General features: G+C 69.6%; 108 protein-coding genes and 5 pseudogenes (1 of these 113 cut by a window edge). 53 read left to right on the top strand and 60 right to left on the bottom strand.

Annotation, left to right across the window (positions count from 1 at the left end):
• Window positions 1-424: 424 nt before the first annotated feature.
• Window positions 425-799 (bottom strand): cupin domain-containing protein, encoded by a 375-nt coding sequence (locus ACFYQ6_RS09325; protein ID WP_388761994.1) that lies wholly within the window; start codon window positions 797-799, stop codon window positions 425-427.
• Window positions 800-874: 75 nt separating this feature from the next.
• Between ACFYQ6_RS09325 and ACFYQ6_RS09330 the strand changes: the two genes are divergently transcribed.
• Entirely contained in the window at window positions 875-1,348 is a 474-nt protein-coding gene (locus ACFYQ6_RS09330; protein ID WP_361576955.1) for a MarR family transcriptional regulator, read from the top strand.
• Window positions 1,349-1,601: 253 nt separating this feature from the next.
• Here the strand turns inward: ACFYQ6_RS09330 and ACFYQ6_RS09335 are convergent, their stop codons facing one another.
• Window positions 1,602-2,534: an NADP-dependent oxidoreductase gene (locus ACFYQ6_RS09335; protein ID WP_361577271.1), complete on the bottom strand. Its 933-nt coding sequence runs from the start codon at window positions 2,532-2,534 to the stop codon at window positions 1,602-1,604.
• An 88-nt stretch (window positions 2,535-2,622) separates the two neighbouring features.
• On the opposite strand from ACFYQ6_RS09335, the gene ACFYQ6_RS09340 reads away from it, so the two are divergent.
• The 4 genes from ACFYQ6_RS09340 (at window position 2,623) to ACFYQ6_RS09355 (ending at window position 5,362) form a co-directional block, all read left to right on the top strand.
• The gene (locus ACFYQ6_RS09340) at window positions 2,623-3,582 is read left to right on the top strand and encodes a helix-turn-helix domain-containing protein (protein WP_361576958.1); all 960 of its coding nucleotides are present in this window, start codon (window positions 2,623-2,625) and stop codon (window positions 3,580-3,582) included.
• A 207-nt stretch (window positions 3,583-3,789) separates the two neighbouring features.
• The gene (locus ACFYQ6_RS09345) at window positions 3,790-4,641 is read left to right on the top strand and encodes an MFS transporter (protein ID WP_388761998.1); all 852 of its coding nucleotides are present in this window, start codon (window positions 3,790-3,792) and stop codon (window positions 4,639-4,641) included.
• Entirely contained in the window at window positions 4,638-4,982 is a 345-nt protein-coding gene (locus ACFYQ6_RS09350) for a hypothetical protein (RefSeq protein WP_361576964.1), read from the top strand. The genes ACFYQ6_RS09345 and ACFYQ6_RS09350 overlap by 4 nt, the downstream gene beginning before the upstream one ends.
• Window positions 4,979-5,362 carry a hypothetical protein gene (locus ACFYQ6_RS09355; RefSeq protein WP_361576967.1) on the top strand — a complete coding sequence of 128 codons (384 nt, stop codon included), beginning with the start codon at window positions 4,979-4,981 and terminating at the stop codon, window positions 5,360-5,362. Before ACFYQ6_RS09350 ends, ACFYQ6_RS09355 begins: the two co-directional genes overlap by 4 nt.
• 21 nt (window positions 5,363-5,383) lie before the next feature.
• Here the strand turns inward: ACFYQ6_RS09355 and ACFYQ6_RS09360 are convergent, their stop codons facing one another.
• Both ACFYQ6_RS09360 and ACFYQ6_RS09365 read right to left on the bottom strand, forming a co-directional pair.
• On the bottom strand, window positions 5,384-5,704 hold the full coding sequence (locus ACFYQ6_RS09360; protein ID WP_361576970.1) for a hypothetical protein: 321 nt from the start codon (window positions 5,702-5,704) through the stop codon (window positions 5,384-5,386).
• A gap of 260 nt (window positions 5,705-5,964) precedes the next feature.
• Window positions 5,965-6,744 (bottom strand): IclR family transcriptional regulator, encoded by a 780-nt coding sequence (locus tag ACFYQ6_RS09365; RefSeq protein ID WP_388762249.1) that lies wholly within the window; start codon window positions 6,742-6,744, stop codon window positions 5,965-5,967.
• Between the two features lie 192 nt (window positions 6,745-6,936).
• Between ACFYQ6_RS09365 and ACFYQ6_RS09370 the strand changes: the two genes are divergently transcribed.
• From ACFYQ6_RS09370 to ACFYQ6_RS09405, 8 genes are all read left to right on the top strand, one after another.
• On the top strand, window positions 6,937-7,047 hold the full coding sequence (locus tag ACFYQ6_RS09370; RefSeq protein ID WP_361576973.1) for a putative leader peptide: 111 nt from the start codon (window positions 6,937-6,939) through the stop codon (window positions 7,045-7,047).
• Window positions 7,048-7,244: 197 nt separating this feature from the next.
• Window positions 7,245-8,288 (top strand): ABC transporter substrate-binding protein, encoded by a 1,044-nt coding sequence (locus tag ACFYQ6_RS09375; protein WP_361576981.1) that lies wholly within the window; start codon window positions 7,245-7,247, stop codon window positions 8,286-8,288.
• Window positions 8,285-9,298: an NrtA/SsuA/CpmA family ABC transporter substrate-binding protein gene (locus ACFYQ6_RS09380; RefSeq protein ID WP_361576984.1), complete on the top strand. Its 1,014-nt coding sequence runs from the start codon at window positions 8,285-8,287 to the stop codon at window positions 9,296-9,298. The genes ACFYQ6_RS09375 and ACFYQ6_RS09380 overlap by 4 nt, the downstream gene beginning before the upstream one ends.
• The gene (locus ACFYQ6_RS09385; protein ID WP_361576987.1) at window positions 9,295-10,134 is read left to right on the top strand and encodes an ABC transporter permease; all 840 of its coding nucleotides are present in this window, start codon (window positions 9,295-9,297) and stop codon (window positions 10,132-10,134) included. Before ACFYQ6_RS09380 ends, ACFYQ6_RS09385 begins: the two co-directional genes overlap by 4 nt.
• Entirely contained in the window at window positions 10,131-10,937 is an 807-nt protein-coding gene (locus ACFYQ6_RS09390; protein WP_361576990.1) for an ABC transporter ATP-binding protein, read from the top strand. Before ACFYQ6_RS09385 ends, ACFYQ6_RS09390 begins: the two co-directional genes overlap by 4 nt.
• Entirely contained in the window at window positions 10,938-11,834 is an 897-nt protein-coding gene (locus ACFYQ6_RS09395) for an ABC transporter substrate-binding protein (RefSeq protein ID WP_361576993.1), read from the top strand. It begins immediately after the preceding gene.
• A gap of 5 nt (window positions 11,835-11,839) precedes the next feature.
• Window positions 11,840-12,913, top strand: a complete 1,074-nt coding sequence (locus ACFYQ6_RS09400; RefSeq protein WP_388762005.1) for an LLM class flavin-dependent oxidoreductase — start codon at window positions 11,840-11,842, stop codon at window positions 12,911-12,913.
• Between the two features lie 633 nt (window positions 12,914-13,546).
• The gene (locus ACFYQ6_RS09405) at window positions 13,547-13,846 is read left to right on the top strand and encodes a hypothetical protein (RefSeq protein WP_388762008.1); all 300 of its coding nucleotides are present in this window, start codon (window positions 13,547-13,549) and stop codon (window positions 13,844-13,846) included.
• 171 nt (window positions 13,847-14,017) lie between these two features.
• On the opposite strand, the gene ACFYQ6_RS09410 is transcribed toward ACFYQ6_RS09405, so the two are convergent.
• Window positions 14,018-15,223 (bottom strand): PP2C family protein-serine/threonine phosphatase, encoded by a 1,206-nt coding sequence (locus ACFYQ6_RS09410; RefSeq protein WP_361577002.1) that lies wholly within the window; start codon window positions 15,221-15,223, stop codon window positions 14,018-14,020.
• A 503-nt stretch (window positions 15,224-15,726) separates the two neighbouring features.
• Between ACFYQ6_RS09410 and ACFYQ6_RS09415 the strand changes: the two genes are divergently transcribed.
• The 3 genes from ACFYQ6_RS09415 (at window position 15,727) to ACFYQ6_RS09425 (ending at window position 18,021) form a co-directional block, all read left to right on the top strand.
• The gene (locus ACFYQ6_RS09415) at window positions 15,727-16,242 is read left to right on the top strand and encodes a GNAT family N-acetyltransferase (protein WP_388762011.1); all 516 of its coding nucleotides are present in this window, start codon (window positions 15,727-15,729) and stop codon (window positions 16,240-16,242) included.
• Window positions 16,243-16,836: 594 nt separating this feature from the next.
• Window positions 16,837-17,247 carry a Rid family hydrolase gene (locus ACFYQ6_RS09420; protein ID WP_361577007.1) on the top strand — a complete coding sequence of 137 codons (411 nt, stop codon included), beginning with the start codon at window positions 16,837-16,839 and terminating at the stop codon, window positions 17,245-17,247.
• Window positions 17,248-17,391: 144 nt separating this feature from the next.
• Window positions 17,392-18,021 carry a DUF4253 domain-containing protein gene (locus tag ACFYQ6_RS09425; RefSeq protein WP_361577010.1) on the top strand — a complete coding sequence of 210 codons (630 nt, stop codon included), beginning with the start codon at window positions 17,392-17,394 and terminating at the stop codon, window positions 18,019-18,021.
• A 374-nt stretch (window positions 18,022-18,395) separates the two neighbouring features.
• Here ACFYQ6_RS09425 and ACFYQ6_RS09430 read toward each other — a convergent pair whose 3' ends face one another.
• Complete coding sequence (locus ACFYQ6_RS09430) at window positions 18,396-18,764, bottom strand: transposase (protein WP_361577012.1); 369 nt, start codon at window positions 18,762-18,764, stop codon at window positions 18,396-18,398.
• A gap of 44 nt (window positions 18,765-18,808) precedes the next feature.
• The gene (locus ACFYQ6_RS09435; RefSeq protein ID WP_361577013.1) at window positions 18,809-19,393 is read right to left on the bottom strand and encodes a DinB family protein; all 585 of its coding nucleotides are present in this window, start codon (window positions 19,391-19,393) and stop codon (window positions 18,809-18,811) included.
• Between the two features lie 572 nt (window positions 19,394-19,965).
• Between ACFYQ6_RS09435 and ACFYQ6_RS09440 the strand changes: the two genes are divergently transcribed.
• Both ACFYQ6_RS09440 and ACFYQ6_RS09445 read left to right on the top strand, forming a co-directional pair.
• Window positions 19,966-20,307, top strand: coding sequence for an STAS domain-containing protein (locus ACFYQ6_RS09440; RefSeq protein ID WP_388762016.1), 342 nt, complete (start codon window positions 19,966-19,968; stop codon window positions 20,305-20,307).
• Between the two features lie 350 nt (window positions 20,308-20,657).
• Window positions 20,658-21,104 (top strand): hypothetical protein, encoded by a 447-nt coding sequence (locus ACFYQ6_RS09445; protein ID WP_388762018.1) that lies wholly within the window; start codon window positions 20,658-20,660, stop codon window positions 21,102-21,104.
• Between the two features lie 344 nt (window positions 21,105-21,448).
• On the opposite strand, the gene ACFYQ6_RS09450 is transcribed toward ACFYQ6_RS09445, so the two are convergent.
• The 5 genes from ACFYQ6_RS09450 to ACFYQ6_RS09470 form a co-directional block, all read right to left on the bottom strand.
• Window positions 21,449-21,934, bottom strand: a complete 486-nt coding sequence (locus ACFYQ6_RS09450; protein WP_388762021.1) for a GNAT family N-acetyltransferase — start codon at window positions 21,932-21,934, stop codon at window positions 21,449-21,451.
• Window positions 21,928-22,413 carry a rhodanese-like domain-containing protein gene (locus ACFYQ6_RS09455; protein ID WP_361577022.1) on the bottom strand — a complete coding sequence of 162 codons (486 nt, stop codon included), beginning with the start codon at window positions 22,411-22,413 and terminating at the stop codon, window positions 21,928-21,930. Before ACFYQ6_RS09455 ends, ACFYQ6_RS09450 begins: the two co-directional genes overlap by 7 nt.
• A gap of 129 nt (window positions 22,414-22,542) precedes the next feature.
• Window positions 22,543-23,562 carry a helix-turn-helix domain-containing protein gene (locus ACFYQ6_RS09460; RefSeq protein ID WP_361577025.1) on the bottom strand — a complete coding sequence of 340 codons (1,020 nt, stop codon included), beginning with the start codon at window positions 23,560-23,562 and terminating at the stop codon, window positions 22,543-22,545.
• A gap of 207 nt (window positions 23,563-23,769) precedes the next feature.
• The gene (locus ACFYQ6_RS09465) at window positions 23,770-24,423 is read right to left on the bottom strand and encodes a CatB-related O-acetyltransferase (protein WP_388762024.1); all 654 of its coding nucleotides are present in this window, start codon (window positions 24,421-24,423) and stop codon (window positions 23,770-23,772) included.
• A 53-nt stretch (window positions 24,424-24,476) separates the two neighbouring features.
• Window positions 24,477-25,967 carry an MFS transporter gene (locus tag ACFYQ6_RS09470; protein ID WP_388762026.1) on the bottom strand — a complete coding sequence of 497 codons (1,491 nt, stop codon included), beginning with the start codon at window positions 25,965-25,967 and terminating at the stop codon, window positions 24,477-24,479.
• A gap of 145 nt (window positions 25,968-26,112) precedes the next feature.
• Between ACFYQ6_RS09470 and ACFYQ6_RS09475 the strand changes: the two genes are divergently transcribed.
• The 3 genes from ACFYQ6_RS09475 to ACFYQ6_RS09485 all read left to right on the top strand — a co-directional run bounded on the left by ACFYQ6_RS09475 (window position 26,113) and on the right by ACFYQ6_RS09485 (window position 27,792).
• On the top strand, window positions 26,113-26,676 hold the full coding sequence (locus ACFYQ6_RS09475) for a TetR/AcrR family transcriptional regulator (protein WP_361577034.1): 564 nt from the start codon (window positions 26,113-26,115) through the stop codon (window positions 26,674-26,676).
• Window positions 26,677-26,710: 34 nt separating this feature from the next.
• On the top strand, window positions 26,711-26,896 hold the full coding sequence (locus tag ACFYQ6_RS09480) for a transposase (RefSeq protein WP_361577037.1): 186 nt from the start codon (window positions 26,711-26,713) through the stop codon (window positions 26,894-26,896).
• Between the two features lie 263 nt (window positions 26,897-27,159).
• Complete coding sequence (locus ACFYQ6_RS09485) at window positions 27,160-27,792, top strand: SMI1/KNR4 family protein (RefSeq protein ID WP_388762030.1); 633 nt, start codon at window positions 27,160-27,162, stop codon at window positions 27,790-27,792.
• Window positions 27,793-28,148: 356 nt separating this feature from the next.
• On the opposite strand, the gene ACFYQ6_RS09490 is transcribed toward ACFYQ6_RS09485, so the two are convergent.
• Window positions 28,149-29,042: an NmrA family NAD(P)-binding protein gene (locus ACFYQ6_RS09490; RefSeq protein ID WP_388762033.1), complete on the bottom strand. Its 894-nt coding sequence runs from the start codon at window positions 29,040-29,042 to the stop codon at window positions 28,149-28,151.
• A gap of 110 nt (window positions 29,043-29,152) precedes the next feature.
• On the opposite strand from ACFYQ6_RS09490, the gene ACFYQ6_RS09495 reads away from it, so the two are divergent.
• Window positions 29,153-30,046, top strand: a complete 894-nt coding sequence (locus tag ACFYQ6_RS09495) for a LysR family transcriptional regulator (RefSeq protein WP_361577045.1) — start codon at window positions 29,153-29,155, stop codon at window positions 30,044-30,046.
• 325 nt (window positions 30,047-30,371) lie between these two features.
• Here the strand turns inward: ACFYQ6_RS09495 and ACFYQ6_RS09500 are convergent, their stop codons facing one another.
• Both ACFYQ6_RS09500 and ACFYQ6_RS09505 read right to left on the bottom strand, forming a co-directional pair.
• A complete protein-coding gene (locus ACFYQ6_RS09500) occupies window positions 30,372-31,223 on the bottom strand; it encodes a class I SAM-dependent methyltransferase (RefSeq protein WP_388762036.1) in 852 nt (283 codons plus the stop codon).
• Between the two features lie 207 nt (window positions 31,224-31,430).
• Window positions 31,431-31,562, bottom strand: coding sequence for a hypothetical protein (locus ACFYQ6_RS09505; protein ID WP_388762038.1), 132 nt, complete (start codon window positions 31,560-31,562; stop codon window positions 31,431-31,433).
• A 226-nt stretch (window positions 31,563-31,788) separates the two neighbouring features.
• Between ACFYQ6_RS09505 and ACFYQ6_RS09510 the strand changes: the two genes are divergently transcribed.
• On the top strand, window positions 31,789-32,292 hold the full coding sequence (locus tag ACFYQ6_RS09510; protein WP_361577051.1) for an N-acetyltransferase: 504 nt from the start codon (window positions 31,789-31,791) through the stop codon (window positions 32,290-32,292).
• Between the two features lie 473 nt (window positions 32,293-32,765).
• On the opposite strand, the gene ACFYQ6_RS09515 is transcribed toward ACFYQ6_RS09510, so the two are convergent.
• The 3 genes from ACFYQ6_RS09515 to ACFYQ6_RS09525 all read right to left on the bottom strand — a co-directional run bounded on the left by ACFYQ6_RS09515 (window position 32,766) and on the right by ACFYQ6_RS09525 (window position 35,831).
• Complete coding sequence (locus ACFYQ6_RS09515) at window positions 32,766-33,677, bottom strand: CehA/McbA family metallohydrolase (protein ID WP_361577054.1); 912 nt, start codon at window positions 33,675-33,677, stop codon at window positions 32,766-32,768.
• A 597-nt stretch (window positions 33,678-34,274) separates the two neighbouring features.
• The gene (locus ACFYQ6_RS09520) at window positions 34,275-34,748 is read right to left on the bottom strand and encodes a universal stress protein (RefSeq protein ID WP_388762042.1); all 474 of its coding nucleotides are present in this window, start codon (window positions 34,746-34,748) and stop codon (window positions 34,275-34,277) included.
• A gap of 45 nt (window positions 34,749-34,793) precedes the next feature.
• Window positions 34,794-35,831, bottom strand: coding sequence for an alcohol dehydrogenase catalytic domain-containing protein (locus ACFYQ6_RS09525; RefSeq protein ID WP_388762045.1), 1,038 nt, complete (start codon window positions 35,829-35,831; stop codon window positions 34,794-34,796).
• A gap of 342 nt (window positions 35,832-36,173) precedes the next feature.
• On the opposite strand from ACFYQ6_RS09525, the gene ACFYQ6_RS09530 reads away from it, so the two are divergent.
• The 3 genes from ACFYQ6_RS09530 (at window position 36,174) to ACFYQ6_RS09540 (ending at window position 37,978) form a co-directional block, all read left to right on the top strand.
• Window positions 36,174-36,680, top strand: a complete 507-nt coding sequence (locus ACFYQ6_RS09530) for a flavodoxin domain-containing protein (protein ID WP_388762047.1) — start codon at window positions 36,174-36,176, stop codon at window positions 36,678-36,680.
• A gap of 4 nt (window positions 36,681-36,684) precedes the next feature.
• Complete coding sequence (locus ACFYQ6_RS09535) at window positions 36,685-37,269, top strand: hypothetical protein (RefSeq protein WP_361577066.1); 585 nt, start codon at window positions 36,685-36,687, stop codon at window positions 37,267-37,269.
• Between the two features lie 79 nt (window positions 37,270-37,348).
• Window positions 37,349-37,978, top strand: coding sequence for a CBS domain-containing protein (locus ACFYQ6_RS09540; protein ID WP_388762050.1), 630 nt, complete (start codon window positions 37,349-37,351; stop codon window positions 37,976-37,978).
• A gap of 47 nt (window positions 37,979-38,025) precedes the next feature.
• On the opposite strand, the gene ACFYQ6_RS09545 is transcribed toward ACFYQ6_RS09540, so the two are convergent.
• Entirely contained in the window at window positions 38,026-38,886 is an 861-nt protein-coding gene (locus ACFYQ6_RS09545; protein ID WP_388762053.1) for a universal stress protein, read from the bottom strand.
• Window positions 38,887-39,122: 236 nt separating this feature from the next.
• Between ACFYQ6_RS09545 and ACFYQ6_RS09550 the strand changes: the two genes are divergently transcribed.
• The 3 genes from ACFYQ6_RS09550 to ACFYQ6_RS09560 all read left to right on the top strand — a co-directional run bounded on the left by ACFYQ6_RS09550 (window position 39,123) and on the right by ACFYQ6_RS09560 (window position 42,583).
• Window positions 39,123-40,553 carry a nicotinate phosphoribosyltransferase gene (locus ACFYQ6_RS09550; protein ID WP_361577075.1) on the top strand — a complete coding sequence of 477 codons (1,431 nt, stop codon included), beginning with the start codon at window positions 39,123-39,125 and terminating at the stop codon, window positions 40,551-40,553.
• 81 nt (window positions 40,554-40,634) lie between these two features.
• A complete protein-coding gene (locus tag ACFYQ6_RS09555) occupies window positions 40,635-41,570 on the top strand; it encodes a universal stress protein (RefSeq protein WP_388762056.1) in 936 nt (311 codons plus the stop codon).
• Between the two features lie 20 nt (window positions 41,571-41,590).
• Complete coding sequence (locus ACFYQ6_RS09560) at window positions 41,591-42,583, top strand: Acg family FMN-binding oxidoreductase (protein ID WP_388762059.1); 993 nt, start codon at window positions 41,591-41,593, stop codon at window positions 42,581-42,583.
• Window positions 42,584-42,640: 57 nt separating this feature from the next.
• Here the strand turns inward: ACFYQ6_RS09560 and ACFYQ6_RS09565 are convergent, their stop codons facing one another.
• Together ACFYQ6_RS09565 and ACFYQ6_RS09570 are read right to left on the bottom strand one after the other, a co-directional pair.
• Window positions 42,641-43,327 (bottom strand): helix-turn-helix domain-containing protein, encoded by a 687-nt coding sequence (locus ACFYQ6_RS09565; protein ID WP_388762062.1) that lies wholly within the window; start codon window positions 43,325-43,327, stop codon window positions 42,641-42,643.
• Between the two features lie 52 nt (window positions 43,328-43,379).
• A complete protein-coding gene (locus ACFYQ6_RS09570; RefSeq protein WP_388762065.1) occupies window positions 43,380-44,252 on the bottom strand; it encodes a universal stress protein in 873 nt (290 codons plus the stop codon).
• A 187-nt stretch (window positions 44,253-44,439) separates the two neighbouring features.
• Between ACFYQ6_RS09570 and ACFYQ6_RS09575 the strand changes: the two genes are divergently transcribed.
• Window positions 44,440-44,889 (top strand): universal stress protein, encoded by a 450-nt coding sequence (locus ACFYQ6_RS09575; RefSeq protein ID WP_361577090.1) that lies wholly within the window; start codon window positions 44,440-44,442, stop codon window positions 44,887-44,889.
• 36 nt (window positions 44,890-44,925) lie between these two features.
• Here the strand turns inward: ACFYQ6_RS09575 and ACFYQ6_RS09580 are convergent, their stop codons facing one another.
• The 3 genes from ACFYQ6_RS09580 to ACFYQ6_RS09590 form a co-directional block, all read right to left on the bottom strand.
• Entirely contained in the window at window positions 44,926-45,594 is a 669-nt protein-coding gene (locus ACFYQ6_RS09580; RefSeq protein ID WP_388762068.1) for a CBS domain-containing protein, read from the bottom strand.
• A complete protein-coding gene (locus ACFYQ6_RS09585) occupies window positions 45,591-46,499 on the bottom strand; it encodes a universal stress protein (protein ID WP_388762071.1) in 909 nt (302 codons plus the stop codon). The genes ACFYQ6_RS09580 and ACFYQ6_RS09585 overlap by 4 nt, the downstream gene beginning before the upstream one ends.
• Window positions 46,500-46,724: 225 nt before the next feature.
• Window positions 46,725-48,437, bottom strand: coding sequence for a GAF domain-containing protein (locus tag ACFYQ6_RS09590; RefSeq protein ID WP_388762252.1), 1,713 nt, complete (start codon window positions 48,435-48,437; stop codon window positions 46,725-46,727).
• Between the two features lie 203 nt (window positions 48,438-48,640).
• Between ACFYQ6_RS09590 and ACFYQ6_RS09595 the strand changes: the two genes are divergently transcribed.
• Window positions 48,641-49,345 carry a response regulator gene (locus ACFYQ6_RS09595; protein ID WP_388762073.1) on the top strand — a complete coding sequence of 235 codons (705 nt, stop codon included), beginning with the start codon at window positions 48,641-48,643 and terminating at the stop codon, window positions 49,343-49,345.
• Between the two features lie 513 nt (window positions 49,346-49,858).
• Here the strand turns inward: ACFYQ6_RS09595 and ACFYQ6_RS09600 are convergent.
• Window positions 49,859-50,791 carry an AraC family transcriptional regulator gene (locus ACFYQ6_RS09600; RefSeq protein WP_388762076.1) on the bottom strand — a complete coding sequence of 311 codons (933 nt, stop codon included), beginning with the start codon at window positions 50,789-50,791 and terminating at the stop codon, window positions 49,859-49,861.
• Window positions 50,792-50,878: 87 nt separating this feature from the next.
• On the opposite strand from ACFYQ6_RS09600, the gene ACFYQ6_RS09605 reads away from it, so the two are divergent.
• On the top strand, window positions 50,879-51,808 hold the full coding sequence (locus ACFYQ6_RS09605) for an NADP-dependent oxidoreductase (protein ID WP_388762079.1): 930 nt from the start codon (window positions 50,879-50,881) through the stop codon (window positions 51,806-51,808).
• A 77-nt stretch (window positions 51,809-51,885) separates the two neighbouring features.
• Here ACFYQ6_RS09605 and ACFYQ6_RS09610 read toward each other — a convergent pair whose 3' ends face one another.
• Complete coding sequence (locus tag ACFYQ6_RS09610) at window positions 51,886-52,254, bottom strand: VOC family protein (protein ID WP_361577280.1); 369 nt, start codon at window positions 52,252-52,254, stop codon at window positions 51,886-51,888.
• Between the two features lie 638 nt (window positions 52,255-52,892).
• On the opposite strand from ACFYQ6_RS09610, the gene ACFYQ6_RS09615 reads away from it, so the two are divergent.
• The 4 genes from ACFYQ6_RS09615 to ACFYQ6_RS09630 are packed head-to-tail and all read left to right on the top strand — an operon-like array spanning window position 52,893 to window position 57,152.
• Window positions 52,893-53,648, top strand: a complete 756-nt coding sequence (locus ACFYQ6_RS09615) for a (5-formylfuran-3-yl)methyl phosphate synthase (RefSeq protein WP_388762082.1) — start codon at window positions 52,893-52,895, stop codon at window positions 53,646-53,648.
• 8 nt (window positions 53,649-53,656) lie between these two features.
• The gene (locus tag ACFYQ6_RS09620) at window positions 53,657-55,066 is read left to right on the top strand and encodes an aldehyde dehydrogenase family protein (protein ID WP_361577109.1); all 1,410 of its coding nucleotides are present in this window, start codon (window positions 53,657-53,659) and stop codon (window positions 55,064-55,066) included.
• Entirely contained in the window at window positions 55,063-56,169 is a 1,107-nt protein-coding gene (locus ACFYQ6_RS09625; RefSeq protein ID WP_361577112.1) for an NAD(P)-dependent alcohol dehydrogenase, read from the top strand. The genes ACFYQ6_RS09620 and ACFYQ6_RS09625 overlap by 4 nt, the downstream gene beginning before the upstream one ends.
• The gene (locus tag ACFYQ6_RS09630) at window positions 56,166-57,152 is read left to right on the top strand and encodes a class I SAM-dependent methyltransferase (RefSeq protein WP_388762087.1); all 987 of its coding nucleotides are present in this window, start codon (window positions 56,166-56,168) and stop codon (window positions 57,150-57,152) included. Before ACFYQ6_RS09625 ends, ACFYQ6_RS09630 begins: the two co-directional genes overlap by 4 nt.
• A gap of 152 nt (window positions 57,153-57,304) precedes the next feature.
• On the opposite strand, the gene ACFYQ6_RS09635 is transcribed toward ACFYQ6_RS09630, so the two are convergent.
• The 5 genes and pseudogenes from ACFYQ6_RS09635 to ACFYQ6_RS09655 form a co-directional block, all read right to left on the bottom strand.
• On the bottom strand, window positions 57,305-57,838 hold the full coding sequence (locus tag ACFYQ6_RS09635) for an EF-hand domain-containing protein (protein ID WP_361577283.1): 534 nt from the start codon (window positions 57,836-57,838) through the stop codon (window positions 57,305-57,307).
• A gap of 511 nt (window positions 57,839-58,349) precedes the next feature.
• A pseudogene (locus tag ACFYQ6_RS09640) lies at window positions 58,350-58,439 on the bottom strand (DUF4916 domain-containing protein); the annotation flags it as partial.
• 3 nt (window positions 58,440-58,442) lie between these two features.
• On the bottom strand, window positions 58,443-58,865 hold the full coding sequence (locus ACFYQ6_RS09645) for a DUF6221 family protein (protein ID WP_361577118.1): 423 nt from the start codon (window positions 58,863-58,865) through the stop codon (window positions 58,443-58,445).
• Window positions 58,862-59,188: a DUF6221 family protein gene (locus tag ACFYQ6_RS09650; RefSeq protein ID WP_361577121.1), complete on the bottom strand. Its 327-nt coding sequence runs from the start codon at window positions 59,186-59,188 to the stop codon at window positions 58,862-58,864. Before ACFYQ6_RS09650 ends, ACFYQ6_RS09645 begins: the two co-directional genes overlap by 4 nt.
• Window positions 59,185-59,481 (bottom strand): hypothetical protein, encoded by a 297-nt coding sequence (locus ACFYQ6_RS09655; RefSeq protein WP_361577124.1) that lies wholly within the window; start codon window positions 59,479-59,481, stop codon window positions 59,185-59,187. Before ACFYQ6_RS09655 ends, ACFYQ6_RS09650 begins: the two co-directional genes overlap by 4 nt.
• 553 nt (window positions 59,482-60,034) lie before the next feature.
• Between ACFYQ6_RS09655 and ACFYQ6_RS09660 the strand changes: the two genes are divergently transcribed.
• Complete coding sequence (locus ACFYQ6_RS09660; protein WP_361577127.1) at window positions 60,035-60,805, top strand: alpha/beta hydrolase; 771 nt, start codon at window positions 60,035-60,037, stop codon at window positions 60,803-60,805.
• A gap of 404 nt (window positions 60,806-61,209) precedes the next feature.
• Here the strand turns inward: ACFYQ6_RS09660 and ACFYQ6_RS09665 are convergent, their stop codons facing one another.
• The 6 genes from ACFYQ6_RS09665 to ACFYQ6_RS09690 all read right to left on the bottom strand — a co-directional run bounded on the left by ACFYQ6_RS09665 (window position 61,210) and on the right by ACFYQ6_RS09690 (window position 65,410).
• Window positions 61,210-61,674, bottom strand: a complete 465-nt coding sequence (locus ACFYQ6_RS09665; RefSeq protein ID WP_361577129.1) for a calmodulin-binding protein — start codon at window positions 61,672-61,674, stop codon at window positions 61,210-61,212.
• Between the two features lie 776 nt (window positions 61,675-62,450).
• Window positions 62,451-62,771, bottom strand: a complete 321-nt coding sequence (locus ACFYQ6_RS09670; protein ID WP_361577132.1) for an STAS domain-containing protein — start codon at window positions 62,769-62,771, stop codon at window positions 62,451-62,453.
• 240 nt (window positions 62,772-63,011) lie between these two features.
• On the bottom strand, window positions 63,012-63,515 hold the full coding sequence (locus ACFYQ6_RS09675; protein ID WP_361577135.1) for an N-acetyltransferase family protein: 504 nt from the start codon (window positions 63,513-63,515) through the stop codon (window positions 63,012-63,014).
• A complete protein-coding gene (locus tag ACFYQ6_RS09680; protein WP_361577138.1) occupies window positions 63,512-63,931 on the bottom strand; it encodes an arsenate reductase ArsC in 420 nt (139 codons plus the stop codon). The genes ACFYQ6_RS09675 and ACFYQ6_RS09680 overlap by 4 nt, the downstream gene beginning before the upstream one ends.
• Window positions 63,924-65,015 (bottom strand): ACR3 family arsenite efflux transporter, encoded by a 1,092-nt coding sequence (gene arsB, locus ACFYQ6_RS09685; protein ID WP_388762094.1) that lies wholly within the window; start codon window positions 65,013-65,015, stop codon window positions 63,924-63,926. The genes ACFYQ6_RS09680 and arsB overlap by 8 nt, the downstream gene beginning before the upstream one ends.
• Entirely contained in the window at window positions 65,012-65,410 is a 399-nt protein-coding gene (locus ACFYQ6_RS09690) for a metalloregulator ArsR/SmtB family transcription factor (protein WP_361577144.1), read from the bottom strand. The genes arsB and ACFYQ6_RS09690 overlap by 4 nt, the downstream gene beginning before the upstream one ends.
• A gap of 79 nt (window positions 65,411-65,489) precedes the next feature.
• Here ACFYQ6_RS09690 and ACFYQ6_RS09695 point away from each other — a divergent pair, with 79 nt between their 5' ends.
• The 4 genes from ACFYQ6_RS09695 (at window position 65,490) to ACFYQ6_RS09710 (ending at window position 68,320) form a co-directional block, all read left to right on the top strand.
• Window positions 65,490-65,963, top strand: a complete 474-nt coding sequence (locus ACFYQ6_RS09695; protein WP_361577147.1) for an ArsI/CadI family heavy metal resistance metalloenzyme — start codon at window positions 65,490-65,492, stop codon at window positions 65,961-65,963.
• Between the two features lie 261 nt (window positions 65,964-66,224).
• Window positions 66,225-67,061, top strand: a complete 837-nt coding sequence (locus ACFYQ6_RS09700; RefSeq protein ID WP_388762098.1) for a helix-turn-helix domain-containing protein — start codon at window positions 66,225-66,227, stop codon at window positions 67,059-67,061.
• A 75-nt stretch (window positions 67,062-67,136) separates the two neighbouring features.
• A complete protein-coding gene (locus ACFYQ6_RS09705) occupies window positions 67,137-67,604 on the top strand; it encodes a cupin domain-containing protein (protein ID WP_361577153.1) in 468 nt (155 codons plus the stop codon).
• Complete coding sequence (locus tag ACFYQ6_RS09710; protein WP_361577156.1) at window positions 67,601-68,320, top strand: GDSL-type esterase/lipase family protein; 720 nt, start codon at window positions 67,601-67,603, stop codon at window positions 68,318-68,320. Before ACFYQ6_RS09705 ends, ACFYQ6_RS09710 begins: the two co-directional genes overlap by 4 nt.
• Before the next feature lie 479 nt (window positions 68,321-68,799).
• Here the strand turns inward: ACFYQ6_RS09710 and ACFYQ6_RS09715 are convergent.
• Window positions 68,800-68,933: pseudogene (locus ACFYQ6_RS09715) on the bottom strand (transposase); the annotation flags it as partial.
• Between the two features lie 30 nt (window positions 68,934-68,963).
• Window positions 68,964-69,275 (bottom strand): hypothetical protein, encoded by a 312-nt coding sequence (locus ACFYQ6_RS09720; protein ID WP_388762102.1) that lies wholly within the window; start codon window positions 69,273-69,275, stop codon window positions 68,964-68,966.
• Between the two features lie 146 nt (window positions 69,276-69,421).
• Here ACFYQ6_RS09720 and ACFYQ6_RS09725 point away from each other — a divergent pair, with 146 nt between their 5' ends.
• Window positions 69,422-73,012 carry an NB-ARC domain-containing protein gene (locus ACFYQ6_RS09725; RefSeq protein WP_388762256.1) on the top strand — a complete coding sequence of 1,197 codons (3,591 nt, stop codon included), beginning with the start codon at window positions 69,422-69,424 and terminating at the stop codon, window positions 73,010-73,012.
• A 392-nt stretch (window positions 73,013-73,404) separates the two neighbouring features.
• Here ACFYQ6_RS09725 and ACFYQ6_RS09730 read toward each other — a convergent pair whose 3' ends face one another.
• Complete coding sequence (locus ACFYQ6_RS09730) at window positions 73,405-75,819, bottom strand: glycoside hydrolase family 9 protein (RefSeq protein ID WP_388762105.1); 2,415 nt, start codon at window positions 75,817-75,819, stop codon at window positions 73,405-73,407.
• A 743-nt stretch (window positions 75,820-76,562) separates the two neighbouring features.
• Window positions 76,563-77,755: pseudogene (locus ACFYQ6_RS09735) on the bottom strand (sensor histidine kinase); the annotation flags it as partial.
• Window positions 77,756-77,812: 57 nt separating this feature from the next.
• Between ACFYQ6_RS09735 and ACFYQ6_RS09740 the strand changes: the two are divergent.
• The 5 genes from ACFYQ6_RS09740 to fdhF all read left to right on the top strand — a co-directional run bounded on the left by ACFYQ6_RS09740 (window position 77,813) and on the right by fdhF (window position 84,019).
• A complete protein-coding gene (locus ACFYQ6_RS09740) occupies window positions 77,813-78,136 on the top strand; it encodes an FMN-binding protein (RefSeq protein ID WP_388762108.1) in 324 nt (107 codons plus the stop codon).
• A gap of 105 nt (window positions 78,137-78,241) precedes the next feature.
• Window positions 78,242-78,895, top strand: a complete 654-nt coding sequence (locus ACFYQ6_RS09745; RefSeq protein WP_388762111.1) for an FAD:protein FMN transferase — start codon at window positions 78,242-78,244, stop codon at window positions 78,893-78,895.
• A gap of 226 nt (window positions 78,896-79,121) precedes the next feature.
• Window positions 79,122-79,520 (top strand): DUF302 domain-containing protein, encoded by a 399-nt coding sequence (locus ACFYQ6_RS09750; protein WP_388762114.1) that lies wholly within the window; start codon window positions 79,122-79,124, stop codon window positions 79,518-79,520.
• Between the two features lie 123 nt (window positions 79,521-79,643).
• Window positions 79,644-81,335: an NAD(P)H-dependent oxidoreductase subunit E gene (locus tag ACFYQ6_RS09755; protein WP_388762117.1), complete on the top strand. Its 1,692-nt coding sequence runs from the start codon at window positions 79,644-79,646 to the stop codon at window positions 81,333-81,335.
• Window positions 81,332-84,019: a formate dehydrogenase subunit alpha gene (fdhF, locus tag ACFYQ6_RS09760; RefSeq protein ID WP_388762120.1), complete on the top strand. Its 2,688-nt coding sequence runs from the start codon at window positions 81,332-81,334 to the stop codon at window positions 84,017-84,019. Before ACFYQ6_RS09755 ends, fdhF begins: the two co-directional genes overlap by 4 nt.
• Before the next feature lie 100 nt (window positions 84,020-84,119).
• Here fdhF and ACFYQ6_RS09765 read toward each other — a convergent pair whose 3' ends face one another.
• The 7 genes from ACFYQ6_RS09765 to ACFYQ6_RS09795 form a co-directional block, all read right to left on the bottom strand.
• The gene (locus tag ACFYQ6_RS09765; protein WP_388762123.1) at window positions 84,120-84,791 is read right to left on the bottom strand and encodes a CBS domain-containing protein; all 672 of its coding nucleotides are present in this window, start codon (window positions 84,789-84,791) and stop codon (window positions 84,120-84,122) included.
• Complete coding sequence (locus ACFYQ6_RS09770; protein ID WP_361577177.1) at window positions 84,791-85,060, bottom strand: phosphopantetheine-binding protein; 270 nt, start codon at window positions 85,058-85,060, stop codon at window positions 84,791-84,793. Before ACFYQ6_RS09770 ends, ACFYQ6_RS09765 begins: the two co-directional genes overlap by 1 nt.
• Entirely contained in the window at window positions 85,057-86,406 is a 1,350-nt protein-coding gene (locus ACFYQ6_RS09775; RefSeq protein ID WP_388762126.1) for a dihydrolipoamide acetyltransferase family protein, read from the bottom strand. The genes ACFYQ6_RS09770 and ACFYQ6_RS09775 overlap by 4 nt, the downstream gene beginning before the upstream one ends.
• Before the next feature lies 1 nt (window position 86,407).
• The gene (locus tag ACFYQ6_RS09780; RefSeq protein ID WP_388762129.1) at window positions 86,408-87,415 is read right to left on the bottom strand and encodes an alpha-ketoacid dehydrogenase subunit beta; all 1,008 of its coding nucleotides are present in this window, start codon (window positions 87,413-87,415) and stop codon (window positions 86,408-86,410) included.
• Window positions 87,412-88,347 carry a pyruvate dehydrogenase (acetyl-transferring) E1 component subunit alpha gene (gene pdhA, locus ACFYQ6_RS09785; RefSeq protein WP_388762132.1) on the bottom strand — a complete coding sequence of 312 codons (936 nt, stop codon included), beginning with the start codon at window positions 88,345-88,347 and terminating at the stop codon, window positions 87,412-87,414. The genes ACFYQ6_RS09780 and pdhA overlap by 4 nt, the downstream gene beginning before the upstream one ends.
• A gap of 95 nt (window positions 88,348-88,442) precedes the next feature.
• Window positions 88,443-90,251 carry an acetate--CoA ligase gene (acsA, locus tag ACFYQ6_RS09790; RefSeq protein WP_388762135.1) on the bottom strand — a complete coding sequence of 603 codons (1,809 nt, stop codon included), beginning with the start codon at window positions 90,249-90,251 and terminating at the stop codon, window positions 88,443-88,445.
• On the bottom strand, window positions 90,248-90,925 hold the full coding sequence (locus ACFYQ6_RS09795; RefSeq protein WP_361577192.1) for a CBS domain-containing protein: 678 nt from the start codon (window positions 90,923-90,925) through the stop codon (window positions 90,248-90,250). The genes acsA and ACFYQ6_RS09795 overlap by 4 nt, the downstream gene beginning before the upstream one ends.
• 225 nt (window positions 90,926-91,150) lie before the next feature.
• Between ACFYQ6_RS09795 and ACFYQ6_RS09800 the strand changes: the two are divergent.
• Window positions 91,151-91,330: pseudogene (locus tag ACFYQ6_RS09800) on the top strand (DUF1918 domain-containing protein); the annotation flags it as partial.
• A gap of 176 nt (window positions 91,331-91,506) precedes the next feature.
• On the opposite strand, the gene ACFYQ6_RS09805 reads toward ACFYQ6_RS09800, so the two are convergent.
• From ACFYQ6_RS09805 to ACFYQ6_RS09815, 3 genes are all read right to left on the bottom strand, one after another.
• Window positions 91,507-92,943 (bottom strand): MBL fold metallo-hydrolase RNA specificity domain-containing protein, encoded by a 1,437-nt coding sequence (locus ACFYQ6_RS09805; protein WP_388762138.1) that lies wholly within the window; start codon window positions 92,941-92,943, stop codon window positions 91,507-91,509.
• 110 nt (window positions 92,944-93,053) lie between these two features.
• Window positions 93,054-93,656 carry a universal stress protein gene (locus ACFYQ6_RS09810; RefSeq protein WP_361577289.1) on the bottom strand — a complete coding sequence of 201 codons (603 nt, stop codon included), beginning with the start codon at window positions 93,654-93,656 and terminating at the stop codon, window positions 93,054-93,056.
• Between the two features lie 202 nt (window positions 93,657-93,858).
• Window positions 93,859-94,716, bottom strand: a complete 858-nt coding sequence (locus ACFYQ6_RS09815) for a class I SAM-dependent methyltransferase (protein WP_388762141.1) — start codon at window positions 94,714-94,716, stop codon at window positions 93,859-93,861.
• 118 nt (window positions 94,717-94,834) lie between these two features.
• Between ACFYQ6_RS09815 and ACFYQ6_RS09820 the strand changes: the two genes are divergently transcribed.
• Entirely contained in the window at window positions 94,835-95,419 is a 585-nt protein-coding gene (locus tag ACFYQ6_RS09820) for a TetR family transcriptional regulator (protein ID WP_388762143.1), read from the top strand.
• Window positions 95,420-95,909: 490 nt separating this feature from the next.
• Complete coding sequence (locus ACFYQ6_RS09825) at window positions 95,910-96,329, top strand: hypothetical protein (RefSeq protein WP_388762146.1); 420 nt, start codon at window positions 95,910-95,912, stop codon at window positions 96,327-96,329.
• 428 nt (window positions 96,330-96,757) lie between these two features.
• Here the strand turns inward: ACFYQ6_RS09825 and ACFYQ6_RS09830 are convergent, their stop codons facing one another.
• The 6 genes from ACFYQ6_RS09830 to ACFYQ6_RS09855 form a co-directional block, all read right to left on the bottom strand.
• A complete protein-coding gene (locus ACFYQ6_RS09830) occupies window positions 96,758-98,056 on the bottom strand; it encodes an amidohydrolase family protein (RefSeq protein ID WP_361577207.1) in 1,299 nt (432 codons plus the stop codon).
• Between the two features lie 440 nt (window positions 98,057-98,496).
• Complete coding sequence (locus ACFYQ6_RS09835) at window positions 98,497-98,760, bottom strand: metal-sensitive transcriptional regulator (protein WP_361577210.1); 264 nt, start codon at window positions 98,758-98,760, stop codon at window positions 98,497-98,499.
• 48 nt (window positions 98,761-98,808) lie between these two features.
• Window positions 98,809-99,717: a sulfite exporter TauE/SafE family protein gene (locus ACFYQ6_RS09840; protein ID WP_388762148.1), complete on the bottom strand. Its 909-nt coding sequence runs from the start codon at window positions 99,715-99,717 to the stop codon at window positions 98,809-98,811.
• A complete protein-coding gene (locus ACFYQ6_RS09845; protein WP_388762151.1) occupies window positions 99,714-100,298 on the bottom strand; it encodes a rhodanese-like domain-containing protein in 585 nt (194 codons plus the stop codon). Before ACFYQ6_RS09845 ends, ACFYQ6_RS09840 begins: the two co-directional genes overlap by 4 nt.
• An 80-nt stretch (window positions 100,299-100,378) precedes the next feature.
• Complete coding sequence (locus ACFYQ6_RS09850) at window positions 100,379-101,773, bottom strand: rhodanese-like domain-containing protein (protein ID WP_388762154.1); 1,395 nt, start codon at window positions 101,771-101,773, stop codon at window positions 100,379-100,381.
• 75 nt (window positions 101,774-101,848) lie between these two features.
• Window positions 101,849-102,172 carry a rhodanese-like domain-containing protein gene (locus tag ACFYQ6_RS09855; RefSeq protein ID WP_361577222.1) on the bottom strand — a complete coding sequence of 108 codons (324 nt, stop codon included), beginning with the start codon at window positions 102,170-102,172 and terminating at the stop codon, window positions 101,849-101,851.
• Between the two features lie 306 nt (window positions 102,173-102,478).
• On the opposite strand from ACFYQ6_RS09855, the gene ACFYQ6_RS09860 reads away from it, so the two are divergent.
• Window positions 102,479-103,756: an MFS transporter gene (locus tag ACFYQ6_RS09860; protein WP_388762157.1), complete on the top strand. Its 1,278-nt coding sequence runs from the start codon at window positions 102,479-102,481 to the stop codon at window positions 103,754-103,756.
• A gap of 277 nt (window positions 103,757-104,033) precedes the next feature.
• On the opposite strand, the gene ACFYQ6_RS09865 is transcribed toward ACFYQ6_RS09860, so the two are convergent.
• Window positions 104,034-105,329, bottom strand: coding sequence for a YncE family protein (locus ACFYQ6_RS09865; RefSeq protein ID WP_388762160.1), 1,296 nt, complete (start codon window positions 105,327-105,329; stop codon window positions 104,034-104,036).
• 309 nt (window positions 105,330-105,638) lie between these two features.
• Between ACFYQ6_RS09865 and ACFYQ6_RS09870 the strand changes: the two genes are divergently transcribed.
• Together ACFYQ6_RS09870 and uvrA are read left to right on the top strand one after the other, a co-directional pair.
• Window positions 105,639-106,289, top strand: coding sequence for a TetR/AcrR family transcriptional regulator (locus ACFYQ6_RS09870; protein ID WP_361577228.1), 651 nt, complete (start codon window positions 105,639-105,641; stop codon window positions 106,287-106,289).
• A gap of 1,072 nt (window positions 106,290-107,361) precedes the next feature.
• Window positions 107,362-109,833 (top strand): excinuclease ABC subunit UvrA, encoded by a 2,472-nt coding sequence (uvrA, locus tag ACFYQ6_RS09875; protein WP_388762163.1) that lies wholly within the window; start codon window positions 107,362-107,364, stop codon window positions 109,831-109,833.
• Window positions 109,834-110,051: 218 nt separating this feature from the next.
• Here uvrA and ACFYQ6_RS09880 read toward each other — a convergent pair.
• Window positions 110,052-110,354: pseudogene (locus ACFYQ6_RS09880) on the bottom strand (IS5/IS1182 family transposase); the annotation flags it as partial.
• A gap of 117 nt (window positions 110,355-110,471) precedes the next feature.
• Window positions 110,472-111,060, bottom strand: partial view of a LysR family transcriptional regulator gene (locus ACFYQ6_RS09885; RefSeq protein ID WP_388762259.1) — the 3' portion only. The gene runs 371 nt beyond the window's last position; only the last 589 of its 960 coding nucleotides appear in the window; its start codon lies off the right edge, out of view — the gene reads right to left on this strand; it ends in the stop codon at window positions 110,472-110,474.

The following is a 111,060-nucleotide window of genomic DNA, read 5'->3' on the forward strand; positions in this document are numbered from 1 at the left end:
GTCCTGACGGATGATCGCGGTTGTAGGCGGGGTGCTGCCGGGGCTGGGTCTTGATACATCAACTGCGCCTGTATCTGGCTGCCATCGTGTGGCCCACCTTCTTCGGTTCCCAGCGCTTCTCGTCGAGCATCCGGCGACACCGTACGGGCCAAGGTCTGGCTCCCCGAGCCTGCTGTAACCGCTCGCAGGTGAATCACAGTGCGGTGTCCACCCCTTCGTTCTCGAACATGTCCAGCGATCCGGTGAGGTACCGCGCCTGCGCGCCTCGTCCAGGACCACGCCGTCCGCACCTGCCAGGCCGTGCCACCCTGGTCGTGTTCCCGTCCTGCGGCCCAGCGCGGTCACACACCTGCTGCGCGGCCTCGACGGCGAACGGGCCGCCGGAACGATCGGGGGCCTGGCCGGGCCGTCGACGGGCCAGGAGTCACTCGGCCCAGGGAAGCGGGATCCTGTCCTCGCTGCCAGGCAGCATCGCCTTGCCGCCCACGGCCATGGCGACCAGGGCCTCCGCCGGGCCACCCACGGCCTTCAGCCGCCGTACCGCGCCGGCGGGCACGATGACGGCCTGACCGGTCGTGGCCTCCCCCGTGCTGCCTTCCACCTCGATCTCGAACTCGCCCGACAGAGGCATCCACACCTGTTCACGGTCGATGACGTGCACCGGCGTGGCGGAGCCCGCGCCGATCTCCACTCGCCAGGTGCTGACCTCGGTGCTGCCCTGGCTGGGGGCAGCCAGACCGAACATCGAACCGCTCGGCGTCCTGGTCGTCCGCTGCTCGCTTTCGCTGACCACGTACATGTACACCCCTCTTTGTAAAGCCACTTTACTTGCGCTGAGTAAAGTGGCTTTATTCAGGTGTGTCAAGATGACCCGGTGGAAAACCGTGACCCCCTCGAACGCGCCGAACTCACCTTCCTGCTCGGCATGGCCTTCCAGCTCGTCCTCTCCGAGTTCGTGAACCGTCTCGACGCCGTCGGCTACGCCGACCTGCGCCCCATGCATGGCCTGGTCTTCCAGGCGCTACGCGGTTCCGGTGCGACGAGCAGCGAGCTGGCCGAGCAGCTCGGGGTCACCAAGCAGGCTGCCGGCCAGATCATCGACGATCTGGAGAGGCGGGGTTACGTCGAGCGGCGACCGCACCCTGCCGGCGGCCGCCGCAAACTCGTCGTCCTCACCGACAAGGCGCACGAGCACCTTGCTGTGGCCGGCCGGATCCTGCATGAGCTGGAGGCGCGGTTGACGGGGCAGCTTCACGAGGCCGGCCGGCAGGTTCCGCGCGCCGAACTCGCGGCGGTGATCCGCGCGTTGGCTGGAGACACGATCCCGCCGTGGCGCCCGGTCTGGTGAAACGGTGCGATGCCGTTGCGAAGGGGCACGGTCGTGGCGACTGCCGTGTGCAGCGTCGCCAGGCCGCGAGAGACCGAGCCCGTGAACGCGGCTGGTCCATCGGCGCCGAGCGGTTCTCTCCCGTCGCCCTGGTCCAGTTCGGGGCTGGGGCTCCGAGGTCGTCACCCACTCGACGACCGCACCACAGGGTTCGCCGCTGGGGGCACCGCGGGAGTACTCCCTGGTGCCTGCGCCTGCGCCGCAGCATCGGTGCTCAGGAAACGGTCAGCACGATCTTGCCGGTGGTGCGTCCCGTCTCGCCCAGGGCGTGGGCCTTGGCTGCATCGGCGAGCGGGAAGACGGCCTCGATGTGGGCGCGCAGGGAGCCGGAGGCGACCAGGTCGGCGACGGCGTTCATGCCGGCGTGGTCGGCTTCGACGAGGAGGGTCTCGACGCGGACCTCGCGGGCCGCTGCCTTCGCGGCCTCCTCGGGGTCGGTGCCCGGTAGGAGCGAGACGAGGATGCCGCCGGGGCGCAGGACGTCGAGGGAGCGGGCGCGGGTGTCACCGGAGAGCGGGTCGAGGACCATGTCGACGTCCTGGACGGCGTCGCGGAAGTCGGTGCTGCGGTAGTCGACGACCTCGTCGGCGCCGAGGGACCGGACGAAGTCGTGTTTGGGGGCACTGGCGGTGCCGATGACGTACGCGCCGCGGGACTTGGCGATCTGGACGGCGAGGTGGCCCACCCCGCCGGCGGCCGCGTGGACCAGGACGCGCTGTCCGGCGTGGACCGCGGCGGTGTCGGCGATCGCCTGGTACGCGGTCAGGGCGGCGAGCGGCAGGGCGCCGGCCTGGATGTGGTCGATGCCGGCGGGCTTGTGCGCGAAGGCGCGGGCGGGGCCCGTCACGTACTCGGCGTGGGAGCCGACGCCGTGCGGGTAGGGCAGCATCCCGAAGACCTCGTCGCCGGGCTTGAACAGGGTGACGCCGAAGCCGACGGCCTCGACGACGCCGGACACGTCCCAGCCGAGGACCAGCGGCAGACGGCCGAGGAAGAGGCCGGCGGCGCGGTGCTTCCAGTCGGTCGGGTTGACGCCCGCGGCGCGGACGGCGACGAGGATCTGGCCGGGGGCGGGCGTGGGGCGGGGCAGGACGACCTGGGCGAGGACCTCGGGCGAGCCGTGGGTGTCCTGGCGGATGGCGTGCATGGTGATGGGATTCGTCATGTGCCCCAGCCTTGCTGGAGGCGCTTCCCCGTACCATGGCATGAATGCCAACTTACGACGGGATCGTGCCATGACCGCTGTTCATCGTGTCGCCGTCCTCGCCCTGGACGGGGTGTACCCCTTCGAGCTCGGCATTCCGAGCAGGGTCTTCGGCGCGCTCCAGGACCGCTACGAGGTCGTGACGTGCTCCGTCGACGGCGGACCCGTCGCCACGAACGCCGACTTCTCCGTGACGGTGGGGCACGGCCCCGACGTTCTGTCGACGGCCGACACGGTGCTGCTGCCGCCCTTCGACATCTCCCGCCTCTCGCGCGAGCTGCCGCCGGGAGCGGCCGAGGCCCTCGCGGCGGTACGGCCCGGGACGCGGATCGTGTCGATCTGCACGGGGGCTTTCGCGCTGGCGGCGGCCGGACTGCTCGACGGGCGGCCCGCCACCACCCATTGGGCCGTCGCCGACGTCTTCCGCGCCTGGTATCCGACGGTGGCGCTCGACCCGGACGTGCTGTTCGTGGACGACGGCGACGTGCTCACCTCGGCCGGCGCCGCCTCCGGCGTCGACGTCTGCCTCCACCTCGTACGGCGGGATCACGGTACGGCTGTCGCCAACCACGTGGCACGGGTCTGCGTCGTGCCACCGTGGCGGGACGGCGGGCAGGCCCAGTACATCGAGCACCCGGTGCTGCCCCCGTCCGTGGCCGGCACGTCGGCCACCCGCCAGTGGGCGCTGGAGAACCTGCACGAACCGCTGACGCTGATCCAGCTCGCCGGGCATGCCCGGATGAGCCGGCGCACCTTCGTGCGCCGGTTCAACGAGGAGGTCGGGACGAGCCCGGGGCGCTGGCTCATCCAACAGCGGGTGTCCCGGGCCCAGCACCTGCTGGAGACCACGGACCTGGCCGTCGACGACATCGCCGGCCAGGTCGGTTTCGCCACCGGGACGTCGTTGCGTGAGCATCTGCACGCCGCGATCGGCGTCTCGCCGATGGCGTACCGCCGCACCTTCCGGGGCGCCGTCGCCCCGGCGGGGTGAGCCCGCTCGGCCCACCCGCCACAGCTGTGGACGGTACGGGCCGAGCGGGCTCACCGGGGCGGCGGCTACAGCCAGGGCCGCCGCTTTCACGGCGGCGTCGTTGGGGCTGTTCAGCCGCTTGCCCTGCCACCGGTCCTCTCGCCTCTGACCGGTGAGCAGAGCTGATCCCCTTACGCCCTGGTCCCCGCCAAGTCACGCACCGGCCGAGTGCCCGACCTGGCGGGTGGCCTGCTGCTCACCCTCTGCGTCGGTTCGGCGGTCTACGGCCTGACGCAGGCGCCCGGCCACGGCTGGTCCTCGGCGTACGTGCTGTCCGCCGCCGGCGTCACCGTGCTCGCGGGCGTGGCGACCGTGTTGCGGGCGCTGCGGCACCAGCGGCCCGCTCTGCGGCTCGACCTCTTCCGCAGCCGGCCCTTCGCCGTCGCGAGCGCGGTCTCCCTCATGTACGGGACCGCACTGTTCACCACGATGCTGCTCGGCGTGCTCTTCATGACCGACGCCTGGAACTACTCCGCCCTGGAGGCCGGCCTCGCGATGACCCCCGCGGCGCTCGTCACCGCCGTGGTCGGCATCGGTACAGGCCGGCTCCCCGTCGCCCTGACCCCGCGCGCGATGGTGGCCGCGGGCTCAGCCCTCGTCGCTGCCTCGACGGCGGTCCTGGCCCTGCTGATCGACACGGAGCCGCACTTCTGGACGCTCTGGCTCCCCGCCGGAACGGTGATGGGCGCCGGCGTGGGCATGGCCACCGTCGGTATCTCCAGCGCCGCCGCCCTCTCCGCCCCGCCCCAGCACTTCGCCGCCGCGACAGGCATGGTCATGGCGGCCCGTCAGGTCGGCGGTGGCCTCGGTATCGCAGCCACGGCCGTGATCGTCGCGGAGGCGGGGGGCGCGGGCGCGGAACCGTACGCCGCCGTGTACTGGTTCGCCACCGCCGCCGGCCTGGCCGCGGCCCTCGGCGGTCTCGCCCTGCACGTCACGGACCCGCACCCGCCGACGCCCCCGGCCGCGACGGGCCGAGCGCCGGCCACCACGCGAACACTTGAAGGAGACCACAGATGACCTCCGAACCGGACAGGATCGACCTGCAAGACCTGCCCACCGACACCGCCGCCGAGCTGTCCGACCCGTACTGCATGGCCCCGGACGCCGCCGCCGAACTACTGCGCGATCTCCCGGGGAACCGGCTGGCCGTGCTGGGTGACAGCGTCACCGCCGGCGTGATGGGCCCCCTCCCCGGCTACCACGACCGTTCCTTTGCCGACCGTTTCACCGACGCCCTCGCCGCCACCCGCCCCGGCTTCGCCTCCGTCAACCTGGCCACGCCCAACCTCCTGGTCGCAGAGATCCGTGACCGACAGCTCGTGCCTGCGCTGGAGTTCGAGCCGGACGTGGTCGGGTGAGCGCAGGCGGCAACGACGCCTTCCGTGGCTTCGACCCGGAGGCGCTACGGGCCGACCTGAGCTCGCTCCTCACGCCCCTCGTCGAGAGCGGCGCCCTCGTCATCACCATCGGCCTGTTCGACCTCGCCCGCTCGGGCCTCGTCCTGCCGGAACACGCTGACGGCATGGCCCGCCGCTTCGACGCACTCGACCGCATCACCACCGACCTGACGCACACCCTCGGCGGCATCCACGTCGACACCCATCACCACCCCCTCGCCGCCGACCCGGTCATCTACGCCGCCGACCGCGTCCACGCCAACGCCCGAGGCCATGCGGTGACCTTCGCCGCCATCGCGACCAGCCTGTCGGGCCACTCCCGGAATTGGGCAGCGGATTGAGCCGGATGTCGCTTCACCCGGTCACAGACCGGCGACGTCCTCGGCCCGCTTCAGCACGGAGCCGAGCGCCCCCACCACGGCGTCGTGCCGCCTCTCGCGCGCCGCCCGGTCCGCCTGCACCAGCCGGGCGGCGGTCTGCACGGCACAGGCGTCCGGGTCACCGAAGGCAGCCCGCGGGTGCTGCCCCGTCTCCGCGCAGTGCGTCGTGACCTCCTTGACCGCCTCGAGCACGACTGCCCGGTCCACGCCCGGCTGCATGGCCAGCCGTACCTGGAAACGCGCCATCCACTTCTCGCGGTCCTTCTCCGTCGCCGCGTCCGTCATCCGGTCCTTCTTCGCCACGTGCCCTCCCAGGTCATCGGCAGCCGTCGTCGTTGAGATGGACGCCGGGGCATGAAGTGGAGTTGCGAAAGGGGGAATCCGATCGATGGTAGGGCTTGCGTGAACCCACCGTGTCGACGAGGTGGATGCGTACCGGGGCGCCTTGCTGATGCGCGGGCGACGCGCGGACGTGACGCGACACCAGCGTCATCCCAGATCTCCCCTTGCCGCCGACCGCTCCTCACGAGCTCGCGAGAACCGCGGAACCGGTGCCGCGTCCGTCAGGAGGGCGGCGGCCTGCGCTCCGCCGGGGTGAGCAACAGCACCTCCAGCGCGTGCGCACACGAGCGGGCCTGTTCCAGGAACCAGTCGGTGCGTTCGGCGGTGATCACGGACGGAGTGGCGCGGACGGCGAGCGCGAACCGTGCATGGCCGGCGCCGTCCAGGACGGGCACGGCCAGGGTGCGCACCCCCGGGGCCGACTCCCCGTCGTTGAGCGCGTACGCATCGGCACGTACGCGCTCCAACTCGGCTGCCAGCCGCGCTGGTTCCACGATCGTGCGGTCGGTGAAGGCGTGCAGCGTGAGCCCGGCGGGGCCGCTGTCGCCCGGCCGGGCCCAGGCGAGCAGCACCTTGCCCAGAGCGGTCGAGTGCAGCGGCCGGCGCAGCCCCACCCGCGGTGTCACCGAACCGCCCGCGACGATCACGGCATGCGGGCCGCTGCGCAGAGCCAGGTCGGCCGTCGCGCCGGTGCGCTCGGCCAGGTCGGCCAACTCCGGTGCGGCCAGATGGAGGCCGCGCTGGTGGTACGACAGCCGGCCGAGCTCCGTCACCGCAGGTCCCAGTCGGTAGCGCGCCGTCCGTGCGTCCTGTTCCAGGAAACCCGCGCCCAGCAGCGTGCGGGCCAGTCGGTGGGCCGTGGAGGCCGAGAGCTCGAGGCGCCGGGCGAGGTCGGCAGCGCTCAGGTCGGGGCCGTTGTCGTGAAAACAGTGCAGAACGTCCAGCGCCCGCTGAACCGCCTGTGCCCCGCCCGGAGCACGTGCCGCCGCTGCCTCGCTCATGCCGGTCTCGCTCTCCGCTCGGGAGGTGTAAGGGACCATGATCTCCACATTACGGGAGTGAGGAGTCCCCGAACCAGGCTGTGCAACGTGCTGTTCACAGCCGATCCCACATGATGGGAGGCCAGTTGTGGCGGGCGTGAGCCCGTGGCAGTCTGCAGTCCTCACCACCGGCGTACGGAAAGGAGCAGTGCCATGGCCGGCCTCAGTGCCACGTCCCCCGGCAGCTTCGTTCCGGTCACGCTCGCTCTCACGCTGCGCCGTCACATCGACCTGGCGCGCGTCACCAGTGCCGCCTGTCGCTGAAGCCCCGCACCTCGACGCCTGTCGCTGAAGCTCACTGCCTCGTGTACCCCTGACGCTGCGTGGCGTTCAGGCTCGCGCACTCCGCTGACGCGCCCGGCTGTTCCGCGTCGCCCTCCGCCGCACGCGGACCGTGCCCCTGTGCTTCGGCCCGGGCGCACCCTGCCCCCTGCTCTGTCCACCCTCTTCGGGAAGAGACCATGTCGCATTCCGTCGCGCTGCCCGACACCCTCTGGTTCACCCGCTGTCCCGTACCCACCGCGACGGGCATCGCCGCCGACCGGCACTGGCTCAGCGAGGAGTTCGCCCAGGACGGCATCGCGGTGCGTTCCCTTCAGGACGCCGCCCCCGACGCGGACCGTGCCACCCACTACACCCACGCGCTGCCGGGCCTGTTCCGCGAAGGCGGCAACGTGCCCGCCCTCTGGGCCCGTTCGCGAGGCGAGGCGACCCGGCTGATCGGCCTCACCTGGATCGAGGAACGCCAGGTCGTGCTGGTCGCTCCCGGAGCCGGGATCAGGGGAGCCCACGCCCTGCGCGGCCTGCGGCTCGCCGTGCCCTCGCACGCCATCGCGATCGACTTCTGGCGGGCCATGGCCCTGCGCGGATTCGAGGGCGCGCTCGGCTCTGCCGGCCTGGAGCTGGGGGACGCCGTACTCGTCGACGTACCCGCCGACGCGTACGAGGGCCAGTGGGCCGCCGAGCTCGCCGCACTGCGGCGTGGTGACGTGGACGCCGTGTACGTGAAGGGCGCCGTCGCCGTCGAGGCTGCTCGCCGGGCAGGAGCGGAAGTCGCCGTCGAACTCGACGAACTCCCCGACCCCCGGTTCCGCGTCAACAACGGCACGCCCCGCCCCATCACCGTCCACCAGCGGCTGCTGGACGACCACCCCGACCTCGTCGACCGGTTCCTCGCCGTCCTGCTCAGGGCGGCCGACTGGGCCACCAGGCATCCCGCCGACGTCGATCGGATTTTGGGCGCCGAGACCGGGGCGGGCGCCGACGGGGTCGCCGGCGCCTATCGCCCCGGCACCCACCTCACCCTGCAGCCCAGCCTGTCGGCCGAGCGCCTCGCCCTGCTGGCCGAGCAGGAGGCCGCGCTGCGCGCCCACGGCTTCCTCCCGGAGCGCGTCGACGTCGACGACTGGGCCGACCTCGAGCCCCTGAGCAGGGCTGCCGACCGCGCAGGCCTCCACCCAGCCCTTTCACCCGCCCCCGAACCCGAAGGACCGCTCTCCGCATGAACCTCTACCGATCAGTCCGTACGACGTTCGCCCCCGCCTTCCTCACGTTCACCGCCGCCCTCGTCCTCAGCGCCTGCGGTACCTCCGACGCGGACAGCGGATCCGGCGCCACGAGCACCGTCACCGTTCGCATTCCCGACCCCGGCAACTCAGGAGTCCTCGCCGCCGGCAAGAAGGACGGCAGCCTCGACGAGGCCCTCGGCAAGGTGGGTGCCCAGGTGGAGTGGACCGGAAGCGCCGGGCCCTTCGCCCCCGCGGCTCAGGCGATGAACGCGGACCAGCTCGACTTCGCCACCGGCTCCATCACCTCGGGCATCACCTCGCTGGCCCAGCGTCCCGGATTCAAGTTCTTCACCGCCGTCGACCCTGATGCGGCGGGCGAGGGCATCCTCGTCCGAGACGGTTCGGGCATCGACTCCGTCGCCGACCTGGTGGGGAAGAAAGTCGCCGTCAACCAGGGCGGCACGGGTGAGTACCTGTTGCTGAAGGCGCTGGCCAAGGAGGGTATCCCGGCGGACAAGGTCCAGCGGGTCTACCTGCGGCCCGACCAGACCGCGGCCGTCTTCAACGCGGGCAAGGTCGATGCCTGGGCCGTCTGGGCCACCTACGCCGTGGCCGAGATCGGCAGCGGCAAGGCACACTTCGTCGCCGACGGCGCGGCCATCGGCTCCGACAACTACAGCCTGAACGCCGTGCGGACCGGCTTCGCCGAGCAGCACCCCGAGGTCGTCAAGGCGCTCTACACGTACCTCCACACGTCCAGCGTCAAGGAGAAGAAGGACCCCGCCGCCTACCTGAACGTCTTCACCGATGTCGGGCCCACCGCCGTCACCGGCAAGGCCGAAGAGGTGCAGACCGGATTCATCGCCCAGGGCGGCACGGTCGATCCGATCGGCCCCGAGGACATCACCCGCTTCGAGGCCGTCGCCGCCTTCTACGCGGAACAGAAGGTCACCAAGAACAAGGTGGACGTCGCGGCCCACCTCCTGGACGTGGAGAAGCTGACATGAGTGCCGTCTCCGGGACAACAGCCGCAGAGGGCCTGATCACACCCCGCCCCGCGCTCCGCACGACGCGCAGCCGGCCCTTCGCCGTGACCGTCCGGGCACTGGGCCCGGTCGCTCTGCTCGCCCTGTGGTGGGCGGCCTCGGCGACAGGGGTGCTCACTGCCGACGTGCTGGCCTCACCCGCAGAAGTACTGCGGGCAGTGGGCGAGTTGTGGGGGAACGGGCAGTTGCCTGACGCGCTCACCACCTCGCTGACCCGCTCCGGCATCGGTCTGCTGGTCGGCCTCGCCGTCGGGCTCACCCTCGGTGTCATCACCGGATTCACCAGGATCGGGGACGAGCTTCTCGACTCCTCGCTCCAGACCCTGCGCACCATCCCCTTCCTCGCCCTCGTACCGCTCTTCATGGTCTGGTTCGGGATCAACGAGACGGCGAAGATCCTGCTGATCGCCGTCGCCACCACTTTCCCGATGTACGTGTCCACGTCGAGCGGGGTACGCAACACCGATCCCAAGCTCGTCGAGGCCATGCGCAGCTTCGGGATGAGCCGGCTCGCCGTGGTCCGCGAGGTCGTCATCCCAGGGGCTCTGCCGTCCCTTCTGGCCGGACTGCGACTGTCCATGACGCTCAGCGTGATCGCTCTCATCGCCGCCGAGGAGATCAACTCCACCGAGGGCATCGGCTATCTGATGTCTCAGGCGCAGAGCTACGCCCGTACCGACATCCTCGCCGTCTGCATCCTGATCTACGGCCTGCTCGGCCTGGCCGCCGACATCGTCGTACGGCTGCTCGAGCGCGTCCTGATGCCGTGGCGGATCCCGCAAGGAGGGACACGATGACCGCCGCAGCGGAACGCCCTGCCGTACGGGTACGGGGCCTGCGCCGGGTCTTCGGCACCAGGGCCGTGCTCGACGACCTGCAACTCGACATCGCACGCGGCGAGTTCGTGGCCCTGCTCGGCGCAAGCGGGAGCGGCAAGACCACCTTGCTCCGCATCCTGGGCGCGCTGGACTGTGCCGACGGGGGAGAGGTGCTGGTCCCCGAGGCCCGCACCATCGTCTTCCAGGAACCCCGCCTCGTACCGTCCAAGAAGGTGCTGGCCAATGTGACGGTCGCCCTTCCGCGCAGCCGCGGCCCGCACGGGCTCAGGGCCCTGGCGGAGGTCGGCCTGGAACGGCACGCCGAGGCATGGCCCGGCACGCTCTCCGGCGGCGAGGCCCAGCGCGTAGCCCTCGCCAGGGCGCTGGTACGGGAGCCCGAACTGCTCCTGCTGGACGAGCCGTTCGCCGCGCTGGACGCCCTGACCCGGCTGAAGATGCAGGACCTGGTGGGGGAGCTGTGCCGCAAGCACCGCCCCGCAGTCCTGCTGGTCACCCATGACGTCGACGAGGCCGTACGACTCGCTGACCGCGTCGCCGTCCTGCGCGACGGGAAGCTCGTCACCGACGAGTCCGTCGACGTCGGCAGGCCGCGCGACCCAGGCGATCCCGCGTTCGCCGCACTCCGTCGCCGGCTGCTCGACGACCTGGGGGTCGACGCCGGCCACGGCCTGCATCGGCCCGGTGAGGGCCCCGGTCCGCGGCCCGCCCCCTCCTCCCCGCCCTCGCAACTCCTCACGTCTTCCGAAGCCGGAGTGATCTGAATGACCATCACCATCGGGGTGCACAGCAGCAACCCCTCCCTCTACCACCTCTACCACCTCTCCCGTCTCGGCTTCGCGCAGGAGGAACTGGCCGCGCTCGACGAGACAGTCGCCTTCTTGCCGTACACCAACGGGGTCCGCACCGGCGAACTGCTCACCCAGGGCGTCATCGACTTCGGCGGCACCGGATCGACCCCTCCTGTCACAGCGCAGGCCGCGGGCCACGACCTCGTCTACACCGCGGTCTCCGCCCCACGTCCCGGTCACGGCGCCCTCCTGGTGCCCGAGGACAGCCCCGTCCGCACGGTCGCCGACCTGAAGGGCGCGACCGTCCACCTGGCGATCGGGTCCTGGCAGACCCACCTGATCGCCAAGGCGCTGGACGACGCCGGGCTCTCGTACGCCGACGACATCACCGCGGTCCGCAGCGGCGGTGACAGCGAGCGGCTGCTGCGCTCCGGAGAGATCGGCGCCTGGGTCGCCCAGGGCCCCGAGCTCGCGGCCGCACGGAGGGCCGGGGGACTGCGCACGCTCGTCGCCACCGGCGACGTGATCTCGGACCGCTCCGTCTTCTTCACCCGGCGCGACTTCGCCGAGAACCGCCCCGAGGTCGTCGAGGCGCTCACCCGAGCCCTCCGGCGGGCCGACGACTGGGCGGCAGCCAACCCCCGCGCCGCCGCCGAGATCGCCGCGGCGGACCTGGGCGGGAGCCCCGACGACTGGGAGACCGCGCTGCGGGCCCTGCCGTGGAAGATCGAGGCCGTGAGTGACGAGTTCATCGCCGAGCAGCAGGAGGCCGCGGACATCTTCCACCGCACCGGCTTCATCGACCGGCCGGTCGAGGTCGCCACAGCCCGGGCGCGCGTCACCGGTTCTGCCGGCACGAAGGCGGTCTGAGCGCCGTGGCGGCAGAAGTCCTCTGGTACATCATCCCGCGCGAAGGCGCCTATCCGTGGGAGCCCGAGGGCCGGCGGACCGCCGACCTCGGCTACCTGAGCCGGCTCGCCGGCTCCGTCGAACAGCTCGGATACAGCGGCGCCCTGCTCGCCACCGACCTGTACGACGTCTGGCCGCTGGGCAGCGCCCTCGCGGCGTCCACCAGCACCCGGTTCAAACCGCTGCTCGCCGTCCACCCCGGACTCGTCTCGCCGACCCTGCTGGCCAAGATGGCGCTGAGTTTCGACCAGCTCTTCGGCGGCCGGCTGCGCTTCAACGTGGTCAACGGTTCCACGAAGGCACTGCGGGAGTACGGACTCCATGTGGAGCACGACGAACGGTACGCCCTCAGCGCCGAGTACTGGTCGATCGTGAAGCGGCTGACGGCCGGAGAGGTCTTCGACCACAAGGGCCGCTTCTACGACCTGAAGGACGCGGGCGCCTCGTTCCGGGAGCTGAAGCCCGTGCAGGAGCCGCACATCCCGCTGTGGTTCGGCGGCTCGTCGGACCCGGGGATCGAGATGGCGGCCGAACACGTCGACGTCTTCCTCACCTGGGGTGAACCGCCGCACCTGCTGAAGGAGAAGCTGGAGAAGGTCCGGGCACGGGCCCGCGCCCACGGCCGCACCCTCCGCATCGGGCTGCGGCTCCACCTCATCGTCCGCGACACGGAGGACGCGGCATGGGCCGCAGCTGACCGGCTGCTGGACGTCACCAGTGAGGCCACGTACGCACGCATGCTCGGGGACCGGGCGGGTGAGGAGGGCGTGGGGTGGCAGCGTCAGTTCCGCCAGCACGGCGGACGGGTTCCTGCCCGGGCCCGTGAGCTGGAGACGTACCCCAACATGTGGCCGGGTATGAGCCTGTTCCGGCCAGGCCCCGGCACGGCGGTCGTGGGCTCGACGGCCCAGGTCGTCGAGCGTCTCGAGGAGTTCGAGGCCCTGGGTGTCGACACGTTCATCCTGTCCGGGAACCCTTTGCTGGAGGAGGCCTACAGAGTCGCGGAAACGGTGCTTCCGGCGCTGGGCGTCACTCGCTGACCCACCGGCCGGCCGGGGGGCGTGGCGTCGCGACCCGGCCGACTCGCCTGGGCGGGGATGACGGCCGGCTGAGCGTGGGCGAGCAGGTCGCGTGAGCCGGTCCGGTCCCGTCCGGGCAGCCGTAACCGGCGGGGCCGGGCAACCCGCGCATCGAAACAGCCGGACGGCACGCCCTCGGCACGCCGTCCGGCTGTGGTCAGTCCGTAGGCCACCGCCGGCTCGGCGGGCTCGACGCCACATCAGTGCACCGCCGACGTGCGCTGCTCCGTTGCGGCACGCTCGGAAAGCGGGCGCGAACCGCCAGGTCGCGGCCGGTGCCGAAGCCGCCACCGACACCGCCTCATGCCCGCTGGTCCGGTTGCCGGGGTCGCGCACGACCGGGCGCGCCGCCCCGGTGCGGCCTCACCTCTCCGCTCCCGGGCCCAGCGCCTCGTGGACCGCGCGCAGGCAGGCCGCGGTGGCCGGGTCCTCCCGGGTGGTGGTCCGGGTCTGCCTCTACCCCGGCTTCTCTCCAGTGCGCCGGACCCTCCACGCGCAGCAAGCCGCTGCTCTGCGCACTCCTCTCCCGCTTCCGCGCGCAGGTGACTGAGTGTGGTGTCGGCCGAGTGTGGTGGGATGGGTGACCCAGCCACCATGACCCGCTCGGAGTCTGCCGCGATGCCCGCGTTCCCGTCTCTGTCCCACGCCTTGGCCGAGGCCTTGGTCGACGTACTGTGGTTCATCGAGGGCGCTGAGGACGACCAGATGGATCCGGACGACGCCGTCAAGGTGTCGGAGGGAGTCGCCCACCTGGTCAGCACGCTTCCGAGGACCCAGCGGAGCGAATTGGTCGGTCTTCTCGCGGCGATGGCCGAAGCGGAGCCCGACCCCGGGCGACGGGCGTTCCTGGATGAGTTCCCGGAGTCCTTCGGACTAGTCGAGGAAGCGGCCTGACCGGCACCCACCGTGAGTGTGCAGGCATACCGACCGCCGAGGCCGCCTGCCCGAGCAGCCGAAGGCCGGCGCGGCACGGCTCACGCTGTTGCAGCTGTTGCAGCCGGACGACGCGCCGCCGGACGGCAGCCCTCAGGGTCTCGCAGGCTACGCCGGCACACGTGCGACGGTTCATTGGCGCGACGGGGACGGGCGGGGTCTGGTGAGAGGGCCGTGCCAATCGAGGCACAGGACAGTGGCATCGTCCCTGGGCGGCCGTCCGTCGTACGCGTCCGCGACTGCACCCACGAGTGTGCGCACGACTTCGCGCGGATGCTCGTCGGCGGTGCCGCGCATGAGGTCGGGCAGGGCGACGGTCGCCGCTTCGCGCTCCTGCATGCCGTCGGTATGGAGGAGAAGCCGGTCCCCGGGACGCAGGTCGAGGTCCTGCACCAGGTACGGGCCCTGCGGTGGAACGCCGAACGGCATGTTCGCCAGGAGACGCACCTCGCTGACCACGCCGTCGCGCAGCCGCAGTGGCCGAGGGTGACCGGCATTGACGAGCTGGGCACCGGTCCCGTCCAAGGCGATGCGCAGCAACTGGCCGGTGGCGAAGGTGCGCCGACCGTGGTCGAGAAGGGCCTGGTGGACCTGCCGCGCCTGTTCTGCGAGGTCCACCCCGGAGCGTCGGGCGCCACGGGAGGCGTTCACCAGGAGGGTGGCCATCAGCGAAGCATCGACGTCGTGGCCCATGGCATCGGTGACGGAGAGGTGCAGGGTGTCGTCGTCCAGGCTGTAGTCGTAGGTGTCGCCGGCGATGTCGGAGGCCGGGACCAGCGCGCCGGCGAGGGTGAACGCAGGAGCTTCACAGGAGGAGGCGGAGGGCAGCAGCTGGCGCTGGATCTCGGCGGCGAGGCTGACGGACGTGGTGCGATTGCCCCAGTGGTACAGGTCGGTGAAACGGCGGTCTGTGACGATGATGTACGCCAGCGCGTGTGCCGCCTCCTCGACCTGGTCCAGAACGTCCTGGGTGACGCCGGAGTCGGCCAGGAACAGCTCCAGGACACCGATGGCGTCGCCGCGATTGCTGACCGGGGCGAGTACCCGCCGCCCCTGGTCCCCCTCCGGTGTCTGCACCAGCTTCTGGGCGCGCAGGACCTCGTCGTAGACACCGCTGTCGCCCAGAGGGACGCCCTCGGCGCGGTCCTCCTGCCCCTCGCCGGCCGTGTCGCTCACCCGTAGCAGACGTCTGCCCACCACGTCGACGAACAGGAACGACACGTAACGGGCACCGAACCGGGTGCGGAGATTACGCGCTACGACGTCCAGGGAGTCCGCCGGAGCGGCGTCCTCCGCCGCCACCAGCACCTCGGCCAGTCCGATGCGTTCACTTTCCATGACGACCTCCCAAAGTGTTGCGGCTTCTTCTGCCCACATCGCGCGATTACGTGCTTTCACCACGTCGATTGCCGGAGGCCGTGTGTGCCCGCTGGGGGGTCTGCCGTGGGGTGGTCCACCGAAAAAGTCGCACAGAGACCGGCAGCCGTGTCGTGGCCCGCATAGGATCGGCGTTGGACAGATGCACCAGGGGACCGTCGGTCGTCACCGCCGAGATGCCGTGGCGCCGGGCGCCCCACTGCCTACGCCGACGGGCGGGCGATGATCTGAGCACCGCGGTGGAAACGACCTGCCGGATCAGCGGCGACCCTTACGAGTACGCGGCTCCGTGCTTCCAGGAGCGGCACCCAGCAGCACGAGGCCGAGCTCTGCAGTGGGACGGGGCAGCATGTGACCGTACTGAAAAGCCGCTCAGCGGTGGTGCCGTCGATCTGCGGTTCCGCGTCCGGCCCTTGAGCGCAAAGTTGTTTGCGGCGCTGCGGCTCGGAGCTCAGACTGTGCAGGTGCTGATTCGACGCGAAACGCCTGCTGATGTCCCCGCCGTGAGCATCGTCACCGCCGCGGCCTTCGCCAAGCCGGAGACCCCGGTTCCTGTGGAGGTAGCCCTCCTCGACGAGTTGCGCCCGTGCGGTGCCTGGCTGCCGGAACTGTCGCTCGTGGCAGTCAGCGACGAGGGTGAGGTGGTGGGGCACGTGGTCTGTACGCGAGGCCATGTCGGCACTGCCCCCGCCGTGGGCCTCGGCCCGCTCAGCGTGCACCCCGACCACCAGAAGCGCGGGGTCGGCCTCGCCCTCGTCCACACCGTGCTCGGCGCGGCTGATGCCCTGGGCGAGCCCCTCGTCGCCCTCCTCGGCAGCGCCGCGTACTACAGCCGCTACGGGTTCCGCACCAGCACGGACTACGGCATCACCGCACCGGACCCCTCGTGGGGCGAGTACTTCCAGGTCCGAACCCTGAGCGCCTACGACCCTGCGCTGCGGGGCGTCTTCACGTACGCGGAGCCGTTCGACCGGGTCTGACATCGGGGCGCAGGCCAGCTTTCGAACGGATGCCGATCACGCTGGTCGCCGGGGGCGGACAGGCTCTGCGCGTCGGGGCGGGCGGGCTTGCTCCCTATGGCGTCCCCATCATTACGTTGCAGGCCGACAGCACCGACCGGGCCGAGTGGCACGCGGCCCTGGGTTAGGCCGTCGGCAAGCACGGCGTACCGGAGGTCGCCGTGTACAACACAGCGTTCGTCCGCGCGGACAAGCTGGGCCAGCTGACGGCGCACGATCATCCCGCAAGATCACGCGAGCCGCCCGTTCCGTCGAACGAGCAAGGCACCACCGCCGCTCACGACCGGCTATGGACACCACGAGGGACCGCCACGGCGGGCCTTCACCGCCACGGCGGCCCGTGACCGCCACTCGAGCCGACGGCCGGATGCGCCTGCTCAACCTCGTTCCGCACCGAACGCGCCGGGCCGCTCACCAGCTTGTCCAAGCCGCCTGATCTCTGCCTGCCCAGAAACGACCGCGTCGGCGTGAGGCGCCGACAAAAGTGGAGGCGGGAGCAGCCGGGGTGCTGGCAGGATGTGCGCGCTCAGCACCCGACGGAAAGGCCCCACTACCGTGGCCCGTGCCATTACTCTGATCCGATCCACCTCCCTGTCCGACGTCGCCGAGTACGCGTACGCGGCCACAGCCCCTGCTGAGTCACGCCTGATCTTCCTGGCCGGGGCATGTCCACTGAACGATGACGGCTCCACGGCAGCGATCGGGGACTACGCGGGCCAGGCAGCGAAGGCCGTCGAGAACATGCAGGCTGCGCTTACTGCATCAGGAGCGTCGCTCCAGGACGTCATCAGTACAAGGGTTCTCGTCGCATCGGCCCGGCGGGAGGACCTGGTGGCCGCCTGGCAGGTGGTCCGGGACGCGTTCGGCGACCACGACGTCCCCAGCACCTTGATGGGGGTCACCGTGCTCGGTTACAGCGACCAACTCGTCGAGATCGAGGCCGTCGCCGCCGTGCTCGATTCTTAGACATCGTTCCTGAGGGCTGTCAGAGGTGCCGCGTAGATTCCGGTTGTGCCCGAGCCTTTGAGTGAAGTTCCCGGACAGCTGCTGGACGACTTGCCACCTGGCGAGCTGACAGGACCGTGTCGTCATCCGCATCCGTGGGTGTGGATGAGCGACGGCCCGGTCACAGACGCGGCCGGCTGGTGGAAGCGGTTGTACGCGCGTCGTCGTGAGACCGGCCTTTACCCGCTGTTGCTCGAGTACCCCGACGACTCGTTCGAGCCTGTGGGCGGTGGCTTCGGGGCTGACGAAGATGCCGGCTCGTACTTCCAAGGCGAGTGGGCGGATGACTCGTGGCCGCCTTTCAAGGAGTGGCCGGGTCTCGCGCCGCCTGCCGCAGTGGTGACGGACCCTGACGTGTGCGCGGGGGAAGTGGCGACTGCTGTCGCGCGCGACGGCCGAGCCCGGTGTCTCGCACTCGTCCAGGTCGCACGGGGCGCTGATACGCCCGCTGCCCTCAGTTGGTCCGGCATGACCAACCACATGACTGCGCGGGAACTGTCTGCAGTGCTGCGCTCCTGGGAAGACCGGTTCGGTGCCCGTGTTGTGGGGTTTGGGCACGGAAGCCTGTATCTCTCGGTAGCCGCGCAGCCGACGGACCCCCGCCAGGCCCGTGTCCTTGCCGCAGAGCACTACCTCTCCTGCCCTGACGTCTTCTACGAGGACCCCGACCTGGACTGGTCCACGTACCACGAAGAGCTCATGCATCGTCGTGAGTGGCGGTTTTGGTGGGATTGAGAGGGTTCTTGGCGAGGCGGCGGTAGCCGGAGAGCCAAGCGATCGACAGCTCGATCCTCCAGCGGTGCCGACCGAGGCGTTCACCGGGCTCGATGCCTGGCTGCGCGATGCGCGCGACGAGCCCACGCTCGCGCAGCCACATGAGGTGTTCGGCGGATAAGTGCGCCTTGTCCGCGCGGCGTTTGACGGGCCGGTGCCGCCGTGGCCCCCGGCGGGACCGGACCTGCGGGGAGGTCGAGGATGAGCGGCTTGAGGGCGAGACTGTCGTGCATGTTCGCACCTGACATGGAGATGGCGAGAGGGATGCCCTGAGCGTCGGGCACAGCATGTGCGCTTGCTGCCCTCCTTGCCGCGATCGATCGGGTTCGGCCCCGTCAGCGATCCCTTCTTTTGACGCGTACGGAGGCCGCGTCGACGATCGCCGAGGTCCAGTCCGCTTTGTGCCGCACCCCGAGGTCGTCCAGCACCGCCCGATGCAGCTGACGCCACGGGCCGAGCTCGGTCCATACCGTGAAGCGGCGGCGCGCGGTGGCGGAGGACGTGCCGAACGTCGGCGGCGGATGCCGCCAGGCACGGCCGCTGGTCAGCACGTACACCACTGCGGCGCACACGGCCCGTTGGGAGCGCGGCACGGTCCCGCCACCTTGCGGTCGAGCCGGGAACGACGGCAGGTACCGGGCGGCCAGCCTCCGGAGCTCATCAGGAACCAGACGCTTCGGCAGATCAGCACTCACGGCCGGCATCACGTCCCTCGAACATCAAGCATCAAGTCACGGGGGACAGCCTTCTACGCCTCGATCGAAGCGGCCGATCTGGCGACCTGCTCGATCTTCGCGCAGTAGGCGGTGCGGGCGTCCTCATCGATCTGCATCTCGTGTTCGGGGCGCATCCCGGTTCGGCCGTCCACGCCTTCACGCAGGATGTCGGCGTGCCCGGCATGCCGGTTGGTCTCGCCGAGGACGTGGACCAGGACGGCGAACAGGTTCGTGTTCAGATAAGGCTCCGGCCACCACGGCACGTGGCCCGGGGCATCGAGGGCAAGCTCGTCGATCGTCGCGTCTGAGTGTTCCCACGTGCGCCGGTAGAACGCGATGATCTGATCGCGCGTCTCGTCCTCAGCCGCCCACAGATCGCTGCCGTCGTGGTCCTGCCAGCGGGGCAGCCGTTCTGGGGACGGCCGGTCGAAGATCTCGCCCAAGTATCTGGCCTCGACGTTGGCCATGTGTTTGACCAGGCCGAGGAGGTTGGTCCCGGTCACTGTCAAAGGTCGCCGGGCGTCGTATTCGGACAGGCCGTCGAGCTTCCAGAGCAGCGCCTTGCGGTCCCGCCGCAGTCGCCCGTGCAGGGTGCCCTTCGCGAATTCATCGATCATGCGGCATGAGCCTGCCATGGGCTACTCGTGCCCTCAAGATCCCGTAGGTGGACCGCACCGACCGGCAGTGCTGAAGGCCGGCCATGACCACGCCCCGGGATACAGAGGGAGATCGCGGAACTTGCCACGTGAAACAGCCTCTTGAGACCTCTGCAGAGGACACCCCAATCGCTTGATGGCCAGCCATCCTTCAGGACGGCCGGGCCATCAAGGCAGGTAGCGGCAGAGGCCAGCCGGCCTTGGAGGGCTCCTCAGCTCGTGCGCCGGTGCCGGCGAGGCGTAGGAGTCGGTGTGGGTGCCGGTTTCTATGGTGGTGTCGTATCCCAGGGTGCGCCCGGGTGTTCGGTGATGCACGAGGGCCCGTGGCGGCATCTCGGGCCGTCCGGCGACCGCCGGGGTGGTGGCCTGAAGGGGCAGGAGTGTGTCACGGTGAGGGGACGCGAGACCGTTCGGCACCCGCGGGTGCCGGACTTTGGGTTCCGGGCGTTGCCCCCCTCACGGGCTCCCGGCCCTCCAAGGTCAACCCCTCACAAGGGGTCTTGTCCTCGGGCTCACGACCCCCGGAAGGGGGCATGTCCACCATGCACGTCACCGCGATGATCGACGCCACGACCGCCCGGATCATCCCGCACGGCGAAATCGACCACGACACCCTGCCTAAACTCCGCGCCGTACTCGCAGCGCTGCCGCAGGACGTGACCGAGGTGATCTGGGATCTCCAGGACACGCCCTTCATCGACACCGCAGGTCTGCATCTGCTCATCGACCCACAACCAGTCAACCGCCCACGACGGACCACAGTGACGGCGATGCCTTCGCAACCGCTGGAACTGCTACGCACGGCGGCGGAGGTCTTCCCGACCTTTGGCTTCGCCGCATTGCTTCCCGAGGCGCGGACGCAAGACGCCGCCTGACTCCGCGGGCCTCGAACACCGCCGGGCTCGGCATGCTCCGGAGTCGGCGGCGTGCCCGTCGGGTGACCAGGCGCGAAGCGAAATGGCGGGCACCCTGAGCCTGCCGAGGCGCGCGACACGGGTACCAGTCCGCTCTGGAAACCATGACCAGGCGGTTTGCCCGTACGTCGGCCCGTCGGCTCCCCGCGCCGAGCCGCCGACGACCCGACCGACCAGCTCGCGCGAGCTGGCTGAACGGAACGAACAGGGACCTGATCTGTACGGACAGGGACACGGTCCTCGGAGGGTGGCGGCGGGTGATCGCCGTTTCCGGCTTGTGGCGCGGTGCCGTTCGTGGGGACCATTCCCGCATGCTCGAGTTTCTCCCCGAGGTCGGACTCCGGCTCCCTGGCCGCGCCGGTACCCTCCGCCTCGGCATGGACGAGCGCACCGCCCGGTGGGCCGTCGCCACCGTCGCGGATGTTCGGGACGGCTGGGTCTGTGGCGCCCGCTGGGCCTTCAGCGCGCAGTACCGCGGCCTGACGCTCGAGGCGTACGGCGACGCCACGGACCGCCGTGGCCGGCACCAGGACGCCCGGGGCCTGGCCTGCATCGGCCTCACTCGCGCCCCCTACACGCTCGCTGGGCCGTCTGCCTGCCCAGTCGTCCTCCTCGGCATCGACCTCTTCGGCTACCCGACCGCTGAGGTTTCGGATGCCCTCGGCGACAGCCTGCCCTCGACGCTCCGGCTCAGCGGCGACGGTAACTACCTCACCGCCGTGTCGATCCACGCGGAGCCCGTACCTGCCGAGAGCTGACCGTGACGGCGAGCAGCACCGAGCACATCGACTCCCAGAGCCCGGCGCACGCCTTCGGCAGCAACGTCCGCCAGCCGTCTGTTGGGACCGCTGACAAATGTTGTCCAAGCCGGTGACGGTGCCGAATCCCTGCGCGGCAGCGTCGAACAGTTGATCGGCACTGTCCTCATCCGCCGTGTCCAACCGGGAAGTTGAGCGTTCGCGTTCGGTGGCACGGACGGCGGCGCGACCTTCCCGGCGGCCGAGCCGTCCGCCCGGTGCCCCACGACGACGGCGTGTCCCCTCAGCCGCAGGTCACCCACCGATCGCGGCTCCGATGCCCCTGCTGTCGCCCGTGACGACAGTTACGGGCTGCTGCATGAAGAGCTCTCTGGGGTGCCGACGGGAAGCGAGAACCTGACCTTGGGTTGGGTTTGCGCTCCCGCGCGGCGGTAGAAGCTGATGGCGCCGGTGTTCCAGTCGGGCGTCTGCCACTGGACCTGTGCCGCGCCGCGGGCTGCTGCCGCGTTGCGCACGGCGCTCAGCAGAGCGTTCCCCCATCCCTCCCCTCGGTACGGTTCGGTGACGAACAGACAGTCGAGGTGGACGTAGTCAGTTGCCTGCCAGGTGGAGAACTCCCGTGAGCAGGTTGCGTAACCGATCAGCTCGTCCCCGTGGTCCACCACGAGGCACCAGGCTCTCGGATGTGCCGAGAACAGAACGGGCTTCAGCCGGGTCGCGAGATCAGCGGGCACGGCTCCGGCGCGCTCGAAAGCGGAGTGTGCTGCGCACAGGTCGGCCTCGGTGGCCGGACGGATGACCCCGTCCGGCCGCGCGGTGTTCTTCAGCATGCGCAGACGATGCCCGAGCGCGGGGCGGTCAGATCGTCGACGGGACGCTGCTCCGAGCCGTCGGCGGAGTCGTAGGCGAAGCCCTCGCGTACCCAGTACTCGAAGCCTCCGAGCATTTCCTTCACCTGGTAGCCGAGGCGGGCGAAGGCCAACGCCGCGCGGGTCGCGCCGTTGCAGCCGGGGCCCCAGCAGTAGGTGACCACCGTCTGGGACGGGTCGATCAACCGCGGTGCCAGGTCGGCGATCCGTGCGGTGGGAAGGTGGAGGGCGCCGGGGATGTGGCCCTGGTCCCAGGCGGCATCGCTGCGGGTGTCGACCACCACGATCCCGGGGACGCCGGATGCCAGGTCGGCGTGGACGTCGGAGACATCCGCCTCGAAGGCGAGCCGGGCGGCGAAGTGGGCGGCGCTCTCGGCCGGGGCGGCGGCGGGCACGCTCAGCACGGCGCTGGTGATTTCTGCGGAAGCGGTGGCGGACATGGGAGGCCTCTTGATTCTTGGGGGTCGGACGGAGAACCGATGGGCCGTGCCGGGTCTCCCCGGCCGGCGATGGCTCCATCCTCTGATCCCTGGGGCCCGCCCCACGAGTGGCGTGAACGCCTAGGGTCATCAGGATTCCGCCAGGCGTACAGGCCGTACGGACTCACCGTCCCGCGTGGTCGGGACGCGGGTGAACGTCTTGCGGTAGGCCGTCGGCGTCGTGCGCATCTGACGGGTGAAGTGGTGCCGGTACGTCCCGGTGCTGTCGAAGCCGACCGCGGCGGCGACCTCGTCCACGGTGCCCTCCCCGGACTCGAGCAGCGGCAGACTTGCGGCTACTCGCTGAGCGATGACCCAGCGCATCGGGCTCACACCGTTACGGCGGGTGAAGTGCCTCAAGTACGAGCGCTCGGACATGCGCGCGGCGCGGGCCAGGGCGGGCACGGACAACGGCGTGTTCAGATGGCGAAGCGCCCAGTCCATGCTCTGTGTGACCCCGTCGTCCTCGGGGCCGATCTCTCCCACCGCCGCCTCGATGAACTGGGCCTGCCCGCCCTCGCGGTGCGGCGGAACGACGAAACGGCGCGCCACCGTGTTGGCCACGGCTGCACCGTGATCGGCCCGGACCAGGTAGAGGCAGAGGTCGATGCCGGCCGCACTGCCCGCGCTGGTAAGGACATCGCCGTTGTCGACGTACAGCACGTCGGGGTCGACCTCGATCCCGGGATGCCGTTCGGCAAGCGCGCGGGCGTAGCGCCAGTGAGTGGCGGCGCGCCGGCCCTCCAGCAGGCCGGTCGCGGCCAGTGCGAACGCCCCCGAGCAGATCGATACCAGGCGCGCCCCCCGGGCGTGGGCCCGCTGCAGCGCTTCCACCAGGGCAGGCGAGACCTCCGCCCCCGCCTTGGCCACCCCCGGCACGATCACCGTGTCCGCCGCGGTCAGGGCGTCGAGCCCGTGCTCGGCGCGCAGCGTGAAACCGCCGACCGCTTTCAGATCCCTGCCGGGTTCCTCGGCACACACCCGCAGCTCGTACCAGGGAAGCTCTCCCAGCTCGGGCCGGGACAGGCCGAAGACCTCCACCACCACGCCCAGCTCGAAGGGCGCCATTCCATCGAAGGCCAGTACAGCCACCACGTGCGCTTGAGCCATGGCTGGATCTTATCAACCGCCAAGATCCAGCCATGAGGGAGGCGGGCGGGGAGAGGGGGGCGATCGCGCTCCACCGTTGCGGGCTCCAGCGGCGAGAGGCTGCTGGCTGACGGCGGGGATGCCGGCATCGCGACATGGGCGCGGCGAGGGGACATGGGAGATCACTCGGTTCTGGCGCGGGGCGGGTGCGGGTACGAGGAGGCGGGGTCAGAGCTGGTCGATCCGCGCGGCGGCCTCCTCCAGGTCGGCGACGGTCCCCGACATGATCGTCCGTACGTTGCTGGTGATGTGCTGCAACGGCCAGTCCCACCACGCCACGGCGAGGAGCCGGGCAGTGTCCGCGGAGTCGTAACGAGTGCGGATGAGCCGTGCGGGGTTGCCACCGACGATGCCGTAGTCGGGGACGTCGCCGGTGACCACGGCCCCCGCGGCGATGATCGCGCCGTGACCGATGCGTACCCCGGGCATGACTGTGGCGCCGTGGCCGAACCACACGTCGTTGCCGACGGCCGTGTCGCCCCGGCCGGGCAGCTCGGTGATCAGGTCGAAGTGCGCCGCCCAGGAGCCCCCCATGGTGGGGAACGGGAAGGTGGAGGGGCCGTCCATGCGGTGGTTGGCACCGTTCATGATGAAGCGGGTGCCCGTCCCCAGCGCGCAGTACTTGCCTATGACGAGCCGCTCGGGACCGTAGTGATACAGGACGTTGCGCGTCTCGAACGCCGTCGGATCGTCCGGATCGTCGTAGTAGGAGAAGTCGCCGACCTCGATCAGCGGTGATTTCACCAACGGTTTGAGCAGAACCACGCGCTCGTGCTCGGGCATCGGGTGGAGCACGGTGGGGTCAGCGGGAACGGGCGGCATGGTGGAGGCGGTTCCTTCCTGAGGGGAGTGTGACCCGGACGCGGCATCACGGGTCATCGGGTGATCTTGGACCGGTTCGGGCTGTTCGCTGATGCCTCGTCCGAGGTGGTGACCGCTTGTGCACCGTCGGAACGCTGCGGTGCCGCGGAGCCGTCCGCGCTCCTGGACCTCGCCAGCCACAGGCCCGTGAATACGGCGGCGGCCGAAGTGACGATGCCGGCAGTGAGGAAGGCGCTGTTGAGGCCGGTCTCGAAGGTGGCTCCGCCGGATTGCCTGCCGCGGACGACGGCTCCGAGTACCGCCACGCCGAGCACCGCGCCGATCTGCCGGGTGGTGCTGCTGATGCCCGATGCGAGTCCGCCCTCCTGCGGGCTGACTGCTTGGATGGCGGCTCCCGTCAACGGGGACAGGGTCAGGGCGAAGCCGATGCCGACGAGTCCCAGCCGCCACCACACGTTCCCGTAGCCGGTGTCGGCGTGCACCATGCCGAGTACCAACAGCCCCAGGCCGGCCAGGGCCAGGCCGGTGGTGACCACGATGCGGAAGCCGTACCGGGCGGCGAGCCGGCCCGCGTACGGACTGACGATCACCATGGCGAAGGAGGCGGGGAGGGTCTGCAGACCCGCGCGCAGGATCGAGCTGCCCTGGACGTCGACGAAGAACTGGGAGAAGAAGAACGACGAACCCATGAGCGCGAACCCCACCACGATCATGGCGGTGTTGGACACGGTGAACAGCCGCTGCCGGAACAGCCGCAGTGGCAGCATCGGTGCGGAGCAACGCGCTTCGACGGCCGCGAAGGCGGCGAGCAGGATCACCGCTGCGGCGAAGCTTCCCAGGATCACCGGCGACGTCCAGCCACGGGCACCACCCTCGATCAGCCCATAGGTCAGCGCCCCAACTCCCAGAACGGACAGGACCGTCCCCGGGATGTCGATTGCGGGGGAGTTCGGATTGCGGGCCTCTTCAAGGCTTCGCAGACCGGCCACCAGCAGGACCACGCCGATGGGCAGATTGACCAGGAAGATGGCGGGCCAGCCGAAGGCCTCCGTCAGCACGCCGCCGGCCACGGGGCCTGCGGCCAGACCGATTCCGCTGAATCCGGCCCACAGCCCGATCGCCTTGATTCGTTCTTGCGGCACGGGATGGGCGGCGGCGAGCAGGGCCAGCGAGGCAGGACTCATCGCCGCAGCCCCGATGCCCTGCAGCACCCGGCCGGCGAGCAGCCAGCCGACCGTGGGCGCGAGGCTGCACAGCACCGAAGCGGCCGTGAACACCGCCACGCCGATCAGGTAGACCCGCTTGCGGCCGAACCGGTCGGCGAAGATACCGCCGGACAGCAGGAGCATGGCGACCAGCAGTACGTACGCGTTGACGATCCATTGCAGACCGGTCAACTGAGTGTTCAGCCGGTGCTGCATATCGGGCAACGCCGCTCCGACAATCGTGTTGTCGAGCAGGACCATGAACTGGCCCAGGCAGGTCACCGTGAGCAGTACGGCCCGGTTCGACCGACTGCTTACGGCCGCATGCGATACAGCCATGGGGACTCCTCTCCGTCGTGAGTCGCGCCTCGCCACGGCCGACAGGGTCAGCCCGCGAGGCGTTAACGCAGTCATCGACTGCGTTAGGCGACCATAGGGGAGGCGGCTCCACAAACGCAAGCGCTGACTGCGTTAAGGTGATGACATGAACGAGCGAGAGCGAGCCCGGCGTCCCGGCGGACGCAGCGCCCGCGTCGGCGCGGAGGTGCACCGGGCGGTCACCGACCTGATCGGCGAGCGCGGATACGGCAACTTCACCATCGGCGAGGTCGCGGCACGCGCGGGCGTGGCCGACAGCAGCATCTACCGCCGGTGGGGAAACCTGGAGACCCTGCTGACCGACGTGGCGCTCACCCGCCTCAACTCGCAGTCGCCGATGCCCGACACCGGGAGCCTGGCCGGCGACTTGCGTACGTACGCGGCCAACGTCGCCCGAGAGATCACCGGACCTGACGGTCCGGCGGTGCTTCACCTGGCCGTCGCGCTGTCGAGCAACGGTCAGCAGGGCCTGCGGGCCGGTGACGACCTCCGTGCCGAACGCATGCGGCAACTGCAGTCCATGCTCGACCGCGCCGGCGAACGTGGCGAGCACGCACCCGACGCCTTCGACGTGCTGGACCACGTCCTGGCTCCGATGTACATCCGCGTCCTGTTCGGTATGGAGCTCACTCCGGAGTACGTCGAAGGACTCGTCGATCGATTGCTGTGACCTCCAGCCGGTTCCCGCTCATGAGCGGTGGGCGGTGCCGGCGCCGTTGTCGCCGTGGGGCGCGAGGAGGGTGCCGTCCGTCCGGATTCGGCGGCAGCTGATCCACGGCACACGGTTCCGCCTCCGGACCGGTGTTCCGTGGCGGGACATTCCCATCGAGTACGGGCCCCGGAGCCGGGTCTATGAACTGTTGCGCCGATGGCAGCGGAACGGCACCTGACGACGCATCGGCGACCAACGACCATCAGGGCGACCTCGAGGTCGAGAAAGCGGCGACGGGCCCGGACACCGCGCGAGTGGGGGCGAGGAGGTTCGTGGCCGCCCGCCGGTCCAAGTGCTCATGCGGGGGACGGCGGTCAGGGCGGCTTCACGTCCTCGGGTGCCGTTCACGCAGCGCATCCGCAGACGACGCCGGCCGGCCTCGGTCCATCGGAACACAGGCCCTCGATCCGTCTTGTCAGACGTGTGGGGCAAGATGACACCATGGTGCAGCTGATCTTGCCCCCCATGGAGTCCTGGCACCGGATCGACGCCTGGCTGGCGACGCACGCTGCCTCGGAGTTCGCGCTCCTCAATCCCCCGGCGACACCGGACGAGATTCGGCAGGCGGAACAGATTCTCGGCGCCCAGTTGCCCAGTGATCTGGCTGAGTCTCTGCGATGTCATAACGGCATGAGTGCCTGGACGAGCTTCCTGCCGGAGCAGTCTCCGCTCTCGGTGAGCGGCATCGTGAAGCATTGGCAGACCTGCATGGATGTCGCGGCGGAGAACGACGGTCTGACCCCTCGGCCCTGGGAAGACGAACCTTGGTGGCACCCGCTCTGGATCCCCTGGGCTGAAGGCGCCGATGGCGGTGCCCACGTGCTCGACCTGCGTCCCGGCCCGGACACAGGTCGCCTCGGCTGGGCAGGCCACAGTGGCGGGGGTGACTTCACCGATTCCTGGCCCGATCTGGCGAGCCTTCTCCACGCGGTGGCGCAGGCGCTTCACGAAGGCGCGGACGTCCGCGGACTGCGTCCCCATCTCACCCTGCAGGGTTCTCTCTGGTGGGAGGAAGACGGCTGCGACGAGCTGAACGGCGACCCGCTGAGGCCCGCCCCGATCGGGCTGCCCTAGCTTGGCCTTCAACCTGCTGGAGGTCCGGCGTCCCAGCGGAATCAGGCAAGGCTCTGGTCGAGGTGGAGAAGAGATTCGGTAACAGGACCTGTCGGCGGCATCCGGGTCGGGGTGCCTCTGATGGAGCCCTGACTGGCTGAAGGCAGGCTCGGGGGAGAAGTGTCCACGCTGCCATGGCATGCCTGCTTCATCGACCCTGATCGACGAGAGTGCCGCCAATCAGGAGCTGCCCCTCGCTGTCCGGACCGGCCATTGCGCCCTTTCTCGATCTTTGTTCTCGGAGTCCGCAGGCTCCAGCGCCGCCCCCTCGTCATCGGTGAGACCATCCCCTGCTGAGCATGACGCGGGCGCCGTGGTCAGGCTTGGGCGGCGGGCTTGAGGACTTCCTTGCACCACTGGCGGAAACCGGTGGCGGTGACGGACGCGGTGCCGCGGGGCTCGGCCTCGTAGATGCCGTTGTTCTGTGCTGCGACCATGCTTGCGAAGTCCTGCACTGCCGTCCGGCTCATGCCGCGCTGCGCCATCGCGGCCTGGAAGTCCGCGAGCGGGACCTGGTGGTAGTGGACCGTGTGGCCCAACACCTCGGAGATGACCTCGGCCATGGTGTCAGGGGTCAGGTCGTCAGGGCTGACCAGGGGGATGCGGGCCTGGCCGTGCCAGGTGGTGTCCATCAGGAGCGTGGCCGCACTGGCGGCGACATCGCGGGTGGCGACGATCGGCAGCGGCCGGCCGGCGGCATTGGCCATGGAGAAGGCGCCCTGTTCCTTCATGACAGGGGCCTGGCGCAGCAGGTTCTCCATGAAGAACGGCAGGGCCAGGGCCCGGTAGGGGGCACCGGAGTTCTCGAACACTTCGTCCGTGGCCAGCGCGGCGGACAGGAGTCCGGCCTCGCCCGGGTAACCGTGGCCGAGAGAGGTGACGCCGACGACCCGCACGTCGTGGCGCGCGGCCTCCCGGCCGGCGGCCTGAGCGAATTGGAGGTAGTAGCGCCTGGCGGTCTCGGCGTTGTCGGGCCCGGCCGGCGGCACGAGCCAGAACAGGCTGTGGGCGCCCTCCAGCGCCTTGGTGATGGTGCCGGCGTCGCTGTGGGAGCCCTCGATCACCTCGACGTGCGCCTGCACGCGCTCGGGCAGCCGAGAGGAGTCGCGGGCGATCACGCGCACCGCCTCACCGCTGTTCAGGAGACGATCCAGCACCTGCCCGCCGATGTCACCGGTCGGTGTCGTCACGACGATCACGAATACCTCCACAAGAGATCATTGCTGACACATCCCCATACGGGGTGTCGCTGGTTTCGAGTCAACCTGACGTGATCACAGGCGTGAAGGACCGGATCGGTCGCCATTGATACCCTGGCGATATGAGTGATCTGGAAGTGCGGCAACTGCGGTACTTCGTCGCAGTCGCGGAAGCACTGCACTTCGGACGCGCCGCCGAGCGGCTGGGCATGGCGCAGCCCCCGCTCTCCCGTGCGATCCGGGGCCTTGAACGTCAACTCGGCGTCGCGTTGTTCGAGCGCACCACCCGGAAGGTCAAGCTCACCCCCGCAGGAGATGTCCTGCTGCGCGACGCCCGCACGGCCCTGGAGGCGGTCACCGCCGCCGCCCACCGGGCCCGGCAGGCGGGAAGTGCGACGCAACGGTTGCGGATCGCGCTCAAAGCCGACGTCGACGGCGGTCTGCTGCCGCAGATCCTGGCCACCTACGGCGCCGACAGCGCGGCCCTGCCGCCGGAGCTCGTGCTCGGAGGATTCGGCGAGCAGCCGCAGGTCCTGCGCGACGGCCTGGCCGACGTGGCTCTCGTCCTGTGCCCCTTCGACGGCCGTGGCCTGGACAGCGAGCCGCTGCTGACCGAACCGGTCCTGCTCGCTCTTTCCGCCACCGACCCGCTCGCGGCCCGGACCGAACTGTCTCTGGCCGATCTGGCCGACCGAGTGCTTCTGGGCGGCACTCCGGCCGACCACGGCAGGCCCACCGAGCCCCGCGCCGGGATGGCGCAGCCTGCGTCGAACCTGTCGGAGATCTTCAGTCTGGTCGAAACCGGCAGCATCGTGTTCGTCACCCCGTCCTCGGTCGCCCGGCGCTACCCCAGATCCCAGATCGCCTACCGGCCGGTCAGCGACCTGCCCGACGCCACGTTCGCCGTCGCCTGGCCCCAGGACGCACGCTCACCGGCGGTGGCCGCCTTCGTGCGCGCCGCCTGCACGGCCGCGGCTACGGCCGGCGCATGCGGCGGCACTCCGCCTCACCCCTGACAGCTCCATGTTTCGCTAGGCATCACGAGCGTGGTGACACTGGCCGAAGGGATCGCAGCCCCCCGTGGGTGCGGGTGCGAACCGCCTCGGACGCTCAATGCCGATACGTGGGGGAGTGGGTGGCCACGAACTGCGCCGACAGCGGGTTCCCCCCCGTGCACCCTGTAACTGCGTGGTGAACAGTGCTACCCACCGGTCGTTTCGCGTGTGTCCACGCCGCCCCGTTACAGGGAACGGCGAACCCCCTGGCCCCACTTCCGGTCGGTGAAACCGTGGTGGTCGAACCGCCTGGACGACATCACGGATGAGCACGGCACTCCGCACTTCACCCGCACTCCGCCGGCCTTGTCACTGACCTGGGCGGGCCGGTGGAGGATCCGTGACCGGCGCCGGCCTTGACCGCCTTCGTGGCGAAGTAGCCGGAGAGCCAGCCGGCCGTGGCCTCCGAGTGGTGCGGCGCCTCGGCGAAGCCGGTGATGGCGAAGCCCGCCGCGATCTGCCCGCCGAGCTGCTCGGTGAGCGTGTGGCTGTACTCCACCGGCGCGTCGAGGCCCCACATCCGTTCCCGCTCGGCGGGCTCCAGGTGGGTGAGGTCGCTGTAGGGCAGGCGGTGGCGCACCATCAACTCGCCGCGCGCCTCCATGGACTCGGCATCGAAGAGGTAGACATCCGGGTTGAGGAAGCCGGACAGCAGGGTCCCACCGGGACGCAGCACGCGGTGGCACTCGCGCCAGACCGGTGCCGGCTCCGGGATGAACAGGTTGGAGACCGGGTGGACGACAAGGTCGAACGAGGCGTCCGGGAACGGGCTCAGGTCGCGCGCGTCGCCGAGGACGGTGCGCAGGTCGAGCCCTTCCCGCGCCGCGACCATCTCGTCCTGCGCCAGCTGGCGGGGCGAGTTGTCGAAGACGGTCACCCGCGCGCCCGCCGCGGCCAGCACCGGACCCTGCTGCCCGCCGCCGGAGGCGAGGCAGAGCACGTCGCGACCGGCGATCTCCGGCGGGAACCAGGCCGGGTCGACCGGCTCGTACCCGATCAGGACGATGGACCACTGGCCGGCCCGCGCCTTCTTGATCACCTCGGGGCCGACCGGGCGTGACCACTCGTTGCCCTTCTCCACCTCGCGGTCCCAGGCAAGGCGGTTGTGCGCGACGGGGTCGACGGGAGTCTGGCTCATGCTCCTCACCCTATTTGTTGCACGGCACCAGTCACGCCGATGGCTCTCGGTCGATGAACGCGCTGGGACCCCCGCACCCCGACGCCCCTCCCACCGGACGCACCCGCACCGCCCCACGCACTGTTCGGGAAGCACAGGAACGAGACCGTGCAATCCTGAAGACAGCGAAGCTCCGTGGGGGGAGGTCCCTGGTCGGCCGACTCCAGCTCACGCGGCCGGCAAAGGCGCCTCGCCCGTCGTGCAGACCAACTGGCGCACCCGGTCCGGGGCTTCGTCGCCGAGGGGCCCCAGGGCGAGTTCGAGGGGGAAGAGCGGGTTGCCGAGGGAAGGATCCCACACCGCCCGAGTCGGCCCTCGGAGCCGGGGCACGTCCCGGCGTCGCGCACCACGGCCGGACACGCCTCCCGGTCGAGCCGCCCCAGCTCCTCCTGGGTGACCGGCCCTTGGCGGTTCAGCTGGGTAAGGGCAAGGCGCCTGGCATCGCCGCCTGCGCGTCGGGGACGGTCCAGGTATGCGGGGAAATCCCAGAGGAGCGGGCGGCCGCGCGCTGCTACGGTCGGACGCCATGAGCTGGCTTCCCGATGACTTCGTCCACCCCGTCCTGGTACTGCTGCCGGGCGGTGGTCATCACCTGCGGCCGATCCGGGAGGCGGACACCCCGCTCGACTATCCGGCTGTGATGGGTTCGCGTGAGCGCCTGTGGACCATCTTCGGTCCGGCCTGGGGCTGGCCCGCGGCCACCATGACCTACGAGGCCGACCAGGCCGACCTGCTGCGGCACGAGAAGGAGAGTGCCGCACACCAGTCCTTCAATTACGCGCTGTTCGACGCGGCGGAGACAGCTCTGCTCGGCTGTGTCTACATCGACCCGCCGGAGAGAGCCGGTGCGGACGGCGAGATCTCCTGGTGGGTGGTGGACGAGCTGGTGGGCAGCAAGGTCGAGCAGGCCCTCGACGCGCTGGTGCCGCAGTGGATCGCCGCCGACTGGCCGTTCGAGCAGCCGCGCTTCCTCGGGCGCGAGATCTCCTGGTCGGACTGGCTCGCCCTGCCGGAGCATCCTGACGCGTAAGTGGTTGTTGCAGGTACCGTTCTCGAAGCTGCACTCCGAGCGGGACCGACCCGCCTCCAGGTGGATCCATCAGCGAGGAACGCCGCGATCATGAGGGGGTATGCGTGCAGAACTCGGCATGCTTCTGTCGGGCGTCAAGACCCCGCTGAGGGAGGTCTTGGCGGGAGCCCACGCAGGCACGATGCCTGAGACGCAGTTGCCGGCCCGCACGCTGCGGGAGTCTGGCGCCGATGCTGTTGCCGCTCGGCCGTAGAGGACCTGACCTGGCTGTTCAACCGATTCTCCGGAGTTTGGTACCGAACTTGTGGCGTGGTGGGCGGTTGTATGCCTCACCGGGGTCAGGGACGCGTCCGACGTCGTGGCGGGTGGCGGGCCGTGCCGCCGGCACCAGGCCCGGCCCGCGACCGTCGCTGCAAACACGGTGCGGTGACCCCTTCGCGGGACCGGTCGGCCGAACCCGCGTGTTTGAGCAACTACGCGACGGTTGCTTCGAGGTGGATGGGGTTGGTCCACGCGCGGCCGCCGGCGGCGTCCTCGATCGTGATGCGGCAGTGCCTGCCGCTGAACATCTGTACCGGCAGCGTGCACTCCGTGAGGTCCGTCCCCTGCTGCACCTGTCCCCCTGGGGCGCCGCCGGTGACCATGACCTTGGTCGCCGGAGAGCAGTGCACCGTGAGCTGGTGGCCCGTCAGCTGGACGTCGTGCAGCTCGGGCCCGGTGCTGGAGTAGTAGTGACCCGCCTTGAGGGCCGTCAGGAGCGCCTGCGGGGTCAGGGTCTCGCTGCGCACCTGGACCCAGGCGGCGCAGCCCGGCGGGTCCTGGGGCTGCAAATGGGCGTCGTCTGCGGCGAAGGCGTGGAGTCGGTGTCCGCGGTTCAGCAGGACATCGGTGATGTGCCAGCTGTCACCGCGGTCCTCCCGGTCTGCGAGCGCGTTGTAGACCTCGACGGCGTGTGCGGCGTCCAGGCTCTCGGCGTCTGCAGTGGAGAGCAGGGATGCTGCGGGGTGGGCCATGCCGACATACGCACCCGCAGCGCGTGCCCGGCGTGCCAGCTGTGGGCCGCTCTCCCCGGGTGTGGGCGGGGTGAAGTCCAGGGGCAGGCCGACGGCGACGATGTGCCACGACGGCCCGGCCTCGGTGCGCGGGGCGTGGAGCTCTGCTCCGAGCAGGGTGGTGAAGTCAGGCTTGCGCAGCGACCGAGTGTCGGTCAACGGGAAGCCGTACTCGCTGCGGAAGTGGTCGGTGAGGGCCAGGAAGTCGTATCCGGCCTGCCGGTAGTGCGCCACCGTCTCGGCGGGGGACAGGGCTCCGTCGGACCGGTCGGAGTGGGTGTGCAGATTGCCTCGCCAGAAGCGTCCGGTCTGGTCGAACGGTGAAACGCTCACGAGCTTCTCCCCTGCGGGTGGTCAATCGGAACTGGCGCCGGGTGCGGGCCATTGCGATGAAAGCTCATCGAACCGACGTCGTGCCACCAGATACTCTCCGCTGACGATCAATCTCGGGGAGGGGCCGCAGCCATGGGCAGGGGTATGGGGCGAAGATTCTTTGCCGTGAGTGTGGCGGTGAACGTCTGCGTGGCGCTGCTGGGCGGATGCGGGCACCGGAACGGGGCGGTCACCCGAGAGGGTCCGGACGAGCTGTCCGCGCTCGACGGGCCGGCGGACATGTTGTCCTTCCGGTACGTGGCCGATGTGCCCGCCGCCGGACCTGTGGTGGGTACGACCGAAGTGAGGACGGGAGGGGCCACGGTGGCTCCAAGGGATGTGGTCGGCCTGGATGGGCCGCGAGCTGGGGGCACGGAGCGGTGCGGTCGCGCGTACGCGAGCCCGCACCGCCTCCGCTGGGCACACGGGCCGGTGGACCGGGGCGTTCCGGTGGTACACAGCCACCTGCTGGGCCATGACGGGTCTGCTTCGAACAGACCGCTGCTGATTCTCTCGGCCGCCCTGGCGCGCCCTGGATTCCGGAGTGCGGTTCAGGCATCAAGGACGCATGTGTCGCGGGACAACTATGATCACTCTCCGTGCGCTTTTCACCAGTTCTTTGAGTACGGATCCTTTGAGGGAGCGGTGAAAAATACCGGCCAGGCCAGGGGTGGAGGCCTCTGCGACAATTGCTGAAGCAGCATGCCGTTCAGCGGCCTGGTTGATGCGCAGCACCGGATTTCCTGTTTCGACGCTGTAGGTCCAGGCGCATGAGAATTTCTGAAGAAAGTCGGAGAGTTCCTGGTACGCACGATCAGCCGCGCGCTCGACGAATTTCCTCTCCTGTGGGGATTCCGCCAGATCCGGGTCGATCGGATAATCGTTCAGATCGATGACGTGCACCACGTGCAGCGTTGCTCCAAGTCGTCCGGCCAGCTCTGCTGCGAAAGTCAGGGCGGCGCCACTGCGGAGCGCATCCTCGTAGGCGAGGACCAGATCCTCGCAGGGAAAACTCTGCATCGAGGAGAACATGATAAGAGTCGCTCCGGAGCGTCACGGGCGTGCCCAAGGTTTCTATCACTGACGGCCCGGGTGCAGGATCGTGCGCAGCGCGTTCGTCGAGGTCGCACGGGATGCGATGTCGTAGGCAGCTCGTATGTCTTCGATTTCACGTCTCTGTGTGATGATCCGTGAGATTGCTTCCACGTGTTCGGGCGTCAGCACGTCCAGGAGCCAGGAGATGGAGGAGGTGTCCACCTGGCCGGTGCTGATGGTGATGTTCTTTCGGCTCAGTTGTTCGAGGTGCAGGCTGACCGGGGTCTCGTGAAGGCCGATGTTCGCGATACGCCCGCCGGAACGTACGACCTGTGTGCACAGGACGAAGCTGTCGGAGCTTCCTGCGGCCTCGATGACGACATCGGCTCCGGGGCCTTCCGACAGGTCCGCGATCAAGCGTCCCGGAAGTTCGGCGTCATCGGCGCCCATGCTCCTCGCAGCGGTCAGGCGCTGAGGGGAGAGATCCACCGAGATCACCCGGGCGGGGGAGTAGATTCCCGCGATGATCATCGCGGCCAGGCCGATCGGCCCCGCCCCCACCACGACCACGACGGTTCCGGGGCGGACCTTTCCGTTGCGCACACCGAGTTCGAACGCGGCAGGCGTGACTTCGGAGAACAGCACAGCTGTGTCCCGATCCATGCCGTAGGGAAGCTTGTGGACCGAGTGGTCAGCGAAGGGGACTCGGACGAAATCAGCTTGGGTTCCGCCCACCTCGCGTCCCAGGAGACAGCCCCCTCCTTGCGTGCACTGGCCGAAGACACCCTGCCAGCAGGCCATGCAGTGACCGCAGGAGGAAATGGAAGAGACGATGACGTCGTCTCCCGGCACGATGTCGTGCACCTCGGCACCGACGTCCAGCACTTCGCCGACGGCTTCATGGCCCAGGACGGTCCCCGGCCGCACGTCGGAGACCTCGCCCTGCAGAGCATGGAGGTCACCGACGCAGACCGTGGTCGCGTCCACCCGGACCACGGCATCGGTCGGCTGCTCGATCCCCGGGTCGCTCATGGACTCCCACGAGCCCTGGCCTGGGCCGTGATAGACGAATGCGTGCATCGTTCTCGCTCCTTGGGCCCGAACTCCGGCTCCCGCCCGCACGTGCGTAGGCAGCGGGGGCGCTCCCGCCATCTCATACCGATGCCCTTGGATCAGTGTCGGTCCGATGTGCTGTCGCGGCCGAGAGACCGACGGGGCAAAGCGGGGGGACCTTCGGCCCCATCTCTCGAGATTTCGGCGGCCGCCGTACGTTCGCCCGTACGGGAGGGCCGATCGGTCCGCCCGCGGGGTTCGTACGGCCCCTTTTCCGTGCGCCCGCTGTTGCGGAAGGTGGGTAGTGGCAGGTGGCGAGGCAGCTGCGTCCACTCCGCCATCGTGTTCCACGAAAGGTGATGAAGTGCGGTGCCCCACCGTGTTCTGGTCGCGTACGCGACGAAGTACGGTTCAACCGCTGAGCTCGCCCAGTTCATCGTCGGGATTCTCCGGGACGAGGGGCTGGAGGCAGACTGCCTGCCTGCCTCGAAGGTGACCGCGGTGGACGAGTACGACGCGGTGCTGATCGGTAGCGCTTTGTACATGGGCCGGTGGCGCCGTGAAGCAGCACGCATGGCGCGACGGCACCGTAAGGCCTTGCGACGGCGGGCTGTGTGGGCTTTCAGCAGCGGGCCTCTGGATCGCTCGGCTTCCGACAGGAACATCCCGCCTGTTCCGAGCGCGCGCAGGGCCATGGACAGAGTTCGTGCCCGCGACCACATCACGTTCGGGGGCCGACTCGAGACGGGCGCTCGCGGCCGCGTCGCACGCATGGTCCTGGAGGAGGGCCGCGGCGGCGAATTCCGCGACTTCGACGCCGTGGAGTCGTGGGCGCGGGGTGTCGCCGCTGAAATCATGGCACTTGAAGGCTCGTGATCCGATGCGTGCAGGGAGCTGGGGCCGTGGCAGGGGCGACAATCCGCTGAAACGCGGCGTCGACGTTCTCGAGACCCGGCTGCGTTTCCTCCTCTGTGCCGTCGTGTTCGCGTGCGCGTCGGTCCTCGGGGTGATGAACGGGATGGCGGCACTGCACCATGAACAGTCCGTGGTCGAGCAGCAGCGTGCGACACGCCATGCTGTGAGAGCCGAGATTCTGCGGGATGCCGCCAAGTCCTCGCCGTGGACGGACGAGTCGGGGCGTTCGGAACGCGTCCCGGTGCCGATTCGGTGGACCGCGAGCGACGGCTCTCATGTCACGGCGCAGGCACAGGCGCCTCCGGGCACCGAACGAGGGCAGCACATGACCGTCTGGCTGGATCGGTCCGGCCGGATCACCTCGGCGCCGTCCGACGGCCACGACGTGTGGGCGACGGCCGTGACGGCAGGGTTGAGCAGTGCGGCCGTCGCCGTCGGGAGCGGCGCCCTGGCAGCCCTCGTCCTGCGGATCGCCTGCGACCGCCGGCGATCGGCGGGCTGGGAGGCGGAGTGGAGCAGAGTGGAACCCGAATGGAGTCGCCGTACCTGAGCAACCCGACGCCGACCGAGCGCTCACCTGGCTCAGGCCGGACGTCGGCGCCCTGGGACTGTCCGAAAAGGAGATCGCGATGAGGACCTCGCCGCGCACTGTGAGCGACTTGATGACCCACACAGCCATCGCCGTGGGCAGCAGTGCTTCGTACAAGGAGATCGTGCAACTCCTGGACCAGTGGAAGGTCAGCGCTCTGCCGGTGCTGGCCGGCGAGGGACGGGTCATCGGGGTGGTTTCGGAGGCCGACCTGCTGCTCAAGGAGGAGAGTCGTCCCGGCGGTGAGCCGGAGCCTGGAAGCCGGCCCGTGGGCGCTGCCAAGGCGGACGCCGTATCCGCAGAAGACCTCATGTCGAGTCCCGCGATCACCGTGCACGCGGACGCATCCCTGGGCGAGGCAGCCAGGATCATGGCGCGGCGGCAGGTGAAACGCCTGCCCGTGGTGGACAGCGGCGGCCTGTTGGAAGGGATCATCAGCAGAGGCGATCTTCTCAAGGTGTTCCTGCGCTCCGACGAGGACATAGCGGCGGAAGCCACGGAGGTCCTGTCCGGTCTCTCCGACACAGCAGGCCTTGAGGCCCGCGTCGCCGACGGAGTCGTCACGCTGAGGGGAGTGCTGCCCGACCGGGCCATGGTGCCACTCGTCGCGCGCGCCGTACGGGCGATCGAGGGTGTGGTCGACATCCGCCTCGGTCTCCGGCAGCCGTAGACCGCCCGTCCCTCGCACACCGGGACGATCCGTCTCACGGGGACACCTCAGCCGGCACCTGGCACTGTGATGACAGGACACTCGGCCCGGTGCAGAAGGCCGTGTGCCACGGAACCAAGTCTCATGCCCGTGTAGCCACCGTTACCGCGTCTTCCGACGACGATGCCCAGGGCATCTGCAGAAGCCCGTGCGAGTTCTTCCACAGGATGCCCGCTGCACACCTCTTGCGTGCAGTTCACACCAGGGTGATCTTGGACCTGCTCCGCGAGGGTGGTGGCGAGAAGCCGTGCGTGCTCCGCGCTGTCGTACTCCTCCCTCAGACCCAGGGCATGGTGCTGCCACACTCGCACGGCATGCACCCCAGCCCGGCGCAGCCCGGCTTCCTCGAATGCGAACCGCACAGCTTCCAGGGAGGGTTCGCTGCCGTCCACACCTACGACGAGACGGGCGGAAGGATCCGCCGTGTGCTCCGGTGCCCGCACGACCACGACCGGGCAAGCTGCCTGTGCGCTGAGCGGCGCGGCCACCGAGCGCATGCTGAGGAGCTCTGCCGGAGTACTGAGACGCTGCGAACCGACCACGACCATGCAGGCGGAGCCCTCTGAGCGAAGGCACAGCACCGCAGCGGGCCGACCGTAGGTGAGTTCGGTCACCACCTGCGCCCCCGGAAGGAGACGCAGAACGGTTTCACGGGCGGACTCCAGGGCTTGTCGGCCTCGAGCCCGCAGCGACATCCGCTCAGGCGCCGAATCGACGTGCTGCGTGTCGTGAAGAGGAGGAACGGCGAGCACGAGCCGGAGAGACCGATTCCTCCGTCCCGCTTCCCCGGCAGCCCAAGCAAGCGTCGGCACCGAAGGGTCGAGTGGATCGATGCCGACCACGATCTCCTGTTCAGCGGAACGCGTCATGCGTCCTCCTCGAGTGTGTGCCCCGTACCTACGGTGGCCTCGTGACCCACTGCGGGGCAGGGGTCACGAGGCCCGCTCCGCGGGCCGACAGTCCCTGGTGCACGCTGTTGTTCAGCTTGCCGAGGTACCCACTCGGCCCTGTACATCCGGTGCGCCTTCGCACGAGCCTGGATGTGGAGAAAGGCCCCTCCAGGGCGGAGCGGGGTCCGGTGCCTGTCGATGAGAAGTGGTAAGCCATGTCGCACGCGACCACCACGGATCTGTACGAGGCGACGATGGCTCTCTCCTATCTGCGGGAGGGCATGACCCGGCAAGCGACCTTCAGCCTGTTCGTGCGTGATCTGCCCCGGGACCGCGGTTTCCTGGTCAGCGCGGGGCTGGAGCCGATTCTCAGTTTCCTCACCGATTTCGAGGTGACCGAAGAGGACGCACGGGATTTCGCCTCGGCTCTGGGGCGCAGTGAACAGGACGTGCGGGCTCTCATCGGTCTCCGCTTCGAGGGCGAGGTCCGCGCGGTACCCGAAGGACGGATCGTTCTGACGGGTGAGCCGTTGCTCGAAGTCACCGCTTCCCTGCCACAAGCACAGATCGTGGAGACATGGCTGCTGAGCCAGATCAGTCACCAGACAGCTGTCGCGTCGAAGGCTGCCCGGTGTGTCCTGGCCGCGGCGGAGCATCCCGTCATCGACTTCTCGCTGCGCCGGAGCCACGGCCCGGAGGCGGGAATGCAGGCTGCCCGGGTCAGCACCATGGTCGGATTCGCGGGCACCAGCAACGTCGCCGCCGCACTTCGCTGGAAGACGCGCGCGTCCGGCACGATGGCGCATTCGTACATCGAGGCGTTCGGCGACGAGGAGGCGGCTTTCCTGGCGTTCGCGCGCAGCACTCCCGGGCCGGTCACACTCCTGGTGGACACCTACGACACGTTCAACGGTGTCATCACGGCGGCCCGTGTGCTCAACACCCTCCAGCGTGGCAAGGGCTGCGCAGTCCGTCTCGACAGTGGCGACCTGGAAGCCCTGGCCCGCCAGGCACGCGGCATCCTGGACCGGTCAGGCCTGCCCGAAGTCGCCGTCATCGCAAGCGGCGGCCTCGACGAATACCGGATCGACCGCCTCGTACGAGCTGACGCCCCCATAGACGTCTATGCCGTCGGCACCAAGGTCGGAACCTCGGCCGACGCTCCCTACCTCGACTCGGCGTACAAGTTGGTGGAGTACGACAGCATGCCGGTCATGAAGCTTTCCGCCGCCAAGGTCACGGCGCCCGGACGCAAGCAGATTCTGCGGGCGGACGGCCTGGACGACGTGATAGCGCTGGCTGACGAGGCAGTACCCGACGGCCGGGAAGATGTACTCCAGAAGGTGATGGAGTCGGGGCGCCGTGTCGCGGAGCCGGACACCCTGGCCGCGGCGCACCAGCGCTTCATCAAGGATCTGGCCGCGCTCCCAGGCGACGCCTGCCGGATCGAGGAGCCGAAATCGCCCCTCCCCGCCACTTCCGCCCGGCTCAGGGAGCTGACCTCCGGTGTCCGCAGCCATCTCGAGAGTGACATCGAGGAGCGTCGTGCCCGGGGGATCCGTGAACAGGACACGAGCTTCTCGCATGCCTCGTCGGCAGCGGCTGATCCGAGCCGACCTTCCCGCGGACAGTCGGAGCGGCGGTGATGTGCAAGAACGAAGCCCGACGTGCGCTCCTGTGGTCTCGCTCCTCAGGAACGCGCCATCCTTCGCTGAAAGGAGAGCGACATGCCAGCCGGTGTGACAGTAGGGCTGAACGGCTCGCCCGAAAGTTTCGCGGCCGTGAACTGGGCTGCGAAGGAGGCTGTACTGCGGGAGGTGCCGCTCCGGATCATCCACGTTCAGGACCGGCCGGTGCCGCCTGAAGACGTCGAACACGTCGCGCCCTGGCCTCCCGGCAACGATCCTCAGTCGGAGCCGAAGGGCTCCCTCGGATTCGAGAGCATGCTGGAGGCGGCATCGGCTGGAGTCGAACGCGCGCATCCGGGCCTGGCCGTCAGCGCGGAGAACGTGAGCGGCATGGGTCTCGCTTCCAAGGCACTCCTGGCCGAGGCCGGCACGCCGGGGAGCATGGACCTGCTGGTGCTGGGGTCGCAAGGGCTGGATCGCCTCGCGGGCTTCGTCGTCGGCACCACGTCGCTGCCCGTGGCGGCGGCCGCGCCCTGCCCCGTAGTGCTTGTCCGCGGTGGGAAGACCGCCCGGGGGGAGCAGGAAGCACCCATCAAACATCCGCCGGGACAGCTTCTGCTCGGTGTGGACATCAGACGTTCAGAAGCCGACGAGTCCCTCCTGGGATTCGGCTTCAGTGAGGCAGCACGGCGTCATTGCAGGCTCCGGATTCTGCATGCCTGGGCCCTGCCACCCACCTACGCGGCCGCACAGACTGCCGATCCCGGCTTGGGCAACGAGCTCGCGGACAGGATCTTGAAGACACTGGAACAGGCCGTCACGCCGTGGAGGCAACGGTTCCCGGAGGTCACCGCGCAGGTTGGCGTGGTGATGGGAGCCCCTGGGGCGGAGCTGGTGTACGCCTCATCCGACGCCGATCTGGTGATCGTAGGCCGTCGCGAGCGGCCGTTTGCCGTCGGACCCCGGCTCGGGCATGTCGCGCACGCGGTTATCCATCACGCCGCATCACCTGTCGCAATCGTTCCCCATCCGTGAGCTGGCCGGAAGGAATTCTGATGTCGACCCGACATGCCGATCCTGCGGAGGTGACCGCGTGGGTGAGCGACGCCATCCTGGCCCCTTCCATGCACAATGCTCAGCCGTGGCAGTTCCGGTACGTGCCGACGAGCGGGCTTCTGTATCTGCGTCTCGACATGACACGGTCGATGCCGCGCACCGACGCCGACAACCGCGGCATGCACGTGGGCTGCGGTGCCGCGCTCTTCAATCTTCGCGTGGCCGCCGCCCACGCCGGGTGGTCGACGCGGATCCGTCCCTTGCCGGATCCGGCTGATCCCGGTCTCCTCGCGCGCGTCCACTTCGCCGCGCCGACGGCCTCCGACAACGTCACAGACCTGTACACGGCGATCGGCAGGCGGCGCAGCAGCAGGGAGCCTTTCGCGGAGGAGCCGGTTCCCCCGGCCCTGCTCGGCGCGCTCCGCGAGGCGGCCGAAGCAGAGGGGGCCAGCCTGTCCGTGCTTGGTGCGTGGCACGTGGAGGCGGTATTGGACGTGGTGGAGGAGGCTGAGCAGGACGAGCACCTGTCACTGGAGGAACGGGAGGAAATCGCGAAGTGGACGGGGGCGGGCGCGGGTGCACCGGATGGCATTCCCACCTCTGCTTTCGGACCGCGTCGTCACGGAGGCCGGGCACCGGTAAGAGACTTCGCTTTCGGGCGGCCCACGCCGGACCGGCGATCCGCTGTCTTCGAGCACTCACCGTGTCTTGCTGTACTGGGGACGCCCCAGGACCGCCCGCAGGACTGGCTGGTGGCCGGCCAGGCTCTGGAGCGGGTACTGCTGCGGGCAACGGCCGGAGGACTGTCCACGTCACTCAACTCGCAAGCGCTCGAGCACGCGGGACTTCGCTGGTTGTTGCGTGATCCGCGTTCCGGGTCGAACGCTTCGTTTCCTCAGATGCTGCTCCGCCTCGGGTACGGCCCCTCGGTCCCCGCCACGCCTCGTCGTGATGTGGACGACGTGCTGGAGATCGATGCCGGGCGTCCATGAACCGACGTGGGGAGGGCGGGGAACTGATGTGGGGAGGGCGTGCCGAAACCGACTCTGTCAGGGGTCACCGGTGGTGATGCGGCGCCCGGTCACCCTGGTAGCAGTCACTTCCACCCACAGATCTCTGTCACCGCCGGCCCAGGGGCTGCGAGGGCCCGCCTCCCTCTGGAGCAGTTCGGCTGTCGGAGGGTCCGTGACGGCCCTGGCCTCGCCGACGACCAGGACACTCCATCCCCGGCTGAAGGCGTCGTCGATGTGGTCCACTTCGAATGCCGTCTCTTCCCCGGCCGTCTGCGCGGGACCGGAGGCCGGAGAGGTCCTGAAGGCAATCCTGTTCCCGACCGTGATGTAGTTGACCGGGTACACGGCAGGGCGATTTTCACTGCTGACGACCACCCGTCCGACGCCGTGGCCGCCGATCAGTCCCCAGCACTCCTCCACGCTCAGCTCCACCAACTGGGGGTGAGCCGCCGCACGTCCTGATCCGGGCGGGAGGTCGGTGGTGGCGCCTGTGAGTTCGTCGACGGTCGTCTCGAGGGCATGGGCGAGGCGCACCATGAAGCCCATCCCGTGGCTGCCGGGCTGTGTCTCCACGTACTCGATGTACCCCGGAGCCGATGCGGTGCGGTGCGCGACGTCCCGTCGGGACAGACCGAGGTATTCGCGGCGCGCTGCTGCACGCCTGCCGAAATCGCCGGTCGCAGGAGCCTCGACTCCCTGGTCGTCCTTTCCTGCGTCCGCCATCGTTTCTCACTTCCTGAGCTTGGGCCTGGTGCATGCGGGGTGCATGCGGGGGCTAGTCGTGCGGTACCACAGCAACTGGTGCTGCCGTGTGGTGCAGGACCGAGTGGACCACCGGCCCGACGTGACTTCCGAGCCGCGCGTCGCGGTGGCGCAGCCCGACGACGACCAGTCCGGCTTCGGCCGAAGCCTCGACCAGGTCCTGTGCCGGGTGCCCCTGACGGCAGTCACGCGTCACAGGGACGTGCGGGTAGGCCTCGGTCCACGGCGCCAGCGCCACGGTCATCTCCTCTCGGCGCTGGTCTGCTGTCTCCCTCATGAGTGTGGGAACGACATCCGTCGCACCCATCCCGTACACCGGGGGCAGGGACCAGCTGTGGACGATCTTCATGCCGCACCGGTAGCGGTCGGCTGCCGCGAAGGCGAAAGCCAGTGCGTCGGTGCTCGCCCTCGGGAGGTCAAGTCCGAGAACCACGTCACCGCGGTCAGACGTCTGCGCCGCTTCCTGCCCGGACCGGTTGCGGACAAGGACCAGAGGGCTCCGCGTTCGGGCGAGTACCGCCAACGACACCGACCCTGCGACGAACCCCCTGATACCACCGAATCCACGCGACCCCAGGACCAGAAGTTCTGAGCGGGCGCCTTCCCCGCTGAGCTCCTCCGCCGGCGACCCGGACTTCTGCTGGGTCTCGATCCGCACGTCTGGATGTGCCGGTCGAAGGTGTTCCGCGGCTTCGTTCAGCAGGGCTTCCGCGGCACGGCGCTCGATGTCGGGGTCGGGGGCGTAGACACCGGGGGAGGCCATGTCCTTCCACACGTATACGAGGCGCAGGAGGCACGAACGCAGCCTTGCTTCACCTGCCGCCCATTCAGCGGCTACCAGACCTTCTTGTGAACCGTCGATTCCGGCAGTGACGACGCGGGACATGGTCAGCTCCTCCTGGAGGCGACGCCTTGCTCCAAGCCTCGCCCACGTGGACCGTGCGAGAGGAGGGCCGGAAGGGCCTCCGTGCGGGCCGGTCGGCCCCGCGCAGTCAATACGTTCCTGTGTGGCGCGGCCCCGGAGCTGCGGGCAATGTGGAAGTGCGGGGACGTGAACGAACGGTGAGGCGGTCATGGGCAGCGATACAGAAAAACCGCGTGTCGTGGTCGGGGTCGACGGCTCCGGCCCTTCCCAGGAAGCTCTGCGCTGGGCAGCTCAGCACGCACAGCTCACCGGCGCCGTGGTCGAAGCGGTGTGTGCGTGGGAGACACCGTCGGAGGTCGGCTGGGCCGGGCCTGCCACGGAGGCCGGTTTCGATATGGAGAACGCTCGGCGGCGGTTCTCCGCCGGTGTCAGGGCTGTTTTCGGCGACGTCACGCCTGCTGTCGTGCATGAGGTCCTGGTCCAGGGCGACCCGTCAGAGGTGCTGGTCAAGGCCTCGGAAGGCGCAGAGCTGCTGGTGGTGGGCAACAGGGGGCGCGGTGCCTTCGCTCGAGCGATGCTGGGTTCCGTCAGCCAACGGTGCGCTCAGCACGCCGCGTGCCCTGTTGTGGTGGTCAGGGCGAATTCCGGCAGTGCGTGAGGTGGGCCCGGCATTCATCCGGCCTTTTCGGCCACATCAGAGGTTTTCCGTTTCCGTGGTCGGGCCTCGAAGATCGCAGCGGACGTCCACCACTCCCTCGACAGCTCTCGCCAGCCGTTCGGCCACAGGTATCAGTGCGGCGTCCCGCACCTCCCCCTCCAGAGTCACGCGCCCTTGAGTCACCTCGACCCCGATGCCGCGGCGGGAAACCGGGAACAGGTGGTCGACCACTTCCTGCCGCACCTCGTCGGCCAGTTCGTCGTCCGTACGCAGAAACACCTTGAGAACGTCGGTCCGGCTCACGATGCCCTTCAGGACGCCCCGCTCGTCCACCACAGGAAGGCGCTTGATCCGGTGCTGAGCCATGAGCCGAGCGGCCTGCGGCAACAGTGCGTTCGCCTCGACCGTCACCGCGGGGGAGGACATGAGGTCCCGAGCCGTCACGGCCCCAGCCTTGGCGTGGTCCGACAGACGCTTGCCCTGGCCGATCATGGTGGAGTCCTCGTCCCGTAGTTCTTCCTTCAGCAGCAGGTCTGCTTCCGAGATCACCCCCACGACTCGTCCTTCCCCCTCCAGAACGGGGACGGCCGTGACCTGCCACTGGTTCATGGCAGCGACGACCTCCTTGAAACGGGCTTCGAGACCGACCGCGACGACGGTCTGTGTCATGACGTCCTTCACGCGGTGGGGCGTCCGGCGGGTCATCGGGCAGCCTCCTCCGAGGTCGCGGGGCCGCTGCCGCGGGGAACCACGGCTACGGGGCAGGCGGCATGGTGCAGTGCCGTGTGCGCGACATGTCCCAACTGCAGTCCGACGTGGCTGTCGCGACGCCTGGCACCCACGACCAACAGGTCCGCGACCGCAGCACGTCGCAGAAGCACCTTGTGCGCCGGGCCCTCCGCGGTCACCCGCCGTACCGGCACATCCGGATGCTCCCGCACCACATCGGCGAGGGCCTCGTCGAGCAGGGCGGACGCCCGGTCCTCGTGGTAACGAGCCGGGTCTCCAGCCATGAGCGGATGTTCGGACGCCTCGTGCGAGGGGCAGCGCCAGGCACGGATCACATCGAGACCGCATCGGCGCACTTCCGCCTCGGTGAAGGCGAACCGAACGGCCTCCGGATCCGGCCGGTCAGTACCCCCCACACCGAGCGCGATCCGTCTGTGGGACGCCTCCAGCCCCGCTTTGTCTCCTCGCACCACGATGGCGGGACACCGAGCGCGAGCGGCGACGGAGAGGCCCACCGACCCCAGCAACAGGCCGGCCATCTCGCCCCGTCCCCGGCACCCGACGACGAGAGCGAACGCATCCTCCCCCTCCCGGAGCAGAGCACGCACCGCATCCTCCCGCGGCACGTCCGTGGTGATCTTCAGGGATGGCGCCTCACGGCCGATCCGCTCCGCCGTCGAGCCGACGATGTTCTCTGCCATCACCCTGCCTTCGGGACGACCCATGCGTGTCGCGAGGGCCGCACCCTCGTAACGCTGCCAAAGAGAGGCGTAGACCAGGCGCAAGGGCCGTCCGTGCAACAGGGCCTCGCCTGCCGCCCAGTCCGCGGCACGAAGGCTGAAGTCGCTTCCATCCACACCGGCGACCACCGGAGACTCCATCGTCCTCACCCACCCGGTTCGCGTACCTTTCGCCTACGGCAACCGTGACACCGGCCCCCGGCCCGGCCCCAGGGCCGAGCGGGTCCGACGGCGGCCCGGGCGGCCCCTTACAGGCTCGATATGTGCGGGCGAGGCGCGGTCGGGCCGAGTCGCCGGACGGAGAAATTCAGCCTGTGCAACGGCGGGCCCTCACTCACCGTGCCGAGTGGTCCGTCGGTTCCGAGGTCAGATGTTCTCTGCGGACGGAGCCGCCCAGGTAAGACGGGTACCGCCCCCCGGGGGCACACTCAGCCTCAGTTCACCTCCCGCTATCCGGGCCCTTTCGCGCATGTTCCTGATCCCGCTGTATGTGGCGTTCGCGGGCATGCCCACACCGTCGTCCGTGACCGTGAGGGTCGTGCGATCTGCCGTGACCGTCAGGTGTACGTCGACCGATGTGGCCCGTGCGTAACGGGCCGTGTTGCTCAGCGCCTCCACGAGTACAGCTATGACGTGATCAGCCAGAGCCACCGGGACCCGACTCTCCACAAGCCCTTCGACCCGCAGGGCCGGCGCGAAGCCAAGAGGGCCGGAGGCCGCTTCAACCGCCTGGGCGACTCTGCTTCGAAGCCCTGGCCGCAGAACGCTGTCCGCCTTCTGGGAACGCAGGCCGAAGATGGTCGACCGGATGATCTTGATCGTCGTGTCGAGATCGTCCACCGCCCGCACAAGTCGCTGCTGCGCCTGCGGATGTGTCACGAAGCGCAACGCGCCCTGCAGGGTCATGCCGGTGGCGAACAAGCGCTGGATCGCCAGGTCGTGAAGGTCCCTGGCTATGCGGTCCCGGTCCTCGAGGAGGGCCAGCTGGACCGCGTCCTTGCGGCGTTCCGCCAGTTCCATGGCCAGCGATGCCTGCCGGGTGAATGCCTTCAACGATGCGAACGCGTCTGCGGAGAAGGCGCCGGCTCTCTTGTCCCGGGCCAGGAACAGTACGCCTCGAGGATCGGTGCGGCCCGAACCCAGAGGTACGACCATGGCGGGCCCGAAGCCGAGCCACCTTCCAGGTCCCGATCCGTCGCGGGGCCTGTGCTCGATATCGAGGTAGACGGATGGCTTTGCTTCCGTGAACGCGCTTCCCAAGCAGCCCTCGCGCAAGGGCACGAACTCTCCGTGGTAATCGTCGGAACTCTGGCCGACTGCCAGTGCGATACGCAGTCTGTCCGCCCCTTCCACGGGCACCGCTATCAGCCCGAGATCCGCCGATACGTTCTTGTAGGCGTGGTCAAGGATCTGTCCCATGACCACGGCGCGGGGACGGCCGGACAGCACGCTGTTCGTGACCTCTGAGGCTGAGGCCAGCCAGCGTTCCCGCAAACACGATCGCTCGAACAGACGCGAGTTCTCGATCGCGACACCCGCCGCGACAGCCAGGGTCCTGAGGATCGCCTCGTCCTCCGCGTCGAACTCACCGGCCCCTCGCTTCTCGGTGAGGTACAGATTGCCGAAGACCTCGCCTCGTACCCGGATCGGAACTCCGAGGAAGGAGCGCATGGGCGGGTGGTTCGGGGGAAATCCGCGGAACGCGGGATGCTCGGACAGTTCACCCAGCCGCAGGGGCTCGGGGTGTCGGACAAGTTCACCCAGCAGACCGTGCCCGCTCGGCAGAGCTCCTATCGCGGCCCACGTCTCGTCGTCCACTCCCACCGGTATGAAATCCGAGAGCATCCGGTCTTCACCGATCACCCCGAGGGCCCCGTAGCGGGCATCCACAAGGGTGGTGGCTGCCTCGACGATACGGCGCAGCACCTGCTCCAGTTCCAGCTCACGTCCGACGGACAGGACCGCTTCCAGAAGCGTGTGCACGCGCTTCCGGACCTTGCTGGTGGCGTCGATGCGAGCCTGGAGCTGGTCCAGCAGTTCATGCGTCGCGGGATCCACGGCTGACGGGCCTTCGCTCACGACTTCCTCCCGCGGAGGGGCATCGACTGCACTTCTCTCACCGTATGGCGCGCCGTGGAGTGGCGCATGCCCATGGTTCGCCGCCAGAAATCCCTGATCAGGACGGGTGAGGACCACTGGCTGCGCCGGCAGTACACGATGGAGGGATACTGGACGTGCGAGGTGACACGCACGCCGCGCGGCAGCGGAGCCGGAGGGCGAAGATGACCGATGTGCGGGCCGGCGCAGTCGGGGAGCGGCCGATCCGGGTATTTGTCGTCGACGACCATGAGGTCGTCCGGTGCGGCCTGCGCGACCTCCTTGACGCCGAGCCCGACCTCGAGGTCGTGGGCGAGGCGGGCACTGCGGAGCAGGCGACAGCCCGGGGGCCGGCGTTGCGACCGGACGTGGCGGTACTCGACGTCCGGCTGCCGGACGGCGACGGGATCAGCGTATGCAGGGAGCTGCGCTCCCGCCTGCCGGATCTCGCCTGCCTGATGCTGACGTCGTTCGACGAAGAGGACGCGTTGCTCGACTCCATCATGGCCGGCGCGGCGGGCTACGTGCTCAAGGAGATCAGGGGAACGGACCTGGTGGCGGCTGTCCGGACCGTGGCAGGCGGGCAGTCGATGCTTGACCCGGCAACCACCAGCAGGCTCATGCAGTCGCTGCGTGTTCCTGCAGCACCCCACTCCGAGGGGGATGAGCGGCTCTCCACGCTGTCGGACCGGGAGAGGTCGATCCTGGAGCTGATCGGCGACGGCCTCACCAATCGACAGATCAGTAAGAGGCTCTATCTCTCCGAGAAGACGGTGAAGAATCACATCTCGCGTCTCCTCTCCAAGCTCGGAGTCGAACGCCGCGTCCAGGCTGCTGTCATCGCCACGAAGGCGCAGGACCGGGAAGAGCAGGAGCGGGCAGACGGCTGACGTGGAGCCCCGACCGGGCAGCGCGGCGTCGGTCGCCCACCCGTGGCGCAGGGGTTCGTCCGACGCCGACGGCCGCCAGCTCGCACACCAGCCGCGTGCCGGTGACCGGGGCCCGCCCGTGTTCCGGGCCAGAGCGGACGCCACCTGCGCAGCGCCCCAAGCGAGCTCGGCGCACCGGCGGGTGAGGTGGTGATGGCCGGGCCGGTGGTGAGTGCGTACGCCTACGCACTCAGCGGCACACGGTCGGGGCCGCGGTGGCTCTAGATGACGTCGCGGACCGTGTGGACCGCGGCCAGGGCACGGGGGAGATGGCTCCTGGCCGGAGCTGGGCCACCGGCGGGGGAGGGCAGCAGACGCTGCGGACCGCAGACAGCCACCGGCCCGCCGCAGGTGGTGTATGGGGTTGCTCGTCACGGGGCTGGGGGCGTCCTCGTCTCCCAGCCCCCAGCCCCAACGGCCCGGTCCGGCCGGCCAAGAGCCGGTCGAGGTGCCTTCATCGTCCTCGCGGCCGGATCAGCTTCGGCGCCGGTACGCGCCGGGGGCCAGCCCGTGCGCGCGCTTGAACGCGTTGGCGAAGGCGAACTCGGAGGTGTATCCGACCCGGACGGCGATGGATCTCAGGGGCGCTTCTGTTGTCTGCAGCAGCCGGGCTGCCGTGGTCAGTCGCCACCAGGTCAGGTAGCTGAGGGGCGGTTGACCGACCATCGCGGTGAAGCGCCTGGCGAGCGTTGCCCGGGAGAGGCCGGCTTCCGCGGCGAGTTTCGCCACCGTCCAAGGCCGTGCCGGGTCCTGGTGGATGGCATGGAGGGCTGCCGTGACCGCCGGGTCGTTGAGGGCTGCGGCCCAGCTGCCGTTGTCGCGGGCGGGTTGTTCGGCGAGCCAGATGCGCAGGATGTACATCAGGAGCGTGTCCAGGAGCGCGGGGACGGTTGCGCCGGTGCCCAGGCGCGGAGTTCCCACCTCGGTGGCCAGAAGCCGCACCGCTGCGTGCAACTCGGGATGCCGTACCCGATCGGCCGGAAGGTGGATCAGCGCCGGCAGGGTCAGGAGCAGGGGGTGGGTACGGGACGGGTCGAGGCTGTAGGAGCCGCAGAGCACCACGGTGGCAGGGCCGCCCCGACCGAGCCGGTCGACACTGTCCGACGTGTACGGCCCGGGCAATCCGGCGTCGTTCGGGCTGCAGACCGGGGTCGTGACTGCGGTTGCCGGGCTGTCAGCCAAGGTGTGCCCGCTGCCGTGCGGCAGGAACAGGACATCGCCCGCGTTCAGTTGAACCGGCTCCGCGTGTGGCGACAACAGCCAGCAATGGCCCTCCAGGATCACCTGGAAGCCGGCCGAACCCGGTACGGACGCGAACTGCTGTCCCCATGGCGCGTGCCATCGCACATGCGCGGACCGGGGCCGACCGGTGCGCGCCACGGTGATCACGTCGCTGAGCACATCCATGGGGTGAGCCTACGCATGAGACGCACGCGTATGAACACGGCACCCTGGCGCATGGATCGTCTCCAGCGGCAACCGTAGGTTCACGACATGAAGATGAAGACAGCGCGTATCCACGCGTTCGGTGATGCGTCCGTGATTCGCCACGACGACGTTCCCGTACCGCGTCCCGGCGCTGGAGAAGTGCTCCTCCGCGTCGCCGCGACTTCGTTCAACCCCACCGAGGCCGCGCTGCGTGCCGGCCGGCTGCAGGCATTCCTGCCCGTGGTTCTCCCCTACACGCTGGGATGGGACGTCGCCGGCACGGTTGCCGAGATCGGCCCGGGAACCGAAGGGTTCGCCATCGGTGACCGGGTCGTCGGTCGACTGGAAGGCGCCGGCGCGGCCGCCGAATACGTCAGGGCGCCGACTGCACTGTTGGTCCCGGCACCGGCCTCCGTCCCGCTCACGTGCGCCGCAGTCCTACCTGTGGCGGGACTGACGGCCTGGCAGGCGGTGTTCGAGCACGGCCAGTTGACGCCAGGACGGCGCGTGCTGGTCAACGGCGCGGGGGGAGGGGTGGGAGGCTTTGTCACGCAGCTCGCCAAGCACGCCGGAGCCGAGGTGATCGCCACCGCCAGCACCCGCAGCGACCACGCGGTCCGGCGTCACGGAGCGGACCACGTGATCGACTACACCGCTGGGCCGGTCGCCGGCGCGCTCGGCGATCCCGTGGACACGCTGCTCAACCTTGTTCCGCTGACTTCACATGATGCCGCTGCTCTGGCATCCGCGGTGCGGCCGGGCGGGCGCATCGTCTCGATCGCGACCCCTGTCGAACCGCCTGCTGACCTCGGGGTGAGGGCGGTGCACATGATCGCCCGCAACGATGTGGCGCACCTGGCGGCGCTCGTGGAACTCGTCGACGCGGGGAAGGTCGCACTCGACATCAGCGCGTCCCACCCGCTGTCCGACCTCGCGGACGTCCACCGCCTGAGCGAAGCCGGCCGCATCCGCGGCAAGGTCATCATCATCCCCTGAGACCGGAGGCCGCACGGCTTTGCCACCTGACGAAGTGGCGGATCCGCCCCCGATCAGCGCATGCCCGCGCAACCGCGTCAACGGGCCGGAAGCGGCTGAGTGAGGTTCACCGGGTTGCCGTCGGGGTCCTTGATGTGGGCGACGCGCTGTCCCCACGGCATGTCGTTGGGGCCTCCGCTGACCGAGCCGCCGAGTGGCTCCACCCGGGCGAGCGTCTCGTCGACGTCGTCGACACCGATGCTGAGCAGGATCCGCGGTGCCGCCCCGGTCCCCGGATTCTCTTTGGCCACCAGCCCGAGGTCGGTGTCGCCGATGCGCAGGCCGAGGTAGAAGGCAGGGCCTGCCTCCGGTACCCGGAAGATCTCCTCAGCGCCGAACAAACTCGTATAGAAGCCGAGCAGAACGTCCATGTCGGCAGTCAGGATCACGGGCTGGATGGTGGACATGGCACTCCTGTCGAGAACGGTCGTGTCGTTGGACAGACCGTTCGACGAAGGTGAACTCATCGGCAGAACCGCACCTGCCGCGGACGATCTGCACCACAGACTGCCGCCCACGACCAGCGCGAGCACCCCGAAACGCGGTCACGCCACCCCGCTGACCAGACACTTCAAGAGGGCTGAGCTTCACCGTGCCCCTGCTTCACTGTGCCCTCGAGGGATTTCCTCCAGCCGCCGAAGGACATCTCGGAGGCGATGGCGACACTGTTCCCCTTCACGGACTTCCGGGACCTCAGCCGCTTCCTCATTTCCCGATCCGAGACTGGCGAGGTCCAGGTCGTCGCGAGGATCGCCGTCAGGGCGGTGGGGCAGGTTGTACAACGCGAAGAGTCACCGAACCGACTCCGGAGTCAGCCACTGCCGGCTTGCACGGTCAGGAGGCCCGGGGCCGAACCGGCGCCCTCAGGCTCATCGCGCCGGTGCACTCGGGGTCATTCGTGTACGCACACGCGCCGCCCGGGGAACCCCGCACGCCCTACCGCCCCGTGTGGGCAGCGGAAATGATGAGCACACCGCACATGAACCAGGTGATCCGCGGTTCCCCGTGCCCCGGCCGGGCGGACTCGCGGCGGAAGGAGTTCACGGTGTTGCTTCTCATCTCCCCGGACGGCGTCGAGGAAGCGCTCGCTTGCGCGAAGGCGGCGGAACACCTCGACATCGTCGACGTCAAGAAGCCCGATGAGGGCTCTCTCGGCGCCAACTTCCCCTGGGTCATCCGGGAGATCCGCGACGCGGTCCCGGCCGACAAACCGGTGTCCGCCACTGTCGGCGACGTGCCGTACAAGCCGGGCACCGTGGCGCAGGCCGCGCTCGGCGCAGCCGTCTCCGGTGCCACGTACATCAAGGTGGGCCTGTACGGATGTACCACTCCTGAGCAGGGCGTCGAGGTCATGCGGGCGGTTGTCCGGGCGGTGAAGGACCACCGCCCGGACGCGCTCGTCGTCGCCTCGGGCTATGCCGACGCCCACCGCGTCGGCTGCGTCAATCCGCTCGCCCTGCCCGACATCGCGGCCCGCGCCGGTGCCGACGCGGCCATGCTGGACACCGCGATCAAGGACGGGACGCGGTTGTTCGACCACGTTCCGCCGGACGTCTGCGGCGAGTTCGTCCGTCGCGCCCACGCAGCCGGTCTGCTCGCCGCCCTCGCCGGCAGCGTCAAGAAGGCCGACCTCGGTCCGCTGACCCGTATCGGCACGGACATCGTGGGTGTGCGGGGAGCGGTCTGCTCGGGCGGTGACCGCAATGCCGGAAGGATCCAGCCGCACCTGGTCGCAGCCTTCCGGGCGGAGATGGAGCGGCAGGCCCGGGAGCACGCCGCCGACGCCCCGGCCCTGAACTGAACGCCGGGATGCCGACACCCGAAGCCGACCGGGCCCCAGGACACCGTGCCCCACGCCTCGCCGTCATCGACCCGGCTACCGGGGAGACCTTCGACGAGGCCCCCGACCAGCGACCGGACGAGCTGGACGACGTGATCGACCGGGCCCGGCGCGCCTGGACCGGATGGCGCGCCGACCCGGCAGCCCGCGCCACCGGACTGAACGCCGCCGCCGACGCCGTGGAGGCCGCCGGGGACGACCTCGCTCCGCTGCTCACCCGGGAACAGGGCAAACCCCTGGCCGAGTCGTACGCCGAGGTCGCCCGTACGGCGGCCCGCCTGCGGTACTTCGCCGATCTGGCCCCCCGTACCCGCCGGATCGACGACGGCCGACCCGTGCACAGCGAGATCCGCTGGCGTTCTCTCGGACCTGTTGCCGCGATCGTGCCGTGGAACTTCCCCCTCCAGCTCGCGTCGGCCAAGTTCGCGCCCGCACTGGCGGCCGGTAACACCGTGGTCCTCAAACCGTCCCCCTACACCCCTCTCGCCACCCGACTGCTCGGCGCCGTCCTCGCCACGGCTCTTCCCGAGGACGTCCTGACCGTCGTCACCGGGCGGGAACCGCTCGGTGCCCACCTCGCCTCCCATCCGGGCTTCCGCCACGTCACCTTCACCGGCTCCGTGCCGACCGGACGGGCCGTCGCCGGAGCTGCGGCGGCCTCCCTCGCCCGGATCACCCTGGAACTGGGCGGCAACGACGCGGCCGTCCTCCTGGACGACGTCGACGTGGACCGGATCGCGGACCGGCTGTTCTGGGCCGCCTTCCGCAACTGCGGGCAGGTCTGCATGGCGGTCAAACGCGTCTACGCACCGGCCCGGCTCCACGCCGAGGTCGTCGAGGCCCTTGCGCACCGCGCGAAGACCGTCGTCGTCGGACCCGGCCTGGACCCGGACACCCGGCTCGGGCCCGTCAACAACGCCCCCCAGCTGGCCCGCGTCGAGCGGGTCACGCAACGGGCCCTGGCCGCCGGCGCCAAGGCGGCGACCGGCGGTCACCGCCTCGACGGGCCGGGCTACTTCTTCGCTCCCACGATCCTCACGGACGTCCCTCCTGACGACCCGGTGGTGACCGAGGAACAGTTCGGGCCGGTTCTGCCGGTTCTGCCGTACCGAGACCTCGACGAGGCCGTCGAGGCGGCCAACGGCACCGGCTTCGGGCTCGGAGGCTCCGTGTGGGGCACCGATCTCGACCGGGCGGCGGCGACAGCCGACCGGCTCGAATGCGGCACGGCCTGGATCAACCACCACGCCGAACTCTCCCTCGCCCAGCCCTTCGCAGGCGTCAAGGACAGCGGGGTCGGAGTCGCGGGCGGGCCGTGGGGCCTCTACGGCAACCTCCGTCCGTTCGTCGTGCACCGGCCGCGGGAGGAAGAACGATGAGGTTCCGAGCCGCCGTGCTGCGCTCGTACGAGTCCCCGTTCGCGGTCGAGGAGGTCGTTCTGGGCACCGGCCCGGCCGCCGGTGAGATTCTCGTCGAGATCGCGGGATGCGGAATGTGCCGGACCGATCTCGCGGTCCGGCGATCAGCCGGCCGCACTCCGCTGCCGGCCGTCCTCGGCCACGAGGGCACCGGAGTCGTGGTGGCGTCGGGCGACAGCCCGGACAGCGCGATCGGCGTCGGTGACCACGTCGTGCTGAGCTTCGATTCCTGCGGCGGCTGCAGGAACTGCCGTGGCGCGGCCCCCGCCTACTGCGACTCCTTTGCCTCACTCAACCTCTTCGGGGGACGCGAGGAGGACGCGTCACGGCTCACCGACGCCGCCGGGGGAGCGGTGGCCTCCCGGTGGTTCGGCCAGTCCTCCTTCGCGGAATACGCTCTCGTCCCGGCGCGCAACGCCGTCCGGGTCGACCCCGCCCTTCCGCTCGAACTGCTCGGTCCGCTCGGCTGCGGCGCCCTCACCGGTGCCGGGGCCGTACTGAACACCTTCCGTGCCGGTCCCGGTGACACCCTCGTCGTACTCGGCGCGGGAGCGGTGGGCCTGACCGCGCTCATGGCGGCCACCTCCGTCGGCGTACGGACCGTGGCCGTCGACAGGCATCCCGGGCGCCTGGAGCTGGCCGAGCGGTTCGGCGCGGTCCCGCTGTCCTCCGCCACGGCCGGACTGGCCGAACGCATCCGCCGGCACACCGACGGCGGCGCACAGTACGCCCTGGACACCACGGCCTCCGCCCCGCTCATCAACGACGCGCTCCGCGCGCTGCGCCCCACCGGCACTCTCGGGCTCGTGGCACGTCTGCACTCGGCCCTTCCGCTCGAACCGGGCACGCTCGACGGAGGCCGCGGCATCCGGCACATCTGCGAGGGGGATGCCGTACCCGAACTGCTGATACCCCGGCTGATCGGTCTGTGGCAGGCCGGCCGCTTCCCCTTCGACCAACTGATCCGCACCTACCCGCTGGCCGACATCAACGAGGCCGAACGCGACTGTGACGCCGGACGCGTGATCAAGCCCGTCCTGCTGCCGGAAAGAAGAGAACGATGAGTGAACCGTCCACCACCGAAGCCCCCCGCCATCCCAGCAGCGACCCTCCCGAGTTCGTCGCTCCCACCGAAGGGGACACGACCACCACGGAGACGCGGCCGACCGGCGCGGAAGGCGTGGACGCAGGCGTGGGACTGACCGCCCTCCTGGTCGCCGCCGCACGGGCGATCGAGACCCGCCGCCCCGACAGCCTGGCCCAGGACGTCTACGCGGAACACTTCGTACGCGCTGCCCCCGCCTGCGCGGACTGGCCGGTGAGCATCCAGCAGGTCCCGGACGGGGACGACAACCAGTTGTGGGGGAGGTTCGCCCGCTACTTCGGCCTGCGGACCGCAGTCCTCGACGACTTCCTCCAGCGATCGGTCGGTACGGGCGTCCGGCAAGTGGTCCTCCTGGGAGCGGGACTGGACACCCGGGCCTTCCGGCTGGATCTGCCGTCCGACTGCGTCGTCTTCGAGATCGACAGGGCGGGCGTGCTGGCCTTCAAGCAACAGGTGCTCAAGGACCTCTCGGCCGCCCCGAGGGCGAAGCGGGTCCAGGTACCGGTCGACCTGCGCGACGACTGGGTCACCGCGCTGACCTCCGCAGGCTTCGATCCGGCCGCACCGAGCGCCTGGCTGGCCGAAGGACTGCTCTTCTACCTGCCGGGTCCCGCCGAGACGTACCTCATCGACACGGTGGACCGGCTCACCACAGGGGCCAGCGCCCTGGCCTTCGAGGCCAAGCTGGAGAAGGACCTGCTGGCATACCGCGACAGCCCGATCTACGTGGCGACGCGGGAGCAGATCGGCATCGATCTGCTCGATCTCTTCGACAGGGGGCCCCGCCCCGACTCCGCGGGTGACCTGACGGCGAAGGGCTGGTCCACCTCGATGCACACGCCCTTCGAGTTCACCCGTCTGCGGGGACGTGGTCCCCTTCCTGAGCCGAACGACGCGCTGGAGGGGAACCGGTGGGTGTTCGCGCACAAGCCCCGCCCCTGACGCCTACCCACGATGATGGCCGCACGGGCCCGGCACCGCCGTGACCGCACGGGCCGACGCCCGCGCCTGTGCGGGGAGCCGGGTGTCGGTGCCGGCATGCGGCGTCCCGTGGCGGCACGCACCGCCACGGGACGCCGTATGTCCGGGCCGTGTCAGACGGCCCGGACAGCCACCAGTTGGTCAGCCGGAATCCCGCCCAGGTCCGGGGCGTAGTAGTCCTCGATGCCCCTGGCCCACGTGGTCACGGTGATGCGGTCCTCGGCGTCCGGGCCGAATGCGTCGAAGAGCGCATGGATGTTCGCCTCGGTGAAGCCGATCGCCGTCATCAGCGAGACGAAGAGCGGGCGCTCGATCAGTCCGTCCCCGTCGGGGTCACCGAGTGCGGCGAGCGCCTCGGCGAACGCGGTGATCGTGGGGCCGAAGCGCCCGGGGTCGAGCACGAACGGACGGAACTCGTCGACGGAGATCACACCGTCTCCGTTGGCGTCCAACCCCGTGACCAGCGTGGTCCAGTAACGGCGGAACGCGGCCCGGATGGCCTCCCTGGCGTTGTCGTCCGAAGCTACCGCCACCTCCAGAACACGTTCCGTCATGAGGTCGAAGTCGTCGGAGTCGAGGACCCCGTTGCCGTTGGCGTCGAAGAGAGAGAAGACCAGCTCGGCCCTCTCGGTGGCCTCGGTTCGCATGTCCGTCACCTGTCTCCTGCGGTCCGTGCATCCCGGACTCGGCTCAATGAGTGCCTCTACGTAACCTCCTGGGGGGAGAGGCGTGACGGTGTGGAGACCTTCGCTACCAGAAGGAGTGAGTCCGCCGACAACCAGTTCGTACGGCCGGGCCCAGACACCTCGTGCGGCGGGACCGCCGCTGCCGTGCACCAGGCTGTGGAACTCTCTCACCGACACTCGGCCCGCACGACGCAGCAGGTCAAAAGGCAAGCTGGGGGCCGAGCCGGATCCCGCGTGCTGCGGCGACGGCGTCCAGGGCGCCGACATGCCAGGGGTAGAAGTGCTTCGTCCCGCAGCAGAACGCCAGCACGTGTTCGTACGCCCCTTCGGTGCCGATCCGCAGCAGGGCCTGTACGGCGGGCTCGTGGGCGCCGGACCAGGTGTCGGGTCCAGGAGGGCCGTCAGGGGAGTGAGGTCCTCCGCCGAGCCGCGTTCGACGAGCGCGAGTGACGCCACTTCCCGGGCCGGTGTGTCCCACATGGGCCAGTACCTGCTTCAGAAGCACCCCGTGGCCGCCCGGCATTCCGCCCTGCACGGCCGGTGCGGCCGCCTCCTGCGCGCTGACCTATGGGCGCCACTCGGGCTGATAGTCCGGATGGTCGGCGTGAACCTGCGCGAGGTGCCGCACTGCCATCTCGACGGCCATGCGCTGTGTGCTCGCCACATAGCGATTCAGTGCGTCCGAAGGCCTTTCACCCGTCGCGGGCGGCGTGTACTGCTTCAGCAGGCCCCGTGTCGCCTCGACCTCACGCAATACCTGCGCCGGGTCGTGCAGGGCGATGTGTGCGGCGCGGGCGGCGTCCTCGTCGGACCCGCCGACCTCGGGGCCCGTGGTGACCAGAGGCGGTGCATCGTCGTCCGAAGACGCCACGGAGTAGATACCCGTTCCCCATGCCTGCCAGCTCTCACTCGTGCCGCCGGCAGCCACAGCGGCTGCCTCCTGCTCGTCGAGACGGGCTTGGAGGAAGGCGACCAGCGCAGCGCTCATGCAGGGCTCCCGGGCTGGTCGGAGGACGTCTCGTCGTGCGGGTAGTCCCGGTGCTCGACGTAGGGCGCGGCGAGCAGCCGAAGCTGGAACTCGGCGTTCCGCCCGCCCGTCCCTGCGGTTCCCAGGTACGGCACCACGGTGTCGTCCAGCAGCGCGAGGCGCGCTTCAGCGGAGGCGACGGAGAAGCGGGCGTGCTTGGCGGCGTCCTCGGGTTCGACGCCGAAGCGCCCGGGCTGCGTGAGTACCACGTTGCCGGCGAAGCGGGCCTTCTCCAGCTCCTCGTCGAAACGAGCTCGGACAAAGGTCATCAGTGCGTCGGTCATGCGGAGCTCCTTGAGGCGTTGATCCTGGCCCGTGGTCGGCCCACCGGCTCCGTGCCAACGGGTACCTCGAGGGTGCGGCCGGCAAAAGTGCCCCGGGAGACGCCGCCCTCCAGGCGCAGGATCTGGACGGCATCACAGCGGGTCGGCTCAACGAGCAGGGGGAGCGTATCGGTGCGCTCCCCGGTGTGGTCGCACTGGATCGCCCCCTGGTCCCGCGCGGCCTTCCGGCGCGCCCCGTACAGGTCGCCCGGTTCCTCGCGGGCGGCCTGTTTCAGGTGGTCGGTCTCGATCACGCAGGACTCCTGGGTCGGTCGAACTTCCTCTTCGGCTGTCACGGCCGTGTTGCCCTCGGTCGCAACGCCGGCAGTCGGTCGCAACGCCGGCAGTCGTGCAGCGTGGCGAGCCACGGCAGTGTCCGACGCCCCGACCTGATGAGAGAGTCCAGGGCGAGCACGTGGCGTGTCCCCGCACGGCTCCCGGGGGGTGGCGCTACCGCGGTAGGACCACATGCCTCATGCCGCTTCTTGACGCCGACACCGATGTCGAAGTCTAGCGCCGGCTGCATGAACACAGACCACGCGCTTCCCGCCGCTGATCTCGATGTCCTCGTGCAGGGGCGGGCCTCGCGGGCCGGCTCGCCCGGGGTGCCGACGGCGTCGAGGGTAACTTCGGGTGGTGCCCCCGCGCCTGTCGGCCCTCTCCTCCAACGATCGGTGCAGAGCGCTTCCCGAGGTCCGGCTACCCCGGCCCGTGCATGATCCGGGACGGCGAGCGGTTGTGGTGGCGTACCCGGCTTCGGTGGCTACGCTCGTCTCTCCATCGATCTTGACCGCAAGGGAGCAGACTGTGCGCAGCGCCGCCGTGACAACCGAGGGTGATCGAGTCCGCTGGGTCGAGCTGCCGGGTCAGGAGCCGCCGCGCGTCTACGTGCACGGGCTGGGAGCTACGTCGCCCGCGTACTTCACCGAGGTTGCGGTCCACCCTCTGCTGACCGGCCACCGGTCACTGTTGATCGACCTGTTGGGCCACGGCATCAGCGACCGGCCGACCGCCTTCGACTACACGCTGGAGTCACATGCCGATGCGCTCGCTGCCGCCCTGACCAGCGCGGGTGTGAGGGGAGCCGAGCTGATCGCGCACAGCATGGGCGGCTCGGTCGCGATCGTCCTCGCCGCCCGCCACCCCCACATGGTTTCCCGGCTGGTCCTGATCGACGCCAACCTCGACCCGATCCCGCCCACCCCCGGCTCGGCGGGCAGCGGCGGCATCGCCTCCTACTCCGAGGAGGAGTTCATGGCGGGCGGATGGGAAGAGGTCCGTGACCGGGCCGGTGCACATTGGTGGTCCACGATGCGCCTGGCCGGCCGCGAAGCCTTGCATCGCAGCGCGGTCCACCTCACCCGCGGGACCGTGCCCACCATGCGTGAGCTCCTGATGGATCTGGGAATTCCGCGTACCTACCTGCTGCCCGAGGCCGACTGCCCACTCCCGGACACCGACGCCCTCACCGCAGCGGGTGTGTCCGTCGTCGCGATCCCGGATTGCGGACACAACATCATGCTGGACAACCCGGAAGCCTTCGCCAGCGCCACCGCGGAGGCGCTGGCGGACCGATAGCAGCAGCAAACCGGCCACACGTGTGCTGACCACGAGCAGCGACGCCAGGGGGAGTGAGAACACCGGCTGCCGTGCAGGACGAAGCCGCAGCCGCAAAGGCCCGCAAAAGGCCCGCAACCGGAGGCAGCCGAGACTCTGTGGCGGTCGGCCAGCCCTACCAGGGCCCGCAGGTAACCGCGTGGTCCGCTGACGACGTACCGGCGATCAGCGGCTTCTTCCTCACCATCTGACCTGGGTGGACTGGAGCGAGGGGGTCGGCGAAGGGTGCCCGCAGCGGCTTACTTCGTCCGTCTTCGGGGCCCGGATCCGATCTGCCAGGGGCGGCGGTCGAGGCCGGCCCGGGCAGTACCGTGTGCGCGGGGCGCCGCGGTGTTGCGTACAGCGTTGGGCGCCCGACTGGGCCCCTACGGCGCGGGGACCTCCCGGACGAGTCGTGAGGTCCAGCCGCACCAGACCAGGCCGGGCAGGAAGGCGCCGCCGGCTTCGTCGAGGTGGTCCTCGGTGTACGGGATGGTGGCGTCGCACACTTCGATCATGTCGTCGAAGAACTGAGTGCTGTCCGGGTTGGCGTGGAAGCTCCAGCGCGGGTTGTAGTCGGCCTCCCGCTTGACGATGCGCGTGAGGACGTGCGGCCGCTCGGTGGTCTCTCCGCTGATGAGGTCCCGGGCATGCTTGATGTCGTCGCTCTTCGTCAGCTTGATGACGAACTGCTCCCGCGTCGCGTCGGTCATCACGAAGTATGCGGGGACATCGGCGGCGGCGCGGACCGGCCTGGTGCTGGGGGCGCTGGCCTGGGAGGGCTGTGCGGTGGCGAAGGCCAGCCCACAGACGGCGGCCAGTCCGGCCGCCTTGGTGAATACGCGTCGCATGGGGTGTCTCCTTGGTTCCGGCGTCGTGCACTTCACGATCAGACACGGAGGGTATCTGAATTGCTACGCTCTGTGACTTCGTGAGCCCGTGGCGTCGTGTTCAGGTTCACCCGGCCCTCCACTTCCCCCGAGCGCGTCCCGCCACCCCCGCACGTCCGAGAGCCGCACCCGAGCCGGACCGACGTGCGTCGGGCGACTTCTGTCCAGGTCCCTCTCGCCAGTTGCGGACGATGATCCTGTACGCAGGCCGTCCGACTGGAGTCCTGGCAGCGGGCGCGTAGCTTCCGAGAGCGGGCCAGGAGAGTCTCGTCAGACGCTCTGACGCTTCGCAGCCGGCAAAGCGACGTAGGGCCAGTTCGTGACCAGCCGCCCCGCATTGCGGGCCGGCTCAGCCTGGGCGAGTCGCGATCGAGCGGATGGTGACCGGTATCGCCTCGCCCGTCGACAGCGAACGCGGCTTGCCGCGTCTCTCCCGCCGGATCAAAGACGGACGCCGGATGCGAGGCGATGGGCCGCGACGGCATCCACGTCTCCCTGTGGATCCTCATGGCCTGGCTTGCCGAGGGGCGCACCCCGGACAAGGTGGCCCGCTCCATCGTTTGAGGGCCTCGGATTCGACGGCGACGCGGGCACCTGCGTCTCGTCGGTCGGCTGGGCCGCCTGAGGCCTGCACAAGCCCAACGCGCCGCCCCCGGCATTGAGTTGCCGGGGGCGGCGCGTTCCGCGTGGTCGCCGCAGCGAGGCGCGGGCTCTGGGGCCGCGCTACGCAGGTGGGGCTACGCGGCCAGAGCGTCTTCGAGGGTGGGGTAGATGCGCAGGACGCTGTCCGCGCCGATCAGGCTGAAGAGTCTGGTGACGACGGGGGAGGGGGCGGCGATGCGCAGGTCGGTGCGGTGGTGGGTGGTCAGGATCAGCCTGATGAACATGGAGTCGCCGAAGGTGATGCCGCCGGCGTCGAGCACGATGATGGCGTGCTGGGTGAGCGCCCTCTCGATCTCCGCCTCCAACGGCACGATGGAGTCCACGTCCAATTCTCCGGTGGGGGTGATCACGGCCGTTCGCGTGGGGTCGGGTCTGTGGGAGGCATCAGTTGTCATCCGGCAATTGTTGCCCACCGGGCTGCGCAGTACTCCCGCGGGCTGCCGGTCAGTAGAACCGGCAGGCAGCCGGCCCTGGCCGGTGCGTGCTTCTGTGGCTCAGCGCGTAGGTGGCCTGTCCGGCCAACTGCGTGCGAAGCGGGGCGCAGCTTCGGACCTGGGCGGTGGCGTGCTGGTCGGGGTTTCCGGTCTGCGGAGGCGAAGGTGTCCTACGGGCGGGAAGGCGTGCTCGGGGGGTAGTCACAGTTCGGTGCTGCGGTGTTCGATGAGGAGGACGTCGCGCCATCGGCCGTGGTGACGGCCGATGCGTTGGCGGGTGCCGATGACGCGGAACCCGGCTTGACGGTGAAGTGCGAGGCTGGCGGTGTTCTCGGGGAAGATGCCGGACTGCACGGTCCAGATCCCGGCGGCCTCGGTGGAAGCGAGCAATGCGCGCAGGAGCGCCGTGCCGACGCCGCGACCCCGGGCGGCGGGATGCACGTACACCGAGTGCTCGACGACGCCGGCATACGCGCACCGGTCCGACACGGGCACGGCCGCGACCCACCCGAGTACCTTGCCCGTGTCGTCGACGGCGACCGAGCGGTGCGCGGGCAGCTTGGCGGCGTCGAACTGCTCCCACGAAGGAGCCGCGGTCTCGAACGTCGCGTTCCCCTCGTCGATGCCGAGTCGGTAGATCGCGAGGACCTGCTCGGCGTGCTCGGCCCCCATGGGTACGATGCGCACCCTGTCGGCGGCGCTCATTGCCGACCCGCGGGCACGATCTCGCCGATCAGTCCCCGAATCCGCTGCTCGATCTCGTCGCGGATGGGGCGCACGGCCTCGACGCCCTGCCCGGCGGGGTCGGTCAACTTCCAGTCGAGGTAACGCTTTCCGGGGAAGACGGGGCAGGTGTCACCGCAGCCCATCGTGATCACGACGTCGGATGCCTGCACGGCGTCAACGGTGAGCACCTTGGGCACCTCGGCCGAGATGTCGATGCCTACCTCGGCCATCGCCGCGACGACGGCAGGGTTCACCGTATCGGCGGGGACGGACCCTGCGGACCGGACCTGTACACGGTCGCCCGCAAGGTGCGTGAGGAACGCGGCGGCCATCTGGGAGCGGCCGGCGTTGTGGACGCAGACGAACAGTACGGACGGCGGGGCAGTGTCAGACATGGGCGGGGTCTTCCTCGGGCAGCGGCACAGGAGTGGTGAAGAAGCGGCGGGCGTACAGCGCGACGTGGACGAGGCCGATCAGTACCGGCACCTCGATGAGCGGTCCGACCACGCCGGCGAGGGCCTGCCCGGACGTGGCGCCGAACGTGGCGATGGCGACGGCGATGGCCAGCTCGAAGTTGTTGCCCGCGGCGGTGAACGCGAGCGTCGTCGCACGCGGGTGGTCGAGGCCCACGGCGCGGCCGACCCCCAACGAGCCGGCCCACATTAGCGCGAAGTACACGAGCAGCGGCAGTGCGATACGGACGACGTCGAGCGGCTGTGAGGTGATCGCGTCGCCTTGCAGCGCGAACAGCACCACGATCGTGAACAGCAGCCCGTACAGGGCGAACGGCCCGATCCGCGGGATCAGCTTCGCCTCGTACCAGGTGCGACCCTTGACCGTCTCGCCGATCCGGCGCGTGAGGTAGCCGGCGACGAGCGGGACTCCGAGGAAGATCAGCACGCTTCGGGCGATCTCCCACACGGACACGTCGAGGCCGGCCTGCTCCAGGCCGAGCCACCCGGGCAGTACGGACAGGTAGAACCAGCCGAGGGCCGAGAACGCGATCACCTGGAACACCGAGTTCAGCGCGACCAGCACGGCGGCGGCCTCGCGGTCGCCGCAGGCCAAGTCGTTCCAGATGATCACCATGGCGATACAGCGCGCCAACCCGACGATGATCAGGCCCGTGCGGTACTCGGGCAGGTCGGGCAGGAACAGCCACGCCAACGCGAACATGAGCGCCGGCCCGACGATCCAGTTGAGGAGCAGCGAGGGCAGCAGCAGGCGTCGGTCGCGGGTGACGGTGCCGAGCCGGTCGTAGCGCACCTTGGCGAGGACCGGGTACATCATCACGAGCAGGCCGAGCGCGATGGGCAGCGATACCCCGGTCACGGTGACCCCGGCGAGCGCGTCCCCGAGGCCCGGCACGACGCGGCCGAGTCCGAGTCCCACCGCCATCGCGGCGAGAATCCACACGGCGAGGTACCGGTCCAGGAAGGACAAGCGGCCGACGACCGCCTGCTCGGGTGCGCCGCTCACGCGGTCACCTTGGCGCGCGGGGGCAGGGGCTCGCCTGCGGGGCGCGTCAGGATTCCGGCGAGGCGGTCGGTCATCTCGGGCAGCAGCCAGTAGTAGACCCACGTACCGCGCCGCTCGCAGTCGATGAGGCCGGCCTGCCGGAGCAGCTTGAGGTGGTGCGAGATCGTCGGCTGCGACAGGTCGAAGGCGGGGGTCAGGTCACAGACGCAGACCTCGCCGCCGGCACGCGACGCGATGATCGAGAGCAGACGCAGGCGTACGGGGTCGCCCAGCGCCTTGAACACCTTCGCCAGGTCTACGGCCTGCCCCTCGTCGAGGGGAGCGGTCAGCAGCCCGGGGCAGCAGGCGCCGGTCTCGTCGGTCTGGCCGAGCACCACAAGCTCTTGTTTAGGCATGCTTCTATGTTGACGTTCTTCGATCCAAGATGCAACCTTGAATCGACGGACATCAATGCAGCCGATCGGAGTCACCGCCATGTCCCGTGCACAACTCGCCCTGCGCGTCAGCGACCTCGAAGCGTCGGTCACCTTCTACTCGAAGCTGTTCGGCACCGAACCGGCCAAGCGACGCGAGGGATACGCCAACTTCGCCATCACCGAGCCGCCGCTCAAGCTCGTGCTGATCGAAGGCGAGCCCGGACAGGAAACCCGCCTGGACCACCTCGGCGTCGAGGTGGAAGCAACCGAGCAGGTGACCGCCGCGACCAGCCGGCTCAAGCACGCCGGCCTCGCCACCTTCGAGGAGAACGACACCTCGTGCTGCTACGCCCTACAGGACAAGGTGTGGGTCCACGGCCCCGGCAAGGAACCATGGGAGGTATACGTGGTCAAGGCCGATGCCGACACCCTCGGCAGCAGCGCCGGCCCCGACACAGCCGGTGACGCCTGCTGCACCAGCCAGGCCACCCACGCAGCGCCGGAAGCGGCCGGCTGCGCCTGCGGTAGCTGACTTGCTGGGCCGGCAACGACTTCGCGGTGTCCCATGAGAACACCGCGAAGTCTGGAGAACGACGGGCTCCGGGCGCTGTCTTCCCCCAGCTCCGCGCGGGCGAGCCGGTGCCGTTGCAGACCTGCCGCGGAGCGCTGGTCCAGGACCGCCTCCCTGACTTCACCCCTGCCGCCCCGCAGCCTGCCGTCGGCTTCGTCCTCGAACTGGTGGCAGTTGAACAGGCGAGCCCGCCTGTAGACCGCCGGTTCGTACACTGCGAGGGTGGAAGACCATAGGGCCACCAGGATCTGTGCACGTCCGGCGCCCGCCTTGCGGAGGTACGTCGGCTCGTACGTCGGTTTCGATCTGCGTGGGTTCCCGGCGGGGGTGCACTGCGGTCCGCCGGGCCGCGTGCTCACTGCGGTGATCAGTCTGTCCGGCCCTTTGGAGGTGGCGCCGGGCGTCGACGACGGGTCACCGGTCTCCCGGTTCGCCGGCGTGGCCGGTGGTCTGATGCGCCGGTCCGTCGCGATCCACCACGACGGACGTCAGGAAGGCGTGCAGGTGTCGCTGACACCGCGCGGGGCCCGGGCCGTCCACGGCATGCCCGCCGCTGGTCTCGCCCACCGACTGGTCCCGCTCGACGAGCTTCTCGGAGCGCTCTGCGTCGAGCTGGTCGACCGGCTCCGCGCGGCGACGACATGGGCCGCACGGTTCGCCGTGCTGGACGAGTTGCTCCTGCGAGCCGTCGGCCGCAACGCAGGCGGCGCCCCTGTGTCCCAGGTGCGCCCCGAGGTGGCCGAGGCATGGCGCCGCCTCTTGGCCGCGCGGGGCCGCGTCCAGGTCGGGGAGGTCGCCGCAGAGCTGGACTGGAGCCGTCGGTACCTCACCGAGCGGTTTCGAGGTGAGGTGGGCCTGTCGCCGAAGACCTTCGCCCGGGTTTTGCGCTTCGAGCACGCGCACGAACTGGCCACCATGCACGACCCGCTCCCGTGGGCCGAGGTGGCGACCGTCTGCGGCTACGCCGACCAGGCCCATCTCGTGCGGGACTGGAGCGAGTTCACGGGCCGATCGCCGACAGCATGGCTTCGCGGCGAAGTCCTGCTCGGGAACGGGTAGCCGCCGGCCACCGCGGCGGCTTCCGTTCCCTTTCCTTCAAGACCACCCGACTGCTGTCCTGTGACGATCGTCGGCATGAGACTCGTGAATCACGAACCCCACGCCATCGACCTGCGGACCACCCCCGTGCACCTCGGGCTGGGGTCGAGAGCGAAACCCATCGAGGGCTTCGCCTGGGACCCGGAGGTGCTCCATGCCTACAGCGCCGCCGTCGCGGCAGACGGCGCCGAGGGCCGGATGGTGACGATCCTCGACGCCGACGGCCTCGGCGACCATTGGGAGCGCCACCCCGCCGGCGACGAACTGGTCGTCTGCCTCACCGGGTCGGTGACGGTCACCCGCGACGTGGCCGGAGTGCCCGACCGGGTTGTACTCGGACCGGGTGAGGCCACCGTCAACCCGGCCGGGACATGGCACGCGGTCGACACGGCGGGACCTTCGTCCATCCTGATCATCACCGCCGGCCTCGGCACCGACCACCGTCCCCGGACCGAATCCCTCCCGACCGAGCACACCGGCACGCCCGGCCCGCGAACACCGTGACGACCCGTGTCGCTTGCCTCGGCGACAGCCTCACCCGCGCGCAACTCAGCGTCGACTACCTGGACCTTCTCCAGCGACGCCGCCCTCCCGGCGACGTACGGCTCACCCGCTTCGGCGTCAACGGAGACTTCGCCCACAACCTCTCACGACGCCTCGACGCCGTCACCGCGGACCCATTCGACGTGATCACCGTGCTGATCGGGACCAACGACGCCCGAGCGAGCCTCGCCGGCTACCCCGTCGAGCGGGCCATGAAGCGCAAACAACTCCCCGAGCGCCCGTCGGCCGACTGGTTCCAGCAGCGCCTGGGAGCCGCCGTCGAACGGCTGCGGACGCAGACCGACGCGACGATCGCTCTGCTGTCCCTCCCGGTCCTCGGCCAACAACTCGACGGAGCCGCGGCACGGGCATCACAGGCGTACAGCCGCATGATCGCCGAGGTCGCCACCACCAACAACGCGACCTATCTCCCGCTCCACGAACGCCAGACCGAGGAACTACGCCAGGCCGGCCCGCCGCAGATCCCCTACCGGGACCCGACGCCCGCAGCGAGCGTCGGCGTCCTCGTCCAGTGCGCCTTGCTGCGCAGCAGCCTCGATACGATCTCGCGGCGCCGGGGTCTCGTGCTGACGACCGACCACATCCATCAGAACAGCCGCGGGGCCGCCCTCGTCGCCGAGGTCATCGACACCTGGCTCCCGACCCGGAGCGCGTAGCCGGTCCCGGCGGCGGCCCTGTCCGACGTATCCGGTTCCCGCCCTTACCCTTACCTGGCAGCCAACGACAACCGGACCATCTCGAACGCGCTCGGCCACCACGACAAAACACCACCCGCCGGCTCAACGAGACCTACGCGACCTGGAGCCGATGGACCGTGGGAGCACACACGGTCACCGGAAGGGCGGGTTCCAGGAACTGACGACAGTTGATTGCGAGAGTCCGCCGGTGTACCGACGCCAACATGCCGGCGCCGGAGCTGTCCTGCGCTGCGATAGTCAAGACATGGAGCGAACGCACGGACCCGAGGGCGGGATGCCCGCGCAAACAGAGGCCTGCGCCCGGACCAGACGGCGGTACGTGTCGTGGTCATAACCGCGGTTGCCGAGCAGGACGTCAGGCCGTCGACGAGGACGCTCCGCGAGCCCCGGGACCGACGGGATGTTGGCGAGCAGGGGCATCGGCTGGACAACGTCATCCAGGCAGCGGGCCGGCGCCAGCACGTCATGCCTGAACCAGGCCCAGCTCCTGCGGCAGGTACTCCCACTGGATCCCGGTGTGCAGCACGAACGGGATCCCGCACAGCGCCTGACGGTCAGGAACCCCGACTCGCCGATCCCGGCCGCACCCGGAACGTCGGAGTCACCGCAGCGCCGGGGCCGGGACGTCTCCCTCGAAGGCGGTGCGCTCGGGCAGGAGAGCGGCTGGGGCGAGGTCAGGTGACCTGCTGTCCGACAGCCATGCGGGGGCGGACAGCGCTGCTGCCAGGGCGACGACCGCCGCCAGAGCGAGGCTGATGCGCAGGCCGTGCTGGAATCCCTCCGTGCCGGAGACCAGGGCGCAGAAGCCGGCCGCGGCCGGGGCGCCGCCGATCCTGGGCCGTCGAATGCCATGGGTGTGCTCCGTCCCCGAGTTCCCAAAGCTGCACCACTCGCCGCCGGGGGTGCCGCACACGGCGGCTGCGTCGGCCCCTTCCGCTGGAGTGCGGCTTGACCTTGTGACGTCGAAGTCCGCCGTGCTTGGGTGTGTCATGTTCAGCAGCGAGGCAAAGTCCCACCGCTAGCGGGTCATGGTCCGTGACCGTGCATTGGATGCTGCTGATGGGTGGTCCTCCAACGGAGGACGGGGGAGGTGCGTTTGTGGTGAGGTTACGGGGGGCGGCACTGGCCCTTACCACTACGGTGGTTGCGTCAACCGCGTTGTTGGCGTTGGCGAGTAACGCCGCGACGGGGGACGATCGTTGGCCCGGCGTTCTTGATCTTTTACGGGAACACGCGTGGCCCGCGGTTGCTGTGCTGCTCGTCATAGGGGTCGGCGCCACCATATTGCAGACTTCTGTCGCGAACCGACTGTCCGCCGCCGCGGAAGTCCCCCCGGCTCCAAGCCCGGTGGACGTACCGGACTGGGTGATCGATCGCGTTCAGACGCAGCAGGCCATCGCCGCCGTATGTGGCCGACTTCATGGGCCCCTGCCTGCCGTGGCTGCCCTCGTAGGTGCGGGCGGGTTCGGCAAGACCACACTTGCCGACCTGCTGTGCGCCGACCGGAAGGTGCGGCGACGATTCGGCGGCCGGATCTACCGGGTCACCGTAGGACGGGATGTTCGTGGGCGCGCGGCGATCGCAGGCAAAGTAGGTGAGGTCACACGCTTCATCACGGGTAACGCCGAGGTGTTCGAGGACCCCGAGCTTGCTGGCGCACACCTGGGGCGCCTCCTGCAGAAACATCCAAGGACGCTGCTCCTGCTCGACGACGTATGGGACGCGGAGCAGCTCAGGCCGTTCCTGAACGGCGGCAGAAACTGCATGCGGCTGGTCACTACACGTCGGCGCGATGTCCTTCCTGCCACCGCCAGACGCATCTTGGTCGACGAGATGTCCGCGCCAGAGGCTCGCCGAGTGCTGGCCAGGGATCTCGCGCCGTTGCCGCGCGAAACCGTCGAGAGCCTCTTGGAAGCCACGGGCCGTTGGCCGCTGTTACTGCGTCTCATCAACCGGGTGATATTGGCGGAAGTGAGTCTGACCAGCGGAGAATCCGCTCGTGCGGCAGCAATCACGGCGGCAGGGGTGCGCGTACTGCAGCAGCTGAACGAAATCGGTCCGACCGCTGTCGACGATCCGTGGGACCCCATGGATCTGGACGACCCGGCACAACGAATCAAGGCCGTTCGGGCCACCATCGAAGCCGCCGTACGACTACTGCCGGAACACGGTGCGGAACGGTTCGCCGAACTCTGCGTCTTCGCCACCGACGACGCCGTCCCGATGGCATTGGTCGAATCGCTATGGCGGAATCAGGCCGGACTGACCACCACCGAATCCCAGGCTCTGCTGCGAAAGATCACAAGTCTCTGCCTCGCGAACCCTGTTCACGGCGAGACGGGAGCACTGGCGCTGCACGATATCGTGCGTGACTATCTCCGGGCAGAACTGGGACCTGCGCGCCTGACACAGCTGCACGAGTCGCTCGTCGATGCCGTGGCCGGCCAACTGCCGTCGGCAGACCCGCTCCTCCCGGATCGACCCGTTCCCAGTAGATCGTGGTGGGCGGTGGAGCATGGCTATCTGCTCGATCACCTCATCGACCACCTTCTGGCGGCCGGGCGAACCACCGAAGCCGAAGCCACCGTCGGCGACATCCGCTGGGTCGAAGCACGCCTCTTGCACCAGGGGCCTGCCGCGACGCAGGAGGACTGGTTCCGAGTTGCCACCGAATCGTCGATACAGCGAGCCCGCGAGATCGCCCGAACGGCGCACCTCCTGGCATCCACCGATCCCCCGGAAGCTGTTGTCGGCATTCTTCATGAGCGCCTTTTCCACCTCCCCGCCTGGCAGGACCAGATCACCGCGCGCCGTGCAGAACGCCCTGGTCCGGTCCTGATCAATGACGGCGACTTGCCCGATCTGCCAGATCCTGCCTCGGAACGTACCTTTCTGGGCCACACCGCCTGGGTGTACGCCCTGGCGTTCTCACCCGATGGCACACAGCTCGCCAGTGCCGGCGACGACGGCTCCATCCGACTATGGGACCTCAGGTCCAGCAGCACCGCTCACATCCTCAAGCTCAGATTCCCCTGGCTCAAACGGGTCCAGGTGCTGGCCTACTCGCCCGACGGCACCCAGCTGGCCGCCGCAGGATCCTTCGGAGTCAGGCTCTGGGACTTGGCCACCGGCACCGCCCCCCGTTCCCTGCCCCGCGGCCTCACCAGCAAGACCCGTGACCTTGCGTACGCGCCGAACGGGACTCAACTCGCCACCGTCGGCCACGACAAAAAGGTTCGGATCTGGAACCCGGCCACCGGCAAGATCATCACTGTCCTCGGTGGGCACACCGGCCGAGTCCGCGCACTGGCATACACACCTGACGGCACGAAGCTCGTCACAGGAGCCGCCGACGGAACGATGCGGGCCTGGGATCCGGTCACCGGGGCCACTCTCGCCGTAGCTCGCGGAGAGGCCTTCAAGATCCGCGTCCTGGCCATCTCCAGCTCGCAGTACGTCGTTGCCGGCAACAGGTCCTTCGACGACCCGATCGTAGAAATCCATGACAGGGCCACGGGCGCACTCATGCATGACATCGGCCTCGACACCAGCAGACTGCAGACTGCGGCGTTCGCGCCGGACGGCGCGCAACTGGCCACGGCGGGAGCCGACGGGACGGTGCGGCTGTGGGACACCGCCACGGGTGCCGCCATCCATGGGCTGCACCGCCATCTCGACCGCGTGCATGCCCTGGCCTATTCCCCCGACGGAATGCGTCTCGCCAGTGCGGGAGCAGACAATGCTGTGCGCATCTGGAATCCCCATGCCGAATCCAGCGAGTCCCGCTCCGGAGCCGTGCGGAGCTTCGACCTCGCACGGAACGGAACTCAGGTCGCGATCGCCTCCAACGACACGGTACTGATCGTTGAGGCGGGGACGGACGGGTGGAGCACCGATGCGATGCGTACCATTGCCGTTCCTGAACGCGCCGTCCGGCGATTTCCGGTCGCCATGTCACCGGATGGAACCCACATCGCCACGGGTGGCGCCGAGGACCATGCTGTCCGGATCCGGAGCCAGCAGAGCGGAGACGTGACCGACACCCTCTCCGGGCACAAGAGTGAGATTCGTGCGTTGACGTACTCGCCGGACGGGACGCAACTTGCCTCAGGTGCCGGCGACGGCTTGCGGCTCTGGCATCTGGCCTCTGGGGCGTACATGCATCGCCTTCTGGCTGTCACCGCGTTGGCGTATGCCCCCGACGGACGCGAACTGACCATTGCCAGCGGTTCGCTCCTCAGGTTCATGGACCCGGTCTCCGGCCAGCCTAAAGGGCACTATGCCCACGCCCGGAATGTATGCACGGTTGCGTACTCGCCCGACGGAGCCCAACTCGCCGCCGGTCTCGAGGACGGCCAGGTGATCGTATGGGACCCGAGAACCGACCGCCCCCAACTCCACCCCCTCGGCGCCCATACCGCCGCAGTGAACGCTGTCTCGTACTCGCCCGACGGCCTCTACCTGGCAACGGCCGGCAACGACCTGTCCTTGCGGATCTGGGGTCGCCAAGGTACTCGGGTCACCATGACGCGAACCGAGCAGGCCCTCGTGACCCTGGCGTGGGTCACGGACGCCACTGGCTACGGCCTCATCGGTGGGGGCGGGGCCGGAGCGTACTTCTGGAAGTTCATAGCGGCTGGCTCCAGCTGAGTTGCGCAGAACACGAGGTCCCACTGCGCGTGGTGACGAACCCGGTGAAGCCGACGCATTACCGCGGTCCCGGGCCTGGCATCCGCGGGGGCGTCGGCCTCAAGGGACAGGACCGTGAGACGGAAGCGCCGTGTCTCTCACATGGGACAGAGGCTGCCGCTCTTGCCCGACCGGGCTGCGTACGAGAGCGCAGGATCGCCCGCGAGGCACCCCGAGCCGCCACCCGCCCTCTGGGTGCCGCAGCGCCCACGCAGAGACGCTCGGCGACGTCACCGCAGGCCAGGCAGGCGATCCCCCAGCCTTCGACATCTCGGTGCACCGCAGGCCCTGAGACCGCGATCGTGCGGGGCGGAGGCCGACGGAACGGCCTCCGCCCCGCACGATTCCGGCGGTCAGGAGCAGCTGACGCCGTTCAGGGCGAACCCGGTGGGCGCGGAACCGGGTGCCCCCGATCCCTGGAAGCCGAACGAGGCCGAAGCGCCGGGCGGGACCTTCCCGTTGTGACCGGCGTCGGTGGCGGTCACGACAGCTCCGGACTGGGTGGCGGTGGCGTTCCAGGCGCCGGCCACCTTCTCGGAACCGCTGAAGGTCCAGTTGAGGCGCCAGCCGTCCACAGCTGTGCTGCCGGTGTTCTTGACGGTCACGTCGGCGGTGAACCCGCTGCCCCACGACGAGCCGACCTTGTAGGTCACCGAGCAGGCGGCACCGGCGGACGGAGTCGCAGTCGGCGTAGGCGTCGGAGTGGGGGTCGGGGTCGGAGTGGGAGTCGGGGTCGGAGTCGGGGTCGGTGAGGGGGACTCACCTGGATCGCCGTCGGGCAGCTCACCCCACTGCTGTGACGTTCCGTCCAGCAGCACCAGCCTCGGCGCGTCCACCGGGGTGGATCCCGGCGTCGTCGGCAGGCCCGCGTACGACCAGTCGTTCGACGGGTCCCAGGCGCCCGAGGAGGCGACCCGGAACTGCACCTCCTTGCGGTAGGCCGACTGACCGGCCGGGGCGATCACGGTGTTCGAGCAGTCCACGCTGATGTAATGGACGTTCCCCTCGTACTGCTTGGCGCCGGAGGCCGTGCCGCACTGGTTGTAGTTGGTGGTCACCGTGATGTCCGCCGGTGAGACGCCAGGCTCCAGGGTGAAGTAGTAGCGCAGCGAGGCCTTGGCCAGCGGCCTGGCCGGCCAGGCCGACTTGTTGACCAGGTACGCCTTGATCTCGGTGAAGTTCGCCCCGGACGCGTTCACCGACGCCTGGGTCAGTACCTCGGGCCCGTCCGGTGTCTCGGCCCGGGGGAACGAGGCGAGCGGGGCACCGCCGTACTCGGCGTACAGCCGGGCGAGGGCACCGGTGAAGGCGGCGTTGTAGTCGGTGGCGACCTCATTGTTGACGTAGTTCTGCCGGTCGTCGGTGTAGGAGTCGTCTGCCGCGCCCGGCCCGCCGACGAGTGCGCCGTACAGGACATGGCGGGTCTCGACGGGATTGGTCATCTGGTCGGTCCACGACCCGTGCGCGGTCCGGTGGTGGGGCTTGGTGGGCGGGGTGGCGCCGAATCCGACGACATAGCTGGCCTTGCGCGGGTTGTCCCCGAGGGCGTAGTTGATCTGGCGTACCGCGAAGTCGTGGTAGCGGGCCTTGCGGGTCGCGTCACCGGAGAGCCAGTCGCTGTAGGAGAGCGCGGCGAAGGCCGTGTTCGCCGCGTAACGCAGTGATCCCCACGAGTCCAGCACGGCCTGGCCGCCGGGGGAGTACGCCACCTTGGCGCCGTTCACCCCGGTCGTCCACCAGTCGAGCCAGCGGTTGGAGTCGTCGATGTACCTCTGCTTCCCGGTGAGCTTGGCGAGCATCACGTACGAGCCGTACGAGGTGTCGTCCCAGGAGAGCGTCCACCGGTAGGAGCGTGTGGAGGTCTGCGGCTCCGTCGACAGGCCGTCGTAGTACGCCTCCGCCTTGGCCAGGTAGGAGGCGTCACCCGTGGCCTTGTGGAGCCAGATCGCGCCCCACACCAGCTCGTCCTGGTAGCCGCTCCAGGAGTTGTAGTACGACTTCGCGTCGGTGATGCAGTCGCTGTACTTGCCGCGGTAGGTGTCGGCGAACGAGTAGAGCTGCTTCGCGTGGGTGAGGAGCTTCGCCGCGTACGCCGGGTCGTCGTCGGCGAAGAGCATCGAGGAGGACGCCATCGCGGCGGCCGTCTGCCCGGCGAGGTCGGTGCCGGGGCACGAGGCGTCGATCTTGTACGCGGGCCGGGCCATGGACATCACTTCGGCGGGGCCCCACCACTTATGGTCGTCGCCGCCGTTGCCGACCTGCCCGTAGAGCACGTTGGCGGCGGGGTGGGCCTTGACGAAGTAGTCGTTGACGAAGCGCAGGTTGTCCTTCAGGCGAGCCAGCTGCCCGGACGCGGCGTAGGCGTCCTTCTGCTCGATACCGCCCCAGGCGAGGACCGTGGCGCTGTAGGCCATCGGCAGGCCGAACTTCACGTGGTCGCCGGCGTCGTACCAGCCGCCGGTCAGATCGAGCCCGGCGTCCTTGCCGTCGTCCATGCCGGAGTCGCCGCGCCAGGAGACACGGTTGTCCCCGGGAAGCTTGCCCGAGCGCTGGGCCTCGTAGAAGAACAGTGACTTCTGCAGGGCCTCGCCGTAGGCGAACGCCGGGGCTGCCTGGGCCGGGGTGGCGGCCAGAGGCATGAAGCCGGCGGCGAGCAGCGCGGCCACGCCGGCGAGGGTGACGCCCAGGCGGGAGCGGGCGGTGGTGCTCGGCGGAGAGTGGCGGAACATCGATCTGTGGAACGCGCGGGGAAGGGAGGGCAGTCGCAACGGATCGTCCTTCGGTGCGGCGGGCGGCGTGTGGTGCCCGTGGTCGTACCGGACCGGCTAATGACATGCCGGACCGGGCCGACGGGGCGGTGGTGCGGCTCGTGCGGAAGTGCGGTGTGCGCGGATGCTGAACGGTGCAGATGTGCGGCTCGTGCGACGGGCCGGTGCGGGGTGACACCGGCCCACGCGGAAGCGTCGGCAGCCCGCAGCGACGTCCGGCGCGACGGGCGTGGGAGCGCTTCCACGGACGTGCTCATGAAGCCAGCGCGGGGCCCGCCCTGTCAACGGGGCGCGTAGCGAGAGGGGGGAACTGCCCGGGCAGGGCGCGGCCTCCCGGGCTCTGCACCAGGCCGGATGGACCAGCACGGCCACGGTGCTCGACGTCCAGCATCCCGCCGACGACGTGGTCGTCGTCCTGCTTGCCCTGCTCGCCCTGGGCGGAATCGACCCACCGCCCCGGCACTGGTGTGGGAGGCGCGCTACAAACGGCGCATCGCCATGTCCCGCCGCCGTGCCCCGTCCGGCGACGGCATCCGACACCTGGCGAAGGGGCACCACACGGTGCCCGCCGTCCCACATCTGGGCCAGCTCGATGCGGGACCGGGCGGTGATGAGCGCGGTGTCTGCATCTGTACGGGCCCTCAGGTCGTTCCGGTCGGTCGGCACCGCGCGTCAGCGGCCCGACCTGTGCCGAGGCCGATCGACCACGACACACGCACCGGGAGCGTGCACATCGTCGATCGTCAGGCGGGGAGTACGAGGAGGAAGGAGGTGCGCCCGGGGTCGCTCGTGACGGAGACGGTTCCGCCGTGCGCGGTGATGACGGCTTTGACGATCGCAAGGCCGAGTCCGGTACTGCCGGTGTTGCGGGACCGTGCGTGGTCGGCACGCACGAAGCGGCCGAAGACCTCGTCCTGCAGTTCGTCGGGGATACCCGGCCCGTTGTCACTCACCTCCACGTGGACCTGGGTGCGATCGGCGGTGAGGGTGATGGTCACATCGGTGCCGGGCGGTGTGTGGGTCCGGGCGTTGGCGAGCAGATTGCTGATGGCCTGCTGAAGTCGGTGGGCGTCCCCCTCACGGTGACCGGTTCCTCGGGAAGGTCCAGAAACCAGTGGTGCTGCGGGCCTGCTGCACGTGCGTCGTCCGTCGCGTCGAGGATCAGCAGGGTCAGGTCGACCGTTTCGTGTTCGAGAGGGCGCCCGGCGTCCAGCCGTGCAAGCAGGAGCAAATCGTCGACGAGACGTGTCATGCGCCGTGATTCCACGTCGATGCGTTCAAGGGCGTGCCGCACCTCGTCGGGGTGGGGCTCGTGCCGGCGCAGGGCGAGCTCGCAGTGGCCGCGGATATTGGCGACGGGGGTGCGCAGTTCATGACTGGCGTCGGCGGCGAAGTGCCGCAGCCGTTCTTCGCTGGCCTGCCGCCGGACGAGGGCGTCCTCCACATGTTCCAGGATGTGGTTGACTGCTTGGCCGACCTGGCCGACTTCGGTGCGCGGATCTGTGTGGGGAAGGGGCCCTGGCATGACGATCTCGCCGCTGGCGAGAGGCAGGTCGGCGACCTCTGCGGCCTGGGCGGTGACCAGCCTGAGAGGACGTAGAGAGACGCGCACCCACAGGGCCCCGGCGATACCGGTGACCACCAGCGCGGCGCCGAAGAGCGCGGCCTCCACGGCCAGGAGACGGTGCACCGTCTCCTCCACCGGGTGCAGAGGCAGCCCTGTGATCAGAATGTCCTGGTCGTCGCCCCTGACCGCCATGACGCGGTACCGGCCCGGAACCGCGGAGAGGCGGATGCTGTGGCCGTCCCCGTCCACGGGGATCCGCGTCAGCGTGCGGCGATCCCCGGCACTGAGCGCGAGGGGTCGGGCGGTGGTGTCGTCGACCACGGCGGCCTCGGTGACGACGTCGTCGAGAAGCCGGGCGCCGAACGTGTCCTCGCACTCAAACCGCACCAGCTCCCAAGCCCCGACACGCCGGCCGCCCGTTCTCCCGTGCCCTCGCACACCTCTACGGGCCCCTCCACCGGAACGTCCGCCGGCACGGGCACGTACACCGGGGATCCCGTCGACACCCGGTACGGGACCGTGCAGGTCGCCGTCACCGTCACCGACGGGAGGATCACAGCGGTCAAGGTCATCCAGGCACCGGACCAGAACGGCCGTGACCAGCAGATCTCCTCACGGGCCCTGCCACAGCTCACCCAGGAGGCGATCAAGGCCCAGAGTGCCCACATCGACGCGGTCTCCGGCGCCAGCTACACGAGCCAGGGGTACGCGCAGTCCCTCCAGAGCGCCCTGGACCAGGCCCATGTCTGACATCACCGCCGGGCTCCGTCACGTCGAACACGTCATGGGCAGCGTCTCTCCTTCGACATCCGGGACGAGCCCACCCCTGCTGTCCGCCGTGCGCTCCACGAGGCGGTGAACCACCTCCACCGGATCGACGAAGTGTTCTCCACCTACCGCCCCGACAGCTGCATCAGCCGCCTCGGCCGTGGCGAGATCCGACGCGAGGACTGCCCGCCCGAAGTCCTCGAAGTCCTTTTCCTGTGCGCACACGCCGCGCGCGTCAGCGACGGCTGGTTCAGCATTCTCCCCGAGGGCACCCTGGATCCCTCGGGTCTCGTGAAGGGCTGGGCCATCGAGGCGGCGTCCCGCATCCTCCACGAGGCCGGCGCGCACGACACCTGCGTCAACGGAGGCGGGGACATCCAGATCCGCGGCCGGGCCACCCCCGCCACGCCCTGGCGTGTCGGAGTCGCGCACCCACTGCACCCCGGCGAACTGGTCACCGTCGTCACCGCCCACGACGACCTGGCGGTCGCGACCTCCGGCACCGCCGAGCGTGGCGCCCACATCTTCGATCCGTTCACCGGCAGACCCGCTACCGCGTTCGCCTCACTCACCCTCGTGGGACCGCGTCTGACACTCACCGACACCTACGCCACCGCCGCGTTCGCGATGGGCGACGGCGCACGGGGCTGGCTGGAGGGCCTGCACGGATACGAGGCACTTGCGGTCACACCCGACGGCGGAGAATGGCGCACGACGGGCTTCCACCGGTACGGCTCGTGAGCGCGCCGACAGCCCGAGACGTTGAGGGAGCCGCAGGAGCACAGGGGGACGGCCCGCAGGGATCGGGGCGGTGCGGAGCGTCGTCCCGCGGGCGACGCCCGCTGTGGGTACCGTTCCCATCCTGACGCCAGGGCCTCCGTGGCACGTCCCGGGAGCCCCGCCGCCGTCATCCGCGTGCTGTGCCCGCCGGAGGCACCGGCAGGACGAGAGAACGAGGTGGGAGACCATGCCCTACGGCCGCACCGTCCAGCTGCACACGGGGTTCGAGGAGGCCGTACAGGCCGTTCGGCGCGCCCTGGCCGAGCAGGGGTTCGGCGTCCTGACCGAGATCGACGTCCAGGCCACCCTCAGGACCAAGCTTGGCCATGACATGGAGCCCTACCTGATCCTCGGAGCCTGCAACCCTGCCCTGGCCCACCGGGCGCTCGAGGCAGACCGTGCGGTCGGACTGCTCCTCCCGTGCAACGTCGTCGTCCGCGCCGCGGACAGCCGGGTGCTCGTCCAGGCGATCGACCCCGGCACCATGGTCACCCTCACAGAGCTCGACGCCATGGTGCCCGTCGCCGAGGAGGCGACCCGTCGTCTGGACAGTGCACTCGCCTACCTCCAGGAGACGTACGCGTGAAACCGGCCGCACCGGTATCCGCTGCCAGGCCAGGACGCCGCGTCCGGCAGTGACACGGAACAGGACAGGAGAGGGCCCTTCGCTCAGCGTGCGCCCCGCCTGGCGTCGGGCCACCCTGAAACCATGGCAGAGCAGCACGGTCACACGCCGCACGAGCAGGCGGACGCGGCCCGCGCGCTCGCGGCGCGCCGCGGCCGACGCGGGGGACTGCTCCCCGCGGCCCTGAGCAGGGCCAGAGCCGGGACACCCGCCGACCCCGCGCAGTGGGCGCCCCGGGTCGGCCGTGCCCTGGGACTGCCGGCAGCCGCAGGGCTCGGACCCGCCACCTACTTCGCCGACCTCGCAGCCCCTCACGGGGAACGGCACGTCCGCGTGTGCACCGCGACCGCCTGCTTCGCCACGCGGGGAGGCCGCCACCTCGGTGAGGTCGAACACGAACTCGGCGTCTCGGCGAACGAGGCCGATCCGGACGGCGGGACCTCGCTGCAGACGGTCCGCTGCCTCGGCTACTGCTACGCGGGACCCGCGGCACTGGACGGCACGGGCCCCCGCACCGGAACCGACCTTGCGGACCAGCTGGCGGGAAGGACACCGCCCCGGGCGCCCGCCATCCCCGTGGCTGATGCCACCGGCGACCCGGTGCTGCTTTCCGGGATCGTGGCAGGCCGGCCGTCATGGGACACCTGGCAGCGGACGTTCGCCCGGCTGAGCCCGGAAGACGTGCGGCGCGAAGTCGAAGCGTCCGGACTGCGCGGACGCGGCGGCGCCGGATTTCCCGTCGCCGCCAAGTGGGCCGCGACCGGCGCTCGACCCGACACCGTGGTCGTCGCCAACGGGGACGAGGGAGACCCCGGTTCCTACGCGGACAGACTGCTCATGGAGGAGGACCCCGACCGGGTACTCGAAGGGCTGGCGCTCGCCTGCTTCGCCTGCGGCGCCCGCCGGGGCGTCGTGCTGGTGCGCTCGGAGTACCCCGCGGCGTTGACCCGCATGCGGCGGGCACTGGCACGCGCGGTGGCAGACGGCCACCTCGCCGGCGCCGTGGGCACGGGGGACGCGCGGCCGGCCGTGGAGATCGTCGAAGGAGGGGGCTCGTACGTCGCAGGCGAGGAGACCGCGCTCATCGCCCGCCTCGAAGGGGCCCGAGGGTGCGCCCGTCCCCGGCCCCCGTACCCGACCGACCGCGGACTGTGGGGGACACCCACCGTGGTCAACAACGTGGAGACGCTGGCGTCGGTGCCGTGGATCGTGCAGAACGGCGGTGCGCACTACGCCCGGCACGGTACCTCGGAGGAATCCGGGACCAAGCTGGTCTGCCTCTCCGAACGGTTCGCCCGTCCCGGCGCGTTCGAGGTACAGCTCGGCACCCCCGTACGACGCATCGTCGACGAGCTCGGCGGAGGGCTCAGGAGCGGTGGCCCGGTCGTCCTGCAGGTCGGCGGTCCGCTCGGAGGCTTCCTCACCGACGCCGACCTGGACGTCCCCCTGACGTCGGAGGCACTGGCCGCCCGTGGCGCCGCACTCGGGCACGCCGGAATGGTCGCGTTCGACGCACAGACGGATCCGGTCGAACTGATGCGGCACATCTGGGAGTTCGCCGCTCTGGAGAGCTGCGGTGCCTGCTCGCCCTGCCGGGTGGGGACACGCAGAGGGCTGGAGATGGCCGCTGCGCGCATCCCACCCGGCCCGTCGTACGAGAGCCTCGCGAGGCTCATGGGCGAGGGGAGCATGTGCGCGTTCGGGCGGCGGGTGCCCGCGGCCGTCCGCAGCCTTGCACGCGCCTACGGGCGGGAACTGACGGGCTGGGACCGATGACCCGGCTGTGGGTGGACGGCCTGCCCGTGGAAGTCGGCGAAGGTGCGTCCCTGCTCGACGCGGTCCGCGCGGTGGGAACGGAACTGCCCACGCTCTGCCATGACGACCGCCTCCGGCCGGCAGGCTCCTGCAGGACCTGCCTGGTCCGTGCGGACGGCCGGATCACGGCGGCCTGCGTGACCCCCGCCGCACCCGGCACGAACGTCACCACCGCACAGGAAGACCTGCGCGGCCTGCGCCGTGACGCCGTCGAACTCATCGCCTCCGCCCTTCCGCCGCACGCCCTCGCTGCCGGACGCCGTAGCGAACTCGCCGAGACCTGTCGCACGCTGGGTATCACCCCGAGGACGGCGGCCCCGAGGACGTCCGACAACCGTGACGACAGCCATCCGTACATCGAGCTCGACCGGGATCTGTGTATCGCCTGCGGCCGCTGTGTACGGATGTGCGACGACGTGCAGGGGACCTTCGCGCTCACCCTCACGGGCCGTGGTGCCGACACCGTCGTCGCGCCCGGAACGGGCGGACCGTGGGCACAGTCGGACTGCGTGGCCTGCGGAGGCTGCGTCGACACCTGTCCGACCGGAGCCATCACGCACCCCGGACCGGGCCGTGGCATCACCACCGCGCAGCCCCAGCCGGAGCAGGTGCGCACCACGTGCGGCTACTGCGGTGTCGGCTGCGCCCTCGATGTCGTCGTCAGCGAGAACCAGGTGTCAGCGGTCCTGCCCGCCCTCGACGGCCCCGTCAACCAGGGCCACGCGTGCGTCAAGGGCCGTTTCTCCCACGGCTACCTGACCTCGACGGAACGCCTTGCGCACCCCTTGGTCCGGAAGAACGGCAGCCTCGAACCGGTCGGCTGGGAAGAGGCTCTGGCCCGAGTCGCGGACGGACTGCGCGACGCCGTGGCGGCGGGCGGCCCCGATGCCGTGGCCGCGATCTCCTCGGCCAGGGCCACCAACGAGGAGAACTACCTCGTCCAGAAGTTCCTGCGCACGGTCGTGGGGACGAACAACGTCGACAACTGCTCCCGGCTCTGCCACGCCCCGTCGGCAGCAGGCCTCTCCGCAGCGTTCGGACGGGCCGGAGGCACCGATTCGTTCGACGACGTGGAGAAGGCGGACTGCCTCCTGGTCGTCGGGGCCAACCCGGTCGAAGCCCACCCCGTCGTCGGGGCCCGTCTGCTCCAACAGGCGCTGCGCGGGGCTTCGCTGATCGTGGCCGATCCCAGAAAGGTGGGCCTCGCCCACGAGGCGGACGTCCACCTCAGGCCCCGGCCGGGCACCAACGTCGCGCTCTTCAACGGTCTCGCGCACGTGCTGGTCGCCGAGGGCTTGACCGACCCCGACTTCCTGCGTGACCGTGCCGCGGGCCTCGACGAACTGGTCGAACTGCTGGCCCAGTACCCGCCCGCACGAACCGCTGAGCTGACCGGTGTAGCCGCCGAGGACGTGACGGCCGCGGCCCGCCTCTACGGCAGGGCGCGGCGGCCCGCCATCGTGTACGGGCTCGGGGTCACCGAGCACCTGCACGGCACGGACGGCGTCCGCACCCTGGCCAATCTGGCCATCCTGCGCGGTGCCGTCGGGGACACCGGCCGCGGATACGGCATCACCCCCCTTCGCGGCCAGAACAACGTTCAGGGCGCCTCCGACATGGGCGCGCTGCCGGACATGCTCCCCGGCTACGGCCGGATCACCGACCCTGAGACGCGAGCACGGGCCGAGACCGTATGGGGACGCCCGCTGCCGGCACAGGCCGGCCTGCGCATCCCCGAGATGTTCGACGCCGCGAGACGGGGCACGCTTCGCGCCCTCTGGATCATCGGTGAGGACGTCTGCGCCACCGACCCGAACAGTCGTCAGGTCGCCGACGCCCTCGACGCCTGCCCCCTGGTCGTCGTGAACGAACTCTTCCTCAGCGAGACCGCGCGGCACGCGGACGTCGTCCTGCCCGTCGCCTCATGGCTGGAGAAGGACGGTACGTTCGTGAACTTCGACCGCCGCTTCCAGCGCGTGCGCACCGCCGTGCGACCGCCCGCGGCAGCACGCACCGACTTCGACGTCGTGCATGCCGTAGCCGCCGCCATGGGAGCGGACCTGGGCTGCCCCACACCGGCCGAGACGCTTGCCGAGTGCGGGCGGGTAGCCCCCGTCTTCGCAGGCATCTCCCACGAACGGCTCGACAGGGAAGGAGCCGTGGCCTGGCCGTGCCCCGCACCCGACCTGCCCGGTGAGGCAACCCTCTACACCGACGCCTTCAGCACTCCCGACGGCAGGGCGCAGCTCTCCGCAGCCCCGTACCTGCCGCCGGGGGAGACTCCCGACGCCGCGTACCCCCTGCTTCTCGTCACCGGCCGTCGCTGGGCCCACTACAACTCCGGCAGCATGACCAGACGCGGCGGAAACCTGCGCCTCGAAGCGAGCGACCACATCGATCTCCACCCGCTCGACGCCGCACGACTCGGCGTCGGTGACGGGACCGAGGTGACCGTCGAGAGCCGCCACGGCACGGCCCGCCTGGTCGCTCGGCTGAGTGACGAACTGTCCCCCGGACAGGTCTTCTGCGCTTTTCACTTCCCGGAGAGCGGCGTCAACGCCCTGACGTCCGACCACGCGGACACCGTCACGGACTGCCCCGAGTACAAGGTCACCGCGGTCAGACTGACACCCGGGGCGGTGTGACCCGGGCGTCGCGCCGCCGGCGAGTCGGCGGACCGCCCGGCCGGAGGGGCTGCCGCGCCCCGGACACGCGGTCCCGCGCCGTCCGCGACGGCCCGCCTCATCACGGGGATTCTTCCTTCCGGGTGTCGTCGGCCGCGTATGCCAGGTGGGTGGTGACGGAGACGACGCCGTCGACCGCGCCGCACATGTGCTCCAGCGCCGGGAGTATGCCTTTGAACGGCAGAGTGCCGCCGAGCTCGACCTGTCCGTCGTGCACACCGACACGGATCGACGCGGGATCCAGGCGCAGCGTGCCGGTCAGGACATCTTGCTCGATCTCCTGCCGGATGTCCTCGTCCGCACGCAGGAAGACCTTCAGTAGGTCCCCGCGGCTCACGACGCCCACCACCCGGTCCTCGCTGTCGACGACGACGAGCCGTCGCACACCCTGCACCTCCATCAGCCGCGCGGCCTCGACGAACGTCCACCCGGGCCTGGCGCACACCGCAGGCGCGGACATCAACTCCTCGGCACGTACGCCCTCCGCCCTCGCCCGCTGCCACGCCTCCGGATCCGGTACGGCCGGCAGGCCCGCAGGATCGGCGCGGTCCGTCGTCTTACGCAGGAGATCCGCTTCGGAGACGACCCCGAGGACACGTCCACCGTCGTCGACCACGGGAACGGCAGCCACCCGGCTCTCGGAAAGGGCACGCACCACGTCCTTGAACGGTGTGTCGCGGTGGACGCTCACCACCTTCCGACTCATCAGCCCGTCGATCCTGCGATGGTGCATCACCGGCTTCTCCTTCCGTGCACGACGTACTCCCGCGATTCGAGAAGGCGGGCGCAGCCACTCCACGTGACCAGGGAGGGATAGTCGTTCTCCGTGAGCTCCCTGCCGCTGAGGCGGGCCAGCGCCTCGACGAACTCGAGGAAATCGAGTGAGTCCATCTCGAACGTGTCGCGGAGATTCGCCTCCGGAGCCACGCCCGTGAAGTCGGCGCCGGGAACGACGTGCTGGACGGCTTCCTGCACGAATCCGCGTGCCTGGTCGTGATTCATAGCTCCTCCGGTCGTTGCAGGAGACGGTCGAGGCAGTTGAGGAACCGCGCGCCCGTGGCGCCGTCGGCTGCCCGGTGGTCCAGGGACAGCGTCGCCGTCAGCGTCGGCCGCACACCGAGCAGGCCGTTCACGGCGGCTGGGCGGTCGACGACGCGGCCGAGCCCTACCAGAGCGACCTGAGGCGGATAGATCACACCGAACACGCACTCGACACCCTGATCGCCCAAGCTGGTGACGGTGATGCTGGGATCTGCCGTCTCCGAGGCACGCAGACGCCCCTTGCGCGCCCTCGACACGAGATCCTTCAACGAAGCCATGACCTCGGCCAGGGGCCGGTGCTCGGCGTCGGCGAGCGCGGGGACCACGAGCCCGCCCTGCCGGAGGGAGACCGCGACACCGAGACGGACCTTGCGGGCAGGGACGAACGTGTCGTCCACCCAGTGCCCGTTGAGCTCAGGGACCTCTCGTGCCGCACAGGCCACAGCCTTCAGCATGAGCGCAGCGGGTATCAGCCGTTCGGACAGCGGCAGAGTGGTGTTGCGGTCGCGCATCCAGTCCAGCGCTGTCCCCATGTCGATGGTCGTGGACAGGTAGAAATGAGGGATCTCGCGCTTGGAACGGGCCATCAGGCGGGCTGTCGCCGTACGGCCCGCACCCTTCCGTCCGTCCGCCACCGCCGGACGCGCCGGCTTCTGTGCGTAAGACACGGACGGCGTCCGTACGGACGGTGGTTCGGACGCCTCCCGCACATCCGCGGCACGGACGGTGCCGTTGCGCCCACTGCCGGAGACCTTCGTGAGATCGATCCCGGACTCCGCTGCCAGCCTGCGCGCGAGAGGCGACGCTCTCGTCCGTCCCTCCGAGGACACCGGGCTCGCAGCGGTGCCGGCCGCCCGGACGATGTCCGCACGGGTGATCCGTCCGCCCGCACCAGAACCGTGGAGCCGTGTCACATCGACGTGCTCCCTCTCGGCCAGGTGACGGACCAGGGGTGTGACGAAGCTGTCCGTCGGCGCGGTCGTCCGGTGAGGCGGTTCGGGAGACTGCTTCGGCACAGCAGGAGGGGGAGGGGCCTTCTGTCCGGAGCGCCCACCGGCCGGCTTCTCGCGATCACCCGTCCCGATCAGTGCCAGCGCAGTTCCGACAGCCACGGTCGTGCCCTCCGGGACGAGCAGGGAATCGACGGTTCCAGTGTGGAAGCACTCCACCTCGATGGCCGACTTGGACGTCTCGACGACGGCCACGACATCACCCCGGGAAACGTGGTCCCCGGGACGGACCAGCCACTGGGACAGCGTCCCCTCGTCCATGTCCGCCCCCAGCGACGGCATCGTGAACTCGGGCATCTCAGCTCACCACCCGGCGTGCCGCAGCCACGATCCCCGGCACCTGTGGCAGCGCGGCCTCCTCCATCTGCCTGGCGTACGGGATCGGGACCTCCGCGCTGCAGACCCGCTCCACGGGCGCGTCCAGGTCGAAGAACGCCTGCTCCGTGATCCGGGCGGAGATCTCGGAGGACAGCCCTCCGCTGCGCCAGCCCTCGTCGACCACCACGGCCCGGTGGGTCCGCCGGACCGAGCCGATGATGGCGGCATCGTCCAGCGGACGCAGAGAACGCAGGTCGACCACCTCGGCGCTGATGCCGTCCCCGGCCAGCTCCTCCGCTGCGGCGAGGGCCTTCGACAGACACCCGCCGTACGCGATCACCGTGAGGTCCGTGCCCTCGCGCGGCACCGCCGCGTGATCCAGATCCACCGCGGGCACAGCGGGATCGAGATGTCCCTCCATGTTGTACAAAGTGCCGTGCTCGAAGATGAGGACCGGGTCGGGGTCCGCCAGGGCGGGGCCCAGGAGCAGGCGCGCATCCTTCAACGTCGCCGGCGCCAGGACCCGGATCCCGGGTATGTGCGCGTACCAGCCCTCCAGACTGTGCGAGTGCTGAGCCGCGAGCTGGCGTCCGGCACCCGTGGTCATCCGGATCACGAGCGGGACGTTGAGCTGGCCGCCCGACATGTGGCGAAGCGTGGCCGCGTTGTTGAGTATCTGGTCGAGGGCCAGCAGGCTGAAGTTGACGGTCATGATCTCGACGATCGGCCGCATCCCGGCGAGCGCCGCGCCGATTCCCGCGCCGACGAAGGCGGACTCGGACAGAGGGGTGTCGCGGACCCGATCCGGGCCGAATTCCTCGATCAGCCCCAGGCTGACGCCGAAGCAGCCCCCGTAGCGTCCCACGTCCTCACCCATCAGGAACACCCGGTCGTCCGCGGTGAGTGCTTCGCGCAGCGCGTCACGCAGAGCTTCCCGGAAAGTGGTGGCCCCGCTGTGCCTGTCGGCGTGATCGCCACCCGCCTTCATGATTCCTCCTCGTCCCGGCCCGTCACATGCTCCAGGAGGCTTTCCACCGGTTCCTGCGGCGCCTGCTCGGCGGCAGCGACCGCGGCCTCGATCTCCTCGGTGATCCCACGCTCCACCTTCTTCAGCCTGGCGGAGGTGAGCTGCCCGGAGGAACGCAGTGCCTCGGTCAGGCCGGTGACCGGATCGTGTCGCTTCCACTCCGCGATCTCGTCCTTGGGGCGGTACCGGTCCGGGTCGTACATCGAATGCGCGCGGAAGCGGTAGGTGCGTGCCTCCAGGAAATGCGGGCCGCCCCCCGCACGGATCGAGGTCACGGCACGGTGCGCGGCCTTCTCGACCGCGTGCACGTCCATCCCGTCGACGGCCCAGGCGGTCATCCCGTAGGACGCCGCCCGCATCGCGAGGTCCGTCTGGGCATGCTCCCGGGCGAGTGCCGTCCCCATCGCGTAGAGGTTGTTCTCACAGACGAACAGCACCGGGAGCTCCCACAGCGCCGCGAGGTTCGCCGTCTCGTGGAACTCACCCTCGGCGAAAGCCCCGTCCCCGAAGAAGCAGCAGGTGACCCGATCCCTGCTACGCATCCGGTCGGCCAGCGCCAGGCCGGCGGCCAACGGCAGGCCACCCGCGACGATCGCGTTGCCCCCGTAGAAACGTCTCCCGGAATCGAACAGGTGCATGGAGCCCCCACGCCCCTTGCTGCACCCTGTCACCCGGCCGTACATTTCCGCCATCACGGCCTCGGGTGGCACTCCCCGGGCCAGGGCGTGCCCGTGTTCCCGGTACGTCGACACCACCGCGTCCCGCTCGGTGAGGGCCTGGTGGACACCGACGGCCACGGCCTCCTCGCCTATGTACAGATGCACGAAGCCACGGATGGCCGCCGCACTGTAGAGCTCGACACAGCGTTCCTCGAAGCGGCGAATGAGCATCATGTCCCTCAGCAGGCGCCGGTCATGCGAGGCAGCGGAGTCCTTCGCCTTTGTTCGACGGCCCTGGTGCCCGGCAGTGGAGGTCTCGCCCGCGCTGTTCATCGCTGATCCTCGCTCTCCAAGGTCCTGCCGGGCGCCTGGCCGGAGGTCTGCAATGACGAGAGATCACCGCTGGGCAGGCCGAGTTCGCGGTCTCGCAGGAGCCGGCGCATCACCTTGCCGCTGCGTGTTCTCGGCAGATCCGGCTCGAACTCGATCTCCCTGGGAGCGACGGCCGGCCCCAGGCGTTTCCGGGCGAACGCGAGCAGTTCCCGGCGCAAGTCGTCTCCCGCCGTGTACTCGCCGCGCAACGAGACGAACGCCTTGACGACCGCACCGGCCACGGCGTCGGGCCGTCCGATGACCCCGGCCTCGGCGACCGCCGGGTGTTCCATCAGAGCGCTCTCCACCTCGAAGGGGCCGATCAGATGCCCGGCGGACTTGATCACGTCGTCGGAGCGGCCCACGAACCAGTACCAGCCGTCCGCGTCACGGGTGACCAGGTCTCCCGTCAGGTACCACCCGTCGGCGAAGCATGCGTCGTAGCGTCGCCGCTCATGCAGATAGCCGCAGAACATCGAAGGCCATCCCACCCGCAGTGCGAGTTCTCCCCGGACCCCCGGAGCTTCGGCGATCCGGACGTGCCCGTTCGTGACGGCGGCCCGGTCGTCGTCACCGCACTCCATCACAGCGGCCTCAACCCCGGGGAGGGGCCGCCCCATCGATCCGGGACGCACGGGGTCGGCGGCGAACCCGGCGATCATGATCGCGCCCGTTTCGGTCTGCCACCAGGTGTCGTGGACCGGTAGTCCCAGCGCCTTCTCGGCCCAGTGGACAGCCTCCGGATCGAGCGGCTCTCCCACACTGGCGACGAAGCGCAGGGCCGACAGGTCGTACTCCTCGCGCGGGGTGCCGGCGCCCCCACGAGGAGTGCTGCGCATCAGCATGCGCAAGGCCGTGGGCGCGGTGTACCAGACGGTCACCCGTTCCTCCGCGAGAACGCCGAACCAGCGACGCGGCTCGAAATCCCCGGCGTCCACCACGGTCGTGACCCCGAGTGTGAGCGGGCCGATGATGCCGTACGACATCCCCGTCACCCAGCCGGGATCGGCGGTGCACCAGAAGACGTCGCCCTCCCGCAGATCGAGCGCATAGGCCGCGGTCACCTGATGGGCGAGAACTGCCCCGTGCTTGTGCATGGCCCCCTTGGGGGACCCGGTGGTGCCACTGGTGAAGTGCAGCAGCGCCAAGTCCTCCGTGTCTGTCGTAGCGACGGTGAAGTCGGGGGACGCGGCTGCCATGAGCTTCGGGAGGGACGATGTGCCCTCAGGAAGGGGGCCGTCTCCGGGGTCGGTGATCAGGACGTGCCGCAGGTCGGGGAGCCGTGCACGGACAGGGGCCACTTTCCTGTCGTACAGAGCCCTCGTGGTGACAAGAACCCGCGCTTCCCCCAGGTCCATCCGCAGCCGCACCGGCTCGGGACCGAAAGCGGTGAACAGCGGGCACAGGACCCTGCCCGCGCGCAACGTGCCCAGCACGGTGGCATACAGCTCGGGGCAGCGGCCGAGCAGAGTGAACACGCTCTCGCCGCGCGCCACGTGCAGGGCGCCGAGGGTGTTCGCGAAGCGGGAGCTACGGTCCGCCAACTGCGCGAAGGTGAGAGTCGTGGTGGTTCCCTCCCGAGAGATGCAGCGCAGCGCCACATGCTCTCCGATGCCTTCGAGCAGATGCCGGTCGATCGCCTCGTAGCCGATGTTCACACCGCCGCCGGGCAGGCCCGCGAGCCGGGCGCGGGCCCGCTGCCAGCTGAAGGTGGCGCGGGCGCTGTCGTAGTCGGGCATGACCGGAGAAGCTGATGGAGACATCATCGCGGTGGCTCCACATCGAGGGACAGGTCGTCGTAGGTGTAGTCGATCGACTGGTGGAGCGACACCACCCCGTCGACGGACCGGCAGAGGCGTTCGAGGACCGGAATGCTGCTGCGTCCGTCGACTCTTCCGGTAAGTGTGACCACGCCGTCACGTACGCTCACATGAATTGCCTCAGGGGCGAGACGCATCGTGGTGCTCAGAACGTCGTGTTCGATTTCCTCCCGGATCGCTGAATCATGTCGGAGGAAAGGCCGCAGAAGATCACTGCGGCTGATGATCCCGACGAGTTGCCCCGTCTCGTCCGCCACAGGCAGCCTTTTCACGCCTTTGCTGTGCATCAAGCGGGCAGTTTCGACGAGATTCCAGCTGGGTTGCGCGGTGATCGCAGGCGCTGTCATCAGTTCCGCCGCAGTCTCCGCCTCGGGCAGAACACGATCTTGCGGCACCGGACGGGCACCCGTCCATCGGCCGGCCAGATCCGGAAGGGCGACGGTGCTCCGAAGGAGATCGGCCTCCGAAACCACTCCGAGCACTCGCCGAGCGGTGTCGATGACAGGTACCGCAGATATGTCGTGATCATGGAAGAGGCGGGCCACTTCCTTGAACGAGGTTGTGGGGCCCACAGTGACGACGTTGTGGGTCATGACTTCGAATACGGTGCGGTGCTGCATGGTCATCCTCCCGCCGGCATCCGGGCACTTATCACCGTCCTCCACGGGGCTCCCTGTCGGAAGTGCCGAATGGTCCCTTAACGGGCCTGTTCGCCTCACCCCGTGGCCGGGGTGGAAGAGGGAGAGTGGAAGGAGGAAGGACCGCACTCATTCCTGGGATGATGAGCGATCATGACAGAATCTCGAGCACGATCGAGGCGGGACAAGGCCGATACAAGAACTGGCCTGTGGGCTCGCATAGGCGACCGGCTGATCGTAGGTGGGGCTACTGTCGGTGACGAAGGGAGAGATGGGGAAATCATCGGGCTGCCACACGCGGACGGCAGCCCGCCTTACGAGGTGCGCTGGTCGGACACGGGTCGGGTCACACTGATTTTTCCGGGGCCCGACGCACACGTTCAGCACTTTGCCGGACGCACTTAGTCGTCTTGTCTGTGCTCGATGATTGAGCAGCGCTTTTCGATATCGAAGCAGTTTTTCGTCTCGTACAGGCCAGGAGAAAGCGCCTCTGCGGGAAACCAGCTACGGTCCGGCGGGATCGTTCCGTACGGTGAGGAAAGTGAACCGGCCATACGCTCCTGTCAGCGAATGAGAACAGCCTCACCGGACCGCGGGACAACCGCTGTCCATCCCAGCACCTTGTCGATCCGGTCGCGCAGCGTCTCGGAGGCAGTCTCCTCTCCGTGGACCAGATAGGTGGTGTGGGGCGCAGGCGCCGCCCTCAGCCAGTCGATGATCTGGTCGGCATCCGCATGCGCCGAGAAGTGCGGGACGTCAGCGACCTCGGCCCGTACGGGGACGTATTCGCCGAACATCTTCAAAGTGCGGGCTCCTTCGACGAGGTCGCGGGCACGGGTGCCGCTCGCGGCGAACCCGACCACGACGACCGTGTTGCGTGGGTCCGGTAGCAGCCGCCGCAGGTGATGCAGGACCCGTCCGCCTGTGGCCATTCCCGCAGAGGAGACGATTACGGCCGGTCCTGTGACGCTGTTGATGGCGATGGACTCCTGGACGGTCCGGGCGGCGAGAAACGGTTCAGGACTGAGGGCGGCTGAGCCTTGTGCGAGTATTTCGCCGCGCAATTCGGGCGAGTGACCGCGCACGGCCTCGCGATACACATCCAGCGCCGCCAGAGCCATCGGACTGTCCACGAAGACGGGCACCGTGGCGGGCAGGAGCCCGTCCTGACGCAACAGGCCGAGTTCGTTGAGGACCACCTCGGTGCGGTCTATGGCGAAGGCAGGAATGACGACGGTTCCGCCCCGTGCGATCGTACGGCTGATTGCCGCGGCGAACGCCGAGTGCCCAGCCCGCTGATCGTGGGTACGGTCGCCGTACGTGGACTCCATCAGCAGAATGTCCGCCCCGGTGAACGGCTCCGGCGGCAGGAGGAGGGGGTGCCCAGGACGCCCCAGATCGCCGCTCACGGCGATGGTGTGTCCATCTTCCATGGTCAGGTGCGCCCAGGCCGACCCGAGGATGTGACCACCGTGGTGAAGGGCAAGCCGAATGTCAGAGGTCACAGCGATTTCGGTGCCGGTGGGCACCGGGTCGAAGTACCGGATCGTGGTCTCGACGTCACCGAGATCGTAGAGCGGTTTCGCCGGCCGGTGTTTAGACCATCCCCGCTCGTTCGCGTGCTGGGCTGCCTCCATCTGGAGTCGCGCGCTGTCGCGCAGCACGATCTCGGCGAGGCGGGACGTGGGCGCCGTAGCCAGAATCGGCCCCCGGAACCCGTTGCGGACCAGGCGAGGCAGATAACCGCAGTGGTCGAGATGCGCATGTGTGATGACGACCGCACGAATATCGGCAGCCGCACGGCTCAGCGGTTCCCAGTTTCGTCTACGCAGATCGGCGAAGCCCTGGAACAGACCGCAATCGACGAGGATCCGGGATCGGTCGCTCTCGATCAGGAATTTGCTTCCGGTGACGGTGCGAACGCCGCCCAGGAAGGTGAGGAGAGCCGGCCTGTGAGCATGCGTGCTCCCGGAACCCGGCGGGGGAGCCGTCTCAGACATCGGACCCTCCTGGAGGCCTGCGGAGATGAGGCATGCACGCACCCTTTGTCGGCCTGGTCTCGGCGCTGCGCGCACAGAGACAACCGGACGTTCTGTGCGCCGCCCGCCACTCAGCGCATCACGACGACCGGGGACGGAGCGTGCTGCGCACAGTGCATGCTGACCGAGCCCAGCAGCGCTTCCCGGAACTCGCCCCGCCCACGGTCGCCCACGATGCGCACCTCGGCACCCGCGGCTGCGTCGATCAGCACCGCGGCCGCGTGCGCCTGCACTGCGGTTGGGCGCAAGGGGACGGGCCTACCGGGCCCAGGACCCGGAGCGTCCTCGACGACCTGGTCGAATATCTTCCGCGCACGGGACGCATACGTGCGCATCTCCTCGTCGGAAGGCGGGGTCGGGCCGTACCAGGACGCGGGCGACTCCCAGGCGAAGACGGCTTCGCCAGTGCCCCTGGCTCGCTCCGCCGCCCGCACAGCAGCCTGGGACGGTTCGGATCCGTCTACGCCGACAACTATCCGAGAGCTGGATGTTGATCCATAAATCATCAGGCACCCCTGCCGGACGGCTTCTTCGAACGAATCCACCATCCCAACGACCGCGCGTCGTCGCACCTCGGCTACCAGTGGTGTGCGCTGTGTGCACTGTGGGCGATCCGGGCGATATCTCGACAAGTGCGCGGCCCGCAGCGCTTGGTCGAGGAGGACACCGACCATCGACGTCCTCAGCCAGGTCAGCGCCACCACCAAGGCGCCGCAGTCCTTCGCCCTGACGGCGGTGGGTGATCACCTCCAGTCCTCCGTGGTCGACGCCCTCGCCCAGGGCGGCCGCCCCGCCCAGGACGAGAGCGACAAGGCGTCCCAGTCATCGCCCGCACGGTCCGCTACTGAGCGGCTGCGGACCAATCTGGGCGGGCGCTCAGCGCGGTGCGGTTCCGTCGCGTACGGCGGTGACCAGCCAGGAACTGCTCCGCAGCCACACCGCGCTGCCCGTCTCATGGCGCTGAAGGGCAGCCGTCAGCGCTTGGCGGGCTTCGTCCTGCTCGGGCGGGGTCACCTGGTCGAGCAGGTGGTGTCCTGGACCGGAGTCCAGCAGGAATGACGCAGCATCTGCCGCGTCGACGCCCCACTTCCCCGGCACCTCCACGCGACGCACGTCGACATCGGTGAACCCGCCCGCCGTGAGCAGGCCGCGGATGCGGTCGGGATCGGTGAGCGAGAACATGCCAGGACCGCCGGGCCTGCCGAAGCCGTCGAACGGCAGGATGCCCTTGAGCGAGGCCAACGCCTCGAGCCACTCGTTGGCCTCGGCCTCGGCCGCACAGACGAAGGCCAGTCGACCGCCGGGTCGTAGCGCGCGGCGGAGGTTGCTGAACGCGGCGACGGGGTCGGTGAAGAAGGTCATGCCGTAGCGGCTGAGGGCCGCATCGAACCCCTCGGCCTCCAATGGATGGACCTGGGCGTCGCCCTGGACGAAGAAGGCGTTCTCCACCCCTTCACGCAGGGCGCTCTCGCGGGCTTTTTCCAGCATCGGAGCCGACAGGTCCAGTCCGAGCGCCCGGCCGAGGCCGGCGCGGCGGGCGGCGAGGCGGGTGGTGCGTCCGGCCCCGCAGCCGATGTCCAGTACGGAGTCGGTTTCCGCGATGGCCGCGGCGTCCAGGAGTGGCTGGTTGAAGCCGTCGTTGACGGCGTCCCAGCGTTCCTGGCTGCGGGCCCACTGCGCGCCCTCGTACCCGTTCCACGCCTCTTCCTGTGCGGTGTTGACGAAGTGACCCATGGGTGAACTCCCTCCCGCCGGGGTGCGCCATGGCACGCCCCGGCCCTAGTATGGGCAAGTGCCCAAACGGTATGGGCGTTCGCCCATATGCGCAATGGGTCAAGGAGAAGGGGCTGTTGTGTCACCTCGTGGAGTGGCGATTCCGGATTTGCGCGAGCGGCTGTTCGCGGCAGCGGAACGGGTGGTGGCCCGCGACGGCGCAGCCGCCCTGACCAGCCGCGCGATCACCGCGGAGGCCGACTGCGCCAAAGGCGTCCTGCACACCCACTTCGCCGGCCTGGACGAGTTCGTCGCCGAACTGGTCCTGGACCGCTTCGCGCGCAGCGCCCGCCGGGCGGAGGCGCTGGAGGCCAAGGTGGGGCAGGCCACGGTTGCGGACAATCTCCAAGCGGTCGTCCTGGCGCTGCTGGACTCTCTGCAGCCTGCGGTGGTGGGCCTGGCGATGACCCGCCCGGCAGCCGCGCTCCACACCCGAGAGAGCTTCCAGTCCGGCGCGCCCGCCTTCGACGCGATCCAGCATGCCTTCACCGCCTACCTGCAGGCGGAGCAGCGCGGCGGCCGGCTGCCCGACGGCGTCGACGTCGCGACAATCGCGCTTGCGCTGGTCGGCACGACCCACCACCTGCTGATGACCCGCATTCCCGGACCCGGTGAGGACACGAAGGCGATCACGCAGCGGCTGCTGGCCGTACTCCTCAGCTGAACTGCCGCCGCCGCTGTAGCCCTGGAGCAGGGTTCCCGTGTCCGTGCCTTGGGCCCGCAGGCTGTTCGTAGCGGTTTTCACGGACGTGCCCGAGAGCCGGTGGCGGAAGGTGAGCCAGGTGGGCCAGAGGTCTTCGGTGCCGTTGGAGTCGTCGGAGGAGGGCAGCTTGTCGACGTTCGTGACGGTGGCGCCGAGCCAGGTGAAGTGATCGAGGGCGTTGCGGGTGGCGGTCAGGACGTCTGGCTCCAGGGGAAGGTGGCCGCCGAGGTCGCCGAGCCGGGCGATCTTCTTCACGCGCGGGCTGGCGCCGGGGTCGGTCAGGAGGGCCGGGTCCTGGGTGCTGGAGAGGGGGCGCGGCCGCTGTCGCCCGACATGGTGCGCAGCAGCAGGGCGAGGTCGAGGGCGGTGCGGGCGTCGAGCGGTCGGTCCTGTCAGATGTGGCGGTTAGCCTGCGGCAAAGCCGAGGATCGGCGACCAGGGAGGTTCTGCAGTGGGTGGCAACGAGTGGACGGCGACCGGGCCGTACCAGGAGGATCTGGCGGCGGCGTTCCGGCAGGCTCAACACCAGGAGCTGGCGAAGGACGATCACGGCTTTCCGGGGCGGGGCATCGTCGAACTGTGGGAGGACGAGAGCTGGCTGGAGTACATCCTTACCGGAGGCACCTGCACGGTGCTCGACTTCTACGCCCTGATCGACGCCGAAGCAGGTGACGAGTTCGCCATGATGCGCCCCTTGACCGAGGACGAGATCCGCAGTTGGGCTCCCGACGGCCGACCGACGCGCGACCGATGGGACGCCGCGATACGTCAACTGCTCGACCCGGTAGGTCGTGGAATCGGACGGTGCACAGTGCTGTATCGGGATGGCGAACCAGCCGAGATCGCCTACTGGGGCTGTACCGCGGACTGACGAGCTCGTGCACGGTCGGCGGTGCGACGTCGAAGGCCAGGTCGGGGTCTCGGTGCTCACATCTGCCGAGCCAGGATCCAGTCCGCGGCCTCCGGTCAGCGGTCTGCCGCTGGGACAGTAGGCCAGCGATGGCTATGACGGTGTCGTCCATGTGCTCGCGCCCGAGATGGCGTGCCAGGGCCCGCCAGCTCTTGAGGTGGGCGATGCGTGTGCGACCCGGATCTGTCCAAGCCACCTGTCGCGCCCAGTCTCAGGATCGTGTGACTGTGCGTCGGGTCCGGTCTACGGCATGGAAGAGACGCTGACGGGGCGAATCGGCACTCCGAGCGACCAGAGGTGCGCCTCGACGGTTTCCGGGGAGTTCGGGCCGAGCCCAGATCTCCGCACAAGCGTGTGCCCAGCCTTGACCGCCTTGGCCCACTGCGTCTCTACGGGACCAGGTCGGGCAGGCCCGCAGAGGCGAGAACCCCGGCCCGGTCGATGGCGATGCGTCCCTCCTTGAGCACGCCGTGTACATGGGCCGGGTCGGCGAGGGAGTCGATGTCGTTGAGGGGGTCCGTGCCGCAGACGACGAGGTCGGCGGCTTTGCCGGCGACCAGGCTGCCGGTGGTGGCCCCCACGCCGCACAGATCGGCGGCATCGGCGGTGGCTGCTCGGATGGCCTGGAGCGGAGTCATGCCGCCGATGCGGACGAGGAGCCCCAGCTCCTTGAGGTTCTGCCCGTGGGGGGCGATCAGGCCCGCGTCGGTGCCCATCGCGACACGGATTCCGGCTGCCACGGAACGGGCCACGGACTCCTGAGCCACCCGGTGCCAGTGGACGGCCTTGGCGTGTACGGACGCCGGAACTGTGGACGGGTCGGGATCGGCCATGGTCTCCAGGATGGTGGGCACGAGGAACTGGCCGCGTTCGGCCATTTCCACCCGCAGTTCGTCGGTGAGAGCGTAACCGTGCTCGATGCTGCGGACCCCGGAGTGGACGGCTGCGGCGATTCCGGCCTCCCCGATAGCGTGCACCGCGACCGGAAGGCCGCCGTAGGACTCGGCCTCCTCCACCGCCGCGCGGATCATCTCCGCACGCAGCCCCAGCCATTCCGGCTGATCGTGAGGGGAGGTGACCCCTCCGCTGGCGGCGAGCTTGACGCAGTCGGCGCCGGCGGCGACAAGCTCGCGTACGCGGGTACGGATGTCGTCGACGGAGTCCACGATGCCGGAAGGGCTGCCAGGGAAGGCGACGGCAGAGGCGAGTGCGTCGATACCGCCGAGGAGGCGGAAGTCGGCGTGTCCGGCCGTCTGGCTCAGCATGCTCACCGCGACAAGGAGCCGCGGCCCCGCGATGTGGCGTTCGGCAACCGCACGCCGGAAGCCCGCGTCGAGCCCCATGAGGTCGCGTGCCGTGGTCACCCCGTTGTGCAAGGTGACGCGGAGCCGTTCGATCACCTTCAGCGTTCGGTAGCTGACGGGTTCGCCTGCCCCTGCCAACGGGCTCTCCACGGGGCCCGGCAGGGCGAAGTGCACGTGCGCGTCGATGAATCCCGGGCAGAGGGTCCGCCCGCCGAGGTCCACACGGGTTGCGTGGCGCAGGCCGGGATCCTCGGGCGCGTCGTGGGCAGGGCCGCACCAGCGGATGAGGGCGTCTTCGATCACCAGGATCCCATCGGACACCGGCGGGGCGCCCGTGCCGTCGACGATCCGGGCGTTGTGCAGGACGACGGGTGTCAGGGGCACGGCGATCCTTCGAGTCCGGACAGCGGTGAGACGATCGTGTCATGGCGCACGGGCCGGATCAGGGAGCCGCTCGGGGTGAGAACCGGCTTCTCGGTCGGGGTGCCGGGAACGCTCCGATCTCCGCGGTGGCCGGCTGGCAGTGCCGGAACCTGCCCATCTCCTTCGGCACCTACGAGGTCTACCGGCCCCTGTGATGCCGATGAGGACTGGGGCAAGCAGGTCCATGGAGCTGATGGACCCTACGGTCACCGGCGACACCAGTGGCTACCAAGCCCGTGCCCGCTACGCCGGAGCTCTGGACGAAGGGGGTGGGGAGCTGACCGGCGCTGACCGAGGCTGCCAGGAAAGGTGGCCAGTGACCGACGCGGTCCTGTGCCGCCGCCATGGGGAACGGCTCCGTCCGGCCGGTCCGCGGTGATCCGACCGGAGGGAGCGGGGGGTCAGGCAAGGGCGAGGAAGAGTTTCTCCAGCTCGTCCTGGGTCATGGGCGGGGTATCGGATCCTTCGGTGAGGCATTGCCGCATCCCGCTGGCCACGATTTTGAATCCTGCCCGGTCCAGGGCCTTGGAGACGGCGGCGAGCTGGGTGACGACGTCCTTGCACTCGCCGCCCGACTCGACCATCGCGATCACTGCGGCCAGCTGCCCTTGAGCCCGTCGCAGACGGTTCAGGACCGGCCGTACGGACTGTTCGTCCACCTGCATGGAGATCCTCCTTCGCCCCCCAGGCCATAATACCCCATAGGGTATAAATCAGGATTGAGCCTTCACGGTGTGCCGAGTGCGCTCCTTCTCAGTGCCGGAAGGCTCCTGCGTCGGCTGCGGGCGGCGGGTCCGAGTTCGCCGAAGCAGGACGGCGACCACGGCAACCCCGAGGGCCGCCCAGGTGGCCGGGTGGCTCCACATCGCTGTGCCGAGCTGCTGGGCAAGGACGAAGACGCCCATGATGACGACGAACCAGCCGAACGCCTTGCGCAGCGCGCCCTGGGGGATGCGGCCCGCGAGTCGGCCACCGATCAGGCTGCCGGCCACCGCGGCCGCAGTCACGATCAGGGCGAGGCGCCAGTCGATCGTGACGTCGGAGAGATGGCCGGCGAGGCCGGCGAAGGACTTCATCGCGATGACCAGGAGCGAGGTGCCGACTGCGATGCTCATGGGCAGTCCGCCGAGGATGGCGAGGGCGGGGACGACGAGGAACCCGCCGCCGGAGCCGACCAGGCCCGTCACCGCGCCAACGACGAGCCCCTCGGCCGCGATGTGCTTCAGGGGCAGGTCCTTGTGCGCGGGCCGTGTCTTCTTCCGGCCGTTCCGGGGCTTGCGGAGCATCGCGAAGGCCGTGGCCAGCATCATCAGCGCGAAGGCGACGAGGAGGACGGTGCCGGGGATGTAGCCGGCGAGGCGCCCGCCTCCGTAGGCCCCGACCATGCTGAACGCGCCGAAGAGCAGGCCGGTCCGCCAGCGGACCCGGTGGGCCCGCGCGTGCGGGATCAGAGCGGCGAGGCTGGTGACACCGACCACGAACAGCGAGGTGGCGATGGCCTCCTTCGTGTCCTGTCCCGCCAGGTACACCAGGATGGGCACGGTCAGGATCGAGCCGCCGCCTCCGAGGATGCCGAGGCTGACGCCGATCAACAGTGAGGCGGCGACGACCAGGGCGGTCACGACGTGCTCCGCAGCTCCGCGATCACGGTGTTGATGTCGGGGCGCGGTCCGCGGTTGTAGGGCAGCTTGGACAGCAGGACTCCCATGGCGCAGGAGTTGCTGACGGCCGCGTAGGTCAGACCGGCGCCGATCGCGGTGCCGACCAGGTGAGCGCCGGGGACGAACACGCCGACGAGGCCGGTGGCCAGGACGATCGAGCCGGCCACGAGCCGCACTTGGCGCTCCATGTCCCAGCGCTCAGGGCCCCGGTTGACGGGCGCGTCGGCTGTCTCCCAGGCGACGATGCCGCCTTCGAGGACGCGGAGGTTGGGCAGGCCGGCCTCGGACAGGGCCTTCTCGGCCTGGGCGGCGCGGGCTCCGGAGCGGCAGACGAGCACGACGTCCTCGTCGAGGTGGGCCAGGAGCTCGGCCCGGTGCTCCCGCAGGGTGTCCAGAGGCACGTTGTAGGAACCCGGGATGTGCGCCGCGCGGAACTCACCGGGCATGCGCACGTCGAGCAGGCGCGGGGTCCGCCCTTCGAGGACGAGGCGGTGCAGCGCGGCAGGGCTGAGGGAGGAGGCTGATGCGGGCGTGGTGCTCATGAACGTTCCATTCAGATTAGATATACCCCTCGGGGTATATATGGGAGGGTGAGGGTCGGCGTTTGCCGGGCCCTCGGGGGTCAGGCGCCGGCTTCGGCCGGCCCCGTCGACAGGGCCCAGGCGGCGTAGCCGCCGAGGATGTCGGAGACGTCCTCGAAGCCGCGCGACCGCAGCAGGCTTGCCGCGATCGAGGAGCGGTGGCCGCCGGCGCAGTGCAGGACCAGGGGCCGGTCGGCGGGCAGCTCGGCCGCACGCCCGGGGAGTTCGCTGAGCGGGATGTGAAGGGCGGACTCGATGAAGCCGTTCGCTTCGCGCTCACCGCAGGTGCGAACGTCGACGACAAGGGGAGGAGCGTCACCGGCGAGGGCGGTGCGAAGGTGTGCGGCGGTCAGGCGGCTGGCGGGGGTGACTTCGCCGGCCAGTGATTCCAACGCGTCCTCGGGGTTGCGCAGGTATCCGACAGCGTGGTCGAAGCCGATCCGGGCAAGGCGGGTGACGACTTCCTCCTCCCGGTTCTGCGGCGCCATGACGACCAGTTCGTCGGCGGGAGCGAGAACGGTGCCGGCCTGTTCGGCGAACCGCCCGTCCGCGGGAACGTTCACCGCTCCGCGCAGGTGTCCGGCTGCGAACTCCTGCGGATCGCGGGCATCCACCACAATTGCTCCGGTGGCGCGCAGTGCGGTGAACTCTGCGAGCGTCAGCGGCCGGGGGGCCGTCGTCGCGTCGTACCGGGCGCGGTCCTTGCGGTTCAGCTCGGCGTCGTAGGCGAAGTATCCGGGCGCGGTGGACTGGCCGGCCGTGACGAGCTCGACGAACTCCTCACGGCCCATCGGGGCGCACGCGTAGTTGGTGGCACGCTGCTCACCGACGGTGGACTGCTTCTCGGTCGAGAGATTCTTGCCGCAGGCGGAGCCGGCGCCGTGGGCGGGGAAGACGCGTACGGCGTCGGCAAGCCCCATCAGCTTGTTCTGGACGCTGTCGTGGAGCATCGCGCCGAGTTCTTCGGCCGCGACACCGACGGAGGCGAGCAGGTCGGGGCGGCCGACATCGCCGATGAACAGGGCGTCACCGGTGAGGACGCCGTACGGGACGGTGTCGTCGGCGTGCTCGTACACGAGGACGCTGATCGACTCGGGTGTGTGCCCGGGTGTCTCCATGATCTCCAGGGTCACGTCCCCGAGGGAGATCCGTTCGCCTTCGGCCAGCAGGCGGATGGGGTACTCGGTCTCGGCGTGCCGGCCATATGCAATCCAGGCGCCGGTCTCGTCCGCCATCTCCAGGTGACCGGCGACGAAATCCGCGTGGAAGTGCGTGTTGATCACGCCGGTCACCGTCAGGCCGTGCGCGGCGGCGTCCGCCAGGTACTCGGAGACGTCCCGCCGTGGATCTACGACCACCGCCTGACCTGTCTTCTCATCGGCGATCATGTACGACGCCTGGGAGAGGCAGTCGAGGTAGTACTGGGTGAAGAACACGGCAATCCCTTCATGAGGAACCCGCACCCCGAGATGGGTGCGAGGGTGTTGTGGGCTGTCGGATGAACAGGGCGCTCAGGCTGCGCGCACGCCCGTCCCGTACGCGAGCGGACGACCGGCACGGGCCCAGCCCGCTGTACCACTCACGACCGAGACGGCATCCACGCCGAAGCCGGCGAGATGCTCGGCGGCCCAGGCGCTGCGATTGCCACTCGCGCAGATCACGTAGACCGGCCCGTCGGCGGGCAGCTCACCGAGTGCGGCGCCGAGGGTCGGCAGGGGGAGGCTGAGCGCCCCCGGCGCGTGGCCGGTCGCGTATTCGTCGAACTCGCGGACATCGATGACGAGCGCGCCATCAGCGAGCTCGGCTGCGAAGGTGTCCAGATCTACCTCACGCATCGAGGCATCCCTTCTAGATACCCCCCTGGGTATTTACCTACTCGACGGTAAGGCGACATCCGCGAGGAAGTCAAATACCCCCCTGGGTATCCTGTGTCACAGGAGGGAGATGCTGCATGGTCGTTCCGAAAATACGGGTGGGGGTATTCTGGAGTGCAGGTTTGGTCTGCCTGACAGCTCAGGAACGGCGCCGCCCCGGGCAGAAGAAGATGCCCTGCGCAGCTCTACGGCCGGTCCGCCTTGCCGAATACGGCGCCGGACGCCCGGCGCCTTCCTACCGCCTCATGACAGGAAGGGCATCCGCTCGTGAAAGCCACGCCTGCGACCGCCACGCCGATCGGCGCGTCGGGGGGCCCTGTTCGGCTCGGCCTACGGGAGAACTGGCTTCAGTTCTCGCTGCTCGTCCTCGTCAACGTCGCGGTAGGCGGTCTGGTGGGCCTGGAACGAACCACGGTGCCGCTCATCGGCACTGGCACCTTCGGCCTGACGAGTGAGCTGGCGGTCTTCTCCTTCATCATCGCCTTCGGCCTCACCAAAGCCCTCACGAACCTTGCCGCCGGAAAGCTGACCGCCCGGTTCCGGCGCAAACAGCTCCTCGTCGTCGGCTGGCTGGCCGGAATCCCCGTACCCTTCGCCCTCGCCTGGGCGCCGTCCTGGGGATGGGTCGTCGCCGCAAACGTCCTGCTCGGCCTCAACCAGGGCCTGACCTGGTCGATGACGGTCAACATGAAGATCGACCTCGTGGGGCCTTCCCGCAGGGGCCTGGCCACCGGGCTGAACGAGGCCGCGGGCTACACCGCCGTCGGCGCCACGGCCCTGCTCACCGGCTACCTCGCCACCTCCTACGGTCTCCGCCCCGTTCCGGAACTCATCGGCATCGTCTTCATCGCCGCCGGCCTCGCCCTGACCATCGCCGTACGGGACACCGCCGCGCATGCGTCTCTCGAACTCGCCCAGCACGAGCGACCCTTGCCCAACGGCGAGAACACAGGCCTCGCCGCCACGTTCGCCCGTACCACCTGGCGCAACCGCTCCCTGCGCGGCGCCAGCCAGGCCGGCCTGGTCAACAACCTCAACGACGGCCTGACCTGGGGTGTCTTCCCCTTGCTGTTCACCGACCACGGTCTCGGCCTCGCCGCCGTCGGCCTGGTCAAAGGCCTCTACCCGATCCTGTGGGGCATCGGCCAGATACCCACCGGCCACCTCGCCGACCGCATCGGGCGCAAACCTCTCATCGTCACCGGCATGCTCGTCCAAACCGTCGGCCTCGTCCTCGCCCTCACCCTGCTGGACACTCCGCTCCTGGCCGGAATCCTGTCCGCCGTAGCCCTCGGACTCGGCACTGCCATGGTCTACCCCACCCTCATCGCCTCCGTCTCCGACCATGCCCACCCCGCCTGGCGCGCCAACGCCCTGGGCACTTACCGCTTCTGGCGGGACATCGGCTACGCGGCAGGAGCCCTCCTCGCCGGAGTGCTGGCCGACGCCTTCGGCCTGAACGCAACCGTCATCGCAGCCGCCGTCCTCACCGCCGGCTCAGGGCTCCTCGCCGCCCACTGGATCACCGACACCATGAGACATTGACGCCTTCCAAGCGAGGCTCGCCGGCGAAAGGGGCTGATGGCTCGCGAGCGCACAGGAGAGGGCATCTGGTCCATGTGCGAGGGCTGACGCGGCCGCCCCCACGGACACCCGTGATGGCTGCCCCCGCTCCGATCGGCTCTTGCCGCCGCCTGAATCCTCTTCCTGAACCGGCGGGGTTTGGGGCCTCCTGGCGGAGGCCCCAAACCCGTCGTGCCGTTGGTAGCAGTGGGTGGGCGGGGCGGTCCTGCGCGCCCAACGCCCGGAAGGCGGAGGCGGGTCAGCCGGTGGGGCCGGCCCAGCCCGTGGGGAGGTGAGCGATGCGGACCCGCTGCGGGTGGTCGCCGACGGGCACGGACGTGATCTTCTGGCCGGTGGCGAAGCTGATGGCGGTGACCTGGTCAGCTCCACTCTCGGAGATGACGCAGGCCTTGCCGTCGCCGCTGACGGTGGCCCAGTAGGGCTTGGTGGCAGGGACCAGCGGGCTTTCCTGGAGGGTGGCGCGGTCGACGACGGTGGCGTAGTCGTCCATGGTTCCGGCGATGCACAGCTTGGTGCCGGCCGGGTTCATGGACATGCCGTGGTGGCGGGAGTCGTTGACGAAGGTGCCTCGGTCGTCACTGGTGCCGGGGTTCTTCGGCAAGGTCTTCATCCGGGTGATCTTGTCGGTGGCGACGTCGTACTCGAAGAAGCCGTTGAAGAAGGAGACCTGGAAGTACATCGTGGACTCGTCGGGCGTGAACGCGACCGGGCGGATCGAGTCGGAGTAGTCCTTGCCGCCCGGGAAGGCGTTCAGGCGTTCCCGCATGTCGATGGTCCTGATCACCTTGAGGGTCTGGGCGTCCGCGACGGTGATCTTGCGGTCCCCCTTGAGGAAGTCCTGCCAGGGAGCGTCGAAGTCGTTGTTCACCTCGCCGATCGACATGTTCCAGATCTTGCCGTCACGGGTGAAGACGTTCTCGTGGGGCTTGTCGCCGGTGGCGAACGAGCCGACCTGAGCGCCCGTGCGTATGTCCAGGACGTGCACGGTGTTGCCGGTTGAGGCCGACACCGCGACCCGGGTCCCGTCGGGGGAGACGGCCATGTGGTCGGACCGGTAGCCCGCGACGCGGAAGCGCCACTTGAGCTGTCCCGTGGCGGTGTCGATGGAGGCCACGTCGCCGAAACTGGGCCGCGACACCACGATCGCCGAGCCGTCCGGGGTGGTGTACATGTCGTCGACGAACTGGTCGTGGCCCTCGCCGGCGCTCTCCCGGATACCGAGGAAGAAGATGAGGCGGATGGGGTCGGTGTAGATCTCCCGCAACCGCTCGTTCTTGTCGGGGATCAGGTTGATGCGGCCGACCTTGGCAAAGTCGCCCGTGGACTTGATGACGTCGGCGGTGCCCTCCCAGTTGTTGCCGACCAGCATCACCTCCTGGAGGGCAGGTGCGGCGTGGGCGGTGCTCGCGGGCACGAGGGCGCCGGCGGCCATGAGGGCCGCTGCGGCTGTGCTCCACAGCCGCCGGCGCCGGGTAGGGCTCGGCACGGCGTGCCGCCGAGAGCTGAGCAGGTCGGGGGACGGTGCAGCGTGCATGTTTCGCTCCTCCGGAGGAAGGGAGTGAGGTGCCTGAACGGGCAGGAAACTGGAGCGCTGTGCGAGAGGGCCGCCCGCCCGCGGTGAGGCGTGCGACGCGTCCGAGCGGGGCGACCGGGATGGTCCCCACCTGTGTCTGGCGGCAGAAGGCACGATGCAGGGCGCTCTCGCCTTGTGGGCGTTCCGCGCACTCCCAACTCTGAACACCGCCTCATTCAAATTTGGGTTACCGGATGGTAGGGAGGGGTGAAGAGGCGACGCAAGGCCTGTGCGGGACAATTGCGCGTACGAGCAGGCGGGAGGGGTGCAGTGGCGGGACGGATCACCCCGGCCGAGGGCCGGTACGCAGGCAGGGACGCGGCCGACCGGCGAGCAGAGCGGCGCGAGCGCTTCCGCGAAGCGGGCCTCAACCTCTTCGGTGCCGGCCCGGGATACCGGGCAACCAGACTCGGGGACCTGTGCAAGGCGGCCGGACTGTCGACCCGCCAGTTCTACGAGGAGTACCGCACACTCGAAGACCTGCTGTCCGACCTCCACCTGCACGTCAACGAGGTCGCCCAGAAGGCGGTCATCGACATGCTGCCCGACGTTGCACACCTACCGCTGCCACAGCGGATCGCCGCGACCACTCACGCCTACGTCAACGGCGCCGCCGACGACATGCGCCATGCCCGCATCGCCTACGTGGAGGTCGTCGGCGTCAGCCCCCGCATCAACCATCAGCGCCTGCAACGCCGCGCCGTCTGGATCGAGTTGCTGAACAAGATCGCCGACGATGCCGCCGAGCGAGGCGAGATACCGTCAGGCGACTACCGCATCACCGCCGCGGCTCTCATCGGGGCGGTGAACGGCCTGATGCACGACTGGGTCGTCGGCTGGGTCAGCGCCACTCGGGAAGAGGTCGCCGACGAACTCCTGCAGATCATGCTCGGCAGATACTCACTCATAGCCGAAGCATGAGCTGCATCCATACGGCTCACGCGCTCGATGGTCTCCGGCTCCGGGTGCGAGAAGGCGGTGGGGCGGGCGTGTGACATACCGCGGCCCGGAACGCACCCGGAGACCGTCTCCTGACCGACGCGGTGTGGGCCGAGGTCGCAGCCGTCAGGGTGCACGCCGCGGGCATCGCCGAACACATGACGAGCACGCCTACCGCTGGACCGCGGTCCGCCACGCGCCCGACCGCATCCATATCGTGGCGACGCTCGCTCGCCCGCGCGGGCGGACGCCAGCCGAGCATCCGCGGCGACATCCTCGCGATGCGTACCACGGCCCGCGCCTTCGGGGCCTGCCGGCACACCTGACACCGATGTCTGCTTGAGAGCGCATCGCGCGCCGGTTCCAGACCATCGGCGAGCTCGGGAAAGCCGACCGCCGCGGTATGACGAAGACGGCCCGCGAGGTCCTGCAGTACACGGCCCGCACCGCCGCCGCGCTCGCCGACAGTCACACCGATTTCCTCGACCGCTGCCGCGACACGGGCCTGTGCGTACGGTGACGACGCGACGAGGCGGGCATCTGCTCGGTCGCGCTTTCCGGCGACCGCGCCGACCCGGGTACTCGCCTCGTCTTGTTGACCGGCAGCAAGCTGGCCTACGACCTACCGCGTCACCGCGGCGGCAGCCGTGTTCGAGCAGGCCGCCCGCGCCCCCAGCGCCCGCACTCTCGAAGGCCGGGCCCGCGCCGGCTGTAGAGCATCCGCCCGCGCCCTGCAACAAGCCCTCTGCGCTGCACGCGCCGGGGGAGGGGCCCCAGTGGTCCTGCAGCTGCTCCTCGCGCTCGTCGAAGGCGTCGAGGCGTCCCGCCGCCGGCACTGGGTGACGAAACACCGCGCACAAGCACACGCGGCCGCCGACGCTGCCGGGCTGCTGCGCGAGGCGGCCACCGCCGCCATACTCACCGGGCTCTGCACACCGACCAGGACTGGAGTACCAGGCAACGGTACGTGCAGATCAACAATCGGACGCCTGTGCGAACGAGGCCCGGTGACGGCGCTCGTCGCGCGGTTACCGGCGCAATCAGGTACTCAGGAATGGTGAACAAAGACGCGACCGACCTCTTTGTGCATGTCCGGGGTGCCAGTGAGAACAACCTGCGGAACATCGACGTCGACGTCCCGCGGGACGCGACGGTCGCCTTCACCGGCGTCTCCGGCTCCGGTAAATCCTCGCTAGCGTTCGGCACGCTCTACGCCGAGGCGCAGCGGCGATACTTCGAGTCCGTAGCACCGTACGCGCGAAGGCTGTTGCAACAGGTCGGTGCGCCGCACGTGCAGGAGATAGCCGGACTGCCGCCGGCCGTGGCTCTGCAGCAGCGACGAGGTTCGCCCAGTTCGCGCTCGACGGTCGGCACCATCACCACGCTGTCCAATCTGCTGCGCATGCTGTACTCCCGGGCCGGCACCTATCCGCCCGGGGCCGCACGGCTGGAAGCCGAGTCGTTCTCACCCAACACCGCGGCCGGCGCCTGCCCGGAGTGCCACGGACTGGGAGTCGTGCACGATGTCGCCGAAGACCTGCTCGTCCCGGACCCGTCTCTGAGCATCCGCGAAGGGGCGATCGCCGCCTGGCCGGGTGCCTGGCAGGGCGCCAACCTGCGCAGCGTCGTGAACGGCCTGGGGATCGACATCGACCGACCGTGGCGCAGGCTCAGGAAGAAGGACCGGGACTGGCTGCTGTACACGGACGAGCAGCCCTCCGTGTACATCGAGCCGGAGGAGGACCGCGTCGACTACGGCTACCACGGCAAGTTCTGGAGCGCCCGCAAGCACGTCATGCACGTCCTTGCCGACTCCAAGAGCGAGAAGATGCGCGAACGGGCGCTCCGGTTCGTCAGGAGTGTGCCCTGCCCGGAGTGTCACGGCAGCGGTTTGCGGCCCGAGGCGCTCGCCGTGACCTTCGCCGGACGTTCCATCGCCGAGATCAACGCGATGCCGCTCACCGAGGTCGCGGCGCTGCTGCGGCCCGTCGCGGGGCGGTCCGAGGCCGGCGCCACCACCTCGACGGCCCGGTCCGGGGAGACGACCGAGGTCGCGGTCCGGATCTGCGGCGATCTGGCCGCGCGGGTCGACGTACTGCTCGACCTGGGCCTCGGATATCTCAGCCTCGGGCGCCGCTCGACGACCCTGTCGCCCGGCGAGGCGCAGCGCCTGCGGATCGCCACGCAGCTGCGCTCGGGGCTGTTCGGCGTCGTCTACGTCCTCGACGAACCCTCCGCGGGCCTGCACCCGGCTGACGCGGAACCGCTGCTGGACGTGCTGGACCGGCTCAAGGCGGCGGGCAACTCGCTGTTCGTCGTGGAGCACGACATGGACGTCGTGCGGCGGGCTGACTGGGTGGTCGACATCGGCCCCGGTGCGGGTGAGGGCGGCGGGCGCGTGCTGTACAGCGGTCCGGTCGCCGGTCTGGAGCGGGTGGGAAAGTCGGCGACGAGTCAGTACCTGTTCGGGCGCGCCGAGCCGCTCGAACACCGGCCGCGCACGCCGCACGGCTGGCTGCACCTGAGCGGCGTCTCCCGCCACAATCTGCAGGACGTGTCCGTCGACGTACCGCTCTGCGTGCTGACGGCGGTGACGGGCGTGTCCGGTTCCGGAAAGTCGACGCTGGTGACGCAGGTTCTCGCGGAGGTCGTCCGCGGCCACCTCGGACTCGCACCCGAGGAGCCCGACGAGGCACAGTTGCAGGTCGACGTCCAGGACGCGTCCGGCGTGGAGTCGTTCGACCGGCTGGTCCGGGTCGACCAACGGCCCATCGGCCGAACTCCCCGGTCCAACCTGGCCACGTACACGGGGATGTTCGACGCGGTGCGCAAGCTGTACGCGGCGACGGACGAGGCCAGGGCGCGCGGCTACTCGGCCGGGCGGTTCTCCTTCAACGTGCCTGAAGGACGGTGCGAGACCTGCCAGGGCGAAGGATTCGTCGCGGTGGAACTGCTGTTCCTGCCTGGTACCTACGCGCCGTGCCCGGCCTGCCAGGGCGCCCGGTACAACGCCGAAACGCTGGAAGTCACCTACCGTGGCAAGAACATCGCGCAAGTGCTGGCGTTGTCCGTCGACGCCGCTGCCCAGTTCCTGTCCGCAGTCCCGGCCGCCTCCCGCAGTCTGGAGACGTTGCGCGAGGTGGGACTGGGGTACCTGCGGCTGGGGCAGCCCGCGACGGAGCTCAGCGGTGGTGAGGCGCAGCGCATCAAACTGGCCACCGAACTGCAGCGAGCCCGCCGCGGCCACGCGCTCTACCTGCTCGACGAGCCGACGGCGGGGCTGCACCCCTCGGACATCGCGCTGCTGCTGCGACAACTGCACCGGCTCGTCGACGCGGGCAACACGGTCGTCCTCGTCGAGCATGACCTGGACACGATCGTCACCGCCGACTGGGTCATCGACCTCGGGCCGGGCGGTGGCGACGCGGGCGGGCGGGTGGTCGCGGCGGGCCCGCCGGCCAAGGTAGCGAGGGCCCGCCGCAGCGCCACCGCGCCCTATCTCGCGGCCCGGCTCGCGGACTCCTGACGACGGCGCGAGCGGGCTGAGCACCGGTCAGCCGAGTCGGGATCCCGTCCGGGCCCACCACAAACTCCTTGTAGAACATCTACTTGAGATATTCGGTGGTCCAACTCCCTCGACAGCTAGCGGGCTGCAGGTGCAGCCGAACAGACGGTTCGCCCGACAGCGAGGAGGGACGTATGGCTACAAGGTCGTTTTCGCCCGTTGTTCCATCCCGAGATAGGTTGCGCTGTGGCTTTCTTCGGGTCGCGCCGTGAAATGGGGTTCCCGTCGGTAAGGCGGCGGTCCATCAGGTTGGTCATGGCGAAATGGATCACGGCTTCGGAGCGGGTGGGCAGGGTTTCGTGGTCGCGGGCCAGGCGCCGGTGGAGCATCAGCCATCCGCGGGTCCGCTCGACAGCCCAACGTTTCGGGATCGGGGTGAAACCCCTGGTCCCGGGCTTGCGGGCGGTGACCTCCGTGCCGATGCCGAGGGTCGCGGCGTGTTCGACGAGGTGCTGGCGGTACCCGCCGTCGACCCACACCTCGCCCTCCAGGTGGGCGCGGGCTCCGTCCTCACCATCCCGTTCGCCCGACGGGACCCGGCCCGGCCGATAGCGCCACCGGCCGGGCCGGCGCAGCCAACGGCCGATGGCGCAGCGGCCTCAGCTCCGCTCGTCGTAGACCACCGACCACGGGCGCGGCGGCCCGGCCGAGGGGCGTGGGCTGTTGTCGCGGCGCAAGGCCACTGTGCGGTCGCGAGCGAGCACGCGGGCCGCGAGCTCCGCGAAGTGAGGCGCGGCTGGATGGGAGGGGCGTCCGGAAGGCCAGACTCCGGCAGTTCGCTGGGTGAGAGGGCGATCAGCCAGAGGTCGCCAGGCCACCCGGGGCTCCTTGCGGGCGATCGGCCCTTGGTCAAAGGCGATGCCGCGGCCCGAGTGGACGAGGGCCAGCAGGAATTCGGGATGGGAGGCGTGCCGGACGCGGCTAGGCGCGAAGCCCTCGGCGCGACAGGTGTCCAGGATGCAGTCGTACCACCCGGGGGCTTGGGCCCGAGGAAAGAGCACCAGCTCGTGGCCGGAGAGTTCGGCGAGCGCGACCTCAGGTACTCGGGCCAGCGGGGAAGTGCGGGGCAGGACGACGCCCAGATCCGCGACGACCTCGGTCCCCAGATGGAGTTCGGTGGCATCCACGGGCTGGTGGACGAGGCCTACGTCGAGCCCGCCGGAGGCGAGTAACCGCAGCTGTTCTCCG

This window comes from Streptomyces sp. NPDC005494 (assembly GCF_042872025.1).
Taxonomy (GTDB): Bacteria; Actinomycetota; Actinomycetes; order Streptomycetales; family Streptomycetaceae; genus Streptomyces.

Bases quoted from the DNA above. Each gene is read 5' to 3' on its own strand.
- ACFYQ6_RS09380 (WP_361576984.1), top strand. From the start codon at position 8,285: ATGAACCTCTACCGATCAGTCCGTACGACGTTCGCCCCCGCCTTCCTC.
- ACFYQ6_RS09455 (WP_361577022.1), bottom strand. From the start codon at position 22,413: ATGTCCGCCACCGCTTCCGCAGAAATCACCAGCGCCGTGCTGAGCGTG.
- ACFYQ6_RS09405 (WP_388762008.1), top strand. From the start codon at position 13,547: ATGACCCGCTCGGAGTCTGCCGCGATGCCCGCGTTCCCGTCTCTGTCC.
- ACFYQ6_RS09430 (WP_361577012.1), bottom strand. From the start codon at position 18,764: ATGCCGGCCGTGAGTGCTGATCTGCCGAAGCGTCTGGTTCCTGATGAG.
- ACFYQ6_RS09470 (WP_388762026.1), bottom strand. From the start codon at position 25,967: ATGGCTGTATCGCATGCGGCCGTAAGCAGTCGGTCGAACCGGGCCGTA.
- ACFYQ6_RS09845 (WP_388762151.1), bottom strand. From the start codon at position 100,298: ATGAGCACCACGCCCGCATCAGCCTCCTCCCTCAGCCCTGCCGCGCTG.
- ACFYQ6_RS09385 (WP_361576987.1), top strand. From the start codon at position 9,295: ATGAGTGCCGTCTCCGGGACAACAGCCGCAGAGGGCCTGATCACACCC.
- ACFYQ6_RS09525 (WP_388762045.1), bottom strand. From the start codon at position 35,831: ATGCACGCATTCGTCTATCACGGCCCAGGCCAGGGCTCGTGGGAGTCC.
- ACFYQ6_RS09550 (WP_361577075.1), top strand. From the start codon at position 39,123: ATGTCGCACGCGACCACCACGGATCTGTACGAGGCGACGATGGCTCTC.
- ACFYQ6_RS09495 (WP_361577045.1), top strand. From the start codon at position 29,153: ATGAGTGATCTGGAAGTGCGGCAACTGCGGTACTTCGTCGCAGTCGCG.
- ACFYQ6_RS09425 (WP_361577010.1), top strand. From the start codon at position 17,392: ATGAGCGACGGCCCGGTCACAGACGCGGCCGGCTGGTGGAAGCGGTTG.
- ACFYQ6_RS09510 (WP_361577051.1), top strand. From the start codon at position 31,789: ATGAGCTGGCTTCCCGATGACTTCGTCCACCCCGTCCTGGTACTGCTG.
- ACFYQ6_RS09580 (WP_388762068.1), bottom strand. From the start codon at position 45,594: ATGACCCGCCGGACGCCCCACCGCGTGAAGGACGTCATGACACAGACC.
- ACFYQ6_RS09595 (WP_388762073.1), top strand. From the start codon at position 48,641: ATGACCGATGTGCGGGCCGGCGCAGTCGGGGAGCGGCCGATCCGGGTA.
- ACFYQ6_RS09535 (WP_361577066.1), top strand. From the start codon at position 36,685: ATGCGTGCAGGGAGCTGGGGCCGTGGCAGGGGCGACAATCCGCTGAAA.
- ACFYQ6_RS09665 (WP_361577129.1), bottom strand. From the start codon at position 61,674: ATGCGACGCGTATTCACCAAGGCGGCCGGACTGGCCGCCGTCTGTGGG.
- ACFYQ6_RS09335 (WP_361577271.1), bottom strand. From the start codon at position 2,534: ATGCACGCCATCCGCCAGGACACCCACGGCTCGCCCGAGGTCCTCGCC.
- ACFYQ6_RS09835 (WP_361577210.1), bottom strand. From the start codon at position 98,760: ATGCAGGTGGACGAACAGTCCGTACGGCCGGTCCTGAACCGTCTGCGA.
- ACFYQ6_RS09570 (WP_388762065.1), bottom strand. From the start codon at position 44,252: ATGTCCCGCGTCGTCACTGCCGGAATCGACGGTTCACAAGAAGGTCTG.
- ACFYQ6_RS09460 (WP_361577025.1), bottom strand. From the start codon at position 23,562: ATGGCTCAAGCGCACGTGGTGGCTGTACTGGCCTTCGATGGAATGGCG.
- ACFYQ6_RS09390 (WP_361576990.1), top strand. From the start codon at position 10,131: ATGACCGCCGCAGCGGAACGCCCTGCCGTACGGGTACGGGGCCTGCGC.
- ACFYQ6_RS09650 (WP_361577121.1), bottom strand. From the start codon at position 59,188: ATGACCGACGCACTGATGACCTTTGTCCGAGCTCGTTTCGACGAGGAG.
- ACFYQ6_RS09585 (WP_388762071.1), bottom strand. From the start codon at position 46,499: ATGGAGTCTCCGGTGGTCGCCGGTGTGGATGGAAGCGACTTCAGCCTT.
- ACFYQ6_RS09485 (WP_388762030.1), top strand. From the start codon at position 27,160: ATGGTGCAGCTGATCTTGCCCCCCATGGAGTCCTGGCACCGGATCGAC.
- ACFYQ6_RS09705 (WP_361577153.1), top strand. From the start codon at position 67,137: ATGAGACTCGTGAATCACGAACCCCACGCCATCGACCTGCGGACCACC.
- ACFYQ6_RS09545 (WP_388762053.1), bottom strand. From the start codon at position 38,886: ATGACGCGTTCCGCTGAACAGGAGATCGTGGTCGGCATCGATCCACTC.
- uvrA (WP_388762163.1), top strand. From the start codon at position 107,362: ATGGTGAACAAAGACGCGACCGACCTCTTTGTGCATGTCCGGGGTGCC.
- ACFYQ6_RS09765 (WP_388762123.1), bottom strand. From the start codon at position 84,791: ATGCACCATCGCAGGATCGACGGGCTGATGAGTCGGAAGGTGGTGAGC.
- ACFYQ6_RS09675 (WP_361577135.1), bottom strand. From the start codon at position 63,515: ATGAGCGCCGCCGACAGGGTGCGCATCGTACCCATGGGGGCCGAGCAC.
- ACFYQ6_RS09755 (WP_388762117.1), top strand. From the start codon at position 79,644: ATGGCAGAGCAGCACGGTCACACGCCGCACGAGCAGGCGGACGCGGCC.
- ACFYQ6_RS09465 (WP_388762024.1), bottom strand. From the start codon at position 24,423: ATGCCGCCCGTTCCCGCTGACCCCACCGTGCTCCACCCGATGCCCGAG.
- ACFYQ6_RS09775 (WP_388762126.1), bottom strand. From the start codon at position 86,406: ATGCCCGAGTTCACGATGCCGTCGCTGGGGGCGGACATGGACGAGGGG.
- ACFYQ6_RS09620 (WP_361577109.1), top strand. From the start codon at position 53,657: ATGCCGACACCCGAAGCCGACCGGGCCCCAGGACACCGTGCCCCACGC.
- ACFYQ6_RS09750 (WP_388762114.1), top strand. From the start codon at position 79,122: ATGCCCTACGGCCGCACCGTCCAGCTGCACACGGGGTTCGAGGAGGCC.
- ACFYQ6_RS09630 (WP_388762087.1), top strand. From the start codon at position 56,166: ATGAGTGAACCGTCCACCACCGAAGCCCCCCGCCATCCCAGCAGCGAC.
- ACFYQ6_RS09805 (WP_388762138.1), bottom strand. From the start codon at position 92,943: ATGTCTGAGACGGCTCCCCCGCCGGGTTCCGGGAGCACGCATGCTCAC.
- ACFYQ6_RS09810 (WP_361577289.1), bottom strand. From the start codon at position 93,656: ATGGTCGGTGTCCTCCTCGACCAAGCGCTGCGGGCCGCGCACTTGTCG.
- ACFYQ6_RS09555 (WP_388762056.1), top strand. From the start codon at position 40,635: ATGCCAGCCGGTGTGACAGTAGGGCTGAACGGCTCGCCCGAAAGTTTC.
- ACFYQ6_RS09540 (WP_388762050.1), top strand. From the start codon at position 37,349: ATGAGGACCTCGCCGCGCACTGTGAGCGACTTGATGACCCACACAGCC.
- ACFYQ6_RS09340 (WP_361576958.1), top strand. From the start codon at position 2,623: ATGACCGCTGTTCATCGTGTCGCCGTCCTCGCCCTGGACGGGGTGTAC.
- ACFYQ6_RS09690 (WP_361577144.1), bottom strand. From the start codon at position 65,410: ATGCCTAAACAAGAGCTTGTGGTGCTCGGCCAGACCGACGAGACCGGC.
- ACFYQ6_RS09780 (WP_388762129.1), bottom strand. From the start codon at position 87,415: ATGAAGGCGGGTGGCGATCACGCCGACAGGCACAGCGGGGCCACCACT.
- acsA (WP_388762135.1), bottom strand. From the start codon at position 90,251: ATGATGTCTCCATCAGCTTCTCCGGTCATGCCCGACTACGACAGCGCC.
- ACFYQ6_RS09475 (WP_361577034.1), top strand. From the start codon at position 26,113: ATGAACGAGCGAGAGCGAGCCCGGCGTCCCGGCGGACGCAGCGCCCGC.
- ACFYQ6_RS09770 (WP_361577177.1), bottom strand. From the start codon at position 85,060: ATGAATCACGACCAGGCACGCGGATTCGTGCAGGAAGCCGTCCAGCAC.
- ACFYQ6_RS09500 (WP_388762036.1), bottom strand. From the start codon at position 31,223: ATGAGCCAGACTCCCGTCGACCCCGTCGCGCACAACCGCCTTGCCTGG.
- ACFYQ6_RS09395 (WP_361576993.1), top strand. From the start codon at position 10,938: ATGACCATCACCATCGGGGTGCACAGCAGCAACCCCTCCCTCTACCAC.
- ACFYQ6_RS09695 (WP_361577147.1), top strand. From the start codon at position 65,490: ATGTCCCGTGCACAACTCGCCCTGCGCGTCAGCGACCTCGAAGCGTCG.
- ACFYQ6_RS09575 (WP_361577090.1), top strand. From the start codon at position 44,440: ATGGGCAGCGATACAGAAAAACCGCGTGTCGTGGTCGGGGTCGACGGC.
- ACFYQ6_RS09435 (WP_361577013.1), bottom strand. From the start codon at position 19,393: ATGATCGATGAATTCGCGAAGGGCACCCTGCACGGGCGACTGCGGCGG.
- fdhF (WP_388762120.1), top strand. From the start codon at position 81,332: ATGACCCGGCTGTGGGTGGACGGCCTGCCCGTGGAAGTCGGCGAAGGT.
- ACFYQ6_RS09635 (WP_361577283.1), bottom strand. From the start codon at position 57,838: ATGCGAACCGAGGCCACCGAGAGGGCCGAGCTGGTCTTCTCTCTCTTC.
- ACFYQ6_RS09325 (WP_388761994.1), bottom strand. From the start codon at position 799: ATGTACGTGGTCAGCGAAAGCGAGCAGCGGACGACCAGGACGCCGAGC.
- ACFYQ6_RS09855 (WP_361577222.1), bottom strand. From the start codon at position 102,172: ATGCGTGAGGTAGATCTGGACACCTTCGCAGCCGAGCTCGCTGATGGC.
- ACFYQ6_RS09370 (WP_361576973.1), top strand. From the start codon at position 6,937: ATGGCCGGCCTCAGTGCCACGTCCCCCGGCAGCTTCGTTCCGGTCACG.
- ACFYQ6_RS09565 (WP_388762062.1), bottom strand. From the start codon at position 43,327: ATGGCGGACGCAGGAAAGGACGACCAGGGAGTCGAGGCTCCTGCGACC.
- ACFYQ6_RS09450 (WP_388762021.1), bottom strand. From the start codon at position 21,934: ATGCTGAAGAACACCGCGCGGCCGGACGGGGTCATCCGTCCGGCCACC.
- ACFYQ6_RS09445 (WP_388762018.1), top strand. From the start codon at position 20,658: ATGCTCGAGTTTCTCCCCGAGGTCGGACTCCGGCTCCCTGGCCGCGCC.
- ACFYQ6_RS09815 (WP_388762141.1), bottom strand. From the start codon at position 94,716: ATGGGTCACTTCGTCAACACCGCACAGGAAGAGGCGTGGAACGGGTAC.
- ACFYQ6_RS09560 (WP_388762059.1), top strand. From the start codon at position 41,591: ATGTCGACCCGACATGCCGATCCTGCGGAGGTGACCGCGTGGGTGAGC.
- pdhA (WP_388762132.1), bottom strand. From the start codon at position 88,347: ATGATGCTCATTCGCCGCTTCGAGGAACGCTGTGTCGAGCTCTACAGT.
- ACFYQ6_RS09520 (WP_388762042.1), bottom strand. From the start codon at position 34,748: ATGTTCTCCTCGATGCAGAGTTTTCCCTGCGAGGATCTGGTCCTCGCC.
- ACFYQ6_RS09725 (WP_388762256.1), top strand. From the start codon at position 69,422: ATGGGTGGTCCTCCAACGGAGGACGGGGGAGGTGCGTTTGTGGTGAGG.
- ACFYQ6_RS09375 (WP_361576981.1), top strand. From the start codon at position 7,245: ATGTCGCATTCCGTCGCGCTGCCCGACACCCTCTGGTTCACCCGCTGT.
- ACFYQ6_RS09365 (WP_388762249.1), bottom strand. From the start codon at position 6,744: ATGAGCGAGGCAGCGGCGGCACGTGCTCCGGGCGGGGCACAGGCGGTT.
- ACFYQ6_RS09605 (WP_388762079.1), top strand. From the start codon at position 50,879: ATGAAGATGAAGACAGCGCGTATCCACGCGTTCGGTGATGCGTCCGTG.
- ACFYQ6_RS09680 (WP_361577138.1), bottom strand. From the start codon at position 63,931: ATGTCTGACACTGCCCCGCCGTCCGTACTGTTCGTCTGCGTCCACAAC.
- ACFYQ6_RS09625 (WP_361577112.1), top strand. From the start codon at position 55,063: ATGAGGTTCCGAGCCGCCGTGCTGCGCTCGTACGAGTCCCCGTTCGCG.
- ACFYQ6_RS09610 (WP_361577280.1), bottom strand. From the start codon at position 52,254: ATGTCCACCATCCAGCCCGTGATCCTGACTGCCGACATGGACGTTCTG.
- ACFYQ6_RS09865 (WP_388762160.1), bottom strand. From the start codon at position 105,329: ATGCACGCTGCACCGTCCCCCGACCTGCTCAGCTCTCGGCGGCACGCC.
- ACFYQ6_RS09670 (WP_361577132.1), bottom strand. From the start codon at position 62,771: ATGACAACTGATGCCTCCCACAGACCCGACCCCACGCGAACGGCCGTG.
- ACFYQ6_RS09440 (WP_388762016.1), top strand. From the start codon at position 19,966: ATGTCCACCATGCACGTCACCGCGATGATCGACGCCACGACCGCCCGG.
- ACFYQ6_RS09350 (WP_361576964.1), top strand. From the start codon at position 4,638: ATGACCTCCGAACCGGACAGGATCGACCTGCAAGACCTGCCCACCGAC.
- ACFYQ6_RS09645 (WP_361577118.1), bottom strand. From the start codon at position 58,865: ATGAGCGCTGCGCTGGTCGCCTTCCTCCAAGCCCGTCTCGACGAGCAG.
- ACFYQ6_RS09410 (WP_361577002.1), bottom strand. From the start codon at position 15,223: ATGGAAAGTGAACGCATCGGACTGGCCGAGGTGCTGGTGGCGGCGGAG.
- ACFYQ6_RS09795 (WP_361577192.1), bottom strand. From the start codon at position 90,925: ATGCAGCACCGCACCGTATTCGAAGTCATGACCCACAACGTCGTCACT.
- ACFYQ6_RS09600 (WP_388762076.1), bottom strand. From the start codon at position 50,791: ATGGATGTGCTCAGCGACGTGATCACCGTGGCGCGCACCGGTCGGCCC.